Origin of the sequence: Phytopseudomonas daroniae, assembly GCF_004327275.1 — a bacterium.
Taxonomy (GTDB): domain Bacteria; phylum Pseudomonadota; class Gammaproteobacteria; order Pseudomonadales; family Pseudomonadaceae; genus Aquipseudomonas; species Aquipseudomonas daroniae.
Map to the genome: position 1 here is coordinate 168,325 of NZ_QJUJ01000008.1, position 101,997 is coordinate 270,321.

General features: G+C 60.5%; 100 protein-coding genes, 1 other RNA gene and 1 pseudogene (1 of these 102 only partly in view). 54 read left to right on the forward strand and 48 right to left on the reverse strand.

Going from position 1 to position 101,997, the window contains the following annotated elements; translation table 11 throughout:
• The 6 genes from DNK10_RS18610 to DNK10_RS18635 all read left to right on the forward strand — a co-directional run.
• Positions 1–171: the 3' portion of a helix-turn-helix domain-containing protein gene (locus tag DNK10_RS18610; protein WP_131192661.1), read on the forward strand. It extends 48 nt beyond the left edge of the window; only the last 171 of its 219 coding nucleotides appear in the window; the start codon falls outside the window, past its left edge; the stop codon is at positions 169–171.
• A 3-nt stretch (positions 172–174) separates the two neighbouring features.
• Positions 175–2,361, forward strand: a complete 2,187-nt coding sequence (locus DNK10_RS18615) for a type I restriction-modification system subunit M (RefSeq protein WP_131192573.1) — start codon at positions 175–177, stop codon at positions 2,359–2,361.
• Positions 2,358–3,605 (forward strand): restriction endonuclease subunit S, encoded by a 1,248-nt coding sequence (locus tag DNK10_RS18620; protein WP_131192574.1) that lies wholly within the window; start codon positions 2,358–2,360, stop codon positions 3,603–3,605. The genes DNK10_RS18615 and DNK10_RS18620 overlap by 4 nt, the downstream gene beginning before the upstream one ends.
• Positions 3,602–4,753, forward strand: a complete 1,152-nt coding sequence (locus DNK10_RS18625) for an ImmA/IrrE family metallo-endopeptidase (protein ID WP_131192575.1) — start codon at positions 3,602–3,604, stop codon at positions 4,751–4,753. Before DNK10_RS18620 ends, DNK10_RS18625 begins: the two co-directional genes overlap by 4 nt.
• On the forward strand, positions 4,750–5,244 hold the full coding sequence (locus tag DNK10_RS18630) for a DUF4411 family protein (protein ID WP_131192576.1): 495 nt from the start codon (positions 4,750–4,752) through the stop codon (positions 5,242–5,244). The genes DNK10_RS18625 and DNK10_RS18630 overlap by 4 nt, the downstream gene beginning before the upstream one ends.
• Positions 5,245–5,346: 102 nt before the next feature.
• Complete coding sequence (locus DNK10_RS18635; protein WP_131192577.1) at positions 5,347–8,631, forward strand: type I restriction endonuclease subunit R; 3,285 nt, start codon at positions 5,347–5,349, stop codon at positions 8,629–8,631.
• 77 nt (positions 8,632–8,708) lie between these two features.
• On the opposite strand, the pseudogene DNK10_RS18640 reads toward DNK10_RS18635, so the two are convergent.
• A pseudogene (locus DNK10_RS18640) lies at positions 8,709–9,479 on the reverse strand (transposase); the annotation flags it as partial.
• A gap of 237 nt (positions 9,480–9,716) precedes the next feature.
• Here DNK10_RS18640 and DNK10_RS18645 point away from each other — a divergent pair.
• A complete protein-coding gene (locus tag DNK10_RS18645; RefSeq protein ID WP_131192578.1) occupies positions 9,717–10,004 on the forward strand; it encodes a hypothetical protein in 288 nt (95 codons plus the stop codon).
• Positions 10,001–10,390: an antiterminator Q family protein gene (locus tag DNK10_RS18650; protein WP_131192579.1), complete on the forward strand. Its 390-nt coding sequence runs from the start codon at positions 10,001–10,003 to the stop codon at positions 10,388–10,390. Before DNK10_RS18645 ends, DNK10_RS18650 begins: the two co-directional genes overlap by 4 nt.
• Before the next feature lie 107 nt (positions 10,391–10,497).
• Here the strand turns inward: DNK10_RS18650 and DNK10_RS26195 are convergent, their stop codons facing one another.
• Both DNK10_RS26195 and DNK10_RS18660 read right to left on the reverse strand, forming a co-directional pair.
• On the reverse strand, positions 10,498–11,184 hold the full coding sequence (locus DNK10_RS26195; RefSeq protein WP_244216283.1) for a type II toxin-antitoxin system HicB family antitoxin: 687 nt from the start codon (positions 11,182–11,184) through the stop codon (positions 10,498–10,500).
• Positions 11,185–11,236: 52 nt separating this feature from the next.
• On the reverse strand, positions 11,237–11,416 hold the full coding sequence (locus DNK10_RS18660; protein ID WP_131192580.1) for a type II toxin-antitoxin system HicA family toxin: 180 nt from the start codon (positions 11,414–11,416) through the stop codon (positions 11,237–11,239).
• A gap of 100 nt (positions 11,417–11,516) precedes the next feature.
• On the opposite strand from DNK10_RS18660, the gene DNK10_RS18665 reads away from it, so the two are divergent.
• Together DNK10_RS18665 and DNK10_RS18670 are read left to right on the forward strand one after the other, a co-directional pair.
• Positions 11,517–12,413 carry a phage tail tube protein gene (locus DNK10_RS18665; protein WP_131192581.1) on the forward strand — a complete coding sequence of 299 codons (897 nt, stop codon included), beginning with the start codon at positions 11,517–11,519 and terminating at the stop codon, positions 12,411–12,413.
• An 88-nt stretch (positions 12,414–12,501) separates the two neighbouring features.
• Positions 12,502–12,993 (forward strand): hypothetical protein, encoded by a 492-nt coding sequence (locus tag DNK10_RS18670; protein WP_131192582.1) that lies wholly within the window; start codon positions 12,502–12,504, stop codon positions 12,991–12,993.
• Between the two features lie 154 nt (positions 12,994–13,147).
• Here DNK10_RS18670 and DNK10_RS18675 read toward each other — a convergent pair whose 3' ends face one another.
• A complete protein-coding gene (locus tag DNK10_RS18675; protein ID WP_131192583.1) occupies positions 13,148–13,735 on the reverse strand; it encodes a hypothetical protein in 588 nt (195 codons plus the stop codon).
• A gap of 13 nt (positions 13,736–13,748) precedes the next feature.
• Complete coding sequence (locus DNK10_RS18680; protein WP_131192584.1) at positions 13,749–14,366, reverse strand: hypothetical protein; 618 nt, start codon at positions 14,364–14,366, stop codon at positions 13,749–13,751.
• A 527-nt stretch (positions 14,367–14,893) separates the two neighbouring features.
• On the opposite strand from DNK10_RS18680, the gene DNK10_RS18685 reads away from it, so the two are divergent.
• Genes DNK10_RS18685 through DNK10_RS18695 form a run of 3 tightly spaced genes read left to right on the forward strand, consistent with a single transcriptional unit; the run spans position 14,894 to position 17,412 of the window.
• Positions 14,894–15,403, forward strand: a complete 510-nt coding sequence (locus DNK10_RS18685; RefSeq protein WP_131192585.1) for a hypothetical protein — start codon at positions 14,894–14,896, stop codon at positions 15,401–15,403.
• Entirely contained in the window at positions 15,404–17,176 is a 1,773-nt protein-coding gene (locus DNK10_RS18690) for a hypothetical protein (protein WP_244216284.1), read from the forward strand.
• On the forward strand, positions 17,176–17,412 hold the full coding sequence (locus tag DNK10_RS18695; RefSeq protein ID WP_131192586.1) for a hypothetical protein: 237 nt from the start codon (positions 17,176–17,178) through the stop codon (positions 17,410–17,412). The genes DNK10_RS18690 and DNK10_RS18695 overlap by 1 nt, the downstream gene beginning before the upstream one ends.
• A gap of 433 nt (positions 17,413–17,845) precedes the next feature.
• On the opposite strand, the gene DNK10_RS18700 is transcribed toward DNK10_RS18695, so the two are convergent.
• Positions 17,846–18,364: a hypothetical protein gene (locus tag DNK10_RS18700; RefSeq protein ID WP_131192587.1), complete on the reverse strand. Its 519-nt coding sequence runs from the start codon at positions 18,362–18,364 to the stop codon at positions 17,846–17,848.
• Between the two features lie 206 nt (positions 18,365–18,570).
• Between DNK10_RS18700 and DNK10_RS18705 the strand changes: the two genes are divergently transcribed.
• The 3 genes from DNK10_RS18705 (at position 18,571) to DNK10_RS18715 (ending at position 20,851) form a co-directional block, all read left to right on the forward strand.
• The gene (locus DNK10_RS18705; RefSeq protein WP_131192588.1) at positions 18,571–19,116 is read left to right on the forward strand and encodes a glycoside hydrolase family 24 protein; all 546 of its coding nucleotides are present in this window, start codon (positions 18,571–18,573) and stop codon (positions 19,114–19,116) included.
• Positions 19,113–19,673: a lysis protein gene (locus DNK10_RS18710; protein ID WP_244216285.1), complete on the forward strand. Its 561-nt coding sequence runs from the start codon at positions 19,113–19,115 to the stop codon at positions 19,671–19,673. Before DNK10_RS18705 ends, DNK10_RS18710 begins: the two co-directional genes overlap by 4 nt.
• A gap of 779 nt (positions 19,674–20,452) precedes the next feature.
• Positions 20,453–20,851 (forward strand): hypothetical protein, encoded by a 399-nt coding sequence (locus tag DNK10_RS18715; RefSeq protein WP_131192589.1) that lies wholly within the window; start codon positions 20,453–20,455, stop codon positions 20,849–20,851.
• Positions 20,852–20,969: 118 nt separating this feature from the next.
• On the opposite strand, the gene DNK10_RS18720 is transcribed toward DNK10_RS18715, so the two are convergent.
• A complete protein-coding gene (locus DNK10_RS18720; protein ID WP_165496013.1) occupies positions 20,970–21,566 on the reverse strand; it encodes an HNH endonuclease in 597 nt (198 codons plus the stop codon).
• Between the two features lie 302 nt (positions 21,567–21,868).
• On the opposite strand from DNK10_RS18720, the gene DNK10_RS18725 reads away from it, so the two are divergent.
• Complete coding sequence (locus tag DNK10_RS18725; protein ID WP_244216286.1) at positions 21,869–22,426, forward strand: HNH endonuclease; 558 nt, start codon at positions 21,869–21,871, stop codon at positions 22,424–22,426.
• A gap of 70 nt (positions 22,427–22,496) precedes the next feature.
• Positions 22,497–23,552, forward strand: a complete 1,056-nt coding sequence (locus tag DNK10_RS18730) for a DNA cytosine methyltransferase (RefSeq protein WP_131192592.1) — start codon at positions 22,497–22,499, stop codon at positions 23,550–23,552.
• On the opposite strand, the gene DNK10_RS18735 is transcribed toward DNK10_RS18730, so the two are convergent.
• Genes DNK10_RS18735 through DNK10_RS18750 form a run of 4 tightly spaced genes read right to left on the reverse strand, consistent with a single transcriptional unit; the run spans position 23,500 to position 28,009 of the window.
• Complete coding sequence (locus tag DNK10_RS18735; protein WP_425273868.1) at positions 23,500–23,946, reverse strand: very short patch repair endonuclease; 447 nt, start codon at positions 23,944–23,946, stop codon at positions 23,500–23,502. The genes DNK10_RS18730 and DNK10_RS18735 overlap by 53 nt on opposite strands.
• Positions 23,936–24,595 (reverse strand): hypothetical protein, encoded by a 660-nt coding sequence (locus DNK10_RS18740; protein ID WP_131192593.1) that lies wholly within the window; start codon positions 24,593–24,595, stop codon positions 23,936–23,938. Before DNK10_RS18740 ends, DNK10_RS18735 begins: the two co-directional genes overlap by 11 nt.
• Before the next feature lie 13 nt (positions 24,596–24,608).
• Entirely contained in the window at positions 24,609–25,838 is a 1,230-nt protein-coding gene (locus tag DNK10_RS18745) for a hypothetical protein (protein ID WP_131192594.1), read from the reverse strand.
• Entirely contained in the window at positions 25,835–28,009 is a 2,175-nt protein-coding gene (locus DNK10_RS18750; RefSeq protein ID WP_165496014.1) for an ATP-binding protein, read from the reverse strand. Before DNK10_RS18750 ends, DNK10_RS18745 begins: the two co-directional genes overlap by 4 nt.
• A 623-nt stretch (positions 28,010–28,632) precedes the next feature.
• On the opposite strand from DNK10_RS18750, the gene DNK10_RS18760 reads away from it, so the two are divergent.
• From DNK10_RS18760 to DNK10_RS18815, 11 genes are all read left to right on the forward strand, one after another.
• A complete protein-coding gene (locus DNK10_RS18760) occupies positions 28,633–28,797 on the forward strand; it encodes a DNA-binding protein (protein WP_425273869.1) in 165 nt (54 codons plus the stop codon).
• 6 nt (positions 28,798–28,803) lie between these two features.
• On the forward strand, positions 28,804–29,091 hold the full coding sequence (gene pflM, locus DNK10_RS18765; RefSeq protein WP_131192598.1) for a lysogeny maintenance protein PflM: 288 nt from the start codon (positions 28,804–28,806) through the stop codon (positions 29,089–29,091).
• On the forward strand, positions 29,091–29,288 hold the full coding sequence (locus DNK10_RS18770; RefSeq protein WP_131192599.1) for a hypothetical protein: 198 nt from the start codon (positions 29,091–29,093) through the stop codon (positions 29,286–29,288). The genes pflM and DNK10_RS18770 overlap by 1 nt, the downstream gene beginning before the upstream one ends.
• Positions 29,289–29,753: 465 nt before the next feature.
• Entirely contained in the window at positions 29,754–30,107 is a 354-nt protein-coding gene (locus tag DNK10_RS18780; protein WP_131192601.1) for a hypothetical protein, read from the forward strand.
• Between the two features lie 285 nt (positions 30,108–30,392).
• On the forward strand, positions 30,393–30,695 hold the full coding sequence (locus tag DNK10_RS18785) for a hypothetical protein (RefSeq protein WP_131192602.1): 303 nt from the start codon (positions 30,393–30,395) through the stop codon (positions 30,693–30,695).
• Between the two features lie 566 nt (positions 30,696–31,261).
• Positions 31,262–31,993, forward strand: a complete 732-nt coding sequence (locus DNK10_RS18790) for a hypothetical protein (RefSeq protein WP_131192603.1) — start codon at positions 31,262–31,264, stop codon at positions 31,991–31,993.
• The gene (locus DNK10_RS18795; protein ID WP_131192604.1) at positions 31,993–32,367 is read left to right on the forward strand and encodes a DUF5455 family protein; all 375 of its coding nucleotides are present in this window, start codon (positions 31,993–31,995) and stop codon (positions 32,365–32,367) included. The genes DNK10_RS18790 and DNK10_RS18795 overlap by 1 nt, the downstream gene beginning before the upstream one ends.
• Positions 32,368–32,376: 9 nt before the next feature.
• The gene (locus tag DNK10_RS18800; protein ID WP_131192605.1) at positions 32,377–33,477 is read left to right on the forward strand and encodes a zonular occludens toxin domain-containing protein; all 1,101 of its coding nucleotides are present in this window, start codon (positions 32,377–32,379) and stop codon (positions 33,475–33,477) included.
• 6 nt (positions 33,478–33,483) lie between these two features.
• Complete coding sequence (locus tag DNK10_RS18805; protein WP_131192606.1) at positions 33,484–34,833, forward strand: type II secretion system protein GspD; 1,350 nt, start codon at positions 33,484–33,486, stop codon at positions 34,831–34,833.
• Positions 34,834–34,901: 68 nt separating this feature from the next.
• The gene (locus DNK10_RS18810; RefSeq protein ID WP_131192607.1) at positions 34,902–36,182 is read left to right on the forward strand and encodes a hypothetical protein; all 1,281 of its coding nucleotides are present in this window, start codon (positions 34,902–34,904) and stop codon (positions 36,180–36,182) included.
• A complete protein-coding gene (locus tag DNK10_RS18815) occupies positions 36,182–37,180 on the forward strand; it encodes a phage integrase (RefSeq protein WP_131192608.1) in 999 nt (332 codons plus the stop codon). The genes DNK10_RS18810 and DNK10_RS18815 overlap by 1 nt, the downstream gene beginning before the upstream one ends.
• Here DNK10_RS18815 and DNK10_RS18820 read toward each other — a convergent pair.
• From DNK10_RS18820 to DNK10_RS18840, 5 genes are all read right to left on the reverse strand, one after another.
• Positions 37,164–37,973, reverse strand: a complete 810-nt coding sequence (locus DNK10_RS18820) for a hypothetical protein (protein ID WP_131192609.1) — start codon at positions 37,971–37,973, stop codon at positions 37,164–37,166. The two genes, DNK10_RS18815 and DNK10_RS18820, sit on opposite strands and share 17 nt — an antisense overlap.
• Positions 37,974–38,089: 116 nt before the next feature.
• Positions 38,090–38,481: a transfer-messenger RNA gene (ssrA, locus tag DNK10_RS18825) on the reverse strand.
• Between the two features lie 104 nt (positions 38,482–38,585).
• Positions 38,586–38,861 (reverse strand): hypothetical protein, encoded by a 276-nt coding sequence (locus DNK10_RS18830; protein WP_131180270.1) that lies wholly within the window; start codon positions 38,859–38,861, stop codon positions 38,586–38,588.
• A gap of 154 nt (positions 38,862–39,015) precedes the next feature.
• Positions 39,016–39,903: a cation diffusion facilitator family transporter gene (locus tag DNK10_RS18835; protein ID WP_131192610.1), complete on the reverse strand. Its 888-nt coding sequence runs from the start codon at positions 39,901–39,903 to the stop codon at positions 39,016–39,018.
• A gap of 62 nt (positions 39,904–39,965) precedes the next feature.
• Complete coding sequence (locus DNK10_RS18840) at positions 39,966–40,385, reverse strand: polyribonucleotide nucleotidyltransferase (RefSeq protein ID WP_131192611.1); 420 nt, start codon at positions 40,383–40,385, stop codon at positions 39,966–39,968.
• Between the two features lie 151 nt (positions 40,386–40,536).
• Between DNK10_RS18840 and hrpB the strand changes: the two genes are divergently transcribed.
• A complete protein-coding gene (gene hrpB / locus DNK10_RS18845) occupies positions 40,537–43,101 on the forward strand; it encodes an ATP-dependent helicase HrpB (protein WP_131192612.1) in 2,565 nt (854 codons plus the stop codon).
• Between the two features lie 6 nt (positions 43,102–43,107).
• Here the strand turns inward: hrpB and DNK10_RS18850 are convergent, their stop codons facing one another.
• The 11 genes from DNK10_RS18850 to DNK10_RS18900 form a co-directional block, all read right to left on the reverse strand.
• On the reverse strand, positions 43,108–44,538 hold the full coding sequence (locus tag DNK10_RS18850; protein WP_131192613.1) for an aldehyde dehydrogenase family protein: 1,431 nt from the start codon (positions 44,536–44,538) through the stop codon (positions 43,108–43,110).
• Between the two features lie 225 nt (positions 44,539–44,763).
• Positions 44,764–46,365 (reverse strand): 5-guanidino-2-oxopentanoate decarboxylase, encoded by a 1,602-nt coding sequence (locus DNK10_RS18855; RefSeq protein WP_131192614.1) that lies wholly within the window; start codon positions 46,363–46,365, stop codon positions 44,764–44,766.
• A gap of 75 nt (positions 46,366–46,440) precedes the next feature.
• Positions 46,441–47,820 (reverse strand): sodium:solute symporter family protein, encoded by a 1,380-nt coding sequence (locus DNK10_RS18860; protein ID WP_131180276.1) that lies wholly within the window; start codon positions 47,818–47,820, stop codon positions 46,441–46,443.
• 75 nt (positions 47,821–47,895) lie between these two features.
• Positions 47,896–49,395, reverse strand: a complete 1,500-nt coding sequence (locus DNK10_RS18865; protein ID WP_131192615.1) for a purine-cytosine permease family protein — start codon at positions 49,393–49,395, stop codon at positions 47,896–47,898.
• Between the two features lie 200 nt (positions 49,396–49,595).
• Positions 49,596–49,985, reverse strand: coding sequence for a YybH family protein (locus tag DNK10_RS18870; RefSeq protein ID WP_131192616.1), 390 nt, complete (start codon positions 49,983–49,985; stop codon positions 49,596–49,598).
• Positions 49,982–50,941, reverse strand: a complete 960-nt coding sequence (gene speB / locus DNK10_RS18875) for an agmatinase (RefSeq protein WP_131192617.1) — start codon at positions 50,939–50,941, stop codon at positions 49,982–49,984. The genes DNK10_RS18870 and speB overlap by 4 nt, the downstream gene beginning before the upstream one ends.
• A gap of 177 nt (positions 50,942–51,118) precedes the next feature.
• The gene (locus tag DNK10_RS18880; protein WP_131180280.1) at positions 51,119–51,838 is read right to left on the reverse strand and encodes a class II aldolase/adducin family protein; all 720 of its coding nucleotides are present in this window, start codon (positions 51,836–51,838) and stop codon (positions 51,119–51,121) included.
• Positions 51,835–53,352: an amino acid ABC transporter permease/ATP-binding protein gene (locus tag DNK10_RS18885; RefSeq protein ID WP_131192618.1), complete on the reverse strand. Its 1,518-nt coding sequence runs from the start codon at positions 53,350–53,352 to the stop codon at positions 51,835–51,837. The genes DNK10_RS18880 and DNK10_RS18885 overlap by 4 nt, the downstream gene beginning before the upstream one ends.
• Positions 53,353–53,452: 100 nt before the next feature.
• Complete coding sequence (locus tag DNK10_RS18890; RefSeq protein WP_131192619.1) at positions 53,453–54,265, reverse strand: ABC transporter substrate-binding protein; 813 nt, start codon at positions 54,263–54,265, stop codon at positions 53,453–53,455.
• Between the two features lie 55 nt (positions 54,266–54,320).
• A complete protein-coding gene (locus DNK10_RS18895) occupies positions 54,321–55,361 on the reverse strand; it encodes an isopenicillin N synthase family dioxygenase (protein WP_131192620.1) in 1,041 nt (346 codons plus the stop codon).
• A 9-nt stretch (positions 55,362–55,370) separates the two neighbouring features.
• Positions 55,371–56,213, reverse strand: a complete 843-nt coding sequence (locus DNK10_RS18900; protein WP_131192621.1) for a sugar phosphate isomerase/epimerase family protein — start codon at positions 56,211–56,213, stop codon at positions 55,371–55,373.
• Between the two features lie 408 nt (positions 56,214–56,621).
• Here DNK10_RS18900 and DNK10_RS18905 point away from each other — a divergent pair, with 408 nt between their 5' ends.
• Complete coding sequence (locus DNK10_RS18905; protein WP_131180285.1) at positions 56,622–57,515, forward strand: LysR family transcriptional regulator; 894 nt, start codon at positions 56,622–56,624, stop codon at positions 57,513–57,515.
• Positions 57,516–57,796: 281 nt separating this feature from the next.
• On the opposite strand, the gene DNK10_RS18910 is transcribed toward DNK10_RS18905, so the two are convergent.
• The 3 genes from DNK10_RS18910 to DNK10_RS18920 form a co-directional block, all read right to left on the reverse strand.
• A complete protein-coding gene (locus tag DNK10_RS18910; RefSeq protein ID WP_131180286.1) occupies positions 57,797–58,837 on the reverse strand; it encodes an AraC family transcriptional regulator in 1,041 nt (346 codons plus the stop codon).
• Positions 58,834–59,748 (reverse strand): GGDEF domain-containing protein, encoded by a 915-nt coding sequence (locus DNK10_RS18915; RefSeq protein WP_131180287.1) that lies wholly within the window; start codon positions 59,746–59,748, stop codon positions 58,834–58,836. Before DNK10_RS18915 ends, DNK10_RS18910 begins: the two co-directional genes overlap by 4 nt.
• A 69-nt stretch (positions 59,749–59,817) precedes the next feature.
• Positions 59,818–61,218, reverse strand: a complete 1,401-nt coding sequence (locus DNK10_RS18920; RefSeq protein WP_131192622.1) for a purple acid phosphatase family protein — start codon at positions 61,216–61,218, stop codon at positions 59,818–59,820.
• Positions 61,219–61,660: 442 nt separating this feature from the next.
• Here DNK10_RS18920 and DNK10_RS18925 point away from each other — a divergent pair, with 442 nt between their 5' ends.
• From DNK10_RS18925 to DNK10_RS18945, 5 genes are all read left to right on the forward strand, one after another.
• Complete coding sequence (locus tag DNK10_RS18925; protein WP_131192623.1) at positions 61,661–64,132, forward strand: TonB-dependent receptor; 2,472 nt, start codon at positions 61,661–61,663, stop codon at positions 64,130–64,132.
• 127 nt (positions 64,133–64,259) lie between these two features.
• Positions 64,260–66,173: a phytase gene (locus DNK10_RS18930; RefSeq protein WP_131192624.1), complete on the forward strand. Its 1,914-nt coding sequence runs from the start codon at positions 64,260–64,262 to the stop codon at positions 66,171–66,173.
• Between the two features lie 207 nt (positions 66,174–66,380).
• Positions 66,381–67,097 (forward strand): protein TolQ, encoded by a 717-nt coding sequence (tolQ, locus tag DNK10_RS18935; RefSeq protein WP_131192625.1) that lies wholly within the window; start codon positions 66,381–66,383, stop codon positions 67,095–67,097.
• Between the two features lie 13 nt (positions 67,098–67,110).
• Complete coding sequence (gene tolR, locus DNK10_RS18940; protein WP_131192626.1) at positions 67,111–67,554, forward strand: protein TolR; 444 nt, start codon at positions 67,111–67,113, stop codon at positions 67,552–67,554.
• A 1-nt stretch (position 67,555) separates the two neighbouring features.
• Positions 67,556–68,371, forward strand: a complete 816-nt coding sequence (locus DNK10_RS18945; protein ID WP_131192627.1) for an energy transducer TonB — start codon at positions 67,556–67,558, stop codon at positions 68,369–68,371.
• Between the two features lie 195 nt (positions 68,372–68,566).
• Here DNK10_RS18945 and gudD read toward each other — a convergent pair whose 3' ends face one another.
• The 3 genes from gudD to DNK10_RS18960 form a co-directional block, all read right to left on the reverse strand.
• Positions 68,567–69,913, reverse strand: coding sequence for a glucarate dehydratase (gene gudD, locus DNK10_RS18950; protein ID WP_131192628.1), 1,347 nt, complete (start codon positions 69,911–69,913; stop codon positions 68,567–68,569).
• A gap of 263 nt (positions 69,914–70,176) precedes the next feature.
• A complete protein-coding gene (locus DNK10_RS18955) occupies positions 70,177–71,217 on the reverse strand; it encodes a LacI family DNA-binding transcriptional regulator (protein ID WP_131192629.1) in 1,041 nt (346 codons plus the stop codon).
• A 42-nt stretch (positions 71,218–71,259) separates the two neighbouring features.
• A complete protein-coding gene (locus DNK10_RS18960; protein WP_131192630.1) occupies positions 71,260–71,919 on the reverse strand; it encodes a YciC family protein in 660 nt (219 codons plus the stop codon).
• A 170-nt stretch (positions 71,920–72,089) separates the two neighbouring features.
• On the opposite strand from DNK10_RS18960, the gene DNK10_RS18965 reads away from it, so the two are divergent.
• From DNK10_RS18965 to DNK10_RS18980, 4 genes are all read left to right on the forward strand, one after another.
• Positions 72,090–72,569, forward strand: coding sequence for an NYN domain-containing protein (locus DNK10_RS18965; protein WP_131180297.1), 480 nt, complete (start codon positions 72,090–72,092; stop codon positions 72,567–72,569).
• A gap of 8 nt (positions 72,570–72,577) precedes the next feature.
• On the forward strand, positions 72,578–73,183 hold the full coding sequence (locus DNK10_RS18970; RefSeq protein WP_131192631.1) for a 3'-5' exonuclease: 606 nt from the start codon (positions 72,578–72,580) through the stop codon (positions 73,181–73,183).
• Between the two features lie 62 nt (positions 73,184–73,245).
• Positions 73,246–74,574, forward strand: coding sequence for an RNA helicase RhlE1 (gene rhlE1, locus DNK10_RS18975; protein WP_131192632.1), 1,329 nt, complete (start codon positions 73,246–73,248; stop codon positions 74,572–74,574).
• Positions 74,574–75,029, forward strand: coding sequence for a GNAT family N-acetyltransferase (locus DNK10_RS18980; RefSeq protein ID WP_131192633.1), 456 nt, complete (start codon positions 74,574–74,576; stop codon positions 75,027–75,029). Before rhlE1 ends, DNK10_RS18980 begins: the two co-directional genes overlap by 1 nt.
• 73 nt (positions 75,030–75,102) lie before the next feature.
• On the opposite strand, the gene DNK10_RS18985 is transcribed toward DNK10_RS18980, so the two are convergent.
• Genes DNK10_RS18985 through DNK10_RS19000 form a run of 4 tightly spaced genes read right to left on the reverse strand, consistent with a single transcriptional unit; the run spans position 75,103 to position 78,287 of the window.
• Positions 75,103–75,693, reverse strand: coding sequence for a nucleotidyltransferase family protein (locus DNK10_RS18985; protein ID WP_131192634.1), 591 nt, complete (start codon positions 75,691–75,693; stop codon positions 75,103–75,105).
• Positions 75,694–75,707: 14 nt separating this feature from the next.
• Entirely contained in the window at positions 75,708–76,070 is a 363-nt protein-coding gene (locus tag DNK10_RS18990; RefSeq protein WP_131180300.1) for a VOC family protein, read from the reverse strand.
• A 22-nt stretch (positions 76,071–76,092) separates the two neighbouring features.
• On the reverse strand, positions 76,093–77,337 hold the full coding sequence (locus tag DNK10_RS18995; RefSeq protein WP_131192635.1) for a TIGR03862 family flavoprotein: 1,245 nt from the start codon (positions 77,335–77,337) through the stop codon (positions 76,093–76,095).
• A 29-nt stretch (positions 77,338–77,366) separates the two neighbouring features.
• Positions 77,367–78,287, reverse strand: coding sequence for a histone deacetylase family protein (locus DNK10_RS19000; protein ID WP_131192636.1), 921 nt, complete (start codon positions 78,285–78,287; stop codon positions 77,367–77,369).
• Positions 78,288–78,334: 47 nt separating this feature from the next.
• Between DNK10_RS19000 and DNK10_RS19005 the strand changes: the two genes are divergently transcribed.
• The 3 genes from DNK10_RS19005 (at position 78,335) to DNK10_RS19015 (ending at position 80,521) form a co-directional block, all read left to right on the forward strand.
• Positions 78,335–78,889 (forward strand): GNAT family N-acetyltransferase, encoded by a 555-nt coding sequence (locus DNK10_RS19005; protein WP_131192637.1) that lies wholly within the window; start codon positions 78,335–78,337, stop codon positions 78,887–78,889.
• 121 nt (positions 78,890–79,010) lie between these two features.
• A complete protein-coding gene (gene tesB / locus DNK10_RS19010; protein ID WP_131180304.1) occupies positions 79,011–79,880 on the forward strand; it encodes an acyl-CoA thioesterase II in 870 nt (289 codons plus the stop codon).
• 44 nt (positions 79,881–79,924) lie between these two features.
• Positions 79,925–80,521 (forward strand): HAD family hydrolase, encoded by a 597-nt coding sequence (locus tag DNK10_RS19015; protein WP_131192638.1) that lies wholly within the window; start codon positions 79,925–79,927, stop codon positions 80,519–80,521.
• Here DNK10_RS19015 and cueR read toward each other — a convergent pair.
• From cueR to DNK10_RS19030, 3 genes are all read right to left on the reverse strand, one after another.
• Positions 80,497–80,928: a Cu(I)-responsive transcriptional regulator gene (gene cueR / locus DNK10_RS19020; RefSeq protein ID WP_131192639.1), complete on the reverse strand. Its 432-nt coding sequence runs from the start codon at positions 80,926–80,928 to the stop codon at positions 80,497–80,499. The two genes, DNK10_RS19015 and cueR, sit on opposite strands and share 25 nt — an antisense overlap.
• Positions 80,929–80,933: 5 nt before the next feature.
• Positions 80,934–83,330, reverse strand: a complete 2,397-nt coding sequence (locus DNK10_RS19025; protein ID WP_131192640.1) for a heavy metal translocating P-type ATPase — start codon at positions 83,328–83,330, stop codon at positions 80,934–80,936.
• Between the two features lie 95 nt (positions 83,331–83,425).
• Positions 83,426–83,812, reverse strand: coding sequence for a hypothetical protein (locus tag DNK10_RS19030; RefSeq protein ID WP_131192641.1), 387 nt, complete (start codon positions 83,810–83,812; stop codon positions 83,426–83,428).
• A gap of 142 nt (positions 83,813–83,954) precedes the next feature.
• Between DNK10_RS19030 and DNK10_RS19035 the strand changes: the two genes are divergently transcribed.
• Positions 83,955–84,167, forward strand: a complete 213-nt coding sequence (locus tag DNK10_RS19035; RefSeq protein ID WP_131180309.1) for a heavy-metal-associated domain-containing protein — start codon at positions 83,955–83,957, stop codon at positions 84,165–84,167.
• A gap of 45 nt (positions 84,168–84,212) precedes the next feature.
• Here the strand turns inward: DNK10_RS19035 and DNK10_RS19040 are convergent, their stop codons facing one another.
• Positions 84,213–84,833 carry a TetR family transcriptional regulator gene (locus DNK10_RS19040; protein ID WP_131192642.1) on the reverse strand — a complete coding sequence of 207 codons (621 nt, stop codon included), beginning with the start codon at positions 84,831–84,833 and terminating at the stop codon, positions 84,213–84,215.
• A gap of 170 nt (positions 84,834–85,003) precedes the next feature.
• Here DNK10_RS19040 and DNK10_RS19045 point away from each other — a divergent pair, with 170 nt between their 5' ends.
• A complete protein-coding gene (locus DNK10_RS19045; RefSeq protein WP_131192643.1) occupies positions 85,004–86,194 on the forward strand; it encodes a multidrug effflux MFS transporter in 1,191 nt (396 codons plus the stop codon).
• Positions 86,195–86,202: 8 nt separating this feature from the next.
• On the opposite strand, the gene DNK10_RS19050 is transcribed toward DNK10_RS19045, so the two are convergent.
• The 5 genes from DNK10_RS19050 to DNK10_RS19070 form a co-directional block, all read right to left on the reverse strand.
• Positions 86,203–86,382, reverse strand: coding sequence for a hypothetical protein (locus DNK10_RS19050; RefSeq protein WP_131192644.1), 180 nt, complete (start codon positions 86,380–86,382; stop codon positions 86,203–86,205).
• A gap of 384 nt (positions 86,383–86,766) precedes the next feature.
• Positions 86,767–87,558, reverse strand: a complete 792-nt coding sequence (locus DNK10_RS19055) for a Crp/Fnr family transcriptional regulator (RefSeq protein ID WP_131180313.1) — start codon at positions 87,556–87,558, stop codon at positions 86,767–86,769.
• A 200-nt stretch (positions 87,559–87,758) separates the two neighbouring features.
• Entirely contained in the window at positions 87,759–88,031 is a 273-nt protein-coding gene (locus tag DNK10_RS19060) for a TfoX/Sxy family protein (RefSeq protein WP_131180314.1), read from the reverse strand.
• Between the two features lie 102 nt (positions 88,032–88,133).
• Positions 88,134–88,490, reverse strand: a complete 357-nt coding sequence (locus DNK10_RS19065; RefSeq protein ID WP_131192645.1) for a pentapeptide repeat-containing protein — start codon at positions 88,488–88,490, stop codon at positions 88,134–88,136.
• 213 nt (positions 88,491–88,703) lie between these two features.
• Entirely contained in the window at positions 88,704–90,266 is a 1,563-nt protein-coding gene (locus tag DNK10_RS19070) for a bifunctional aminoglycoside phosphotransferase/ATP-binding protein (protein WP_131192646.1), read from the reverse strand.
• Between the two features lie 119 nt (positions 90,267–90,385).
• Between DNK10_RS19070 and mrcB the strand changes: the two genes are divergently transcribed.
• Genes mrcB through DNK10_RS19085 form a run of 3 tightly spaced genes read left to right on the forward strand, consistent with a single transcriptional unit; the run spans position 90,386 to position 93,783 of the window.
• A complete protein-coding gene (gene mrcB, locus DNK10_RS19075; protein ID WP_131180317.1) occupies positions 90,386–92,704 on the forward strand; it encodes a penicillin-binding protein 1B in 2,319 nt (772 codons plus the stop codon).
• Between the two features lie 12 nt (positions 92,705–92,716).
• Positions 92,717–93,457 carry a tetratricopeptide repeat protein gene (locus DNK10_RS19080; protein WP_131180318.1) on the forward strand — a complete coding sequence of 247 codons (741 nt, stop codon included), beginning with the start codon at positions 92,717–92,719 and terminating at the stop codon, positions 93,455–93,457.
• Entirely contained in the window at positions 93,454–93,783 is a 330-nt protein-coding gene (locus DNK10_RS19085; RefSeq protein ID WP_131192647.1) for a YqcC family protein, read from the forward strand. The genes DNK10_RS19080 and DNK10_RS19085 overlap by 4 nt, the downstream gene beginning before the upstream one ends.
• A 17-nt stretch (positions 93,784–93,800) precedes the next feature.
• On the opposite strand, the gene DNK10_RS19090 is transcribed toward DNK10_RS19085, so the two are convergent.
• Positions 93,801–94,235, reverse strand: coding sequence for a DUF4124 domain-containing protein (locus DNK10_RS19090; protein ID WP_131192648.1), 435 nt, complete (start codon positions 94,233–94,235; stop codon positions 93,801–93,803).
• Between the two features lie 546 nt (positions 94,236–94,781).
• On the opposite strand from DNK10_RS19090, the gene DNK10_RS19095 reads away from it, so the two are divergent.
• Both DNK10_RS19095 and ilvN read left to right on the forward strand, forming a co-directional pair.
• Positions 94,782–96,512 (forward strand): acetolactate synthase 3 large subunit, encoded by a 1,731-nt coding sequence (locus tag DNK10_RS19095; protein WP_131192649.1) that lies wholly within the window; start codon positions 94,782–94,784, stop codon positions 96,510–96,512.
• 1 nt (position 96,513) lies between these two features.
• Complete coding sequence (gene ilvN / locus DNK10_RS19100) at positions 96,514–97,005, forward strand: acetolactate synthase small subunit (RefSeq protein ID WP_131180322.1); 492 nt, start codon at positions 96,514–96,516, stop codon at positions 97,003–97,005.
• 118 nt (positions 97,006–97,123) lie between these two features.
• Here the strand turns inward: ilvN and ilvY are convergent, their stop codons facing one another.
• Complete coding sequence (gene ilvY, locus DNK10_RS19105; RefSeq protein ID WP_131192650.1) at positions 97,124–98,005, reverse strand: HTH-type transcriptional activator IlvY; 882 nt, start codon at positions 98,003–98,005, stop codon at positions 97,124–97,126.
• 125 nt (positions 98,006–98,130) lie between these two features.
• On the opposite strand from ilvY, the gene ilvC reads away from it, so the two are divergent.
• The 4 genes from ilvC to msrQ all read left to right on the forward strand — a co-directional run bounded on the left by ilvC (position 98,131) and on the right by msrQ (position 101,813).
• Positions 98,131–99,147 (forward strand): ketol-acid reductoisomerase, encoded by a 1,017-nt coding sequence (ilvC, locus tag DNK10_RS19110; RefSeq protein WP_131192651.1) that lies wholly within the window; start codon positions 98,131–98,133, stop codon positions 99,145–99,147.
• Between the two features lie 154 nt (positions 99,148–99,301).
• The gene (gene pssA / locus DNK10_RS19115; RefSeq protein WP_131192652.1) at positions 99,302–100,117 is read left to right on the forward strand and encodes a CDP-diacylglycerol--serine O-phosphatidyltransferase; all 816 of its coding nucleotides are present in this window, start codon (positions 99,302–99,304) and stop codon (positions 100,115–100,117) included.
• Between the two features lie 62 nt (positions 100,118–100,179).
• Complete coding sequence (msrP, locus tag DNK10_RS19120; RefSeq protein ID WP_131192653.1) at positions 100,180–101,193, forward strand: protein-methionine-sulfoxide reductase catalytic subunit MsrP; 1,014 nt, start codon at positions 100,180–100,182, stop codon at positions 101,191–101,193.
• The gene (gene msrQ / locus DNK10_RS19125) at positions 101,193–101,813 is read left to right on the forward strand and encodes a protein-methionine-sulfoxide reductase heme-binding subunit MsrQ (protein ID WP_131192654.1); all 621 of its coding nucleotides are present in this window, start codon (positions 101,193–101,195) and stop codon (positions 101,811–101,813) included. Before msrP ends, msrQ begins: the two co-directional genes overlap by 1 nt.
• Positions 101,814–101,997 lie beyond the last annotated feature (184 nt).

Genomic DNA, 101,997 nt, shown 5'->3' on the forward strand with positions numbered 1-101,997 from the left:
GGGGTGGCCAAGGACACGGTCTACCGATGGCGTGAGCGACGGGGCATGCCTGCTCACCGTATCGGCAGGCTCTGGAAGTTCAAGCTGTCGGAAGTAGATGGCTGGGTCTGTGCTGGAGGAGCCGATGAGTCGGCTTCGTTGTCCGGCCCCTCCGTAGCCCGCAAGGAATGATTGATGAACGTCCAGCAACTTGAAAATGAACTGTGGGAAGCAGCGGATCAACTGCGTGCCAACTCCAAACTGACCGCTTCCGAGTACGCGATGCCAGTGCTCGGGCTGATTTTCCTGCGCCATGCGGATAATCGCTTTAAGGCCTACCTCCCGGAGATCGAGGCCGATATTCACCCCAAGATGCCGGATACTCAACGCGAGAAACTGATCCGGCTTGGCTTCCAAGGCAAGGCCGCCATTTACTTGCCGGAAAAGGCCCGATTTGATCGCATCGTCAGCTTGCCCCAAGGGGCTAATGTGGGCGGGACCATCGACACCGCGATGGATGTGATCGAAGCCGAGTATGAAGTGCTCAAGGGTGCGCTGCCGCGAGGCTACACAGCCTTCGAACCCGACTTGCTGGCGGATTTGGTCAAGATATTTGACCGGCCGGCGATCAAGGCGGCGACTGGCGACGTGTTTGGTCGCATCTACGAATACTTCCTCAACAAGTTCGCCATGAGCGGCGCCCAGGAAGGGGGGGAATTCTTCACCCCGCCGTCCTTGGTGCGGATGATCGTCAATGTGATCGAGCCCGATCATGGCTTGGTGCTGGATCCGGCATGTGGGTCGGCCGGCATGTTTGTGCAAACCGGCCACTTCATCGAAGACGAGCGCCATGCGGTGGTCAATGACGCCGTAACCTTCCACGGCCAGGAAAAGAGCGACACCAACACCAAGCTGGCGCGCATGAACCTAGTGGTACATGGACTGGATGCTTCCAACATCCGTCAGGGCAATACCTTTTACGATCAGGCCGAGCACTTGGTCGGTCAGTGCGATTTCGTGATGGCCAATCCACCGTTCAATGTGGATGGTGTGGATACCAAGAAGGTCGCTCCCCAGGAGGATCCTGCAGGTCGCCTGCCTTTTGGCCTCCCCGGCACCAACGCCAAGACAGGGGCCATCAGCAACGCCAATAGCCTGTGGATTCAGTACTTTTACGCTTACCTGAACAAGACGGGGCGTGCAGGCTTCGTTATGGCTTCCAGCGCCTCGGATGCCGGCAATAAGGACCGCGACATCCGCGAGAAGCTGGTCAAGAGCGGCCATGTCGATGTGATGATGGCCATCGGCAACAAGTTCTTCTACACCCGCAGCCTGCCCTGCACGCTGTGGTTCTTCGATAAGGGCAAACCTCAGCACTTGCAAGACCAGGTGCTGATGATCGACGCACGCAACGTTTACCACGTCGTCTCCGCACGCTCTCATGTGTTTACCGAAGAGCAACTGGCTAACCTCAATGCCATCGTTTGGCTGTATCGCGGCGAGCAAGAGAAGTTTGTAGCGTTGGTGGGGCGTTACCAGCGCCAGGTGGACGGCTGGCTGGCGGCGCTACCCGAACGCATCAGCGCCGATACCGCAGCAGTGAATGAGCTGGCTACCAAACTTTCCGCCTTTGCTGAAGGCGCGACTTTGGCTGAGCTGAATGCTGACCAACTGGAGGATGCTCAACTCACGCAAGGGGTGCTTGATTTCTTCAGGGCTGAGCTTGCGGCCGCGTACGCTGATACAGAAGCAACAGAGGCCATCGCTGCTACCCTGGAGGCATGCGCGCAGGCTCGCACTGCCATCGCAGCAGCCGATATGACTGAGCACGATAGCCAGATAGTGCTGCAAGCCAAGTTGGAAGCATTGGCTCCCCAGCTAAAGGCGACAGTCAAGGTACTGGAAGCCCGTCATAAGCAGTGGCTTAAGCTACTAGATACAGCGGAAAAATCCCTGCGCGCCAGACTCTCCAAAGCCTTCGATGGCAAGGCTATTCGTGAAGCAAAGCGTGCGTTATTAGCTGCCGACGCCAAGAAGAACGAAACACCTTCCGTGCGTGATGCGCTGCTGGAGGCGTTCAAGCAAGCCGTGTACTTCATTCACCAGGGACACTGGCTGCATAGCCGATTCCCAAGTGGCACGTTCGAGAACGTGCCCGGCTTGTGCAAGGCGGTACCCATAGAGGGTGAAAACAGCATTGCAGCCAACGACTATTCGCTCACGCCGGGGCGTTACGTGGGCGTGGTCGCTGCTGCGGCCGAAGACGAAGACGACTTCGCCGAAAAACTACGTGAGATTCACGACGAACTGGCCGAACTGAATGACAAGGCGGCGGAGCTGGCAGGACGGATTAGCCGCAACCTTGAGGAGCTGCTGGGATGAGCTGGCCCGAAGTCGACTTCGAATCGATCTTTGCCGCACCCAGCCGAAATGGTGTTTACAAGAGCAAAGAACATCATGGCTCGGGTGTCCCGATCGTCAATATGGGTGAGCTGTTCGCATTCAATCGGATAGGCAGTCAGGCGATGTCGCTGATTCAGATGTCCGATGCTGAAATGCTCAAGAATGGGCTGATTGATGGCGATCTGCTCTTTGGCCGCCGTTCTCTTGTTGAAGAAGGGGCCGGAAAATGCTCAATAGTTTACAAACCCACGGTGCCGATGACGTTCGAGTCGTCCATTATCAGGGGTCGGCTTGACAGGACAGTCGCAGATCCAGAGTTCTTCTTTAATTATTTCCGCTCGCCAGTGGGGCGGTCTAGGATTCGTGCAATTGTCGGAGGGGCGGCTGTTAAGGGGATTCGTGGCAGTGACCTGAAGTTGATCAGAGTGCACTTACCACCCATCGATGAGCAGATTGCAATACGCGAGGTTCTAGCTGCATACGACGACCTGATCGTCACCAACCAGCGACGCATCGCCTTGCTCGAAGACGCGGCCCGCCGCATTCATCGCGAGTGGTTCGTGTATTTGCACTTCCCTGGCCATGAATCTGTTTCGTTAAAGGATGAGATGCCTGAGGGGTGGAGCACTCAAAAGCTGTCGTCGGTCGCCAACGTCAATGAGCGTACGATTAGTACCAAGGACAGACCCGACTCGATTCTTTACGTCGACATCTCATCGGTGAGTCCAGGGGTGATCGGTGAGGTCTCGTCGTACGCCTTTGCTGATGCGCCCGGCCGGGCGCGACGGCGGGTTAGGCATGGGGACGTAATATGGTCCTGCGTGCGCCCGAATCGGCGCTCGTATGCGCTGATTTGGGAACCGGATGAAAATCTGGTGGCGTCGACGGGTTTCGCTGTGCTTTCGGCATCAAATGTTCCGTTCAGCTACTTGTATTTCACAACGACGACCGATGACTTTGTAAGCTACTTGGAGCAGAACGCAACCGGTGCTGCCTACCCGGCGGTTACAGCCAAGACGTTTGAGGACGTAGACATTGTCATTCCTGATCCTGGCCTGCTGGAGTCGTTTGATAGGCTCGTGCTGCCCGTGGTGGAGCAAATGGAAGCGTTAAAGGTGCAAAACACCAGCTTGGTTCGCGCCCGCGATCTTTTACTTCCTAAACTTATGTCCGGCCAATTCGACGTGAGCACTATCCCATTGCCTGAAGAGGTAGCTGCATGACCACCGTCCCCGCCTCTGTGCCTGTGCTGCGCTGGGCGGCCCGGCGTGCGCGTCTGCACGATGAGGATTTGGGGGCACGCTTCCGCAAATGGCCCTTATGGCTTAGCGGAGAGGCGCAGCCTACGCTCAAGCAGCTCGAAGACTTCGCCAAACTCACGCATACGGCCATTGGCTATTTCTTCCTGCCGGAGCCGCCACAACTGGCGTTGCCGGTGCCGGACTTCCGTACCCTGCGCGACCAAGCGCTCGCAGAGCCGAGCAGTGCTTTGCTGGACACGCTCTATCTGTGCCAGCAGCGGCAGGACTGGTACCGGGACTATGCACGCTTGCATGGTTTGTCGGCCTTGGCCTTTGTCGGCAGTGCACGCATCCAGGATGCCCCTGAATTAGTTGCGCAGCACATGCGCGAAACCCTCGGGCTATCTGCCGAGGAGCGTCGGCAGTTGCCGACTTGGACGGATGCACTGCGCCAGTTGATCAACAAGACCGAGGACGCTGGCGTGCTAGTAATGGCCAGCTCCATTGTCGGCAGTAACAGCCATCGCAAGCTGGATGTAGAAGAGTTCCGTGGCTTCGCGCTGGCGGACGAGCTGGCCCCCCTGATTTTCCTGAATGGCTCCGATAGCAAGGCGGCGCAGATGTTTACGCTTGCCCATGAGCTGGCGCATCTCTGGCTGGGTGCCACGGGTGTTTCGGATGCCGAGGCTGGGCAGGTGCCGGAGCAGCAAACCGAGCGCTGGTGCAATCGCGTTGCCGCAGAGTTGCTGGTGCCACTGGAAGCATTGCGTGCGGCCTATCGGCCTGATGCGCCGATCCCCGACGAGATTCAGCGGCTGGCCCGCGAGTTCAAGGTCAGCACCTTGGTTGCGCTGCGTCGTCTGTTCGACGCCGGCTTTATCGAGCAAGGCCGGCTGTGGCAGCACTATCGCGAGGAGCAAGCCCGATTGAAAGCGCTGGAGCAGCGCGGCAGTGGTGGCGGTGACTTCTACCGCACGCTGGGCGCGCGTACCAGCAAGCGATTCGCCCGGGCAATTGTGAGCAGCACCTTGGAAGGCCAAACGTTGTTCCAAGATGCCTTCCGCATGCTGGGCGTGCGCAAGACGGCAACCTTCTACGAGGCTGCGCGTGAGCTGGGGGTGATGGCATGAGTTACCTGCTCGACGCCAACGTGTTTATCCAGGCCAAAAACCTGCATTACGGTTTGGATTTCTGCCCGGCCTTCTGGCAATGGCTGCTCGACGGTAACGCCAACGGGCGTGTCCTCAGTATCGACAAGGTGGCCGATGAGATCGCCGCTGGTGCAGATGAATTAACGGATTGGGTGCGGCAGAACGCTAATGGTCTGTTCAACAAGACGGACGCCGCAGTGGCTGCACAGTTCGCCAAGGTTAGCGGCTGGGTGACCAGCCAGCAGTACGAGCCGGCGGCCATCAACACCTTCCTGCAGGTTGCGGATTTCTATCTCGTTGCGCATGCCCTGGCAGGAGGTCATATCGTGGTGACGCATGAGGTGGCGGCCAACTCGGTCAAGCGCATCAAAATTCCGAATGTGTGCATTGGCTTGGGACTGCGCTTCATGACGCCCTACGAAATGTTGCGGATCGAGAAAGCCAAATTCGTGCTAGGGGCTGCCCAGTAAAGATGTTTCGACCTCGGCAGCGAGCAGGCCTTGTTGCTGACGACTTGATTTAAGACCCTGGCGCGCCGGAGTGCGTAGCTGGGGCATGGGGGAAGGAAACCGATGGCCAAGAAAGACTACTCCGAAGATTTGTTGATTCAGGCTCCGACGGCCGAGTTCCTGGAAAAGGAGCTGGGTTGGATCAGTGTCTTCGCGCAGGATGAAGGTGGCTTTGGGCCAGGCAGCCTTCTTGGTCGGGCATCGGACAGCGAGGTGGTGCTGACCCGAGAAGTGTTGGCCGCGCTCGAACGCTTGAACCCTGGTTTGCCGGATGAAGCCTATCGTCAGGCGCTGACTCAGGTCGTGCAGGACGACATCACTAAGACCCTGATCGCCCACAACGAAGAAAAGTACAAGCTACTGCGCGACGGCGTGCCGGTTAGCTACCGCGATGCGGCGGGCCGCTTAGTGGATAAGCGTCTGCGGCTGATCGACTTCAATGAGCCGATCAACAACCGTTATCTGGCCGTGCGTGAGCTGTGGGTGCGGGGCAAGCTGTGGCTGCGTCGGCCGGACGTCATAGGCTTCGTGAACGGCCTGCCTCTGGTGTTCATCGAACTCAAGCGCTTCGAGGCGCATATCGACAGCGCCTACAAGAAGAATTACGCCGACTACCTGGACACTATCCCGCACCTGTTTCATTGGAATGCGTTGGTGGTCATCTCCAACGGCCACGACGCTCAGTACGGCTCAATCACCTCGACCAAGGAGCACTTCTATCGCTGGAAGCGCCTGGATGAGGACGACCCGGAGCCCAATAAGGATCAGCCCCTGCTGCCATTTTTGCTGGCTGGCATGCTGCATAAGCAGCGCCTCCTGGATATCGTCGAGAACTTCGTGTTGTTCGACACCAGTGAGGGAAGTACGCACAAGATCGTGGCGCGTAACCACCAATACCTTGGGGTGAATCGCGTCATTGACCGCCTGAAGTCTGAGGATGAGCAGATCCACGCTGAGGTCATAGCTGGGCAGCTTGGTGTTTTCTGGCACACCCAAGGCTCGGGCAAGTCGTACTCAATGGTGTTTCTGACGGAGAAGATTCACCGCAAGATTTCCAGCAGCTACACCTTCGTGGTCATCACTGATCGGACTGAGTTGGACGACCAGATCGCCTCGACCTACACCAACTGCGGGCGCGCCAATAGCAAGATCGATCAGGCCAAAAATGGCGAAGCCCTGCGCAAGATGCTGCGCGATCAAAACCGCCGCTATGTGTTTAGCCTGATCCAGAAATACCGCGAGCGGATCATCGAGGCCTACTCGGAACGTGATGACATCATCGTTATCAGTGATGAGGCGCACCGGAGCCAGTACGGGCGTTTGGCTTTGAACATGCGCAAGGGGCTGCCGCGCGCCAAGTTTCTCGGCTTTACCGGTACACCGCTGATTGAATCGGGCGAAGCACAGCTCACACGCGAGGTGTTTGGCGAATACGTGTCGATCTATGACTTTCAACGTGCCGTAGCCGACGGCGCTACCTTGCCGCTGTTTTACGAGAACGCTGGCGAGAAGCTGAAGATCATCGACCCCACGGTGAGTGATCGCATTGCCGACCACATTGAGGCCGCCAAGCAGGCAGCAACCCTCAACGACCCATGGACCGACGAGAAAGAAGAAAAACTTTATCGTGAGTTGGCACGGGACTACCCCATCCTGACCGCGCCGACGCGATTGGATAAGGTCGCGCAGGATTTCGTGGATCATTTCCATCAGCGCTGGCGCGTCGTGGAAAACGGTGGCGGTAAGGCGATGATGGTCTGCCTCGACAAGATCACCTGCGTGAAGATGCACGATCTGATCGTGGCTAAGTGGCAAGAGAAAGCCGCTCAGCTTGACGCCGCAGTGAGCGCAGAAGAGGCCTTGTTCGCAGCCAAGGGCAAGGCACCTACCGGCCTGCTAAAGCAGCGCCGCGGGCAGGTGGAGTGGATGAAGGCGACCGAGTGCTGCGTGGTTGTATCGCAGGAGCAAGGCGAGGTGGCCGAGTTCGCCAAATGGAAGAACTTCCGCGATGAACCGCTGGACATCACCACCCACCGCGAGAAGATGGTTAAGCGTGACCTGGAAAAGGAATTCAAGAAGGCCGACAACCCATTCCGTATCGCCATAGTTTGTGCCATGTGGCTGACTGGTTTCGATGTGAAGTGCCTGGCTACCTTGTATCTGGACAAACCGATGCAGGGCCACACCCTGATGCAGGCCATCGCTCGGGTCAACCGAGTGGGCGGCGGCAAGAAGCACGGGCTGATCATCGATTACAACGGCATGATCAAGAGCCTGCGTCGTGCGCTGGCGACCTTCGCTCAGGGTGACCGTGCCGGTACAGGCAAGGGCGAAGGTGAGCAGGATACGGTGCGTGACGATACCGTTGCCGTGGCCGAGTACGCTAACAGCCTAAAGGCTGCACGCGATTTCCTGGCAGGACTAGGGTTTAATCTTGATGCACTGATCGGGGCTCGCGGCTTCGATAAGCAGCAGCAAATTCTGGTTGCGGTGAATCTGCTTTGCGAAAGCGACGAATGCCGTAAGACCTATCAAGTGATCGTCGAGGATGCCCAGGCCCGCCATCGTGCCCTTTTCCCTCATCCCGGCTTGTTCGGCTTTGACGCTGAAGAGAGTGCGCTTACAGCGATCTACAACAAGCTGCAGGATGCACGTGTTACACCAGACGTGAGCGCCTTACTGCAGGACTTGTATGACGTGGTGGATGTGGCAGTGGCCACTGAGGCACGGCCTATCAAGGAAATACGCTCACGCTATAACCTCTCGAATATCGACTTTTCCCGTCTGCGGGCCGAGTTCGAGAGAACGCCATTCAAGAACGTTGTGGCGATGAATCTGATGGAAAAAATCGAAGAGCGTCTGGCCGCCATGGTGGCGCGTAATCCAACTCGTGTAGATCTCTACGAGCGTTATCAGGAGATTGTGCAGGCGTACAACAAAGACAAGGATTCGGCTGAAATCCAGAAGGTGATGGATGACCTTTTTACTTTCAACGACACCTGTTCGGATGAGGAAAAGCGCTATCTGCGTGAGGGGTTGGAAAGTGAGGACCAACTGGCAGTATTCGACTTGCTGCAGAAGGAATCACTTAGCAAGGGAGACCGCGACGCCATCAAAAAGGCCGCCAAGGAACTGCTGAACAAACTGGCTGGTGGCAAGTTGCAGATCGACCGCTGGCGCGAAAAGGCCGCCGCCCAGGCCCAGGTCAAGGCTGAGATCATCAAGCATCTGTGGGACAGCCTTCCTTTGGCTTCGTATGATGCGGAAGAGATTGATCTCAAGGCTAATGCAGTGTTCTCCCATATCTACAGTTCTGGCATGGGGGATGAACCGCGGGTGTATCACTGATTGGTAAGCGGTGCCGGAAGTAATCGAAAAAATAAAATCACAGATAGCAAAGAGAAAGACTCCGCCCCGAATGGCACTTACTTAGCCTTCCTTGGATGACCACTTCTCCTGATTTTGGCGCGTTCGGATTGGCGTGCTTGGGTCAGCAATGGATAAGGTTTCGGCCTTCGCTTGAGCGCGCGTGGCTCAACTCGACCAGGTCGTCTATCAACACGCTGCTGGGCGATTAGAAGCAGCAGTTTCTGAAGGCGTTCGTCCATATCAGGGGCATCGAATTGTCGCCACGCCAGCCATAGCTGCAGGCTGTGCTTGAAGCTCAGTTCACGCGGCAAGCAGTCAGCCATTAATGCCGATTGCACCATGAGTAGCCGGATCAGGTTGTGCGCCAACAGGTAAACCCAAAGCTCTTTCACAGCCATCAATGGCGTTTTGCAACTCAGCATCTCAAGCCCCATCGTGCTCTTTAAGTTGCGTAAATCCAGTTCGACGTCCCAGCGGCTTTTGAACAGCTCTTTCAATGCATCTTTGGGCGTTTGATTCGCGCAGCGCAATGTGGTGACCAGGATCTTGCCGCCGGCTTTCAACTCCCGAACCTCCAACCTATCAGGCGCTTGCTCGTAGTGTGTCTCGCTCATCCAGGGCGGGCGTTTCGAGGGTTTTTCCAGAGCGATCAAATGATCGCGCGTACCCAAACGCTTGCCGAGCCGGAAATCGGTGCGATGCCGACGGGCCCCGTATTGCTCGAATACGCCATCGATGCCTCTGCGCTGCAACTCGCACAGCAGAAAGTAGGTTGCGTAATAGGCGTCGCCCAGCAACACATCACCCGTGTTCAACGTATCGAGCACCCATGCCGAGCAGCAGAAGCGTGACGCTCTGGAGCGGTGGCACGCCTATCTCGATGAGCGCGGTTTCGGGCTGATTCATCGGCAGGTATTTGCAGGAGAGAACGCAGCGCCAGATCCGGTCGACGCCAGTAACAGCGCGGCTTCTAGCCTTATTTCGCCTCAAACAGAAGAGAGGGGGCATAACGTAGCGCCCGCCCCAGCGCAGCATGCCGACCAGACTTCTCAAGGGGAGCCGCAATGACCGTACGAACGACTGCCCAGCCGTTGAAAACCATGGAGCCGTTAGAGCGCCAGGTTCTGAAAATCGCCGGCATCGAGCTGGCCCAGGTGGTGGATGGCGGTGCTCAGGCCCAGGCCGTGCTGCTGGAGATCGTTGCGAGCTGGCACGGCCACCGATCAGCGGCATCGTTCCATGACTTCGGGCGCGCCTGGCTGCTCGAGGGAAACACCAAGTCGAAGACTGCTGACAGGCTGCTGCGCGCCCTGTTTGGCCTTGAGCAAAAAGCCGTGAGGAGCCGCGCATGAAGAAGCGAACCTATGCAGACAAGCCCTTGGGCGATACCGAATGGCTGCTTGAGCAGTGGGGTTACTGGCGGATGGACGGAATGGGCATGCCTCGGTACGTCTCACCCCTCCAGGCGCTGATCCGCAACAACAACGTCAGTGTGGGTGGACTCAAGGAGTACTCGATCACTGATGACCTTGCCCTGGCTGTTGATAGCGCTGTGTCTCGCCTGAGCAAGCGCGACCAGCAGATGGGGGATTTCATCTGGCTGTACTTCGGTGCCAAGTACACCGCTGTCCGAGTCGGCCGCACGGCAGGCATGGGGGAGGCAAAAGCCCGCGAACTGATCAAGGCGGGTGTTGCATGGATTGATGCTGCCATGGAGGCTTATCGCGAGGCGGCGTAAATAGTTCTTTCCTCGCGGATAAACACCTGCTTTCATGGCACGGTGTCCAGTCAGCAGCAAGTGACACATGACCTAGAAACCCGGCCTTTGCGCCGGGTTTTTCGCTTCTACAATCTGGATTGCGTAGCCATAGGAACCATTGAGAAAGCCGACCAGCCCTTCTTCAGTAGCGCTTCCCCATCCTTCTTGGTCAGCCACCAGCGTGATGAAAGGTCGTTTAAATTGACGTATTCATGCTGTGGATGGATGTCTTTGTAAGCCTCTACGAGATCCTCTGGTATCGCAGAGAATGGAGTGTCGCGGCGCCTTATCAAGATAGTGCGATGGCCCTTTTTGTTGAAGCCTGGATAGAACTCTACCGCTACCGCGTTTGGATCAATCGCCTTCACGGCCAAGCTAATATCAAGCTTTTCCAGTGCGGCTTCTAGCGCATCCATCTTGGTGGCATGAAGGAAGTCCACGAGCCTGTCACCCTGGGTCTGGGCAATCTCCAGCAGCCGGCAAAGGTCTGCTTTGCGCATCCTGCGGGCCACCATCTCATTCCATAGCACGATCTTGGCAACGGTAACCGTAGGCAGACGTATAACGTGCTCGCCTGGCTCTGGTGGTGTTGCTTGTGGAATCTTCCGGCGCTGCTCAACGTAGAGCGACAAGGTGGTCTCGATGGCATCCATGGCATCACGGATCGCGTGGTCTCGGTCATCGCCATAACTGTTCAGTTCTGGCAGGTCGCGGCAGAACACTGCCATGCCCTGTCCTTTTTCGCGTTCGAAGCGAATTGCGTAGTCGTACATGGTCACTCCTTGCTGGGTGATCGTTCAGCGTCCAGAAAGGCTGAAGGGGCTCTCAGAGCCCCAGTTGCTTGATGATCGCTTTGCGTGTCGGTTCAGGCATCTCTTTTGAACCATGGTCTGCAAAGACCGTTTGCTTGCCGTTCGGGGCGGTGACTTTGAAGTGGCTTCCCTTACCCGCTTCGAAGGCCACCCCTTGGGCCTTTAACCATCGTCTGAACTCGCTGAACTTCATCACCTCGTCTCTTCTGTTTGGGTGATGCCAGTGTACAACATAATTGTGGCAATACAACATGTATGTTGTATTTGTGTCCCTGCCTTTTGGAGAAGTGAAAATGAGCGAGCCGAGCGGTGTCGTAATTGCCGGCGCGCTTGGCGTCAGCGCGGCGGGCCTGTTTGCAGGGGTGGATGGGAATGCCGTGACGGGCGCCTTCTGCGGCGCACTGGTGTTCTTCATGGCCCGGCCTGAGCTGGGTCTGGTCGAGCGCTTGGTGTACTTCGGCATCAGCCTGACCATGGGGTATTTGTTCAGCCCTGCGTTGAGCGACTTCGAACTGTGGGGCTTCCGACCCTTCACTTACTCTGGCCCTGCGGCATTCGCTGCAGCTGCTCTTGTGGTCACTCTGTCCATCGCGGCTAACCGCAACGTGCGGTCGCCGGTGTCGGATGTTCAAGCCACCATTGGTATGTACGACATCACCGCCGAGAACGTGGCGCGTGTAACTCGTTCGACGCTCTCGACTGTCCCTACCACTGCCATCGTCGATGAACCACTGGTCTGCGGCGGTGTTGAGGGCGAGCTTATTCCCTTCAAATACCTGCCGGATATGAGCAAGACCATTGCGCTCAAGGCGGCTGATGATGAGGCGTTGAGTCCCGGTGAAGATTACCTGCTGACACCGCACGGGGTTATCGTCACCGGCAGCGGCAACATCACGGCGGCGGGTGTGAAGGCGTCGTATACGCCGCGGGCGCAGACTGCCGTGCAAATGCTCAACGGCAGCGAAGGCGAGTTCGAGCTGTACATCGCCGGCCTCAATGATGCCCAGAGCGGCGAGCCTTTCAGCCTGCGGCCACGCCGCATGAAGTTCGGCACCATCGCGCAGCTCCCGGTGTTCGGCACCGAGTACCTGAAGCTGGAAGCCCCAGCCGAGTTGCTGGCCGACCCGTTGGTGTTGAACAACGACATCTCCAAGTTCTGCGAGATGCAGATCGTCGATAAGGCTGCTTGACGCCCACTTGCGTATTTCGCGACTTGTTAGATGGTAGTCATCAGGGCGAGGCATTTGTTTCGCCCGAATTCAACAGAAGGAACACATGATGAAGCAAGCAGTAATTGGATTCGTACTGATGGTGGTCAGCGGCCTGGCCATGGCGCAACTGCCGTCGAATGACCCGGCAGTGGTCTGCAACTACCTCGAGGTAGAGCAACTGCCAACCGATGGCTGGCAAATGAATGATGAAGGGAAAGGTCGTTGTGCCAGTCAGATTCGGAGCTTCGGTCGTGAAGAGGTAGGCCCCTTGCATCAGCTTTCCTATGAGGCCCGAGGGAATGCTGATAGCGCCTCGATCCTCCAAGTGATTCTGGATGTAAACCCGCCGCAAGCGATATCCGAGGCGAACAAGTGGTTCCTGCAGGTCTCGCAACGTTTGAGTACCAACGCATTTGGTAAACGGCTTCCGTCGAACATCTCGGCTGCGATATCCGGTGGGCTTGAGGCGACGGCAACTATTGGTAACACCACGCTATCCGTGAACCGACAGGAGCATGAAAGCGGCGTCGGTTATCAGATGCGCTTCTCTATCCAGTAGGAAAGTAGGAACGGTCAGGCCAGGGATGGCTCTTGGAGGCAGAAAGCACGCTTACTCAAGAAGCCGCGATTCCTGAGAATGGATCGTTGTTGAGTGAAAAACCCCGAAAACGCGGGGCTTTTGTTGGGCGGTGCAAATGGTTGCACTTGCTGAATCAGGAGGGGATAGAGGCAACAAATGCCGCTGCCGATCTGGTGAATACCCAGATTCGTTCGCCTGTTGAGTTGAAGCTTTGAATCAGTAGTCCGGCATCGACAGCGGATTTCAAATCGCTTTCAAGGAAGCGGGGTTCCAGGATTTCGATCTCATCTCCCCGCCCATCGAGAGGTAGAAGTTCTGCGCCGCCCTCCCAGTCTTTGACCAGCAGCACTTGGCTGGCCTCTGCTTCATCGATCTGCTTGAGGATGCTAACGGCTTGCTCAGACAGCACGGCATTAGGCCGGATGCTTTTGCTCAGCTCGCCAAAGCCGGCGAGGGCAGTGGTGATGGCGGCCAGGGCGTTGTCGATGCGGCTCAGGCTTTCGGTGAGCGCTTCCTGGCTCTGATGCAAAATGGCCTTGATGCTGATCGTGGTGCCGTGGTTGGCCTCGATCAGAGATTTGAGTTCGGCATGGTTGCTTTCGGCCAGCCACTGCATGAACTCGTTGAAGTCTTGGCTCTTGGCACTGTCGCGGCCTGCTTTGAACTGTCCGATCAGTCCGATGATCGAGGCTAGGGCTGTGGTGGTGCTGAGCGGTTCCATGATCAATCCTTCATTACTGTGGCAGTTTGAAGCGCTTGGCCATGTAGTCCAAAGCTTCCTGCTCGGTGGCGGTAACGGTCTTTTGAGTGTTGATGATGGTGCGGCAGGCGATCATCAGCCGCTTCATCATGCCTGGGTTGCCGCGTTTGGCTACGCGACCCACGGCTACTTTGAAGGTGTGGAAGCTGGGAATGTTGATCGAGTCGATCAGGTCTGAAGCCATTTCCTCGGTGATCCTCACGTCCCCCGTGAACACCTTGCAGGCGGCGGTGATCACCTTGCGCTCTGCGGCGCGTAGCTGGCCATCGGCCTTGCCGATGTAGAGTAGCACCTGAAGGGCTTCCAGGTGGTTGCGGTGCAGCACGTCAAGTGTGTAACGCGGCGTCTTCTTGTAGAGCTCGAACAGGTATTTGGAGATGTTCTCTTTCTCAACCACCTCGCCTGTTGCTGTGTTGTAGCAGTGACGAATGTTGAAGATGCGAAAGGTTCGATATTGGCCGCGTAGATGGCAGTGGCCTGAGATCGTATGCGGGTCGAAAGCGGTGATAGATACGTCGCGCTCTGTTGGCTCGTCGTAGCCGCGCTGGTAGCGAATGTGCAGCGTTGTGATTATGTTCGCTTGGTCAAGCATGGGAAACCCTTCCGTGGTTAATCTACCTGGCTCATGGCTGCTCGTTGGACTTCACTGTCAGCTTTATTCAATGCCCCACGGCCGGGTCACCGGGCGCGGTACATCATCTGCTTGGGGTATGTAAAGAGTTTGTTTGCCGAGTGTGAGGCACACTTTCCCAGGGACTTCGGCATTGATAATGGAGAATTCATGACAGAAAATTTTACTTGTACTGTGCTTTAGAAGAAGTAATCCGCTTTTTTTGACTCGTCATAGTATTCGTATTCAAAGTCTCTTGGTTTACTGAATATGTTGTCTTCATAATGGTTGCGGTAGTAAGTAAGAAGTATTTCTACCTCTATCTCTTTCTGGGTGGCACCTTGTTGAGCCTTGGCTTGGTTTGATCTGTGTTTCGAAACGCGAATTTTCCTGTTGTAGCAGAGGAAGAGAATGGAGGGGAGTTCACCAACAGCCAGCGCATCGCCCTGGCTACCCTTCAGTCCCTTGAATGGATTGTGATCGGCCGAGATGACGAACTCCCGCGGCGCGTGCGATCGAGTTATCTGACCCTGACTGAGGGCGGCACCTACACCTTCAACATCACGACTGGCGAAGGTGGCGGTGGCAATGTCGGCACGCCCGCAACCCTCACGGGCATCGTGCGCGTAGATGGGGTTCCCGCTGATCGCCAGGTGGTCGTGATCGAGCGGCCGCTAGACGGTGAGTGGCGCCTTGCCGGTTTCGGCCCAACGCCGGGTGGCTCGGGTGTGGTCGATGTTCGGGTGACGGATGGGGCGGTCTATGCCGTGGGCCTGGACGATTGGGGCTTGGTGTTCACGGCGGATCTGCCGGTTCTGGCTGGCCAGACGATTCGGCCCACCAACTTCGCCGGCTGGCTGTATCGCATCACCGAGGGCGGCACGCTGCCCTCGGCCGAGCCTGAGTGGTGGGCCGCGGTGGGCGAAAACCCCTCGCGCCTGCTCGGCACCGCGCGCGCCATCGCGGTTCGCTACCACCAGCCCCTGGCCCACGGCCCGTTGCCTGTCGAGATAACCTGAATGCTCTCTATCACTGTTGGTGGTGGCTGGGGTCGTGCGACCCAAGCCGACCGCCAGGGCAGCGCTATGCCCTGGCGGCGCACCCAGGCGCATGAACTGACAGCCCGTGCTCGCTGGCAGCGGGCCGGGGCGCTGGATCGTGCAGTGGATGTGGTGGCCTGGGAACTGGTGCCGGCGGCGGATATGTCCAGCGCTGGGGCGTGGGCGCAGGCCGGGCAGTTGGATCGCACGCCAGCCGCGGCGCCCTGGGGGGCTGTGCCTGCCAAGGATTCATTCATGTGGTTGGGCTGGGATCACTCGATCCGGCCGGTCGACCTGGGTCTACGGCTGATCTACAACCCAAGCCCAGCGCGTAAGGACGCAGAGCTCGGCATCGGCATCCGTCGCGTCAACGAATATGGCCCACGCTACGACGCCGCGACTGCCCTGCAGGACAGCTTGTCCGTGCCAGGCAACGGGCCGCTGGTGTTCAACTTCGGCGGGCGGCCTTACTTCCCGTCGTCGGCGCCGCTGGTGTTCTTCGACTTTCGCTATGTGCCGGACACGCCACGGATCCAGCCGACGGATTCGGGCGGTACGGGCGTGCGCTGGTCGAGCGGTCGTCGGCTCAACCTGACCATGCGCCTGCCCTGGGGCAAGGCCCGCGTGCTCGACGGCCCGCTGACCGGCATCGAGTACGTCGACTATCCGGGGCCGGTCAAACCGCTACCCGTGCCGCCGACCGATCCAACCATTCTGGATACCTACATGATCGCCAATACCGTCAACCTGGTGGTGCTGGCCACGGGCACGCCCGTGGAAGCGAAGAACGTGCGCATCGGGCTCGATGCGGACAGCTTCAGCTGGAAGTTCAGCGCCGATATTTTCACCCAGGCCGCGCTCGACCTGGTGCGGCCAGACGCCGACGGCGCAAAGGAAGTGGAGTTGAACATCAACGGCTGGGTGTGGGTGCTGCTGGTCGAGCGCTACAGCCGCCAGCTCAAATTTCCGACCGAGGCGTACAGCATCACCGGCGCCACGCGCACGCAGTTGCTTGCAGCGCCGTACGCACCGTTGCGTACCGGCTTGAACAGCGCGCCGCTTACGGCTCACCAGGCGGCGGAAAGCGAGCTGCTAAACACCGGCTTCACCATCGAATGGGACGTGGAGAACGTCGGGCCGGCAGACTGGACGTTCCCGGCCGGGGCGCTGAGCTATCAGAGCCAGACCCCGATGCAGGTCATCGCCCGCATCGCTGAAACGGTGGGCGCCATCGTGCGGCCGGCGCGCGACAGCGACGTGCTGGAGATCCGCCCTCGCTACGTAGTGCCGCCGTGGGAGTGGGGCGAGCCCGATTCGCCGGTGGATCGCATCATCCCGCCCGCGATGCTGACCCAGCTCGACGGCGAGTGGACGCCGCAGCCGGCATGGAATGCGTGCTACGTGTCGGGCACCAGTCACGGCGTGTCGATGCTCGTACGCCGGGCCGGCACTGCCGGCGACAACCCGACCGCCGACGTGTTCGACGACTGGATCACGGGTGAGGAGGCCAACCGCGCCCGCGGCGTGCATGAGCTGAGCAAGGGCGGTGACATCGAGGTCGTGGGCTTCCGGCTGCCGCTGTTCCACCAGAGCGACGACCACTGCGTCGGCCTGGTGCTGCCCGGCATGCTCTGCCAGGTGCCGGAGGCGGGCGGGTCTTGGTACGGCGCCTGCCTGTCGACCGACATCAGCGCCGAAGGAACTGGCTCGGTGCGTGTCTGGCAGGATCTGAAACTGGAGAGGCACCACTGATGGCCACGGTAAACCCCTGGAAACGCTTCATCGGCCTGCTGCCCGGTGGTGTTCGCACCGTCGGCACCGTGCGCAACATCGATACGGTCGCCGGCATAAGCACGGTCGAGCTCCGCACAGGCACGCGCGTCACCGTCCGCGGCGTCGACGTGCCAGTGGGCAGCAAGGCCTACATCGCCGACGGCACGATCACCGGCCCCGCGCCGGATCTGCCGCATCTGGATGTGGATGTCTAGGCGACCGCTTAAGTTAAATATGCTCTATTTCCGGCTATCTGTGGCGGGTGGTTCCCAAAGTGGTTGGAAGAGTATTGGAACCCGTCAAGTCTAATAAGGACTGGAACTATATCTCTATTTTGAAATATAGTTTCCCTCTTCCCCCAATGCATCGAATACAGTACTTCAAATGAGTTTTCTATTTTTTCTGAACGAAAATTGCCAGGCGCCGTGTAAATAAATATCCAGTCCCCTTTGTTGAGTCTTCCTTGGTTTAGCCATAGAAAGTGATCTTTTATGGGAGTGACGGTTCCATTGACTCCTAGAGAGCCAAGTTGGAGAGCGTAACATCCAAGGTCTAATGGTGATTGCGCCTGTAAGGCAATTCTCTCTGAGTTTGGGATCCCAGCATCGTATGTGCCAACTATCATGAGCTCGGGGATGTTGTCTTGAATCATTTGCCTGCCCCAGTAAAGTTCTGTGCTAACCCGTAGATGCCTATGGCTACTGAAATTATTAAAATTAACGATTTTGCATAAATCAATTCATTCGGTATGTTGCTAATTGTTATGCCTATGAGTAATGGTGACGTAAAAAGAGCGCATTGCGCCATTGCGCTGCTTTTTCTTTGACTAACTAACTTTTGAGATAAAACGCTATTTCGGATATCTAGATTGTGTAGTTCTTTAGTTAAGCTTTCTTTTTCAGAGGTTAAGGAGTCGACCTTTTGGGATAGTCGTTCTTTTTCATTTTCAAGATTTTGTACTAACAGTGGGACTAGAGTAGCTCCCATTTTTCCGCCCAGCCGTGTTGAGTTTTCATTTCCTAAGCTGTTGAGTGCTTGGGCATAGTTGGAGGGTGGAGGGAATTTAACTTCGTCTGGTTGATCTCTGGGAATATATTCACCGCCGGTGCTTTGCTCGCCGGTCACTCCGCTATCTTTAGGTTTGGGGATGCCGCTAGTGATTTCCATATAATTTTTTTCGTGTGCTGAGTGTTAAGAGTTGTGATGCATTATTCTTATTTCAGCAGGAACAATACATATCAAGTTTTTTGTTGTTAATTATCAAAAGCCGTTTTGCTCTTGCGGTTCTTTCAAGCGCACCGTCCCTGCAACGTTTATCTCAAAACATATCATAGCCCGCCCAGCGCGGGCTTTTTCATACCCGGAGAAAACCTATGGCCCGAATTTCTTCTGAAAAAGCTGGCGGCATCAATGTGCTCGCTTTCCTCGACATGCTCGCGTGGAGCGAGGGCACCGACCACCCGCGTCAGCCGAGTAAGGACAGCGGCTACGATGTACTGGTGGGCGGCAAGCTGTTCACCGACTACAGCAAGCACCCGCGGGTGATGGTCGACCTGCCGCGTTACAAGATCAAGTCCATGGCGGCTGGTCGGTACCAGTTCCTGGCTCGTACCTGGGACTCCATCGTTCGCATCTACAAGTTCCACGGGCGCTTCACACCCGAGGCCCAGGATCTGGCTGCTATCAAGCTGCTCACGGAGTGCGGGGCGCTGCCACACATCAAAGCCGGCCGCATTGAGCAAGCGATCGCGAGGGCGGCGCCGATCTGGGCAAGCCTGCCTGGCGCCGGTTACGGCCAGAATGAACATGCCTTGACCAAGCTGCTGGGCATCTACGAAGAAGAACGAGCCGCAGAACCCTGCGACCAAGGCGAACTGCTGGCCATGTTCACTGTGTGTGGTGGGGAGATGGCAGCGTGACTTGGCTGTCAGTGGTGCCGGCTTGGGCCTGGTGGCTGCTGGCCCTGCTGCTGGTCGGTGGCGGTCAGCAGTTCCGCGTCAACGGCCTGCAACTCGATATGGCTGAACAGGGCAGAGAGCTAGAACAGCAGATATCCCAACGCGACAAGCTGCACGCCGACACGCTGGCGGAAATCAGCCGCGTAGCGGCAGGCCAAGCGCGGCGCGAGCAAGAGAAGCGCCTGCAGCTCGAGCAAGACCTGGCCGAATCATCCCAGACAGAACATAGGAAGCTGACCGATGCTGAAAAGAATGCTGCTCGCCTGCGCGACCGTCTCGCTACTACTGAGCTCCGGCTGTCAGTCCTACTCGCCAGCCCCGGCGCCGCAGGTGGTGCCGGTGGTCTCGGAGTGCCAGCCGCTCCCTGCTCCGGATGCCTGGTGGATGGCGCCAGCCGAGCCGACATTGACCCGGGAGCTGCTCAACGAATTGTCAGCATCGCCGATCGAGGCGACCGGGCAATCATCGCGCTGACGGCGTGCCAAGCGTACGTGAACAGGGTGTTGGGCGGCGAATGATGCGTGCCAATGACCACGCATCATGCCGTAGGAACTCACTCACATCCGATCATCTGACCTGAATGAGTGATAGTACAGGTGTTGCCTTCGCTGTCAGTCACGTGCGATCCAGAGCTGTCAGTCCAAGAGCGAATGGAATATTCATTTCCCTCGCTATCAGAACTCATAGTGACTTGGGCATTTCCTACTTGGCGGGTCTCGACGTCAATTTGATAGTTGTTCCCATCCGAATCCCAAGAACGAGTGCTCATATCCCCGTTGGAGTAGGTCTCTGTGTCAGTGCAAACGGTGTATTCCCCCTCACCGAAACATTCAGAGTGGGCAGTGCCAGCCCCCAGCATGAGTAGGCCAAGGATGGCCATATAGGTCGCTTTCCGTTTCATATGAGTTCCCTGTATGAAGTTGTAGGGGCAATATGCCATGAGTCTATGGCCTTTTGATACTTGGGGAATAGTTGAAAGCTGGGGTACTACACAGCTCCTACAAAAGCTGTCATTAAGCTGGCATAACCCAGCCAAAACAGCCCATTCAGGCACAAAAAAGGCACTGTAGCTATTCGCTAAGTGCCTGATTTGTAACGGGTGTTTGGTGGAGTCGGGGGGATTTGAATCCGTTTCAGCTTCTGCTCATTAGTGCCCATTTTTGACCAACACCAGCTAAAACAAGACTTCCATGCTCTTCATCTTGGTCACTGATGCCTGTCGCTGCCTGTTAGTTTCGACACTTTTTCGACATCAGAGCTTGGCTGTCAGCAGTATCTGCGCGATCTCGTGTGCTTGATGTCGATACCACTCGCTCGGCATGTTTCTCCATATCTCATGGGCCTTTCTAATCTGACTTCTGCACGAGACCCGGACGAACTCGTCATAACCTTGCCATTGATTGAAGAAGCTCAGCATCTCGTCGCTGATGAAGTAAAACCGATTATGATCGAGACCTCTTTCATCTGCATCGTCCGCAAGCAAGCCATACAGAAAGGCCATTTCATCCTGGTCATCACCGCCCCGCGCGTTGAGTGGCTCGCCGGCCTTTGGCTTGCCATTGAACTTGGCATGCAGCTTCCAATGGCAACTTCGGCAAAGGGAAACCCCGTTACCAAGCTCGAACTTACCAGCGGGGTAGATCGTCTTCCGAAAGACGTGGTGAGCCTCGACTGCCTCGCTTTCGTTGCAAACTAGACAAACGCCGCCATCCCTCGAGCGAATGAAACGGCTCCATAAGGCCATGCACCATCGCTCGGAGCGTTTAGCTTTAAGAGCGTTTAGCAACCTAGTTCTAGCAAGCTCGAGCTCGTGGTTACATCGAGATGAACAACTCGCCATCTTCGAACCCCACCATATTGGCTTCGATGAGTGATCGCATCATCGTCTCTCCTGATCTTCTCCATATTTCATAACTCATTCTCAATCGACTCATCTGCCCGTGAGCTACTGCATCGAGTAAGTATGCGTACCCCTGAACCCGGACGTAAAAGATCAGCATGTGATCTTCCACGAAATAGAACTCGTCCTCGTTGAGGCCCTGATCTTGAGCATCCTCGAGCAGCAGCCAGAAGAAATAGGCCGAATCGTCTAGGTTGTCTCCGCCTTGAGCATCGATCGGCTGACCGAGATCGGGCTTTCCGTTGAATACCGAGTGGTTCAGGTCATGGCATTCACGGCAAAGCGTCACTCCATTGCCTGGTTGATACCAGCCGTAGGGATAGAGTGAACGTCGAAAGATATGATGCGCCTGTATTCCCTCCGTAGACTTGCAGCGCACGCACTGGTGTCGGTCTCGAACCTTGATGTAGCGGCTCCAAAGACGCAGGCACCAACGTTCGGAGCGTCCTCGGAGTACGGCCTGAGCCAGCCGAACCAGCGCCTCCATGATTTCAACTCTTCGTGCATCCATGCTCAGCTCCGCTATTCGTTCCAGATTCATGCCGAATTGATAGTATCAGCAGGTCGAAATGCCAGCGCTAAGAACCTATGCCAACGACTTTCCAGCCTCAGCCTTCGGTCAGCTCTCAGGCCAACCCTGCTTGGACTCGTGATGAGCTGATATTCGCCCTCGATCTATATCTGAGACACCGCGATTCGTTGCCATCCAAGCATCACCCCGAGGTGCAAGAGCTCTCCCAGTTTCTTGGCAAGATGGGGCTAGCGCTTGGGCTCAGCTCCTCCTTGAGCTTTCGCAACGCGAACGGCGTATACATGAAGCTCGGCAACTTCCGCCGCTGGGATCCTGATTACATCAAGGATGGCAAGACCGGACTCGCCAAAGGCAATAAGGACGAAGAAGTCGTCTGGAAAGAATTTGCTCATTCCCCCAGCAAATTAGCCGCGGTCGTGGCCGGTATTCGCAATGCCGTCGATCTAGATGGTTTGGATGGCCACTTACTTCAAGCCCAGGACGAGCCTGACATACATGAGGCATCCGAAGGTAAGGTGCTCACTCGCCTGCACAGGGTAAGGGAACGCAGCCGTGGACTCGTTGAGCGCAAGAAGAAGCATGCCCTGTCCAGGCACGGCAAGCTCGAGTGCGAAGCCTGCGGCTTCGATTTTCAGCAGCGTTACGGTAACGCAGGTATTGGCCTCATTGATGTTCACCACCTCCGGCCTCTTCACACGCTTGAGCCTGGTCAGAAAACCCGCCTTGATGATCTAGCCTTGCTTTGCGCGAATTGCCATCGAGTCGTGCACGCGGGCCGACATTGGCTGAGCCTTGAGGAGCTGAAGCAGACCCTTCGGCCGCCCGTGATGCCTGCATGATTTTCGATGTCCGTGCTCGATCTTTCCTCCTCAACGGGATAGAATGATCTCCGCTAGGAGATATTTGATCATGCATGACATTGACGCCGTTGACCTTTTCTGTGGAGCTGGTGGGCTTACCGCTGGCCTGCTCAAGACCGGTATATCCGTTCGCGCCGGCTACGACATCGATCTCAATTGCGAATACGCTTACAAGACGAACAATGGCGCTGAATTCATCGCAGAAAGCGTCGCTATTGTCGATCCCGCCCATGTAGCCGCGTGGTACCGTCCTAACCGTCTTAAGCTGCTTGCCGGCTGTGCGCCCTGTCAGCCCTTCTCGACCTACAACCAAGGCCGAGATACCACCACCGATGTGAAGTGGCCGCTGCTTTACTCCTTCGAAAAGCTCATCAAAAGCATCAAGCCTGAGCTGGTCACCATGGAGAACGTTCCTGACGTGACCAAGCACAGGGTCTACCACGACTTCGTCAGCGCTCTGAAGAAGGAGGGGTATGATATTTGGGCCGACACCATTCATTGCGTGGATTACGGCCTACCTCAGCAGCGTCGCCGTCATGTGCTTCTAGCCTCGAAGCTGGGGCCGATCACCATGATCCCCAAAACACATGACAAGCCCGTCACCGTAAAGAAGGCCATTGGCCGCCTCCCCAAACTGGCTGCGGGCGAATGTGACTCCAAAGATCCATTGCACCGGGCAGCCACGCTCAGCCCCGTCAATCTGACACGCATCATGCTTTCCAAGCCTGGCGGCACCTGGAAGGACTGGCCTGAGGATCTACGTGCTGACTGTCACCGCAAAGCAAGTGGCAAAACCTACCCAAGCGTTTATGGACGTATGCGTGGCGATGAACCAAGCCCCACCATGACGACGCTTTGCTATGGGTTTGGAAATGGTCGCTTCGGTCACTACGACAAGAATCAGGCGCGAGCGATCTCGCTCCGCGAAGCTGCAATCCTGCAGTCGTTTCCCAAGAAGTACAAATTCATGCCGCCCGAGAAGATAACGTTCAAGGCAGTTGGAAGGATGATCGGTAACGCCGTTCCCGTTCGCTTGGGTGAAATCATTGGCCTCAGCATTCAGCGTCACCTCGACGAGGTGGAGAAGGCTTTGAAGGCTGATTGAATTCCCTCCTGAGCCGCTCCTCAAGGGCGGCTAAGTTCTTGGTTTCGCATTCCCACACAATAAGCACCCGCCATCCCAGCTCCTCGAGCGCCGCCTCTTTCCTTGCATCGCGCTCTACGTTAGCCGCGAACTTGGGCAGCCAGTACTCTTGCCTAGTTTTCGGTGTACTCGCGTAGCGACAGTCAGGGTGACGATGCCAGAAGCAGCCATGCACGAAGATGGCCGTCCTGTGCTTGGTTAGAACGATGTCTGGAGTGCCAGGCAACGATTTCTTGGTTATGCGAAATCTGAGCCCCGCGCCATGAAGAACCTTGCGCACTAGAATCTCAGGCCGTGTGTTTTCCCTTCTAACAGCCTTCATCCTAACCGTCACTTTCTCCTGCTCAGAACGCACTTGTTGCCTTCTCTCCTAACATTAGGAATCTGCGCAGCACGAAACTCTTGATCCTTAGAGACTTTAGACACTCCCAGCCACATGCAGAATGCACAGCATACAGAACTATTTCACAGGCATTACTCGCCATCATGAAGAAGGCTGGAGTGCTAGTAGGAATCCAAGATATCGATCCGGGCAGTTCGACCTGTCGGCCCTTGATCACTGTCTTCTTGATCGGCTGAACATGGAAGAAGGCATGCTTTTCTGCACCCTTCCCCTGAAAGATTTCCGGATGCTCGTACCTATAGCCAAATGATATGTTTCTCTCGAGCTCAGCTTTCAAGAAAACCACTTCGGCATTGAGGCTGCCGACTTCTGTTACCACGAGCCTAAAAATTTTTATCCACCCATCTGCCGGCTCTAAATCAATCAACAAGTAAGGAGATTCAGTCCCTGCATTAGGATTGATAAGCATGCTCTCAATTTGAGCCGATAGCGCATGTGAGTTCTTATCGGTAAAGAAAACTTCTATCCCATACGCAGCTGCATACCGCTCGCCAAACTTCTTGCATCTACTCAACAGAGGGTGGCTTGCAAAAGCTCTACAATTATTATCATGCAAATCCAAGAGAAGCTTAGTTAGTGCTTTGGCATCTGACCTTTCCATGGAAGCCCCAAAATCACATCAGCAAATATGCTTGTGGTTCGTAATTGACTTTCTCACCACCAGCCGATAAGTCGTCAGACACCCAGCGCTCCCTATCGAATGTCTGGAGATCACTCGGGAAGGATTTGCACTCATTTTTATCTTTGAAGGATGATATGTCTTCGCAGAATGCGAGATCGGGAATGTTTGCCATGGAAAACTCCTCTGGCACATCGAGATCTCGTTTCACTTGACCCGCCCAGTAAGCAGGGCGACTGACTAAGCACGTAGGATGAACTCTGTAACTTTCAATGGAAGGTGTGAGCCCAACCACTTCATCCAGCCTTGCCAACCCTTTCCAAGCGTCTGTGCTTTCATGATTCGCTAGGATCCATGGGTACTGATAAGCCAGATGAGGAGCATCTGCTATCAACTCCTGATTTGGAAGAATCAGTCGCTCTACCCAGTGACTAAGCACGGCTGCTCCCAAACGAGACAGAACATCCAAAGGCATTTCTTTGACAAGTGCAGCGTCTTTCTCAAGGATGTTGAATACACTTATCGGATTGGGCTGATATTGGCCATCCTCCTTTTGTGCACCTACGAGGAGCTGCCTGAATGTCATTCCACCCTCACGGCTCAGGCCGAGCCTGGCCAGTAGTTCAGGAGAGACATAGCGAGGGGAATCGAAGTCTGACAACTCTAGCTCAAGAGCTTGAATGACAGAGGTATCTAGCTTCTCAAGGACGAATGCTGATAATTCATTGAATCGAGATGGCTCCCTAAGAAGGTTTGGCCAATGCCAGGGTCTAAAACCTTCGAAGCCCTCATCCTTCCAAAGCTCTGGACTCGTAATATGCTTGCTGCCTAAGTCCAAGTCTGCGTACGACGGGGAGGTTCTACGCATGGTCAGGTCGAAAGAGTTCGTTCCGTATTGGTTGACTACCACGATAGGCCCGACCTTCGACATTAATCTAGCCGCATAAGCAACCTCAGCGCCTGTTGACCACGCAGAATGCCCCTCGGAATCCAAGCCTAGAAGATCATAGTCAACGATGAGTAGATCGACTGTATCAAGTTCAGCGACGGTTTGATAATCACCCTCACGAGCCTTTAGTCTTTTTTGGTGAAGTTCTGAAATCACACGGCTCACGTCTTTGTTTTCGTGAACAGTGATCTTAGCTCCGCCGATTAGAGTCTTGTCTATTTCTCGCTTCCAGTCTTCTGCACGTGTTTGGTCATCATCCAATATCAATATATTCATTGATCGCTCCATGAAATCTTGAAAGCTGTCTTGAAGGGGGGAGTCGGTTCTACGAACGAGACCTCGCAATCCAAGGAGTCGGCAACCATCTTGACGATGGTAAGCCCAATCCCCATACCGCCCAAGCCCAAGCTCTTTCTCTCTTCGGGTATTTCTAGGCGACGTACGAATGGTTTGAAAAGGTCAGAGCTGTCATGCAGTCGGACACCTGCGCCGGTGTCTTGAACGTAAATAGCATGCTCTCCATCTTCGAACTCGCTAGAGCAATGAATTCGTCTAACCTTTGAGCCGATCATTGCATTTACGGCGTTGATCAAAACGTTCTGGAATATAGCATTCCATCCGGCAAACGTTGCTTCTGGCAACTGAAGACCGGGAGTGATTTCTACTTCGACGCTCACGTCCCGCATGACGGCTTCTGAGTTCTTGACTATCTGTTCGATGACCTTCTTGGCTTTGTACTTGTTCCGCTTCTCTCGATCGTATTCGTTCATGAGAGGCGAAAATAATTTTCTTGCTCTTGTCGTTCGCTCTGCCCAATTGTCCAAGGCCTCAATGATCTTGGCCTCGTTCAAAGCACCTCGTTTCGAGGTTAGCTGATCTTTAATACCATACAGGACGACCAGTTCTTTCTGCAGTTCATGTTCCATTGCAAGCGCGGCCATACCTGTTGTTGCCAAGGCCGCCAGGAGAACGCGCTCCGCATTGATCGCGTTTTTTCGCTGGTCTTCTAACTCTTTAAGCTCTCTGAAGTTTTCTGAGACTCTCTCTATCTGCTTGGCTACCTGCGCAGGTGCACTCAAGGATATTTGAAAGAGCTGCTCCTGAATCTCCGAGGACTTAGTTTCCGTTTCAGGGACTTCAAGTCTCTTCGATAGTTTTTCTTTCTGCCTTCTCTCGAAAGAGCGCATCGAATAGAAGTCTAGCGCCCATCTGACTGTATCGACCAGCTGTTTGAAAGCATGGTTGTCAATTAGCCTGTCGCGAGTAACCTGAACGTTTAGATAGTTACCTCTTCTGAGTTGTGCCTGAGCAGCAACTTTACGCTCGTGAGAAGTGGATATTTGCACTAGCCCAAATATTCGCCCATTGGTAGGTAGGTCATTAAGCCCGCTGGGGACTTGGAACTCTGGGGGCAGCAAGGCGGAGCGATTTAGTCGGTGGGAATGGTCATACTCAAGGCCTAGCCAATCTTGCTCTTCACCGCCATAGAATGGGAGTCGGAAATTATTGTCGTATACGTGCACCCCGCCATACTGCCTGAAATACCTCCTGGCTGTGGTTACTTCAACGCCCCCCGTCTGTTTTCCAGAGAGTTTGAATACATATATCTTGAATCGTGCGCTGTCTAGAAGCGGCGTATTTACCTTGTATGAAGCATTGTACTCGTCACCATTCTTGAATGTGACCGTTACTCTGCTTCCCCCACCTTTGCTACCTTCTTTAAGTTCACCTTCGATTACCGCAATCCAGTTTTCGAACGCCTGGCGCATTTGATCGGAAAAGCTCTTTTCCTCATCATCTGCAACACCTTTGAGAGTGATTTGGAACTTGTCTTTTCGATCAAGCGATTTAAAAAGCTTTTCCGGGGGTTGTAAGAACCAAAGCTCTCTCGCTAAGTCCCTCAATTCCGACTTTCCCCAGTGCTGTTTTAATCCTCGAATGGTAACGGAGGTGCCTGTTGCAAACTTTCCGTGCACTGGCTCCGCAGAGTTTGTTTGGAAGACATATGCTCCAGCCTTTATGAGATCACCAGCCTCTATGTTCTCAGGCCAGTCGACTACTGCTTCGAATCGAGTCTGTCCCCTTTTCTTGGATACCAGCTCCAACTGTTCCCCCAAGAACTGGACGGACAGTCGTCCGATGCCTTTTGAGCCAGTAACTGTTCTGCCTCGAGGAGTCGTCGTATTGGTTTGCTTGTGTATGGTGCCTACACGTAACCAGTGATTAACGAAATCGGACGGACTCATCCCCGTCCCATTATCCGAGACTGTAATGCTGTCCTCTCCGAAGAGAATCTCTACCTCCGTCGCATCTGCGTCATAGCTGTTTTTCACCAGCTCAGACAAGGCAACGTGAGGTTTGCCTACTAGGCGCTCCCCAAGCTCTCTCAAAAGAGCGGCATCGACGGTGAATTCTTTGAAATTTTCTTTTGGCCGATCTTTATCCACAAGTCGCATCGCTTGCACTCTGATAGAGATGGTTCGGGGGAACTGACTCAGCGCCTGAGTCAGTTCCCATGTGCGTGGGAACTAGGTATTCCCGTTTGGATTTCGTCCTTGTCATTGATCTTGCTTCCTATCACTTCGGGCGTACCAGCGCCTAGCTACTTCCTGAGTGATCGCTATCCCGCGTTTGGACTGGTCAAGGTTCGGTTGGCCTCGTCGTACTCTGGGCTTCTGTGCCCGCTCTCAGGCTCGACTCTGCCGCTAACGAGCCATAGTGCGTACTCCGGAAAGGCTTCCGCGAGGATTCCTATTTCCTCAGTCCCAATGCGGATCTTCTCGCTACTGATGTTTCTCCAGCGGTCGTAGTTTTTCCCGCCTTTTTCGCTAAGGCGTTTCGGCCCTACGACCTTGATCAATTGAAGCGCTCTATCGCGAACTGAATCCATATAGATACAAATCATTGTGCGTAAACTTTACGCAGCATGGTTGCTCGTGTAAATTTTACGAAAGAGTAAATATTACGCAGAGACTTCTCTGCAAACAAAGACCTACATAGTGCAACAAAGGCCAAGATTGTGGAAGGAACCGACCTGACTTTAAGCCGTGTGATTGGAGCCCCGCCCGTGATGCCATGGCGCGAGTTCGCCAACTGGATTCGCATGGAAAACGAGCACGACAAGGTTCGGGGCTGGATTCGCAATGGCTACCTGCCGTCCAAGAAGATCGGCAAATACGTTCTGGTGAACGTTGCACTGCTGACAAAGCAGCTCATGGAAGAGGAGTGGGAGTGATGACGCATGCACAAATATCTGCGCCAACCGCACAGCCCGGACTGCGACTGCTCTGTCTGCTGGTCGAAACGCGAACTGGCGAAAAGCGCTCGCTCCCAGTCCACACCTTGCAGCCACTGCCGCCCCGCAACCGTATCCACGGTCAATGGACGATTGATCGTTACCCCTGCTTCGTACTGCGCGAAACACAAGCCAAGCCCGCGACCGCCGAAGTGGTGGCACGTTGTGCAAGACACCGGCAAACCAACCCCGTACGTCCCGCGTTGGGATCTGTTCGAGTCGGAGGCTGAGTAATGCCCGGCATCGTCCTGACCGTCGCCCAAGCCGCTGAGCTGTTGCCATTGGCCAGCCAGCAGCTGTGCCGCATCCAGCATCAGCAGGACGCCGCCACCCAAATGGGTATCCGGGAAAACTGGGGCGTTTATGAGTGGCAAGAAATCGTTAAGGCCCTGCAAGGCCCGGTCGTCGAGGGGGTGGTTTATGTTCGATAAGTATCCAAGCCTGCTGGAAATGACCTTCATTCTTGTTGGCGTGGCTCTGTTTCTGGTGCTCCCGTTCTTCATGTACGCGCTTATTCGCCTGGGGCTTTCCCGCAACTCTGGCCCGGTCAATAGCCGCGCCCCCGGCTTGTCCGAACACGATTCACCGTTCGGTCAAACGGAGGCACGGGCGGAGCGAACTATTGAACGTCCCCCGGACAAACCAGCCTCCGCTCGTGAGTGTGGGGCAGCTTCTCTGCCCCGCGCTCCCGAGCCCTCGGCGGCAAGAGTGGGATGACAAGGGCAAAGCCCTTGGTGTGAAACAGAACAACAGGCACCGCCTGACCCGGCTTTAAACCCCGGTAGACCGAAACGCACCTGCTCGTGAACTGACGCAAGTTCACCTGCACGGGATCGCTCGGCCTGCTGAAAGGCAAAACCGCGCAATAACGCGCAACTGAAAAGAGGAAACACCCAATGGCACGTTCGACTATGGAAGTTGCATTCCTGGGCACTCAGATGACTCAGGTCGAAGACACTAAATACGCCAAGGTCTTCTACGGTGATGAGCCGGACGGCAAGACCGAACACGGCCTGTCCATCATCGGCATGGCGATCTCTGAAGACGCCGCCGACGAAGTGTTCACCGCGGGCTCCCAGTTCGAGCCTCTGCAGCTGGTGCGTATCACCTTCGACGTTGCCCGTGGCGGCCAGAACAAGGGCAAAAACCTCGCCCTGCATATCGAAGCCGTGGACACCAAAGCCCGCACCGCTGCGAGCCCTGCGCCTGCTGCTACTCCCAACAAGCCTACCGACCCGGCCAAGTCCTAACCCTGATCAGTCGGAGGTCGCCGCATGGGAATAGAAGCCTATCTGGCCAGCGTCACCCTCGGTGACCTCTGGGCTCTGCAGTTCATTCAAGGCGTGGTGACCATCGCCGCCCTTGGCTTAATCCACGGGCATCAGAGGTAACGGATATGGCTTTCACCTGGGGGCAATACCTCGTTATCGCTGGGCTCTTTGTGGGTGCTCTCGGGATTGGCGTGTCCTGGGGGGCCTTCCGGCTTGGCTGGAAGGAAGTAATCGACGCTTCAACCAACTGAAGGAAACAACTCCATGTACCAAAGCAAAAAAGAAGTCGCCACTCGTGGCGGCCAGCTCGTACAGAACGAGGCCAGTGTCGGTAAAGCACTGGGCGGCAAACCGCTCGCTCTGATCACTGCCGGTGCAGCTGCGCTGACTGCTGGTTCCGCCAATGCTGCAATCGAAGTGCCATCTGAACTGCTCGAAGTGTTCGTCGATCTGGCTGGTGCCTTCGCCACCCTGATGGCTGCCGGTGCGATCCTGTTCGGCGTCATCCGTGGTGGTGTGGCCCTGTTCAAAATCGCCGGTCGCGTGTTCAGCGCAGCTGGCGCCTAAACAGGGTTGGGGGTCGAATGATGCGTACGGCTTTCGGCCTCCGCCTGCTACTTGCTCTCACCCTTATGGGGTGGGGGCAGTTTGTGTTTGCTGAGGATTATTATTGGACTATTAATAATTATGTTGGTGCCCTTGGTAGGTTTCCATCCGCTATTTCTGCTTGTCAGGCTCTTTCCAGCTACTCAGCTAGTCCAGATGGCGGTGGTTATACGTCGAGTAGCATTGAAGTGTTTGAACCTACGACAGCGAGTTCCGCGACGTTTCGCTGTCAATTGCGGCTTGGTCTTAAGTCGGGCGGCACGACTACGCTTAGTAGCTTGATTATTCGTTATGGCGATTCGTGTCCATCTGGCGCGACATTCAACCTCACAACTGGCGCATGCGAACGTCCTCCATCTGCCTGTCAGCAACTCGAGGGCCAGTCCACTTCCTGGACTCTAAATCGCCCTGACTTAAACGGCCTCGGCCCCATTGAATATGCGTGCATGAATAGCTGCCGCATAGCGCTCGGCACCTCTGAATGCGAGCCGGCTTTTGAGGGGGCTACGACTGGGGTTTGTCGAGGTGTGGGCACCTACACAGGCGCTGAATGCGACCCGGCTGATGCTCCGGGCGATGGCACGCCTCCCACTAATCCGCCAGATCCTACCGACCCACCAGATCCGACCGATCCAACTGACCCGAGTGATCCCGGCGATGGCTCCGGTGATGGTGATGGGGGAACGGGCGAGCCCGGGGAAGGTGACCAAGAAAAACTTGGCCCAAAAATCGACAAGACCAACAGCCTGCTTGATGGCATCAGTAAAGCCCTAGGCAATCTGGGCGACGCCTTCAAAGAGTTTGCTGAGGATGCCTTGGGGGAAAAGTATGACGGTGAGGGGGACGGTGATGACTCCAGCATTGGTGAAGCCGCTGCCGGTCTTGCGGGTGGTCTGATCGGCTCTTTTGGCCAAGGCCTTAATGACACTCTCGAAGCACAGGACGCCCTCAACCAAGGCACGCTCGCGGATCTGCCGAACCTCGTTGGTAATGACTGGTTTGGCCCTGGCTCGGTCGCGTATTCCGCCATCAACCTGATCGATGGTGTTCTGCCGCGTAGCAGCTCCTGCTCCGCCTTCGATGTGAAAGTCGATGCCGGAAAGCTCCACACCAACCTTCGCCTGGATGCCTGTGAGCTGAGCCGCATCAAGCCGTTGCTCGAATGGATCGTCTGGATGGGAACCATCATCGGTGTCTGGCGAATCGCCTATGCCGGTATGCGCCTGGAAAACGCCAAAGCTGAAAAAGGAGGGTTCTGATGCTCGGCTGGATTAAGGGTTTCCTGCAGAAGTTCTTCCCCAACTTGTTCAAGCGCTTCAACGGCTGGCTACTGGCGTTTATCACGCCAATGATTGCGCCGTTCTTTGAGTTCATCACCAAGTTCTTCCGCAAGGTCGCGCTGTTCCTTCTAATTGTCGCCGCCATTGGTACTGCTATCGCTGTTTTCGCCAAGGCTATTGATGCGGTTGTGGGGCGCATTGCCACTGAGATGGCGCCTGACCTGATCGCCTTTGGCCAGATGTTTCTGCCGTCCAATCTCTCCGCGGGTATCACCATCCTGCTCGTTGCCCGCCTGCACTCGCTGATCTTCATGTGGGTGCACCGCCTCTCTGAGAAGTTCATCCACACTTAAGGATCACCCATGGCCGTCTATATCGTCACCGGCAAGCTGGGTGCTGGCAAAACCCTGCTGTGCATTCTCAAGATCCTGGACTACCTCAAAAGCCGTCGCCGCGTTGCCGTAAACGTCGATGTGAAAATGGACAAGCTGTGCAGGGCCGATAACAAATACTCGCGCCTTGTCCGCCTGCCTGACCTGCCATCCGCTGCCGATCTGACCGGCCTGGGCTTTGGCCACGATACCTACGACGAAGAAATGTTCGGCGGGATATTCCTCGATGAGGCGGGCGTATGGCTCAACTCCCGCGACTGGAATTCCGGTGGCCGTACCGACCTGCTGAAGTTCTTCCTGTTCCTGCGCAAACGCCGCTGGGATCTGTGGCTGTGCGTGCAGAACGTCAACGTCATCGACAAGCAGATCCGCGAATCCATCGCCGAACACGTGGTGTACATCAACCGCTGGGACAAGCTGAAGATCCCTTTCATCTTCCGCTTGCCGGGGCGAATCCTGACCCTGGGTATCTGGAAGGGCAACCTGCCGAAGCTGCATCAGGCCATCGTCAAATACGGCCCGAAATTCAACTCGCCCAAGGTTGAGGATTGGTTCTATCAGGGCAAAGAGTTCTACAGCTATTACGACACCACCCAGGAATACAACAAGGACTACGACAAAGGCTCGTACTCCATGCTCCCGCCCGGCTACTGGCGTCGTCGCCTCCCGCCATCACCTCGCGATCTGGGGTTTCTCATGCGCACCACCAAGATCTTTTTCCGCCGTACTCGGGTGGTGAACGCCTTTTTCCTGGGCGGCTTCATCACCCTGATCTGTTCGCTGCCAGTCTTCGCCGCCATCGCCTGGATCCGCATTCCCAGCGCTGTTCCCGAGGCTGTACCTGCCATCGAAGCCAAAGCCCCGGAAAAGGCCCTGGCTGATGAATTCCCCGGTCTGCGCATCGCCTCGTTTGGGCGCATGTCTGGCCAGGTTGTTTACGTCTTCGCTGATTCCACCGGCAACCGCATCCGCTCCGAGGATCTGCAGGCTCGCGCTATCGCCATCGAGCAACGCGGCCCCCGGGAAGCTCTGTTGGTGCGCGGTACTGACTCTCTTTCTGTCTACAGGTAATAGGCCATGGCTAAACGTCGCTGGTTCTCCGTTGTGCTGATCACCCTCGCGCTCAATTCATCCTTGGCCCGTGCAGCCGCCGAGAAGATCGAGCTCTACGACTCCACCCTGCAGGACTTCGTCGAGTGGGTGGCAGTGATGCTCAACAAATCGGTGGTGGTGGGCTCCGATATCCGCTCGGCGCCGATTTCCATCTTCGCCACCTTCGATGGCCCCGAGGAACTGGAACAGCTCCTGGAAAACGCCGTCCTGTCTTCTGGCTTCCACTACTCCAAAAGCTCGAGCGCGATCCGTATCAGTGCGCGGCCCATTCAGGAATCGCCGGTACTGATCACCGAGGTCATCCAGCTCCAGCACCTGCAGTCCGACTTTGCCGAACAGTCCGTCCGGGATGTGCTCAGCTCCCGCGCTGATCGCACCACCGAGAGCAGCGCAACCGGTCAGGTGCTGGTCACGCCGTCGCCCACGTCCAACGCCCTGATCGTCACGGCCACACGTCAGCAACTGGACGCCATCAGGGAGGTGGTTACCGAAATCGACCGGCCACGGCGGCAAGTTCAGATCACCGCTGTGGTCGCTGAGCTCTCCGACAATGACTTCGAAGCGCTCGGCCTCAACGCAGCCGCTGCATCCGGCCGACTCGATATCAACGGTACGGCGGTTCGCCCCTCCGACCGCTCCGATCTTGGCTTCAGCCTCACGTTCTCAGGCCCGACCATATCCGCCTTCCTGCAGGCGGTGCGCACCAGTAGCAGCAGCAAGCTGTTATCGACCCCTCAGCTACTGACCCTCAACCGCGAATCTGCCTCCATCGTTGTCGGCCAGACCGTCCCGTTTATCACCGGCCAGACCACTAGCGGATCCACACCGGCATCAGATCCGTTTCAGACCATCGTTCGCGAGGATGTAGGCGTCACCCTGCAGGTAACCCCATTCATCACACCCGCCGATGCCATCGAATTGCAGGTGAGTCAGTCCGCCTCAAGCATTTCGAGCGACATCACCGCGGCGGACATCATTACCAATACACGCAAGATCCTGACCCGTATCCAGCTCAAGGATGGTCAGGGGGTGTTGCTGGGCGGCTTGCGATCACAGCAGAACGACCGATCGGTAAGTGCAGTGCCGATCCTGGGCGATATCCCGTACCTGGGGCGCATCTTCCGATCGGAGTCCACCCGCGTGCGCACCACCAATCTCGTGGTGCTCATAACCGCCCGTATCCACGGCATGAACGATGTGGAGCTGATTCCTGATGACGCGAAACCATGGGTGGATATGTCGCTCTGGCAGGCGCCCGGCGGCGGTTTGGACGCAGTCCGAGACTCCGCCGGGCGCGCCCAGAGCGCCCGGTGACGTCCCTGTAACACGTCAGATAAATCAGCTTGGAAGTGGCCATTACTGGCCAATAAAGGGAAAAACACATGAGCGTTAAAGACCAGCGACGGATTGACCGAGCAACCGGCTTTGAGAGCAGCACGGGTCGTCTCTTCATGGATGCTGCATCGGCAGCACTCACCGACCTTTCGGGTGTACGCCTGCTGCGCTGTGGCGTAGATACCGTGCGCCAGTTGTACCGGGGCCTGATCCGCCCTGACATCATGTGCCTGTTCGAGAAGCCCGGCACCATGGTCGAATTCGCCGGCCAGATCTGGCACTCGGGGCGTGTCAGCAAAGACTCTGGCTACCAGTACAAGCTCCAGAACGCTGACCTGGGCATCATCCTGCTGGTGAAGAACTTCAACGCCAAGATCGACGCCATCGGCGCTCACCTGAAAATCGAAGTCTCGCCCCATGCCATCGACGCCCTGTCGCCTGAGCGCCTGCAAGACCGTATGGATTATTACGCCTCGGCTGTCCTGACCCATCGCGAAATCAACCAGTGCGCCGTCCACCTGGCTTTAGATCTGCAAGGCTGGAAACCGCCTGTGGATCTGGTTGCCCGCATGCACTGCCGGGCACGCACCCAACGCGACATTTCCGGCATCAACGAAATCAACTGGACGACTAAATCCAGCACCTATGGACGTGGCGAAACCTTCATGTTCGGTTCGGCCAGTGGTGTGCAATTGGCGATCTACAACAAGACTGAGCAGGCCCGGGCTACTGACAAGCTCGACTACTGGGAAAGCGTCTGGAAGCGCCGCGACAGCTTCGATCCTCAAGATCCGGACAACTACGACCCTGAAGCCGATGTGTGGCGTGTAGAGCTGCGCTATCACCACTCTGTCATCCAGCAATTTGCCAGTGGCTCAATCGATCTGAAGTCCGGCGCACTGATCGACACCAGCTCCTTTGCCGCCTTTGCGGGGCATCTGGACGGCCTTTGGCGCTATGGCCTCCGTCAATTCAAGCTGCTATGCCGTCCTGGCTATTTTGAGCCTATCTGGACGCTGATCCGTGAAGACGTGCGCGTAGATCTGCCGGTGGATTCGCTGCTTGATGACACCGAATACAAACGTTACTACAAGACCTCGCGTGGCTTCTCCGGCAAGAACGTGGAGCTGTTCCTGGGAAACTTCGTAAGCCTGCTGGCAAGGGAAAAGGTGGGCGCAAAAAAGGCGTTTAAGACCTTGCAGCAATGGGACTGCTGGCCGGTCATTCGCGATCACTACGCCGCCAAGGACATGACCCAGGACGATCTTTATAAACACATCAAGGATCTGCTGCAGGAACGCCATGTGCGATGGGGTAGAGCGGTCTGATGGCGATACTGCAATTGCCTGACGGTCGCTGGAAGGTCGATGTTGAGCCCATCAAGGGCAAGCGCTTCCGCAAGACGTTCAAGACCAAGGGTGAAGCCCAACGCTTTGAGGCGTCGTGCCGCGCCAAGCTGGTCGACAACAAGGATTGGTCACCCAAGCCCAAGGATAAACGTCGGCTCTCTGAGCTCATGCAGCTCTGGTATGACCTGCACGGCCATTCACTTCGATATGCAGCCGGGCGACTGCGCAAACTGCTCTATCTGGCCAAGCGCCTGCGCGATCCCGTGGCGATCCGACTCGACCCGCACATCTATGCGAATGACCGCCGTTTGAGGATGGAAGCTGGCACGTCACCCAAGACGCTGAACAATGAGCTCGGTTACCTGCGTGCGGTTTACAACGAGCTACGCGGCTTGGGCGTCATCGACTACCCGAATCCGTTGGAGCTGGTGAAGCCCTTACGTGTCCAGGAACGTGAGCTTTCCTGGCTGACAAATGAACAGATATCCGAGCTGTTGCAGGCGATCCGGACTGGCTGCGATAACCCGCACGTCGAAGTCATCGTGTTGATCTGCTTGGCCACTGGTGCTCGATGGTCGGAGGCCGAAAAGCTCAAGCCTCATTCGGTGCGAAACCGGGTTGTCACGTTCAGCGGCACCAAAAGCGGCAAGGTGCGATCAGTGCCTATCTCTGCAGAGCTTGAAGCCAAGATTATTCGCCACTGGCGTGAGCATGGTCAGCCTAACTCGGCCATCACTGCATTCCGCCGCGCCTTGGCCCGGACGACCATCAAGCTACCGAAGGGGCAGGCAGCACACGCACTTCGCCACACCTTCGCTAGCCACTTCATACAGAACGGCGGAAACATCGTCACGCTGCAGCGCATCTTAGGACATTCGAGTTTGGCCATGACCATGCGTTATGCGCACCTAGCGCCGGATCATCTTGTTGACGCTATCCGTTTGGGGCCGTTGAATGTGACTAAGCTTCTCCGATAAATTTGTTATCGTTTCCTTCGGGGGGGATGAAGCCAAGTTTGTTATAAGTCGGAAAATTGAAGGTGGCTTTTCCTTTCAGACTTTTTACTTCATCTTCTACTGAGTTTTCTAGTTCTTTTTTTACGCTGTTATGAACTTTGAACATTTCTTCATTTGTTTCTTCTAACGTCTTTCTTAGGGCTGTAACTGCTGATCCAAGTGCTGGGATTTTACCAAGTTCTTCCCATAGATAATTCTGTATGAAATTTATTAGGAACTCCCAGCTGCTATTGATGTGGAAGTAGGAGCCCTTCTTGCAGCTACGGAGGGTTGAGATCATCCGCTCTAGCGCCCGTTGCATTGAGTTGCTGTCTATCTCGCCGCTCTCAAGGATAGACTCTAGTATTCTGATGATTTCTTGAAATAGCTCGTTAAGCCTGCTCTCTTTCTTATATTTTTCGAATATTGCGTCGAAGTCTAATGCGTTTTTGTGTGTGCTGCCGAACCAGTCGTGATTATGGATAGGCTCGATCAGAGGAATAATAGCTTGAAGGAAGTTATATGCCTCAACTGAGGGATTGTTGTTGTAGATTTGTAGGCGCTGACATAGTGGTTGCAGCCAGTTGGGCTTATCAGGGGCGGTAAGAAGTGAGCTAAGTGCAGCAGCTTCTTCGAGTGCTTTTTTTGCGTAATCGACTTTTTTCTGGATGTCTTCACCGACTAGTGCCTTTTGAAGGCGAATCAAAGATTTTATCAGTGAGTCGTGTTTGCTCTTGATTAAGCGTACGAAAGCTTCGGTGCTGGACTCTGTCATCTATACGTTTCCCAACTGACTGGGTGTCTCTGATTGGGATTATTGCGCTATTTCGACACTTTTTCGACACCCAAAGAAAAACCCCTGACTTTCGCTAGGAAAATCAGGGGTTTGTTTGGTGGAGCCGGGGGGATTTGAACCCCCGTCCGCCAGTTCTCCACTGTCGGTACTACATGCTTAGCCGTGTCTATTGAGTTAATCCGCAGCCGCCCGACGGGCAGGGTGCTTTGGACGAGTTGTGTAAGTTTTAGCCACTTCGTCCACAACGTACTACGCGGCGATCCTGTTCTGCATGACAATCACTTCGGGTTTACAGGCATCCCCTGGTGATCGCTGGAGCCGAAGCTACCAGAAGGACTAGTCGCGCCGCTTACGCAGCGAGAGCGTAGCCCTCGTAGTTTTCGTCATTGGCAACTATAGAAAGTTGCAACAGTGGATTTACGACTTCTGTTACCAAGTCGGCATGCACCTCGAGCTTCGCTACCGGCGTCGAATCCTAATCGGCCCCAAAAGCGTGCAAGGTTTGTAGTGTACGCCAAAGGTCAGATGGAGTCGACCGGCATGCACTGCGCCTGCTGAATCAGGCCAGCACTGCGGCTGGCCTGATTCGTATCAGTTGGTTGCGCCGCTGCCATCGTCGCCCGGTGCATCGAGCAGTTGCAGGGCACGTTCGGCGTGGGTGCCACAGGTTTGCAGGTCGCCTGCGGATTGCGCTTGCAGGGCTTGTTCCTTGGCTTCTTCGACCTGGCTCTTGAGGGGCTCACCTAGAGTGGCTTTGGTTGCCATACTATCGTTGAGCTTCTGCAGGTTGACGGTGCACAGGTCATCGGCTGCGAAGGCTGGTGCGGCCAGTACGGCGGCAATGACGAACATGGATACGCGCTTCATGTGGTAATCCTCTCATCACGAATAGGTTCCCGGTGCCGCCCTGGTTGAGGGTGAGGAGAGCCGGGAGCGACCAACCCAATCATTTGGGCGTACTGAAGCTGACTGGCCTTTCGTGACGACGGTTCAGTGTTTTTCTGATGGCGCAACGCCTGCATCAAGTTGGTGCAGGCACATCCAGCGGATCGGCATGTACCAGCACTTCGGCCTGGTCGAACTCGGCGCGAATCGCCATCTCGACCTCCTCGCACAGGGCGTGGGCGCTGGACAGGCGCAGTTCGCCTGGCAGCTCCACATGCAATTGCACAAACCAGTGGGTGCCGGAAAGACGGGTGCGCAGATCATGCACGCCGAGCACGCCGGGCACTGCGCAGGCCAGCTCCTGCATGCGCGTGCTGACTTCGGGGGCGAGCTCCTGATCCATAAGCACGCCGACGGATTCACGGGCGATACTGATGGCGCTCCACAGGATGTAAGCGGCAATGGCGATGGCGAACAACGCATCGCCTTGTTGCCAGCCAAGGTAGGCGAGTAGCAGGGCCAGCAGGATGCTGCCATTGAGCAGCAGATCGGAACGGTAGTGCAGCGAATCGGCATGGATTGCCGTGGAACCGGTGCGGCGAACCACGTGGTGCTGGAACAACAGCAAGGCGACGGTCAGCGCCATGGACAGCAGCATCACCGCGATCCCCAGGGCCTGTGCGCTCAGTGGCTCGGGCTGGCGCAGGCGTTCGACGCCCTGCACCGCAATCAGCACCGCACTGGCGCCGATGAACAGCGCCTGGCCGAGCCCTGCTAGGGCTTCGGCCTTGCCATGGCCGTAGCGATGATCTTCATCGGCGGGGCGCAGGGCGATGTTCACGGCGATCAGGTTGAGCAGTGAGGCGGCGCTGTCGAGTAGCGAGTCGGTGAGGCCGGCGAGCAGGCTGACCGAGCCGCTCGCCCACCAGGCGATGGCTTTGCACAGCACCAGGATCAGCGCGACGCAGAGTGCGGCGGCGGTGGCCTGACGCATCAGACGGGCGTGCTGGCGGTCGAGGGTCATGGGGCGTCCATGGTGTGCGGCGAGGGGCAAGCCCGTCGTCTGCGACGGGCTGCCGGAGTGGATCAGGCAGCGGGGCGCAGACCGTAGGCTGCCAGCTGTTCGCTGCTGCCGCTGTGCTGGATCAGGCGCGGATCGTCGAACGGCAGGCTGTGGCCGGTCTGGGTTTCGATCAGGGCCTTGAGCTTGGCGGTGTCGATCTTGCCGTCAGCATCCACCACTTCCTGCAGGGACTGCGGATCGACCTGGGCATTGAGGCCGCCTGGCAGGTAGATGGCGCCAGTGGCGAAGTCGATGCCAAAGGCGATCAGGCCGGGAATCACGTAAAACAGGATACCGATGGCATTCAGGCCGACGATCAGCGGGTCGACGCGGCCTTCGATCTGCCCGCGGCGATCCGGATAGAACAGCGTGCCGCAGGCGGTGAGTTGAGTGAACAATGTAACGGCGAGAACGCCGCCGATAACACGGGATTTCGTGCGCATCGAGCACCTCCAGAAAAAGTGGACGCCACTATAGCAAGGCGTGAATTGCAAAGCTGCTGTGGCGCAGCGAATACGCCGCTTCCGATGCCATCTGACCGACGAACCCGGAAGGCGGTTCGCCGTATAATCGCCGGCCGATGATGGAGCCTTGATGAATACCCTGCCGATCGATTCCCTGCTGCCCGATTTGTGTCGCGCTCTGGCCGAGCGTGACGAAGTGGTGCTTGAAGCACCACCCGGTGCCGGCAAGACCACTCGCGTACCGCTGGCCGTGCTCGATCAGCCCTGGCTGGCCGGGCAACGCATCATCATGCTCGAACCCCGGCGTCTGGCCGCGCGTGCTGCAGCGGAGCGGCTGGCCAGCGAGCTCGGCGAGACGGTCGGTGAAACCGTGGGTTACCGCATCCGCCTGGACAGCAAGGTTGGCCCGCGCACGCGTATCGAAGTGGTGACCGAAGGCATCCTGGCGCGACGGCTGCAGGATGATCCGGCGCTCGAAGGCGTGGGGCTGGTGATCTTCGATGAATTCCATGAGCGCAGTCTGGATGCCGACCTGGCCCTGGCACTGACCCTCAATGGCCGGGCGATGTTTCGCGGTGCCGACAGTGGCGAGGCGCCGCTCAAGGTGTTGCTGATGTCGGCGACCCTGGAGGGCGAGCGCCTGGCCGGCTTGCTCGACGATGCGCCAGTGCTGCGCAGCGAGGGACGCATGTACCCGGTGGACACGCGCTGGGGCGCGCCCTGGCAGGCCGGCGAGTGGCTGGAGCCCAAGGTGCTGCAGACCGTGTTGCAGGCCTTGGCCGATGAGCCGGGCAGCCTGCTGGTGTTCCTGCCCGGCCAGGCCGAGATTCGCCGGGTGGCCGAGCAACTGGGCGAGGCGCTGGCCGGGCGATCCGATGTGCGCGTTTGTCCGCTACATGGCGAGTTGGAACTGTCGGCCCAGCGTGCGGCCATCGAGCCGGCGCCGGCCGGGCTGCGCAAGGTGGTGCTGGCGACCAATCTCGCCGAGACCAGCCTGACCATCGATGGCGTGCGCGTGGTGGTGGACGCCGGCCTGGCGCGGGTACCGCGTTTCGATCCGGGCAGCGGCATGACGCGCCTGGACACCCAGCGTATTTCCCGAGCCTCGGCGACGCAGCGTGCCGGCCGTGCCGGGCGGCTGCAGCCGGGCGTGTGCTACCGGCTATGGTCGCAGGCCCAGCATGAACAATTGCCGGCTTATTCCTCGGCGGAAATCCTCCAGGCCGATCTTGCCGGTCTGGCGTTGCAACTGGCGCGTTGGGGCGTCGAGGTGGACGAACTGGTCTGGCTCGATCCGCCGCCCGCCGCCGCATATGCCCAGGCCCGGGATCTGCTGCAGCGTCTGGGGGCTCTCGATGCCCGAGGCGTGCTTACCGCCCACGGCCAGGCCATGGCCGAGCTGCCGGCGCATCCGCGTATCGCGCATCTGTTGTTGCGTGGTCAGGCCCTTGGCCTGGGCCTGCTGGCCTGTGACCTGGCGGCACTGCTGGGTGAGCGCGACATACTTCGCGGCGGCCAGCGAGGTGCCGGCGCCGACCTGCACAGCCGACTGGCCTTGCTTTCGGGGGAGAGCCGGGCAGCGCGAGGCGCTCAGCGGAGCGCCGACCGAGGTGGCGTGCAGCGAACCCAGCAACTGGCTCGCCAGTTCCAAGGCTACCTGCGGCGCGTGCCGGTCAGCGAGGCGGTGAGCGACCCCGAGCACGGCCGCTGGCTGGGTGCGTTGCTGGCCTTCGCCTACCCGGATCGCGTCGCTCGGCAGCGTCGTGGGGGAGGCGCCGAATATCGCCTGGCCAATGGACGTGCGGCGCTGTTCAACGAGGCGGACGCCTTGATGAAGCATGCCTGGCTGGTGGTCGCCGACCTGGGCAGCCGCCAGGGACAGCGCGAGGAGCGCATCTACCTGGCCGCCGAGCTGGATCCGGAATTGTTCGAGACGGTGCTGGCCGAGCAGGTGACCACTCAGGATCTGCTCGAATGGGATGAGCGCGAAGGCGTGCTGCGTGCCGAGCGGCAGCGCAGGGTGGGCGATCTGGTGCTGTCCAGCGAGGCGCTACCAGGGCTGGACGCCGAGGCGCGCACGGCTGCGCTGGTCGCCCTGGTGCGCCGCAAGGGGCTGGCGCTGCTGCCGTGGACGCCCGAGCTGCGCCAGTGGCAGGCGCGGGTCATGCTGCTACGCGGGCTGGATCTGCAGGCGCAGGCGAGCAGCGAATGGCCGGACGTTTCCGACGCGGCGCTACTCGCCAGCCTGGAGACCTGGCTGGCGCCGTACCTGGGCAAGGTCACCCGGCTGAGCCATTTCGCCAACCTCGATCTGTCGTCGATGCTGCAAACGCTGCTGCCCTGGCCCTTGCCCCAGCGCCTGGACGAGTGGGCACCGCGCAGCCTGCCGGTGCCCTCCGGTTCGCGTATCGGCCTGGATTACAGCGAACACCCGCCGGTGTTGGCAGTGCGCCTGCAGGAGTTGTTCGGCCTGGCGCAAACGCCACGCATCGCCAATGGCCGACAGCAGGTCTTGCTGCATCTGCTGTCGCCAGCGCGCCGTCCGGTGCAGGTGACCCAGGATCTGGCCAACTTCTGGGTCAGTACCTACGCCGAGGTGAAGAAGGATCTGAAGGGGCGCTACCCGAAGCATTACTGGCCCGACGATCCGCTGATCGCCGAGCCTACGGCACGGGCCAAGCCGCGCAAGACCTGACGCCGATCAGCCCAGGCAGCGGGTCACATGCTTGACCGACTGATAGGCGGCCAGTCCCCAGGGGCCCAGTTCGCGACCGATGCCGCTGCCCTTGGTGCCGCCCCAGGACGTTTCGACGAACACCGCCTGGATCGAGTTGATCCATACATGGCCGACTTCCAGGGCGTCGGCGACGCGCTCGGCGCGCTGCAGGTCGGCGCTGGCAACGGTGGCCACCAGGCCGAAGCGGCTGTCGTTGGCCAGTGCCAGGGCCTGCTCCTCGGTGTCGAAGCGTCTGGCACAGAGCACCGGGCCGAAGATTTCCTGTGTCCACAGGCGGCTATCGGTCGGTACGTCGGTGTAGAGCGTCGGGGCGACGAACCAGCCGGGGCGTTCCAGCGTCGAGCCGCCGCTGGCGCAGTGCAGCCCTTCTTCACGGGCAATGGCGAAGTATTCGGACACCTTGTGCCATTGCGCCTCGCTGGTCAGCGGGCCCATGTCGACCGCTTCGCTGAGCGGATTGCCGATACGCAACGTGCCCAATGCCTCGGCCAGACGGGGCAAGAGGGCATCGGCGATGCCATCCTGCACCAGCAGGCGCGAGGTGGCCGAGCACATCTGCCCGGCGTTCCAGCAGATACCGGCGACTATCCATTCCACGGCCTGGTCGAGGTCGCAGTCATCGAACACCAGAATGGCGGACTTGCCGCCCAGCTCCAGGGTCACGGGACGGCAATGGGCGGCAGCGCTGCGCATCACCAGGCTGCCGACCGCGTTGCTGCCGGTGAAGGACAGCTTGTCGAGGCCGGCATGCTCGCTCAGTGCCGCACCGATTTGCGCCTTGCCGCCGACGATGTTCAGCACACCGGCCGGCAGGCCCAGGGCATCGGCGATCTGGCCGTAGGTCTGCTCTATCAAGGGAGTGACTTCCGACGGTTTCAGCACCAGGGTACAGCCGGCCGCCAGGGCGGGGGCGAGCTTCCAGGCGCTGGTCACCAGGGGGAAGTTCCAGGGCACGATCAGCCCGACCACGCCGACGGGCTCAAGGCGCGTGCGCGAGGAAAAGCCCGGCGTAGCCAGGGCGATGTCACGGTTCTGCTGCGGCAGGCCTTCGGCTTGCTCGGCGTAATAACTGAAGGTGGCCACGGCATCGTCGATATCGATTTCGGCCTCATGGCGCGGCTTGCCGTTGTTACGCATCTGCAGGGTGACGAGTTCGTCGCGGCGCAGGCCGATCTGCTCGGCGAAGCCGCGCAGGTAGCGGGCACGCTCCCGGGCGTCGAGGTTTTTCCAGCCGGGCAGCGCCTGGCGGGCGGCGGCTACGGCCTGATCCACCTGGGCGGTGCTGGCCGACAGCAATTCGGCGAAGGGTTGGCCGAGGGACGGATCGAAAACGCTGAGGATGTCGGCGCCTTCGCCAGCGACCCAGCGGCCATCGATGTAGTGAGGTGTGTTCATGGCAGTGCTCCAACAGCCGCGCCGGGCGCGATGGTGAAAGTGGGATTGGTCTGATGCCGATCAGATGAAGTTATTTCCCTTCTCCCACTACGGATGCTTGCGTTCGTTGTAGGAGCAAGGGGGCACCTAACCTTGCCGGCGATAGTAGTGGTGGAACTGCCTCGCGCTGCGACGAAGGTTTTTATCGCTGGCGAGCCAGCTCCTACGGGCGCTCATTGGCTCTTGTCAGGGCGCGAACGGCGGTGCCTCGGCGATCTCGATGAGCAATGGCCGATCACTCGGCGCCTCGTGCAGCAGGGCCTGCAGATGTGCGTGATCGCGGGCGCGCTCGGCCAGGCAGCCGAAACCACGGGCGATAGCGAGGAAGTCCGGGGTGTAGATATCCACGCCCAGCGGGGTGATGTCGCGGCGTTGCATATAGCGCTTGATCTCGCCGTAACCCTGGTTGTTCCACAGCAGCACGATGATGCCGACCCGCGCTTCTACGGCGCTGGCCAGTTCCGGCAGGGTGAACTGGATGCCGCCATCGCCCATCAGGCTGATCACCGGGCGTTGTGGTTCTGCCAGCTTGGCGCCGATGGCCGCCGGCAGGCCGTAGCCCAGGGTGCCGTAGCCGGTCGAGGCGTTGAACCAGCGGCGCGGGCTGTCCAGGTCGACCAGATGGTTGCCGCTGTACACCGTCTGGGTCGAGTCGCCGACGAAGCGCGCATCGGGCAGTGTCTCGAGGATGCAGTCGAACAACTGGCGGTAGTGCGCCCAGCCGCTGAAATCCTCGGCCAACTGCTGGCGAGCCGCGGCAGCACGCCGGGCGCCAGCACTGTCGTCACTGCCGATGCGAGTCGGCAACTCGTTCAGCAGGGCGCGTATGGCAAGGCCCGCATCGCTCTGGATGGCGATGCTCGGAGGGTGATTGCGGGTGAGTTGCTCGGTGTCGATATCGATGCGGATCAGTTCGCCGCCAATGCGGAAGTTGCCATCGAAGACCACGTCGTAATCGGTCTCGCCCAGTTCGGTGCCGATCGCCAGCACCACGTCGGCCTCCAGGGCCAGTTGCCGTACCGGCAGCAGCGATTGATTGCTGCCGAGCAGCAACGGGTGCTGCGCCGGCAACAGGCCCTTGGCGTTGATGGTCAGTGCGGTGGGCGCATCCAGCGCTTCGGCCAGTTGGCGAACCTCATCGGGCAGCGCCACGCAGCCGCCACCGATCAGCAGCAGCGGGCGACTCGCCGAGCGCAGGCGCTGCGCTGCCTGCTGAATCAGTTGCAGTTCCGGGCCTGGGCGCGAGGTGACCACGCGCGGTTGCACCTGCAGGTGGTCGGCAGGGGCGGTAATGATGTCCAGCGGCAGTTCGATATGCACCGGGCGCGGCCGCTGGCCGTCGAATACGGCGAAAGCGCGGGCCAGCACGGCGGGCAGCTCCTCGACGCTCATCAGGGTGTGGCTGAAGGCGCTGACGCCGGCGACCAGGCCGCGCTGGTTCGGCAGTTCGTGCAGGTAGCCGTTGCCCAGGCCGAGTCGCTGGCGCTCGTTGACGCTGGAGATCACCAGCATGGGAATGGAGTCGGCGTAGGCCTGGCCCATGGCGGTGGCGATGTTGGTCATGCCCGGCCCGGTGATGATGAAGCACACGCCGGGCTTGCCGCTCACCCGCGCATAGCCGTCGGCCATGAAGCCGGCACCCTGTTCATGGCGCGGGGTGATGTGGCGGATGCCGCTATCGGGCAAGCCGCGGTACAGCTCGACGGTGTGCACGCCGGGAATGCCGAACACGGTGTCGACGCCCCAGGCCTGCAGTTGCTTGACGAGGAATTCTCCACAGGTGGTCATGCTGTTGTCCTTGTGGTGGATGACGCAATGCCGGCTCTTCGGGAGCCGGCACTCGATGGATAGTGGTCGTTGTACTCAGGCCAGGCTGGTCGCTTGCGCCGGGCGCCGGCTCAGCAGGCTGACCACGACGAAGCTGAGCAGAGCGATGGCCAGGCTGTAGTAGATCGGCGTGTTGGCCTCCATACCGTCCCTGAACATGAACACCAGAGCGGTGCCACAGCCCAGGGCCATGCTGGTGATGGCGCCGGCGGTGGTTGCGCGCTTCCAGTAGATGGCGCCCAGCATGGGGATCAGGATACCGCCGACCAGCAGGTTGTAGGCCAGGGTCAGGGCGCCGATCACGTCATTGACGATCAGGGCGATGACCAGCACCAGCAAACCGGTGAGAAAGGTGAACAGCCGTGCCATGCCCAGGCTGGACTGGCGACCGCCACGCAGCCTGGGCAGCAGGTCTTCGGTCAGCGTGGTCGAGGCGGCGAGCAGGCCGGCGCTGGCCGTGGACATCATCGCCGCCAGCGCTGCAGCGATCACCAGGCCGCGGATGCCATCCGGCAGGGCGTTCTGGACGATGGCCGCGAAGGCGTTGTTGGCGTTGTCCAGTTCCGGCAGCAGCACCTTGGCGCACATGCCGATCAGCGCACCGACCAGGCCGTAGATCACGCAGTACACCCCGGCCAGGCTGCCGGCTACGCGGGCCACGTTCTCGCTGCGGGCGGTGAACACGCGCTGCCAGATGTCCTGGCCGATGAGGATGCCGAAGAAGTAGATCAGGAAGTAGGTGATGATGGTGTCATAGCCGATGGTGGTCAGGCTGAAGGCACTGCCCGGCAGCTTCGCCACCAGCTCGTCCCAGCCGCCGACGCGGTACAGGCAGATGGGCAGCAGCACGAACATCAGGCCGACCGTCTTGATCACGAACTGCACGATGTCGGTGAGGGTCAGCGACCACATGCCGCCGATGCTCGAATACACCACCACCACGGAGCCGGAAAGCAGGATGGCGACCCAGAAGGGCAGGTCGAACAGCACCTGCAGCACCGTGCCGCTGGCCAGGGTGGACACCACGGCGATCATCAGCGCGTAGGCGAACATCACCACGGCGCTAGCCTGGCGCGCCATGGGCGTATAGCGGCGTTCGAGGATCTGGGTGACGGTGAAGATGCGCAGCTTGAGCAGCGGCTTGGCCAGGAACAGATTGAGCACGATGATGCCGGCGCCCAGGGCGGCGCACAGCCAGAACCCGGAAATGCCGTGCACGTAGCCCAGGCGCACGGTGCCCACGGTGGCGGCGCCGCCGAGTACGGTGGCGGCCATGGTGCCCATGTAGAAGGCAGGGCCGAGGTTACGCCCGGCCACCAGGTAATCTTCCTGATTGCGTGCGCGACGCATGCCGTACCAGCCAAGCAATAACATGCCGGCGGCGTATATGAAGACAACGGAGATATCCAGGATCATGGTCTTGTTCTCATTTTTCTGGCGTTGATCCGGGCGAGGTTGCGCCCGGGGTTTGCGGTGTGATCGCGGCGTTGGTCAGACGGTTTCGGCGTTGCTCGGAACCCGTGGCGCGGCACTTTTCAGGCGTGCCCAGCGGGGGCCTTCGGGGCCATAGACTTCGGCTGGTTCGGGGAACAGGTTGAGCAGCATGAGATAGAGCACGCAGGCCATGCCCAGGGTGATCGGCAGGCTGATATCGATACCTCCAGCCAGTTCGCCCAGCGGGCCGACGAACTGGCCGGGCAGGTTGACGAAGCACAGGCCCGTCGCCGCGCTGGGAATCCAGGCGCCCAGGCCGCGCCAGTTCCAGCCATGTCGGAACCAGTAACGGCCACCGCGCTGGCCGCGGGTGAACACCTGCAGGTCATCGGCGTGGTAGAAGCCGCGGCGCACGATCAGGCCGAGGATCATGATCACCATCCACGGGCTGGTGCAGGTGATGATCAGCACGGCGAAGGTCGACACGCTCTGCACCAGGTTGAAGGTGAAGCGGCCGATGAAGATGAAGGCGATGGCGGCCACGCCGATCAACAGTGTGGCGCCCGCGCGGCTCATCAGGCGCGGGAACAGGCTCGACATGTCCAGGCCGGTGCCATACAGCGCGGTGGTGCCGGTGGACATGCCGCCGATCACGGCGATCAGGCACACCGGCAGGAAGAACCAGGTCGGTGAAATGGCCAGCAGACCACCAACATAGTTGTTGGCCTCGATGTACTGCGGCGCCTGGCTCGCCACCAGGGTGGCGGTGCACAAGCCGAACAGGAAGGGGATCAGGGTGCCCGTCTGGGCGGCCAGTACGGCCAGCATGATGCGCCGCTTCGGTGTTTGCCGCGGGATGTAGCGCGACCAGTCACCGAGGAAGGCGCCGAACGATACCGGGTTGCTCATGGCCAGGATCGCCGTGCCGATGAACGCCGCCCAGAAGCCCGGCTGATCGATGCTGACGCTACCGGCGAAATCCGCATCGAAGTGACCGGCGAAGGCGAAGATGCCGAGCAGGAACAACAGGCTCGACGCCCACACGGCGATCCTGTTGACCCATAGCATGAAGCGGAAGCCGTAGATGCACACCACCAGCACCAGTAACGCGAACAGGCCGTAGGCCAGGCCCAGGGTCAGGTCGTTCTCGGGCAGCCCGATCAGCCGTTTGGCGCCGCCAACCAGGGCATCGCCGGAACTCCACACCGACAGCGAGAAGAACGCCACGGCGGTGAGCAGCGAGAGGAAGGAGCCGACGATGCGCCCGTGCACGCCGAAGTGGGCGCCGGACGAGACCGCGTTGTTGGTGCCGTTCAGCGCACCGAACAGGCCCATGGGCGCGAGGATCAAGGCGCCCACCGCAACGCCGAGGATGATCGACCACATGCCGGCCTGGAAGGACAGGCCGAACAGAACCGGGAAACTGCCCAGCACCGAGGTGGCGAACGTGTTGGCGCCGCCGAAGATCAGGCGGAACAGATCGGTGGGGCTGGCATCGCGTTGGTCGTCGGGAATCTGTTCGACACCAAAGGCTTCGATACGCGTCTTGTGACTCATGTGTTTCTCCAGCGCCTGTCACGATTTTTATAAGATCGGCGCAAGTACGCCGACCTCTTTATTCACCCCCGACAGTCATCGGGTGGTGGTGCATTGGCAGTGCGGCATGGCCGCGAAGAGCCAGTCAGGCTCCAATACCCGCAAGGGCGGTGTATATCCGGCAGGCAGGCTTCGGATGGCCCGCTCGTGCCGCTGTCGGATTAGCTCGCGCTTGGCGCCGACAGGTGTTCATGACAGGCCAGCCAGCGGCCGTCGTACCAGTGGAAAACGATGCTTTCGCGTTCCTCCAGCTGCAGCTCCTGATCAGCGATCTGGAGCCGCGTGGACACATCGTGGATGAAGATCGCCATATCGCCGTGCAGGCTGACGCTGGCGTTGCTGGAGCGACAGTTCAGCACGGCAAAACCCTCGGCCTGCCACTGCGCCCACAGCGCTTCGTATTCATGGCGCGAGTGCAGCGGCTGGGGCAGGGTGTGAAAAACGAACGTGGCGTCCTCGCTGAAACAGGCGAAGTAACGCGCCGTGTCGTTGCTGGCAAAGGCGCTTACCAGGTCAGCGGCCGCCTGGCGAACATCGGCTTCGCGGCTCATCTGCGGGTCACGCCGGGCAGCACGCAAAGCATCTCGTAGAGCAGGTTGGCACCCAGCAGCGCGGTATTGCCGGTGGTGTCGTAGGGCGGCGACACCTCGACCAGATCGCAGCCGATCAGGTTCAGGCCCTGGCAGCCGCGGATGATTTCCAGCGCCTGGATGGTGGTCAGCCCGCCGACTTCCGGGGTGCCGGTGCCTGGAGCCCAGGCCGGGTCGATGCCGTCGATGTCGAAGGACAGGTACACCGGGCCGCCGTCGACCTTGGCACGTACCTCTTCCATCAGCGGCGTCAGCGAGCGATGCCAGCATTCCTCGGCCTGCACCACGCGAAAGCCCTGGCGACGGCTCCAGTTGAAGTCATCGGCGGTGTAGCCCTGGGCCCGCAGACCGATCTGTACCACGCGGTCGCTGTCCAGCAGGCCTTCTTCCTGGGCACGGCGGAAGGTGGTGCCATGGGCGATCTTCTCGCCGAACATATGATCATTCACATCCGCATGCGCATCGATGTGCACCAGGCCGACCTTGCCGTACTTCTTCTTGATCGCCCTCAGGATCGGCAGGGTCAGGGTATGGTCGCCGCCCAGGGTCAGGGGAATGATGCCGCGCTCGAGGATGCCATCGTAGTGCTGTTCGATGATGCGCACGGCATCGAGCAGGTTGAAGGTGTTGATCGGTACGTCGCCGATGTCGGCCACGTTCAGCGAGTCGAAGGGCGCGGCGCCGGTGGCCATGTTGTAGGGACGGATCATCACCGACTCGGCGCGGATCTGCCGCGGGCCGAAGCGGGTACCGGAACGCAGGGACGTGCCGATGTCCAGGGGAATACCGACGAAAGCGGCGTCGAGCTTGGCGAGCTCTTCGGGTGCTTGCGCATGGGGCAGGCGCAGCATGGTGGCGATGCCGCCGAAGCGGGGCATTTCATTGCCGCCCAGGGGTTGGTGCAGGGTCTTGTCCATGGGTAGGCCTCAGGCTCGTTCTGGTTGTGGCCGGATTCTTGACCAGTCAGGTGTCGGGAAGAATCGGCAGGGGCAAAAACTTAGTTCAGGATTGTTTGAACTTATGGCGCGATCTGTTCCTGGGAAGATGTAGGGCGGGTGCAACCCGCCATTCCGGTGCGGCGGGTTGCACCCGCCCTACGATCGATAAGTGGGGTCGATCCGATCCAGCTTGCGTAGCCAGGCCTGCCAGAGCAGCTGGCGTTGCCACTCGGCGCCCTGCAGTTGCTCACAGGCATGCTGTGACAGATGTGCCGGAATCTCGCTACAAGCCTGGCCACCGCCGTTGGCGGCGAGCTGGATCTCGCAGGCGCGGTTGAGGTAGTACATGACGTAGAAGGCGTCGGCGACGCTGGCGCCGACGCTGAGCAGGCCGTGGTGGCGCAGCAGCAGGGCGATGTTGTCGCCCAGCGAGGCCTGGATGCGCTGGCGTTCGTCCAGATCGAGGGCGACGCCCTCGTAGGCGTGGTAGCCCAGGCGCTGGTGGAACTCGGTGCTGATCTGGTTGAGCTGCAGCAGACCGGCGTCCTGCGCCGCCACCGCCATGCCCGCCAGGGTATGGGTGTGGATCACGCAGTGGGCGTCGTCGCGGGCCATGTGCACGGCGCTGTGGATGGTGAAGCCGGCGACGTTGTAGTCGGCGCGGCCTTCCACCACCTTACCGTGCATGTCGACCACGATCAGATCGCTGGCGCGGATCTCCTCGAAGAACAGGCCGAACGGGTTGATCAGGAAGCGCGGCTCGTCGCCCGGCAGGCGTACCGAGAAGTGGGTGTAGAGGGTGTCGTCCCAGCCGAACAGGGCGGCCAGGCGATAGGCCGCAGCGAGGTCGCGGCGCAGGGTGGCGAGATCGGTCATGCCGAAAGCTCCAGGCCGATGAAGCGGCGCACGCGTTCATGTTCGCCATGGCGAATGCTGTCGGGTGCGGCGTCGAGTTGCACGTGGCCGTTCTCCATGAACAGCACGCGGTCGGAAATGGACAGGGCGAAGTCCATCTCGTGGGTGACGATGAGCATGGTCATGCCTTCGCGGGCCAGGTCGCGGATCACCGCGAGCACGTCGCCGACCAGCTCGGGGTCGAGCGCCGAGGTGGGTTCGTCGAACAGCATGATCTCCGGTTTCATCGCCAGCGCGCGGGCGATGGCCACGCGCTGCTGCTGGCCACCGGAGAGCTGGTGCGGGTACTTGTCGGCATGGGCCAGCAGGCCGACCTTGTCGAGCAGGGCCAGGGCCTCGGTGCGCAGGTTTGCGGGTGTGTCCAGGTGGTGGTAGCGCGGTGCGAGCAGGACGTTGTCCACGATGGTGCGGTGCGGAAACAGGTTGAAGCTCTGGAACACCATGCCGATGCGTCGCACGCCTTCGCGCTGGCGGCGGTTGTCGGGACGGTCGCCGGCCTGGATGAAGCTCTCGCCGAACAGCACGATCTCGCCTTCGTCGATGCTTTCCAGGCCGTTGACGGTGCGGATCAGCGAGGTCTTGCCGGAGCCGGACGGGCCGATGATGGAGATCACCTCGCCGGGCTGCACGCTCAGGTCGATGCCCTTGAGCACGTGATGATTGCCGTAGTGCTTGTGGATGTTGCTCAGGTGCAGCGCCGCCGGTGCGCCGGGCTCACGGGCCTGGGCGTTGCCACCGGCCACTTGCGGCAGGCTGCGGCGGAGTTCGGCGACCTGGGCGTCGCCCAGGGTGCCCGGCTTGCGCCGGGTCAGGTCGAGGTGGCGTTCGAGGTACTGCAGGCCCCAGCCGAACAGCGTGACGATCAGCACGTAGTACACGGCCACTGCGCCGAGGGTCTCCAGCACCAGGAAGTTCTGCGCGTAGAGGCGCTGGCCGACCAGCAGCAGCTCGGTCAGCGAGATCACCGAGACCAGCGAGGTCAGCTTGACGATGGTGACGTATTCGTTGGTCAGCGTCGGCAGGGCGATGCGGAAGGCCTGCGGCACCACGATCAGGCGCTGCGTGCCGAGGCGGCCGATGCCCAGGGCGCGGGCCGCCTCGCGCTGGCCCTTGGCCACGGAGAGCAGGCCACCGCGGTGGATTTCCGCCATGTACGCCGCCTCGGTCAGCACCAGGGCGATCAGGCCGGCGTAGAAGGGATTCGACAGCACCTTGCCGCTGGCGGGCATGAGCTGTGGCAGGTTGTAGACGAAGATCAGCAGCACCAGCAGCGGTACGCTGCGGAAGAACCAGATATAGATCGAGGCCGGTGCGCTGAGCCAGCGGCTGGCGGCCTGCTTGGCGCTGGCCAGGCCGAAGCCGAGCACCAGGCCGATCAGCCAGGCCAGGGCGCTGAGTTTCACCACCGTCCAGCAGGCGGTCCAGAAGGCCGGCATGGAAAACAGGGAGAAGAAGTAGCTCCATTCGAATTGCATGTGACATCTCCGATGAGCCACAAGCTCCAAGCCACAAGCTGCAAGCGAATCGGGCGTTTCCCCTGCTTGTGGCTTGCAGCTTGTAGCTTACGGCTGTTTTTCAGGCTTCTTCCAGGTTGTATTTCTTCAGCAGCTCGGCGTACTCGCCGCTGGCCTTGAACTCGTCCAGCGCGGCTTTCAGGGCGTCCAGCAGTTGGGCGTTGCCCTTCTTCACGTAGATGCCCAGCACCTGCGGGTAGATGGCGTTCTGCGAGCTGATGGCGATGCGCCCGCGCGCCTTCTCGACGATCAGCAACGAGGCGGCGTCGATCTCCAGGTGCGCCTGGATATGGCCGGAGAGCAGGGCTTGCGAGGTTTCCGAAGTGGTCGGGTACTGGTTGATGGTGATGGCGCCGGCACCCTGTTCCTTGCAGTAGCCGTCGGAGACCTTCTGCAGCGCCGGGATCCACGAGGTGCCCTGTTGCAGGCCCACGGTCAGGCCGCACAGTTCTTCCGGGGTGGCCGGTTTCTTCTCGGCGTCGCTGCGCACCATGATCGCCGCGCCGGTCTTGGCGTAGGGGATGGCGTCGGCCTTCTCCAGGCGCTCGGGGAGGATGTACATGCCGGAGATGATGGTGTCGAAACGCCCGGCATCGAGGCCGAGGATCAGGTTGGGGAAGCTGATGTCGTTGAAGCTGGCCTCAAGGCCCAGGCGTTTGGCCAGGGCGGCGGAGACTTCCGGGTCGAAGCCCAGTACCTTGTCGCCTTCGTAGTACTCGAACGGCGGGTAGGAAATCTCCATACCCACCTTCAGCTCGCCGCTGGCGATGGTCTTCGGTGCTTCGGTGGCCTGGACGGCGCCGAACTGGAACAGGCCGGCGAGGGTGCACGCGATGGCCAGGGAGGAGGTACGGATCGAGGGGCGGATTGCCATTGTGGTTATCTCCGGATCAGGTTTTTGTGTTGGCAGGGGGCTACATAGGGGAAAGTCACAGTGCGCTCGGCTGGTGCTTCAGATGGCCGAAGCTGGAGGGCCGGCGCGCGCGTTCGGGCAGCTGCAGCTGGCCGTCCTCGACGCGCTTCTTCAGGTATTGGTAGGTCTGCAGCGCCTGGCTCCACATGTGCTCGCCGATGCTGATGGCCTCGTAGGCTTGGCCGGCAGTCTCGAACTGCGGCAGCGGGCGGATCTGCGTGTGGTAGTCGCAGGCGTAGAAGAACGGGAAGGAGTAGCGCTCCTCGCTGACCTTGCGCACGCGGTGCGAGGTGGCGACGAAGGTGCCGGCGCTCATTACCTCGAGCATGTCGCCGATGTTGACGACGAAGGTGCCCGCGCGCGGCGGCGCATCGATCCACTGGCCGAGGCCGTTCATCACCTCCAGGCCGGGGCGGTCGGCGAGCAGGATGGTGAAGCACTCGTAGTCGGTGTGGGCGCCGATGCCGGGGGCGTCCTGGGCGTCGCCGTCGAAGGGGTAGTGGATCAGGCGCAGCTTCGACGGCGGGAACTTGGCCATCTCGTCGAAGGTGTGCTCCGGCAGGCTCAGGGCCAGGGCGAAGCCGCGGAACAGCGTGCGGCCGAGCTGGAAGATGCGTGCGTAATAGGCCTGCACGGCTTCCTGGAAACCGGGCAGGGTTGGCCAGTGGTTCGGCCCCAGCAGCGGCGTGCCGGCCAGCACCAGCGGATTGTCGGCGGGCACCTCGAAGCCGATGTCGAAGGCTTCCTTGTGATCCGGCTTGCCGGCGCTGTAGCGCTCCTCGCCCTCGGGCACGAAGCCCTTGTGGCTTTCCGAGGCGCCGATGTAGTGGCGCATCTTGTCGTCCAAGGGCTGCGCGAAGTAGTGCTCGGCAGCCTGGTGCAGACCGTCGATCAGCGCCGCTTCGATGCCATGGCCACTGATGTAGAGAAAGCCCACCTCACGCGCCGCACGGCCCAGCTCTTCGGCCACGGCCAGGCGATCGGCGAGGTCGCTGCTGAACAGGCCGGCGATATCGACCACGGGTATTTCGGTGAAATGCTTGGTGTTGTTGTTCATCACGGCTCCTCAGCGACTGGTGAAACGATGGAAGTGCTGGCGCTCGCAACGCGCCATCCACTGGTTGAGCTGCCACAGGTCGGCCACCGGCACGTCGGTGAAGGGCAGATGGTGCAGGTAGCCGTCCGGGCCGAACTCGGGGGTCAGGGTGGTGGTCTGCAGGCCGCGCTTCTCCTGGCTGCTCCAGATGCCTTCCCAGTGGCGCTGGTGGAAGGCCAGCACTTCGGCGTACTCCGGCGCGCCGGGGTGAGGAACCTGCGGGCCCTGGTCGTAGCCGACGCGGGCCTGGATATGGTCGACCCGCTCGATGAAGGCCGAGAGGTCGTCGGCGGGGTCGTCCAGCAGGCGCTCGCAGGTCACCAGCCAATGGCTGATGTCGCTGGTGAAGCGCAGCTCGGGCACCTGGCGGATCACGTCCAGGGTCACCCAGGGGCTGTACAGTGAGCGCCCGCGGTGGATCTCGAAGCAGCAGTGCAGGCCGCTGGCATCGGCCAGCTCCAGTGCCCTGGCGAAGAAGTCGACCTGTTCGCTCAGCGACCAGCGATCGTTGCCGGGCAGCACGTTGACCAGGCGCGGGCTCAGTTCGGCGGCCCAGTCGAGCTTGCGCCGCAGGTCTGCCAGGTGAGCTTGCGGCGTATCGCTCTGGCGCGGCAGCACCGGTGTGGAGGTGAACAGGGTGGCGATATAGGGGACATTCTGCTCGCGTAGCAGGCGGGCGTTGGCGGTGCGTTGCGCGGTGGTCTCGGGGATGCGCGCCTCGATGCCGTCGAAGCCGGCGCTCAGCGCTTCGTCGAGCGCTTGCTGCCAACTGCCGCGATAACCCCAGAGGGTGCGGAAGATTTCCAGTCGCATGGCCGTCTCCTTGAGAGGGCGAAGGTCAGCGGCAGATTGGCAAGGGGCGTGGTGTGGCGCCCGGTGGCGTCCGATTCGAGCCGGCGCCTGGTTATGGGCTGCATTGTTCGCTCAGCTCGTGGCCGGGATAAATCGCTCCGAGCAAAAACTTAGTTTAGAGATTGCTGAACTATCGGCAGTGCAGGGCGATCAGTGCAAAGCCATTCGATATAAAGGAGCGCTGGAGGCTGGACGAAAGGGCGATTCGGGCCAAAAGTAGGGTGGGGCACGCTGTACCTACGCGGGCCGACCGATCCACCGTTCTGGCGGATGTGAAAAGTGACATCGAATGACATAGTGTGCCTGGCCAGGGTGCCGTGTCCGCGGCGGTGACGTTAGACTGGTGACCCGTTTGCGTGATCGACCACCATGTCCTTTACCCTGCCCGACCTGAAACTGCTGCGCATCTTCGTCGCCATCGTGCGCCACCAGGGCTTCGCCGCGGCGCAGCAGGAACTGAACCTGTCCACCTCGGCCATCAGCACCTACATGAGTCAACTGGAAAGCCAGCTCGGTATCGTGCTCTGCCATCGCGGACGCGGTGGTTTCAGTCTGACCAGCAAGGGCGAGCTGTTCCACCAGGAAACCCTGCGCCTGCTCGGCGAGCTGGAGGGTTTCGAACGCTACTCGGCGGCGCTCAAGGGCGAGTTGCGCGGCACCCTCAACCTCGGCGTGCTGGATTCGACCGTCAGCGACCCGGCGCTGCCGCTGGCCGAAGTGATTGGCGTCTACAGCCAGGAGTATCCTGGCGTGCACCTGCACCTGGCGGTGCTCAGCCCCGCCGAGCTGCAACTGGGGGTACTGGAGAACCGTCTGGATCTGGCCATCGGCGCCTTCTCCGTGCGCACCAACGGGCTGGTCTATCAGCCGCTGTACCGTGAGCAGCACTGGTTGTACTGCAGCGACCGACACCCTTTGTACGCGCAGCGGCAGATTCCCGCGGAAGTGATCACCCAGCAGCGCATGGTCGGCCGTGGCTACTGGAGCCAAGCCGAGCTGGCACGCCACGGCTTCAAGCATAGCGCCGCGACGGTGGAATCGATGGAAGCGCAACTGATTCTGGTGCTTTCCGGCGCCTATATCGGTTATCTGCCGGAACATCATGCGCAGTTCTGGGTGGAGCAGAAACGCCTGAAGGTGCTGCTACCGACCACCTTCGGCTACCAGGCACCCTTCACCCTGGCCCTGCGCCGTGGCCGCTCCCGCGAGCCGCTGATCCAGAGCTTTCGCGACCGACTCAAGGCGCAACTGAATCAGGGCTAGCATGCAGTTCGCATGGACAAGCCGTGATAGGGCGGTTCAAGGCGAAAGTGGCCGCTCAAAAACTGTATTGGATGTGCCGGCCAAATGTCGGATTACGCTTCGCTAGGCTACGCGCCCCGATCCAACCTACGTGATCCATTGCACGAATGTAGCCTGGATTAGCCGCAGGCGTAATCCGGGGCCGAAGGCCGTGATCCATGGTTCAACGCGGGTCACCGAACGTCCGCTCCCGCCTTGTTGCCGCCATGCTGGCGGCACGTTGTCTCGCAGGCGAGAGGTGCTCAGCCACACAGCAACCCGCCCAGATCGCTGGGCACGCGCCCGGTCCAGCGTTTGAACGAGCGGCGGAAGTTGGTGATGTCGCTGAAGCCCAGATGCTGGGCGACTTCCTCATTGCTGTAGCCCTTGACCTGATAGAGGAAGAGGGCGAGGTCGCGACGGGCCTGGTCGAGTTGTTCCTGGAAGTGCGTGTGGTGCTTGCCGAGCCGGCGTTTGAAGGAGGCCGGGCTGGTAGCGAAGGCCGCGGCGACTCTCTCCAGGCTCAGCGGCTGGCGGATGTGCTGGCTCAGGTGCTCGTGCAGGCGGTCGAGAAAGCTGGTCTGCCAACCCCAGGCATGCAGTTGCTCACTGCAACTCTGGCGGGCGACCAGGGCGCCAGTGGAACCTGCATCCGGCCAGGTGCGCAGCAGGTATTCACGGGGCAGGCTCATCACTGTCGAGGGGCGGTCGAAGGCCAACGCGTCGCCCAGGTGCACCCAATATTGTTCGACGTAGGCGGGTTCGGCGTAGGCGAACTGGAAGCGCCACGGCAGGCGTTCGTTCTGCTGGCGGCGGGCGAGGGCGACCACTGCGGTCATGCTCGCTTCGAGCAGGAAGGTGCCCAACTCACCGGCGCCGCAGCTGTCGCGCCAGTACAGGTGCAGGTAGCGATCATCCAGATGCATCACCGGTGTCAGCAGCGGCGAAAGCAGTGCCCGATATTCGCCGATCCGCTCCAGCGCCTGCAGCAGATTATCTGCCTGTTCGAGCAGTTGGCTGCTCGTGCCGTAATGCCCAGGCCACTGGCGCTGGCCGAGGAGAAAGCTGGTGTCCGGCGCGCCGAGCAGGCGCCGGGCGTTGTCGATCAGGCGCAGGAATTGTTGCGGGCTGATCAGGGCTCGGCCGGTAACCACATCGTCATAGAACAGCTCGCAGCCACGCAGCAGGTGGTGGGTGTCGATGCGCCTGGAGCGCGCCAGGTCGATCAGTACCGCAGGCAGGTGGTGAGCGGCGATAAAGCGGCTGTCGGCATCATAGGCGCCGGGCAGTGCCGGCAGGTTCATGCGCTGCGCACCAGGCGAGGTTTGGCCTGTGCCAGGGCAATATTCAGGCGTTTGAGCAACTGCGCTTCGTCTTCATCCAGGGCCATCACCGCCGCGGCGGTGGCCTGCAGGTGCAGGCGCTCACCATAGTGCTGGGTGCGGTGGGCGAGGCTGGCGATACTCTGACGCATGTCCTCGGCCATCACCTGGGCCTGGCTTTCGCCAGTGTCGGGCAGCACGGCGACGAAGCGGTCGCCGGCCAGGCGGCAGAGCATGTCCTGGTGGCGCAGGTTGAACAGCAGCAACTGCGCCACGACCTGCAGCACCAGGTCGCCTTCCTCCTGGCCGTAGCGTTGGTTGATCTGGTTGAAATCGTCCAGGTCGATGGCGATCAGCGACAGCGGACGCTGCTCGCTTTTTGCCTGTCCCAGCGCCTGGCGCAAGTGCTGGCGCAGGTACTGGGCACCGGACAGCGAGGTCAGGTTGTCGAACAGTCGGTGCTCGCGAAACAGTTGCTCGCGCTTGCTCATCTGCACGCTGATGGCCTGCTGCTCGCGGTGCAGGTGATACACGCCGAGAGTGAGCAGGATCATGCCGACCGGCATGGGCGCGGTTTCCAGCCAGTTGTCCCAGACCGCTTCGGGTGGCAGGCGAATGAACTCGTCGAGCATGTCCATCCACATGGAAAAGGTCAGGCAGCACAAGCCGATAGCCAGCAGGCGAGTGACCCGCCCCGCTGGCCGCGCCCGCAGCAGCATGATCAGCCAGCCAAACCAGATGGCCCCGGCGCCGCCTTCGCCGAGCACATCCATCCAGTTGATCTCGGCCCAGTACTTGATGTCGCCGGCTGCCAGGTAGATCAGCAGGCCGCAGTTGGCCGCTAGGAACAAACCGCCCAGCGTGAGGCTATGCAACTTCAACAGCGACTTCATGGTGCACCTCCTGCCGCACGTTCGCGGGTGCGCCAAGCATGCCCGGCGAATATCTCAGAACGATGACGCTTACTTGTCTTTGGCGGAGCAGGGCAGGCCATCCGGCCCGGTTTCGCCCTGGCAGAAACGCTCGTTCTGCTTCTGCAAGCGCGGTTCATGCAGGTATTTGCTGCCGCTGGCATCGCGCTGGATATCGAAGGCATCGTAGAGCCGATCGTCGGCGGTATAGGCGCGTACGCTCAGGCGGTTCTGTTCGACGCTGATGGTCTGGAACAGCTGGGTGTCTTCGGCTGTCCGGTCGGGCTGCGTATGGGCGCGGTCGTTGAGGCCGTACATTTTCGAGCCGGTGACCGAGACCATGTACACCGGGCCGATGGGCTGGTTGCTCTGCTGCGCCTCGGCGCTGGCTTCGCGTCCGGCTTCGTGGGTCAGCCGGCTGTAGCAATGGTCGTGGCCCTGCAGCACCAGGTCCACCTTGTAGCGGTCGAGCAGGGGCTTCCAGGCAGCCTTGAGTTCTTCGCTGTCTTCGGGGCGGGCGCAGGTGTAGATCGGTTGATGCATGACCACGATGTTCCAGGTCGCCTTGCTGGTTTTCAGAGCGTTTTCCAGCCACCTGGTCTGTGCGTCGAGCGTGCCGAGATCCAGGGCCGAGGTGCCGTCCAGTACGACGAAGCGCACACCCTGGTAGTCGCTGAAGAAACTGGTGTCGCGGACGCCATCTGCGCCGTTGCGCGGCAGGGCGAACTGAGCGGGAAAGTGCGGGCCGAGGCTGCGGCTTTCGCGACCGTCGGGTAGCAGGGTGTCGATGTATTCGTGGTTGCCGGCCGCTGTCAGCTGCGGGATGGCGGCGTAGGCCCAGCCACCGGCCTGATTCCATTCGCCCCACTCGTCGTCGTGGGCGAGTTCTTCCCGCGAGGCGACCAGATCACCGGCATGCACCACCAGCGCCGGGCGCGCCACGCTGCGCAGCGCCTGGCGAATGGTGCGCGAGGCGACGGCAAGAATGTCGTTCTGGGTATCGCCCAGGTACAGGAAGGTGAACGGCGCGAAGTCTTCCCGCGCGGTGCGGAACTGCTGCCACTCGCTCCAGCCGGCGCTGCCTTTCACGCGGTACACGTAGGCGGTATCCGGCGTCAGCTGTTCCAGACGCACCTGGTGGTAATTGGACGGGCCGTTGTCGCTGTCCAGGCGGCGGGTGATGCCGGTGAGTTGCGTCGCCTTGGCGGTGAGCTGCGGCCCGGCGAGTGCCGGCCCGAACTCCAGCAGCGCGTCGCCTTGCTGCAGATTCGTCCGGAAACTCACTGCCATTTGCATGGCTGCGTTCTGCCCGGGAGTGAGCACGATGCGATCGGCGAGATTGCCCGCGGCGTAGGGCTGGCCGACGGAGCGCGGCACGGTCTCGCTGGCGAACGATGACGAGGTGGCCAGCGCACAGGCCAGCAGTGATGCAAACAACAAGGGGCGAGACATTCGCGATTCCTCATGAGCCGTTGGGCGTGATGGGGCGTCACGGAAACAAAGCCATATGACGGTTCGGTGAATTCACGGGGGGTCGATTCGGCTCAGTACATCGGTGTGGGCGAGGGTGATTTTTCAGGGTGAATTCAGGCTGGCGCTCTGTGCAGCAGAGCAGCGAATAGCCAGCGAAGCGATTTCATCCGCAATACGGGTGTGGATATCGCTATTGCTGTCGCGAGCAAGCTTGCTCCTGCACGGATCCGGCGCCGACCTTTGCTGCGGATCGATGAGGTGGGGGTTATTTCAGCTCAGAAGCCTGTGGAAACACCCGAAAAATGGCGGTTTGCAGCGCTGTCGCCGTTCCCTGTCATGCAAGTGCCACAAAGGATTTCTAACGTCCGCAGCCATTCCTGGTGTCGCCAGGGGCCATTGGAACGAGGGATTCAAAGTGGCAATGCCTTTTCGTCAAATCCGTAATGCCGGGTTCAGGGTCAGCCTGCTGGCCATCGCCATAAGCGCTGCGCCAGCCTGGGCAGAGGAAGAAGCGGTCGAGCGTGTCGACGTGATCGGCCAGGCCGCCAGCATCGACAAGGCGCTGCGCGAGCAGAAAAGCTCGGACAGCATCAAGAGCGTGGTGCACGCCGACGGCGTCGGCCAGTTGCCGGACGACAACGCCGCCGAAGCGCTGCAGCGCATACCCGGCCTGTCGGTCGAGCGCGACCAGGGCGAAGGCCGCTTCGTCAGCGTGCGCGGCATCGCCCCGGACCTGAACAGCGTGACCATCAACGGCACCCTGGTGCCCGCACCGGAGGGAGACCGCCGCGCGGTGGCGCTCGATGTACTGCCGTCCGAACTGGTACAGTCGCTGTCGGTAGTCAAGAGCCTGACGCCGGACATGGATGCCAACTCGCTCGGTGGCACCATCGAGGTACAGAGTCTGTCGGCCTTCGACCACGAGGGCCTGTTCTACACCTTCTCCGCTGAAGGCAGCCACGACACCAATGTCAGCAAGAACAGCCCGAAGTTCTCCGGTGCGATCAGCGACCGCTTCAGCCTCGGCGACGGCACCGACAACTTCGGCGTGGCCGCGGCGTTCAGCTGGCAGAAGCGCAAGTTCGGTTCGGAAAACGTCGAGACTGGCGGCAACTGGGATTTCTCGGATGGCGCACGGCTGGAAGAGGTCGAGCAGCGCGACTACGAGATCACCCGCGAGCGCACCGGCTTCGGTTTGAACTTCGATTACCAGCCGGACGATTACTCCAATTACTACCTGCGCACGCTGTACAGCAAGTTCAAGGATACCGAGACCCGCAACGCGGCCGGCGTTGAGTTCGCCGATGCGCAGGCCTCCGGCGAGCGTGGCGATGCCGAGGGCTGGCGCGATCTGAAATCCCGGCAGGACACCCAGGAAATCCAGTCCTACGTGATTGGTGGCGAGCGCCTGATCGACCTGTGGACGCTGAGCGGCCAGGCCGGTTACAGCCAGGCCACCGAGAAGGATCCGGGCGGTATCGCCGGTGCCGAGTTCGTCGGCGATTTCGAAAACGTCGGTTTCGATGGCACGCGCAAACCGCGCGTCTCCGTAGGCGGTGCTTTCTACGACCCGGCGTCCTTCACCCTCGACGAGGTGGAATGGGAAAAGGTCAAAGGCAAGGACAAGGAAAAGAACATCCGCCTGGATCTGGCCCGCGACTACGATCTCAGCGGCAACGCCGCACAGGTCAAATTCGGTGGCAAGCTGAGCCGTCGCGACAAGACCAGCGATACCGAAGTCTGGGTCTATGACGATTTTTCCGGTGTCGGGCTCGATGGTTTCCAGAGTGGCAACGTCGATTACTCCCTGGGCAACTACGGCAACGGCATCAGCGCCGGGGCGATCAAGGACCTGATCGCCGGCCTGGATCGCGATGCGTTCTACGACGAGGAAAACTCGCGCATCAACGACTTCGACATGCGCGAGGACATCAACGCCGCCTACCTGATGAACAGCCTCGACGTCGACGACTGGCGCTTTATCGCTGGCCTGCGCTACGAAGGCACCGAGTTCGAAGCCAAGGGCACCGGCCTGCGCGACGGCGTGTACGAGAACACCCGGAGCAAGAAGCGCTACGACCACTGGCTGCCGGGCCTGCATGTGCGCTATCAGCTGTCGCCGTCCACCGCCGTGCGCGCTGCCTGGACGAATACCGTGGTGCGTCCGACCTTCGGCCAACTGGCACCGGGCTTCGCTATCGATGGTGCCGACGCATCCTTTGGCAACCCCGATCTCAAACCGCTGGAATCGATGAACTTCGACCTCGGCATCGAGCATTACATGGGCCGCGCCGGCGTGGTGTCGGGGTTCCTGTTCTACAAGGATATCGACAATTTCATCTACAACACCGATCTCGCCGGCACTGGCGCCTGGGCCGATTTCGACGAAGCGCTGAGCTTCGAGAACGGCAGCAGCGCCAAGCTCTACGGTGTCGAACTGGCCTACTCACAGAAATTCGACTGGCTGCCAGCACCCTGGAATGGCGTGCTGCTCGGCGCCAACCTGACCCTGAGCAAATCCGACGCGACCCTCTCAGGGCAGGGCGCCAAGCGCTCCATCGAGATGCCGAACCAGTCCGACACCGTCGGCAACTTGATGGTTGGCTGGGAGAACGACCGTTTCAACGTGCGCGTGGCCGCCAACTACAAGTCCAGCTACCTGTACGAGATCGGCTCCATCGAAGACAAGAACCAGGATCTGCACGTCGACGATCAACTATTCGTCGACTTCAAGGCCGGTTACTTCCTTACGCCGGATCTGCAGCTGACCTTCGAGGCGCAGAACATCACCGACGAGTCCTACTACGTCTACACCGGGCGCCACGGCTACAACGCCCAGTACGAAGAGTACGGCCCGACCTACAAGATCGGCCTGACCCTCACTCACTTCTGACCACGATCCTGTAGGAGCTGGCTTGCCGGCGAGGCGCTACGCAGTCGAAGACTGGCGTGAGCTTCGCCAGCCTAATCGCCAGCAAGCCGGCTCCTACGCCATGACTGCTGCAGGACACTCTTCATCCATGCGTATGTTCAATCTGTCCCTGTTGGGACTCTGCGTTACCCTGGCCGCCTGCCAGAGCACTGCACCGGAGAAACCGCTCTCCGCTGCCGCTCCAACGGTGAAGATCAGTCGTTCTCTGATCGCCACTGAAAGTACTCAGTGGCTGGCGCCACTGCCGTCTCTGACCAACGCCGAACGCCTGCAGATCGGCCGCAAAGCCCTGCAGGTGATCGACCGTAGTGGCCAGGTGGTAAGCGAGTTATCCGGCCGCTTCGAAACCCTCGACCATCGTGCGGATGACAGCGGCCTGCTGGTCGCCACCCTCGACAAGACGCGTCAGCAGGCGTTGCTGGTGCGGCTGCAAGGCGATGCCTGGGGCGGCGCGCACTACCTGCCGAAAACCCGTTTCGCCATCGAAGGGCTGTGCCTGTACCGCGACAGCGCGCGCAACGACTACCTGTTCCTGGTGGGCGAGGAGGGCATAGGCGAGCAATGGCTGGTGGCCGAAAACGGTCGACCGCTGGCCGACGCACGCCTGGTACGTGCCCTGAGCCTGCCGCCGGAAAGCGGCTTCTGCCAGGTCGATGACCGCAGCGAAAGCCTTTACGTCAACGAGGAAAATGTCGGTGTCTGGCGTTACCAGGCTGACGCCGAAGCGCCGCTGGTGCGTGAGCCGGTGGAGTTGCTCGCGCCTTTTGGCGCTCTGGCTGAAAGCGCCGCGGGTATGGCGGTGTTGCCCGATGCCCTGTTGTTGCTCGATTCAGGCGCCGCGAACCTGCACCTGTATCAGCGCAGCGCCGAGCATTGGCAGCGTACCGGCGTGGTGAAGCTCGACGGTCTCGACGAGCCGGAGCAGGTCAGTGCCCGCGCCACGGCCGAGGGCCTTGAGCTGCTGCTGATCGATGATGACGGTGCACGTAGCGCAACCCTGGATTGGACGCCGAAAGCGACGCCGCAAGCGACAGTCATCCCGCAGATCGCGCCGCTGGTGCAGACCGATGGCGTGCCCAGCCTGGGCGACGCGGCGGATGACCCGGCGATCTGGGTCAATACCCGCTATCCCGAGCGCAGCCGCGTACTGGGCACCGACAAGAAGGGCGGGCTGCTCGCCTACGACCTGGCCGGCAAGCAGGTGCAGAACCTGCGTGTTGGCCGGCTCAACAACGTCGACATTCGCCTGGGTTTCAGGCTCGGCAATCGCCAGGTGGATCTGGCCGTGGCCAGCAATCGCGATCACAACAGCCTGCACCTGTTCGCCATCGATCCGGCCAGCGGCGAGCTCAGCGATATCGGTCAGCTCGCCACGCCGCTCGAGGAGATCTACGGGCTGTGTCTGTTCAAGGATCGCCAGGGCGCCATCCATGCCATCGCCAACGACAAGGACGGCACCTTTCTGCAATACCGCCTCAGCGGTGAGAGCGGCGAGGCGACCGGCCAATTGGTAAGGCGCTTCAAGACCGAGAGCCAGCCGGAAGGCTGCGTGGCCGACGACCGCAACGAGCGCCTGTATATCGGCGAGGAAGACGTGGCGGTGTGGGCGCTGGATGCCCGTGGCGATGCGCAGGCAGAGCTGGAGAAAGTCATCGCCGTCGGTGGCCCGCTGCAGGACGACATCGAGGGCCTGGGGCTCTACCACGGCAAACAGCGCGACTACCTGGTGATTTCCAGCCAGGGCAACGACAGCTACGTGGTAGTCGAGGCGCAGGCGCCATACAAGCTGCGCGGCAGTTTCCGGATTGGCCTGAACGCCCGACTGGGCATCGACGGAGCCTCGGAAACCGATGGCCTGGAAGTGACCTCGGCCAACCTGGGTGGGCCATGGAGCGCCGGCATGCTGGTGGTGCAGGACGGCCGCAAGCGTATGCCCGAGGGCAACCAGAACTACAAGTACGTGCCCTGGTCGGCGGTCGCCGACGTTCTGGGACTGGAGTGAAAAACCTTCGGTTGTAGGGTGGATCACGCTTCACCTACGCGGCCCGCCCGATCCACCGTTTCGGTGGATGTAAAAGGCGACAGCTACGCGCCCCGATCCACCCTACGAAACTGGAGTTAGTTGCGTGGCGTTGCGCCTGTCATCAGTGCGCAACGTCCCTGTCTTCCAATGTGAGCCGTGGTGCTCGCGCAATCGAAGGAATCCGTCATGCAAAACCAACCCCATCTCGAACACATGACCGTCTGGGGCCTCATCAGCGAGGCGAGCATCGTCGTTCAAGCGGTGATGCTCTGCCTGGTGCTGGCCTCGCTGATCAGTTGGTACCTGATCGTCCAGCGTGGCGCGGTACTGCGCCGTAGCGAGCGCCTGGCGAAGACCTTTCTCAAACGTTTTCGCAGCGATGAAATCGGCGGGTTGTACCGCGAAGGCGCGCAGCAGGAGCTGCCGGTGGACGCCGCTCTGCAGCGCATCTTCATCGCCGGTTACCAGACCTTCAGCCAGTTGCAGCCCCACGCCGGCGATCACCCGGATACGGTGCTCGACGGTGTCGAGCGCAGCCTGCACGTGGCCATCGCCGAGCAGGAAGAGCGCCTGGAAAAAGGCCTGCCGTTCCTCGCCACCGTGGGTTCGGTCAGCCCCTATATCGGCCTGTTCGGCACCGTGTGGGGGATCATGAATTCCTTTCTCGGTCTGTCCCAGGTGCAGCAGGCGACTCTCTCGACCGTGGCACCGGGCATCGCCGAAGCGCTGATCGCCACTGCCATCGGCCTGTTCGCGGCGATTCCCGCGGTGATGGCCTACAACCGTTTCTCGGCGCGCACCCAGACGCTGATCGCCCGTTACTACGCCTTTGGCAACGAACTGCAGGGCCGCCTGCATCGGCGCCTGAACAGTGCGGTGCCAAGCATGGCCGCCGCGGCCTGAGGAGGGCTTCCCCATGCTGGTTAGACCGACCCGGAAACACGGCCTGAAAGCCGAAATGAACGTGGTGCCCTACATCGACGTGATGCTGGTACTGCTGGTGATCTTCATGGTCACGGCGCCGATGCTGGTGCAGGGCGTGCAGATCGAGCTGCCCAAAGTAGCTGCCGAAGCACTGCCGACGCCGAACGAACAGCGCATCGTCACCCTCTCGGTAAAGGATGACGGCAGCTACTACTGGAACCTGGGCAGTGAAGTGGACACCGAGTCGCAGACCGACAGCGCGGTGGACAAGGCGCAGATGGGCGAGAAGATCGCCGGCATCGTTGCCGAGCACCCGGACACCCAGGTGTATATCCGCGCCGACCAGAACGCCGACTATGGCGCGGTGGTCGCCGGTATCGCCGAACTGCAGCGTGGCGGCGTCAGCCGTCTCGGGCTGATCACCGAGGCCCCCTGATATGAGCACGCTGACCTTGGACTTGCACGAACCGCGTTTCCCCTGGCCGGCCTGGCGTGAGCACAGCTTCGCCCTCGGTGTGGCGGTGGCGCTGCATATCGGCCTGGCGTTCGTGCTGCTCAACCTGTCGCATAACGCGCCGATGCCGCCTGTGGTTTCCGCGGTGATCACCACCCAGCTGGTTTCGCCCCCCGCGCCGGCTGTGCAGCCTCCGCCGCCACCGGTTGCGCCGCCCATGCCGGAGGTGGCGGCGGCCGAGCCAGCGCCGCTGCCTGAACCGGTGGTCGAGGCGCCCCAGGTGCAGGAGGCGGATCTGGCCCTCAAGCGCGTGCAGCAGGAACGGCAGGAAAGGCAGCAACGCATCGAGCGGGAACGTCAGCAGCAGCGTCGTGAAGAAGCGTTACGTCAGGAGGCGATGGCTCGCCAGGAACGGCAGCGCCAGGCACGGCTGCAGGAACAGCAACTGGCCCAGGCCCAGGCCCGCCAGGCCGAAGCCGAGCGCCAGGCCGCTGCGGCAGCAGCCGCGCGAGCGGAGGCCGAGGCGGCCAGCCGTCAGTACCTGCCAATTGCCAAGGATGCACCGGACTACCCCCAGCGTGCTCTGGATCGCAAGATCGAGGGTGAATGCACCGTGGCTTACCGGGTGAACGCCCAAGGGCGGGTGGAGGATCCCCAGGTCGTGGGCGAGTGTCACCCGCTGTTCGTCAAACCCTCGCTGGCGGCCGCGAAGAGCTTTCGCTATCAGCCAAAGGTGGTCAACGGCCAGGCGGTCGCCGTGGCGAACGTGAAGAACACCTTCACCTACAAGATTCAGTAAGCAATTTTAGGAGCGGTAGGGTGGGTTAGGTGCTTGTTACAAGGCACCAGCACGATGCCATTACCGTTGCGCCGTAACCCACCATGGGCGCGAAACCGGATATCGATTTGGTGGGTTACGCGCCGCGTCAACATCGCGGTGCCTCATATTGATGGATCCCGCGTCCTGCGGGATCAACATCGCACCGGAGAGTTCTCAGCGCACCAGGCAGGGCTTCTTGTTATCGAATGTCCAACCACTGATCAGGTACTGCATGGCCACGGCATCGTTGCGCGCACCCAGGCCCATGCCCTTGTAGCACTCGTGGGCCTTGGCCACGGCATCCATGTCCAGTTCCACGCCGAGACCCGGTTTCTGCGGCACGCTGACCAGGCCGCCTTCGATGCGGAACGGCTCCTTGGTCAGGCGCTGGCCGTCCTGCCAGATCCAGTGGGTGTCGATGGCGGTGATCTTGCCCGGTGCCGCGGCGGCGACGTGGGTGAACATGGCCAGGGACACGTCGAAGTGGTTGTTGGAGTGCGAGCCCCAGGTCAGGCCCCAGTCGTTGCACATCTGCGCCACGCGTACCGAACCCTGCATGGTCCAGAAGTGCGGGTCGGCCAGGGGAATGTCGACCGACTGCAGCTGGATGGCATGGCCCATCTGACGCCAGTCGGTGGCGATCATGTTGGTCGCGGTCGGCAGGCCGGTGGCGCGGCGGAACTCGGCCATCACCTCGCGGCCGGAGTAACCGTTCTCGGCACCGCAGGGGTCTTCGGCGTAGGCCAGCACATGGTGCTGGTCGCGGCACAGGCGGATGGCTTCCTGTAGCGACCAGGCGCCGTTCGGATCGAGGGTGATACGCGCATCCGGGAAGCGCTCGGCCAGTGCGGTGACCGCTTCGATTTCCTCATCGCCGCGCAGCACGCCGCCCTTGAGTTTGAAATCCTTGAAGCCATAACGCTCGTAGGCGGCCTCGGCGAGACGCACCACGCCCTGAGCATCCAGCGCTTCTTCGTTGCGCACCTGGAACCAGGCGTTATCGGCATCCGCTTCCTGGCGATAGGGCAGGTCGGTTTTCTTGCGGTCGCCGATATAGAACAGGTAGCCCAGCATTTCCACGGCATCACGCTGCTGACCTTCGCCCAGCAGGGCGGCGACCGGTACTTCCAGATGCTGACCGAGCAGGTCGAGCAGCGCGGCTTCCACGGCAGTGACGGCGTGGATGGTGATACGCAGATCGAAGGTCTGCAGGCCGCGACCGCCGGAGTCGCGGTCGGCGAAGGCCTGACGCACCTGGCCGAGAAGCTTCTGGTATTGGCCGATGGATTGGCCGAGCAGCAGTTGGCGCGCGTCTTCAAGAGTCTGGCGAATAGCTTCGCCGCCCGGCACTTCACCGACGCCGACATGCCCGGCGTTGTCGCGCAGGATCAGCAGGTTGCGGGTGAAGAAGGGCGCGTGGCCACCGCTCAGGTTGAGCAGCATGCTGTCGTGCCCGGCAACGGGAATGACCTCCAGGGAGGTGATGACCGGGGTGCCTGTGTGGATATTGTTATTGTTCATCGCTTGACTCCTGTTGCCGTCGCCGGCGTTGCGGATGGTCTGGCTGCCTCGTCGGGCAGCGTTTGCAGATCGCTTCGGGTGTCGCTGGTGGTGAAAAAGATAACGTTATCATCATAAACAGATAACGTTATCATTCAAGCGTGAATTTTTAGGGTTGATGGTTGCGGGCGGATAGAGAAGCAGGCCGTAGGATGGGTGAAACCCATCAATCGTGATGGGTTTCACCCATCCTACGAATGCAGGCGTAGTGTCTGTCGCCAGGCTCAAGCGGTGCTGCCACGCTCGATGATCGCGAACCCGGTATCCATGCTCGGTTCGGCGCTCTGGCCGTCGAAGCGGCGCAGCAGCGCTTCGGCGACTTGCCTGCCCATCTCGGTGGCGTTGACGCTGACCGTGGACAGGGCAGGGTTGGCGAATTGGCCGTTGAGGGTGTCGCCGAAGCCCAGCACGGCGATGTCGCCAGGCACGTTCAGCCCGCGGGTGGCCGCTTCAGCCAGAACGCCGAGGGCCACGGTATCCGAGCTGCAGAAGATGAAATCCGGTCGTTCACCGGCATCCAGCAGATTGGCCAGGCCCTTGCGGCCGACCTCCCAGGTCGCTGGCAGGGGCAAGGTCTGTACCGCCACGGTCTCGACACCCAGCGTGGTGAGGCGGCCGATCACCGCGTTACAGCGGCGCAGCGCACGAGGATCGTCGACGCCGATCACCGCCCAGCGCCGGTAGCCCCGAGCGAAGAAGTGCTCGGCCACGGCGGCGCCGACCTGCTCATGGGAGAAGCCCACCTGCATGTCCAGTCCGTCGTCGCCGAGATCCCAGGCTTCGACCACCGGGATGCCGGCGGACGCCAGGCGTTCGCGGCTGGCCTGGGTGTGAAAGGTGCCGGTCAGCACGATGCCGTCCGGGCGACGGCCGAGAATGGCTGCCAGCAGGGCTTCTTCATGTTCGGGGGTGTAGCCGCTCGGCCCGACCAGGGTGTGATAGCCGGCTTCGGCGAGGCGATCCATGATCGCCTGCACCACGCTGGCGTAGATCGAATTGGCGATGGTCGGCAGCACGATGGCCACCAGGCGGCTCTTGCTGGTCGCCAGGCCACCGGCCATCAGGTTGGGCACGTATCCCATGGCGCGTACCACTTCGAGTACATGCGTGCGGGTGGCATCGCTGACCAGCTCCGGGCGCTGGATCGCCCGCGACACGGTGATCGGCGACACACCGGCCTTGAGGGCTACATCCTTGACCGTGATCGGCAGGTCGCCGAGGTCACCGCGGTCTTTGGCCAGCTCTCTGCGCGATTTTCTTGCCACGTGGTCGTCTCGATCGAAGAAGCGATAGGGTTGCCCGGCAGGTTACGGCAGGGGCGCGGCATTGTCGCCCGTGCGCAGCATGAACAGGCGGAACACCACCACGGTGGTGAACAGCTGGCAGAGGCCGAGCAGCAGATCGAGTAGCAGGCGCCCGGCCGGATCGGCAGCGATATCGCCAGCCATGAAGCCGATCACCCAGATCGGCACCATCACCAGCAGCACACAGGCGAAAATCGGCCAGAAATGCCCGCGGGTCAGTTGCAGGCTTTCATGCAGCGCCTGTAGCGGCGACAGGCCGCGCAGTACCAGCAGGTAATCGGAGAATACCAGCCGCACCATCAGCCACAGCCCCGGCAGGATGAACAGCGAGGCGCCCAGCATGATCGCCAGGGTGCCGATGCCGGCCAGCAGCACGAAGCGCGGCCACAGGCTCAGGCTCATGGCGATCAGCGCGCTCTTGGCCGGCTGCCCGCCGCTGCTGCGTGCCTCGATGAACAGGATCAGCGCGGCGCTGTACAGCGGATAGAAGAACAGCCCGAGCAGTACGTCGTAGAGCGGCACCTGGGCGGCAGCGACCAGGCCTTCGATCTGCAGGCGAAGAACTGCCTCCAGGAGCAGGAAGGGCAGGCACAGGAGGATGATCTGTAGCAGGTTTTGCCGGAAGAAGAACCAGGCGTCACGCAAGGCGTCGAGGGGATTCATGGAAAGTCGCGGCCAGAAAAACAGGTCGTCATCATACGAGGGCGCCGGTTTCTCGACCAGTGATGAGGCGAGCCTCGATCACCGTCGGGCTGCGGCTTTCGACCTGGAGGGGGCGAGGCTGGCATACTGGCAACCCGTGCAACCCGCGCGAGCCCTTGTGAGGATGTCCGGTGAAAAAAATAGCCGTGTTCGCCGACGTACAGAATCTCTATTACACCGTGCGCCAGGCCTATGGCTGTCACTTCAACTACACCGCGTTCTGGGCCGAGCTGGCCGGCGGTGGCGAGATCGTCGAGGCGTACGCCTATGCCATCGACCGCGGCGACCCCAAGCAGCAGCAGTTCCAGCAGATCCTGCGCAACCTCGGTTTCACCGTGAAGCTCAAACCCTACATTCAGCGCAGTGACGGTTCGGCCAAGGGCGATTGGGACGTGGGCATCACCATCGACGTGATGGATGCTGCGGCGAACGTCGACAGCGTGGTGCTGGCTTCCGGCGACGGCGATTTCGATCTGCTGCTCGAGCGCATTCGTCAGCGCCATGGCGTCGAGGCCGTGGCCTACGGCGTTCCCGGGCTTACCGCACAATCGCTGGTGCGCGCGGCTACTCGTTATGTGCCCATCGAGGGCCATCTGTTGTTGAAACACTGAGGCTTTACGTGAAACCCATCGCTGTCATCGACTTCGAAACCACCGGCATGTCGCCGGCCCAGCAGGCGCGTGCCACCGAAATCGGGGTGGTGATCATCGAGAACGGGCAGATCACCGCGCGTTACCAGAGCCTGATGAACAGCGGTGCCTGGGTACCGCCGTTCATCGAGCAACTCACCGGCATCAGCAATGCCATGTTGCGTGATGCACCACCGGCGGCCGAGGTGATGCATGAAGTCGCCGAGTTCGTTGGCGACATTCCGATGCTGGCGCACAACGCCTCCTTCGATCAGAAATTCTGGGACGCCGAACTGGGCCTGATCGGGCGCAGCCGTGCCCAGCCGTTCGCCTGTTCGCTGCTGCTGTCGCGGCGTTTGCTGCCAAGCGCACCGAGCCACAAGCTCGGTAACCTCAACCGCTGGGCGCGCCTGCCGGATACCGGCAAGGCTCACCGGGCGCTGGCCGACGCGGAGATGGCCGCCAACCTCACCCTGCATCTGTGCCGCTTGCTGCGCGAGCAGTACGGCCGCAGTGCGGTCGATCATGACTTCCTGCGTCAGTTGCAGGGCATGCCGGCGGCCAAGGTTCGCGCGATACTCAACGTCGTGGGTTAGGGCGATCTGTTCCCGGACAGGATAAACTGTGCGGTCTTCCCATTGCCCATCACGTTGCCACCATGACCTTCGCTTCCCTCGGCCTGATCGAACCTCTGCTGCGTTGCCTCGACGGCCTCGATTACAAGACCCCGACGCCCGTGCAGGCCCAGGCCATCGGCCCGATCATCAAGGGCCGCGATCTGATGGCCGCGGCGCAGACCGGCACCGGCAAGACCGCGGCCTTCACCCTGCCGATCCTGCAGCGTCTGATGATGGAAGGCCCGGTGGTGGCGAGCAATTCGGTGCGTGCCCTGGTGCTGGTGCCGACCCGTGAGCTGGCCGAGCAGGTGCAGCAGAGCGTGCAGACCTATTCGCAGTTTCTGCCGCTGCGCAGTTACGCGGTGTACGGCGGCGTGAGCATCAACCCGCAGATGATGAAGCTGCGCAAAGGGCTCGACGTATTGGTCGCCACACCCGGCCGGCTGCTCGACCTGTACCGCCAGAACGCGGTGAAGTTCTCCCAACTGCAGGTACTGGTGCTCGACGAAGCCGATCGCATGCTCGACCTGGGCTTTGCCCGCGAGCTGGATGACCTGTTCGCCGCCTTGCCGAAGAAGCGCCAGACCCTGCTGTTTTCCGCGACCTTCTCCGAGGCCATTCGCACCCTGGCTGGCGAAATGCTGCGCGATCCGCTGAGCATCGAGGTCAGCCCGCGCAACGCCGCGGCCAAGTCGGTCAAACAGTGGCTGATCCCGGTGGACAAGAAGCGCAAGGCCGAGCTGTTCCTGCACCTCTACCGCAGCAAGAAATGGTCGCAGGTGCTGGTGTTCGCCAAGACCCGCAAGGGCGTCGACGAGCTGGAGCAGGAGCTGCTGGCCGCGGGCATTCGTGCCGACTCGATCCACGGCGACAAGCCGCAGCCAACCCGCCTGCGTGCGCTGCAGCGCTTCAAGAACGGTGAAGTCGACGTGCTGGTCGCCACCGACGTGGCCGCCCGTGGCCTGGATATCGACGATCTGCCGCTGGTGGTCAACTTCGACCTGCCCATCGTCGCCGAAGACTACGTGCACCGCATTGGCCGTACCGGTCGTGCGGGAGCCAGCGGCCAGGCCGTGTCGCTGGTCTGCGCCGACGAGGTGCAATTGCTGTCGGCCATCGAGGCGCTGATCCAGCAGATTCTGCAGCGCGTCGACGAACCGGATTTCATCCCCGATCACCGCGTGCCGCAGACGGTCGCTGGCGGCCTGGTGGTGAAAAAGCCGAAGAAACCGAAAAAGCCCAAGGTGGTCGGCGGCGGCAAGTCCGGCAGCCTGGGCCGCTGGATGGAAAGCGACGAACCCGTTGCACCGCCGGTCAAGGCCATCCGCAAGGTACCGAGCTTCGGCGGTAAGCCGAAGGGCGGGCGTTAGTGCTCGTACGCCACGCCACCGAGGCTGATGTCGACGCGATAACCGCGATAGTTCACGAAGCCTACGCACCCTACATTCCGCGAATCGGCAGGGAGCCTGCGCCGATGCTCGATGACTACCGCCAGGTCATCGAGCGGTGCAGGGTATTCGTATTGGAAATGGACGGGGCGCCGAGAGGCGTTTTGGTGCTGGAGCATGAGGGCGATGTCCTGCATGTGCAGAACGTCGCGGTTTGCAACCAGGCCCGTGGCCAGGGGCTTGGCAGGGAACTGATGAGTTTTGCCGAGCGCCAGGCTCAGGCGCTGGGGTGTGGGTCTATCGAGCTTTACACCAACGAGTTGATGACCGAGAACATCCTGTTCTACGCGCGGTTGGGGTATCAGGAAACTCGCCGGGCCGTGGAAGACGGTTATGCCCGGGTGTTCTTGCGAAAGTCGATTTCGCCCGAAAGCTAGAGGCCAGGTCGCATTACTCATACGGCCCTGGGTATCGTTTCGCTCGACCCAGGCTATGTCTGTTTCACTCCGTTCAAGATGTCTCTATCTTCAGCCAAGGCCAGCGCGCCTGGTAACTCTGTGACTTGCGCAGAAACATCTCGGGCTGCGGATTTAGCGGATTGATGCGCAGTATTCCTCGTTGCAGCTCATCCAGGCCATGGGTGCTATACAACTCGCCACTACGGACGTCCACGCCAATACAGGTTGCCTTGATCAGGTAGCGGTCGATGCCATCGAAGACGCTTTGCAGCCGCGGGCATGGAGCGCCGAATTTCTGCTCGTACCAAAGGTGCACCCGGGCCTGATTACGTACTTCGATATTGCTAGCAAGGTGAGAGCAGGCTCTCTGCACTTGCTCGATGACCTGGTTTTCAGCTTCCCAGGACACATCCTGATCGAAGTAGAAAACATCATAATCCTTGATGCCCCAATCCGCAGGCTGACCGGATTGCAGGTTCCACACGGGTTGGAACAGGCAGCCAGCAGTCAGCGTGCAGGCTGGAATATCCAGCTTGGTAAGTATCTGCAGCAGCGCCTGATTCACAGGATTGCTCAGGGCTATCTCCAGCAGTTGCTGATTACCAATGGCATCGCTCCCGTCGGGGGCGCCGATGGTTTCCATGGCGCTTGGGTGCCTCAGATATTCTGCCCGATCCGCCACAGCACACCGCTCGGGTCGAAGATGATGAACTCGCGGATGCCCCAGGGCTGGTCTTCGGGGGCGATGGTGCGTACGCCGAAGCGTTCGGCCAGGTTTTCCTGTTGCACATGGGCCCACCAGGCTTCGACGTCATCGACCAGCAGGTGCATGACGAAGTTGTCCGCCTGCTCCTTGACGTAGAAATTCTGCAGCAGGAAGGCGCTGTGCTCGCCATTGCTGAAGTAGCTCATCTCGTCCGATTGCCAGCCGGGTTTGAAGCCCAGGGCAGTGTAGAACGCCTGGCTTAGCGGGTAGTCCTTTGCCGGGATGAAGGTCTTGAGTTCGACGCTGGTCAGCATGGGGATCCTCCTGATCCGTGGGTTATCGGGTGTTGTTTCGTAGCCAGCGCGCGATGCCCTGGCCGGCTACGCGGCCGCTGGCGAAGCAGGCAGTGAGCAGATAGCCGCCGGTGGGTGCTTCCCAGTCGAGCATTTCGCCGGCGCAGAAGGTGCCGGGCAGGGTGGTCAGCATCAGCCCCTTGTCGAGGGCTTCGAACGGCACGCCACCGGCACTGCTGATCGCTTCCTCCAGCGGGCGCGGTTGGCGCAGCTGGATGGGCAGGGCTTTGATCGAGGCGGCCAGGCGTCCAGGGTCGACGAAGTGTTCGGCGGGGGCCAGCTCACGTAGCAGTGCAGCCTTGGCGCCATCCAGCCCGGCCTGGCGATGCAGGTGTTTGGCCATGGAGTGTGAGCCGCGCGGTTTGCTCAGGGCCTTGCTCAAGGCTTCTTCGCTACGTTGTGGCAGCAGGTCGAGATGCACCGTGCAACTGCCGTCACGACTGATGCGCTGGCGAATCCCGGCGGACAGGGCGTACACCAGGCTGCCCTCGATGCCCGTGGCGGTGAGTACGAACTCACCCTGGCGCTGCGCTTCGCCAGCCAGGCCCAGGGCGACGTTCTTCAGCGGCGCGCCAGCGAATTTTTCGCGCAGTAATGAGCTCCAGGCGTCCACATCGAAACCGCAGTTGCTGGGCTGCAGCGGGGCGATGGGTACGCCGGCCTGTTGCAGATGTGCGACCCAACTGCCATCGGAGCCGAGCCGCGGCCAACTGCCGCCGCCCAGGGCCAGCAACACGGCATCGGCATGGATCGAGCGGTCGCCCTCTGGTGTGTCTAGCCGCAAGCTGCCATCGGCATTCCAGCCCAGCCAGCGGTGTCGGGTATGCAAATGCACGCCTGCTTCGCGCAGGCGTTTGAGCCAGGCGCGCAACAGCGGCGCGGCCTTCATGTCGGTGGGGAACACGCGACCCGAGGTGCCGACGAAGGTCTCGATGCCAAGGCCATGAATCCAGTCGCACAGGGCATCGGCGTCGAAGTCTTGCAGCAGCTTGTCGATCTGCGGCTGGCGTTCGCCGTAGCGAGCGACGAAAACCGGGTAGGGCTCGGAGTGAGTGATGTTCATGCCGCCGACGCCGGCGAGGAGGAATTTACGCCCCACCGATGGCATGGCATCGAACAGTTCGACGCGCAGGCCGGCACCTGCCAGTACCTCGGCGGCCATCAGGCCGGCTGGGCCGCCGCCGATGATGGCGACCGAGTGAGAGGAGGGCGTGAGAATGTCGGTCATGGTGGCATCGGTTGGGCAAAGGGAGAAGTTTACCCGAGGCTTCGTTGCTGCCATACCCGCGCGGCACTGTGGTGGAGGATGCCGTGGCGCCGGGCCAGGGCGTGGCGATCCTTGCTGTAGCCGCCACCGATCACGCCGACCACGGGAATGTCGCGGCCCAGGCAATGCTGCAGCACGGCCTCGTCGCGGGCGGCCAGGCCGGCGTCGGTGAGTTGCAGGTAGCCGAGGGCATCGTCGCGGTGTACGTCGACGCCGGTGTCGTAGAGCACGATATCCGGCTGATAGAGGGGTAGCAGGTAGTTGAGGCTGTCGTCGACCACCCGCAGGTAGTCGCTGTCGCCCATGCCCCGGGGCAGGGGAATGTCCCAGTCGCTGGCGGCCTTGTGCGCCGGGAAGTTCTGCGCGCAGTGCAAGGATACGGTGATCGCGTCCGGCGTATCGGCGAGCAGGCGCGCCGTGCCATCACCCTGGTGCACGTCGCAGTCGAAGATCAGCACTCGCTGCGCCTTGCCGCTTTCCAGCAGGTAGCGGGCGATCACCGCCAGATCATTGAAGATGCAGAAACCCGCCGGGTAATCGTAGTGAGCGTGGTGGGTGCCGCCCGCCAGGTGACAGGCCAGGCCGTGGTGCAGGGCCTGCTCGGTGGCCAGCAGCGAGCCGCCGACTGCCCGCACGGTGCGTCGAGCCAGCTCCGGGCTCCACGGCAGGCCCAGGCGGCGCTGATCCTCGTCGCTCAGCTCGCCGTTCAGGTAACGCTCTACATAGGCGGGGCAATGGCAGAGGGCGAGGATGTCCGCGGGGCAGATTTCCGGGCGCAGCAGGTCGACATCCCGAGTCAGTCCGCTGTCCACCAAGTGGTCGCGCAGCAGACGGAATTTCTCCATCGGGAAGCGGTGGCCCTCTGGAAAGGGCGGGCTGTAGTCGTCGTGGTAGATCAGCGGCAGGGGCATACAATGGCGGCGTTGGTGAACCCTGAGCAGTATGCACGAGAAGCGAAATGGATGTGATCGAGCTGCAGACGCCACGCCTGAACCTGCGCGCCTGGCATGACGAAGACCTGAGCGAGCTGGCGACGTTGTGCGCTGACCCTGAGGTGATGCGCTATTTTCCCGCACCCTTGAGCCGCGAGCAGAGCATGGTGTTACTGGCGCGTCTGCAGCAGCACTTCAGGCAGCACGGTTTCGGCTTCTGGGCGTTGCAGCGTCGTGAGGATGGGCGCTTTATCGGCTTCACCGGGCTGGCCCATGTTGGCTTCGAGGCTCCCTTCAAGCCAGCGGTGGAGATTGGCTGGCGACTGGTGCCGGGTCATTGGGGGCAGGGCTATGCACAGGAGGCCGCTCGCGCCGCTCTGGATTGCGCTTTTGGCCGCTTGGCGCTGGAGCGGGTGGTGTCCTTCACCGCTACCGTGAATACGCCATCGCAGCGAGTGATGCAGGTGCTCGGCATGCGGCCGGCTGGCGGCTTCGAACACCCTGCGCTGGCGCCCGGGCACCCGCTACGCCAGCACCTGCTGTACGAGATGACGCGAAACGGATGGCCGAAGCGGGGCTGAGCCTGTCGTCTCTGCCGCCATGCCAATATTCCTGACGGCCCGCAAAGGCATTACCATTCACCGTCCGCGCACCCCGCGCGTGTCGCAGTATTGCCCTGGTCAAGGGCCGTGGAGAACCGCTATGAGTCAAGTCCTGCAAGAGTTGGTGGCGTTGCTGAGCCTTGAGGCCATCGAGGAAAACCTGTTCCGTGGCGTCAGCCAGGATCTCGGCTTTCGCCAACTCTTCGGTGGCCAGGTACTGGGGCAATGCGTGTCGGCGGCCTCCCAGACGGTCGAGGCGGATCGCCACGTGCATTCGCTGCACGGTTACTTTCTGCGCCCTGGCGATGCCACGTTGCCGGTGGTGTATCAGGTCGACCGCGTGCGTGACGGCGGCAGCTTCAGCACCCGCCGGGTGACGGCGGTGCAGAAGGGCAAGGCGATCTTCACCTGCAGCGCCTCGTTCCAGTACCTGGAGGAAGGACTCCACCATCAGGAGCAGATGCCCGATGTACCAGGCCCGGAAGGGCTGCGTTCGGAAACCGAACTGGCCAGCCTGGTGGCTGACTCGCTGCCGCCGCGGGTACGTGAGCGTGTGCTGTTCGACAAACCCATCGACATCCGCCCGGTCACCGTCGACAACCCGTTCGCGCCGCAGCGCAGCGAGCCGGTCAAGTACGTATGGTTCCGCGCGGACGGCGAGCTGCCGGACACGCCCGCCATCCACAAGTACCTGCTGGGCTACGCCTCGGACTTCAATCTGCTGACCACCTCGATGCTGCCCCACGGCGTATCGGTGTGGCAGAAATTCATGCAGGTCGCCAGCCTCGATCACTCCATTTGGTTCCACGGCAACCTGCGCATGGACGACTGGCTGCTCTACGCCATGGACAGCCCCTGGGCAGGCAATGCCCGCGGTTTCTCCCGCGGCAGTGTGTTCAACCGTCAGGGCCAGCTGGTTGCCTCGGTTGCGCAGGAAGGCCTGATCCGCTTGCGCGAAGACTGGCGCTGAGCGGTTTCGCAGCGGCTATTCGATATTGTCCTGCCGGAGGGGTAATGAGTCTGCAGCGCTATACCCATTGGGTCTTCGATATGGACGGCACCCTGACCATCGCCGTGCATGATTTTTCCGTTATCCGCATGGCCCTGGACATCCCGCCCGAGGACGACATCCTTCATCACCTGGCAGCGCTGCCCCCGGACGTCTCGCGGGCCAAGCATGCCTGGCTGCTCGAGCACGAGCGGGAACTGGCCATCGCATCCCGGCCAGCGGCAGGTGCCGTGGCATTGGTGCGAGCGCTGCACGCGCGGGGGCTGCGCCTTGGCATCCTGACCCGTAACGCCCGAGAGCTGGCGCTGCTGACCCTGCAGGCCATCGGCCTGGATGACTGCTTCGCGACGCTCGACATTCTCGGTCGTGACGAAGCGCCGCCCAAGCCCGATCCAGGCGGTCTGCTGCACTTGGCCGACCGCTGGCAGGTGGCACCACGGGACATGGTGATGGTCGGCGATCACCGTCATGATCTGGCGAGTGGCCGTGCCGCAGGCACCGCTACGGTGCTGGTCAACCTGCCGGCCAACCCCTGGCCGGAACTGACCGATCATTTCGTCGCGGATTGCTCGGCGCTTCAGCGGCTGTCGCTGGGCGCCTGAGTGCGTTGGCAGCACCCGTCACCCGCTTGCAGGTCATCGAGAATCGGGCAGTCGGGTTGATGATCGCCCTGGCAGTGATTCACCAGATTCTGCAGCGTATCGCGCAGGGCTTCGAGTTCGGCGATCTTCTCGTTGAGCGCGTCGATATGCTCGACGGCCAGGGCTTTTACATCGGCGCTGGCCCGATCCCGGTCGTGCCATAGCGCCAGCAGCTTGCCCGACTCGGCGAGAGAAAATCCCAGGTCACGGGCGCGGCGAATAAAGCGCAGGCGCTGCAGGTCATCGTCGCCATACTGGCGATAGCCACTTTCGCTGCGCCCGGCGCTGGGCAGCAGGCCGATGGCTTCGTAGTAGCGGATCATCTTGGCGCTAAGGCCGGTGTGCTTGGCCGCCTGCCCGATATTCATCTGCGTTACTCCTCGCTCGAGTCGTTGGGTCGCCAGGTTTTCAGCAGCAGGGCATTGCTCACCACACTGACGCTCGACAGCGCCATCGCCGCGCCGGCCAGCATCGGGTTGAGCAGGCCGAAAGCGGCCAGGGGAATGCCCACCAGGTTGTAGATGAAGGCCCAGAACAGGTTCTGGCGGATCTTGGCGTAGGTGCGCCGGGCGATGTCCAGTGCCGCGGGTACCAGGCGTGGATCGCCACGCATCAGGGTAATGCCGGCGGCCTGCATCGCCACATCGGTGCCGCCACCCATGGCGATACCGACATCCGCCGCCGCCAGGGCAGGGGCGTCGTTGATACCGTCGCCGACCATGGCCACTACGCCAGAGGCTTTCAGCTCACCGACGATGCGCGCCTTGTCCGCGGGCAGCACCTGAGCATGAACCGAGTCGATGCCGAGCTGGCGGGCGACGGCTTGCGCACTGCCCTGGTTGTCGCCACTGATCAGGTGGCTGACGATGTGCCGCCTGCCGAGCTCGGTGATGGCCTCGCGGGCACCGTCCTTCAAGGTATCGCCAAAGGCGAACAGCGCAAGCACGTGTGCTGATGCGTCATGCTCGATCAGCCAGGACAGCGTGCGTCCCTCCGCTTCCCAGGCCTGCGCAGCAGTTGCCAGTTCGGCTGGTTCGCTGGCGCCGCTTTCCAGCAACAGGCGACGATTGCCCAACTGCAGCAACTGTCCCTCGACCTGCCCGGCAATGCCACGACCAGCCAACGCCTGGCTGGCAATCACCGGCGGTGGCTTGATGTGCGCCTCTTCGCAAGCTTGCAGCACCGCCTTGGCCAATGGATGCTCACTGCCCTGCTGCAGGGCTCCCGCCAGGAGCAATGCCTGGTTCGTCTCGACCCCGACGGTGTGCAGGTGAGCGATGCGCGGTGTGCCGGATGTCAGGGTGCCGGTCTTGTCGAACGCCACCACAGTGACGCCATGGGCGATCTCCAGGGCTTCGGCATCTTTGATCAGAATGCCGTGCCGAGCCGCCACGCCGGTGCCGGCCATGATCGCCGTTGGCGTCGCCAGGCCCAGGGCACAAGGGCAGGCGATGACCAGCACGGCCACGGCATTGAGCAGGGCGTTTTCCAGACCAGCACCGAGGGCCAGCCAGACGACCAGTGTCAGCAGTGCAATCAGCAGCACGGCCGGTACGAAGACCTGGCTGACCTTGTCCACCAGTTTCTGGATCGGCGCCTTGGCGGCCTGCGCGTCCTCTACCAGGCGGATGATCCGCGACAGTACGGTTTCTGCGCCAAGGGCGGTGGTTTCGATCAGCAGGCGACCTTCGCCATTGATCGCGCCGGCGGTCACCGGGTCGCCCGGCGCCTTGGCTTGCGGCAGGCTTTCGCCGCTGATCAATGCTTCGTCGGCGTGGCTGTTACCTTCCAGCACCTTGCCGTCGACCGGAAAACGCTCACCAGGCCGAACCAGTACCTGGTCGCCGAGGCTAAGCGCGCTGACGGCTACTCGCTGTTCGACACCATCGAGCAGGCGCACCGCTTGGTCGGGACGCAGTGCCTGCAGGGCGCGGATGGCGGAGGTGGTCTGGCGTTTGGCGCGGCTCTCCAGGTATTTGCCGAGCAGGATCAGGGCGATGATCACCGCCGAGGCTTCGAAATACAGGTGCGGCATATGACCCGCCGGGGTGATCGCCCATTGATAGAGGCTCAGGCCATAACCGGCACTGGTGCCCAGGGCGACCAGTTGATCCATATTGCCGGCACCGCTGCGCAGCGCGCTCCAGGCGGCCCGGTAGAAGCGCGCACCGAGCACGAACTGCACGGGGGTGGCCAACAGGAACTGCACCCAGGCCGGTAGCATCAGATGCACGCCGAAAGGCGCCAGCAACATCGGGAGAACCAGTGGCGTTGCCAGTAGCAGCGCCAGTATCAGTCGCCAGCGTTCGGCTTGCAGGCGTCTATCGGCAGCGTCGTTGTCCGTTTGCTGGATATCCACGGGGCTGGCCGAATAACCCGCAGCTGACACGGCGGCGAGCAGCGTTTGTGTGTCCATCCCCGCGACCACTTGCACCTGGGCTTGTTCGGTCGCCAGGTTGACGCTGGCCGACAGCACCCCAGGCTGCTTGCTCAGTGCGCGCTCGACGCGGCCCACGCAACTGGCGCAAGTCATTCCCTCGATGGCCAGATCCAGCGTTTCCCTGGGGATCTCGTAGCCAGCCTTTTCGACTGCCGCCACCAGTGCTGGCAGTTGCTCGGCAGGCGCCTCGACGCGTGCGCGCTCGCTGGCCAGGTTGACGCTGGCGGTGTTGACCTGCGCTACGCTTCGCAAGGCGCGCTCGACCCGGCCGGCACAGCTGGCGCAGGTCATGCCGCTGATCGGCAGATCGAGAGTGGACGATGTGGGCATGACGAGCTCCGATGGATCCTGGCTGATAGGCACAGGATCAACCTTGACATATGGGTAAGGTCAAGCCCCGAAACCGCTGCCGTGTCCGGCACGGCTCACTGGCTGGGTGGCGCAGGCGTCAGGTATGGGCCAGAGGCGCTGAGGCCAATGCGATAACGGCGGATTTCGCCGGCTTGCAGGCTCAGCCGCTGGCTATCGAGCGGGGTGATGCCTGCCTGGCAGTTCTCCGTACCGATCATGCCCAGGCGAACCGATACCTCGCCCGGCGGCAGATTGAAGGACACCGATTGGCCCTGAAACAGTCGCGCGGCCAGTTGATCCTGCAGGTAGACGCCGAACTCGCATGGCGATGCCACTTCCAGGCGCTCGCGGGAAACGATCAGCACGGCATAGCCATCGCCCATGGTGGTATGTGACGGCAGCACCTGAGCGAGGGCTGGCAAGGGCAGGGCAAGAAACAGGGAGAGCAGGAGGCGGGACATGGTCAGACCAGTAGCAGTGGAGTTTTCTGAGCTTGGCCGAGGTTACCGCGTTCAACAAGGTGATGCTTGACCTTGACCCGATGGCAAGCTCGATACTCCCTCACCGTTCGAACGATTGCCCTGGCGGGCAGAGGAGATGACGATGAAGGTATTCAAGGTGGAAGGGATGACATGCGACCATTGTGTGCGGGCGATCACCGGCGCCGTACAGGCCATCGACGCCTCGGCACAGGTGCAGGTCGATCTGGCCGCAGGCGAGGTCAGGGTGCGAACCTCGCATCCGGTCGATCAGGTGCTCGCCGCGATTATCGACGAAGGCTATAAGGCCGAGGCGGTGCCAGCGGCCCGAACCTAGGCTAGCCAATGGCGAGGCTCGGTCAGGCCGCGTTGCCAGCCGCTTCTAATTCCAGTCGTGTATCAAGCCGCGGAAAAGCCCGTCGACCATCACCGGCCCGTCTCTCTGCGGGTCGAACAGGCTGTTGTCGCGCAGCCAGTCGCTGAGCATGCCGACGATCAGTGCGTGCACGGTGCGGGCAGCGAGGCGCGGCGTCATGCCTGGGCGCAATCGCGATTGCGCTGACGGATGGGCGAAGATCGCCTCGCACAGGTCGATGAACTGATTGATGAAGGCTTCATGGCGTTCTTCCGCCTCGCGCAGTTCTTCGGTGAACTCGCAGCGGTGTAGCAGCACCGTGAAGATGCGCCGCTTCTGCTCGTCCAGGGCGATGCTGGCGATACCTTCGACACACAGCTCGCGCAGTGACTGCAACGCATCGCCGGAGTCGCTCTCCTGCAGGTGTCTGGCCAGTTGCTCCGGGGGTAGGCGTACCTGGCTGAGCATGTCGTGAAACAAGTGGGCCTTGTTCTGGAAGTGCCAATACACCGCGCCACGCGTAACGCCAGCGTGCTTGGCGATATGCTCCAGGCTGGTGTGGGCGACACCCTTTTCCAGAAACAGCATCTCGGCGGATGCCAGAATGGTGTTGCGGGTCTGTTCTGCTTGTTCTTTGGTTCGACGCATACGGCAGGAATCAATCGGTTCAGGAAAGGCGAGTGTAATTATTTTTCGCCCCTAAGGTTTGTTTTACAGACGAAGTTGTATGTAATTGTCGGCGTTCACTCTTTCAGGGGCGTCAAGCGCTCCGCCCGTTGACCCAGCCTGGGTTGGGACACTCGTCGAGTACCTTGCAAATGACGTTTCGCCTGTTGCTGATCCTCGGGGCACTCAGTGCCTTCGGCCCGCTAGCCATCGATTTCTATCTGCCCAGCTTTCCCGCCCTGGCGCTGGCGTTCGACACCGACACCGAGCATGTCCAGCTCTCCCTGGCGTCCTACTTTGCCGGCCTGGCCATCGGACAGTTGCTCTATGGGCCGCTGGCCGATCGGTTCGGGCGGCGCATACCGCTGCTCGTCGGTGTGTCCCTGTTCACCCTGGCCTCGCTGGCCTGTGCCGTGGCGCCCACTCTCGAGTGGCTGATCGTCGCGCGCTTCGTGCAGGCCCTTGGCGGTTGCGCCGGCATGGTGGTGTCGCGGGCCGTGGTACGCGATCTGTGCGATCCGATCAGCTCGGCCAAGGTTTTCTCGCAACTGATGCTGGTGATGGGGCTGGCACCGATTCTCGCACCCGTGGCGGGTGGTTTGCTGCTCAACCTGTTCGGCTGGCCGTCGATCTTCGTCTGCCTGATGCTGTTCAGTGCGACCTGCCTGGTCGCCCTGTTCCTGTGGTTGCCGGAAACCCTGAACCCCGATGTCGAGCCGCCACCGCTGCGTGGCGCGCTCGGCGAATATCGCCGGCTGTTCGCCGATCTGCCCTTTATCGGCCACGCCCTGACTGGCGGTCTGGCGATTGCCGGCATGTTCGCGTACATCGCCGGCTCACCCTTCGTGTTCATCGAGCTCTATGGCGTTGCGACAGAACACTACGGCTGGCTGTTCGGCGCCAATGCTGCCGGCTTCATATTGGCGGCGCAGCTCAACGCATGGTTGGTATCACGCCAAGGGCCGGCCTACTGGGCCAGGCGCATCGTCTGGTTCTACCTGGGGTGTGGCGCGGTGTTGCTGCTGTTGTCCTGGTTGCATGGCCAATCGCTGTGGCCGCTGCTGGTGCCGCTGTTCGGCTGCATCGCGTCGTTGGGGATCCTGCTACCGAATACCTCCGCCTGTGCGATGGCCGGGCAGGGGCGCCACGCAGGGAGCGCGTCGGCCCTGATGGGCAGCCTGCAATTCACCATCGCGGCGACCGCCGCGTCCATGGTCGGCGTGCTGCATGACGGCAGCGCCGTGCCAATGGCGGTGGTGATCTTCTGTTGCGGCGTGCTGGCGGTACTGGCTTCGCGCTTCACCCGCTGGGCGGAGCAACGGGCCGGGCACCCGCACGGCTGACCGATGGCTCAGCTCGCCATGCGTTGTCCGGCCGCCGGCAGCGCATGGGGCGCCTGCACCCTCGCTTCGAGAGTCGCCACGAACTGGCGCGCTTCGTTTTCGCTGCGAAAGCTGACCTGATGCCTGTCGAGGCTGACTTGCCAGTGAGTGCCGAGAGGGCCTTTCAACGCACGTATCCGGATATCCATGATGGTGTCTCCCAGTGAGCGTGCGAACAGTCTAGCTGCTACTGGCGTAGTTGCTCTGATGCAGATCAATGAAGCGACGGACGTCACGGCTTGCTCATGGTGTACTTGCAAAGTCATTTTTCGCAGGCAAAAAAAGACCCGGCAAAGAGCCGGGTCAATAACCGTGATTAGCCTGATGAGGAGATAATCTGAAGAGTCCGACCTAAGGTCTCTTTAGGTTATCGGCCGATCTCGCGATCAGCTGATGCAAATAATAGCAATTCTCATTACATAGTCAACAGCTATTTGGAAATTATTTTCCCTCATCGTCGCCATAGCGATTTTCTGCAGTCTGAAACGAAGAACCCCGGCGCATGGCCGGGGCATCTGTAAGCGTGGCTGACTTCAGCCAGGCTGGCGTAGCTGAGTAATTTCCTTATTGAGCAGGTCGATGCGCCGGGCCATGCTCTCGACAAGGCTGTGGGCGATGCGTGGATTGCTTTCCATCAGGCTGAGGAACTGATCCTTGGGGATCACCATCACCGTGCAGGCTTCGCTGGAGATAACCGTGGCGCTGCGCTTCTCATGGGTGAACACGGCCATGGCGCCGAAGATCTCGTCTTTCTGCACATCCCCCACCTTCACGCCATCGACGAAGGCTTCGGCGTGCCCTTCGATGATGATGAATACATGATCGGCCTCGTCGCCCTGATTGATCAGCGCATCGCCTTTGGCGAAATGCTTGAAACCGGTGGTCGGGCGTACTTCTGGCTGCTTGATGCGCGCCAGAGCATCCGAGAGCAGGGCGGTATGACCTACGAGGTACTGGATGAACAGCTCCTGGCGAGGTTCGCTGGCGTAGATGTGCTTGAACACTGCGCTGCGTGAATAGGGAGTCAGGGTCACCGGCTCGTCGCTGGTATAGCGGCAGGTGGGTAGGTCGATACCCTGACGCAGGCCGACCAGATCGCCTTCCTGTAGATAGAACAGCGGTCGCTCGTCGACCAGTGCATGCAGCAAGCCGTTGTCGATGATGAACAACTGGTTACCGGGCAGCTCGCGGGTCAGATCCTCACTGCGCTCGAGGTGTAGTGCTGCGCCACAGGGGCTGAGCCCATCGAGTAACTTCCCGGGGATGCTTTGCAATCGGCTGATCAGTTGGTCGGCGTAGGCCGGTTGTTCCCCGAGTAGATACATGCTGGTTCCTTGAGCTGCTCATGCTGGGTACGCACGAAAATCCCTGGGACGATAATCGTCGCCGCGCTTCAGGTAAATCGGTCTTGCTGGAGGTTGTGAACCAACGCGTGTTCTTCGCCAGCGCAGAGTTACCGAAGCCTCTGTTCTCCGTGGGGCGGCCTCGTTAGCTTTGGGAAACGAAGCGATCGGCTGGGGCAGAACTAGATCTTGGCGTCGTTCGCCGCTTCTTCCAGCTGCAGGTTGAGGCTTTCCTTGCGGGTTGGCGGCAACTCGCTCCAGTGAATGTCCAGCAAAGCGCCTTCGATGGCGTAGAGCAGGACTTTGGAGGCTCTGAATCCGCGTGCCCGGACGGCCCTGTAAGCATCGACCGCGCCGTAGCGGCGCAGATCAGTGACATTGTGGATGCCTACCGCGTGAAGCCACTGCGACGAGGTCTTGCCCAGGTTCTTGAGATGCTGCAATTCGTCGTTCACGGAATCTCCTTTTCGCGACCGTTTTGCAGGTGGGTGCTGCATGGCCGCACTACTGGGAGAAAGTGTAGCGGCCGTTGGTTCAGGACGGAGCGTTACACATTGCTACAGGTGGTTGGGATGAGTCCGATAGCGCAGGCGTGTACCGAAGTTCATCGACATGAGAATTTCGTCAGCGCTCAGCTCGGCCGGGAAATAGGCACCGGATATCTGCGCATGGGCAATGCTGGCTCCTTCGAGTTGCGCGGTGCGTAGATCCACGCCGCGCAGGTCGGCACTGCGGAAGTAGGCATTGCGAAAGTCGATGCCTTCGGCGTCCAGAGTACGCAGGTCGAGGCCGCGGAAGTCGCCGCCGCTCAGGTCGATGGCAACGCCTTGCGGGCGCTGCGCATTGAAAGCGGCGACGTCATCTTCGTGCAGCAGGCGGTAGAGCGGGGTGTCCAGCTGGTGCGGTTGGCTCATGATGGCAGTGATCCGGAGGAGGGGGCTCACTGCCAGTATAGGCCACCTCTAAAAACTACCTGCGTTGTCATCACTGCGTTAAAAACAGGCTAAAAATGCTCATTTACAGCTCGTAAACTCCGCTTTTTCGCCTGTTTTTGCCTTGTGCTGACCGCCTCGCCTACATTTTTAGAGGTGCCCTATAGAGCGGCTTGGCGGCGCTGCTCGCCAGGTTTACAGGTTCGGGAAGCGCTGGCGAATGGCGCTGATCAGTTCGTTGAGGCTGGCGCTGTCGTGGGTATCAACCCGCTTGTAGTGAGCCAGCTCGGTTTCATCCAGGGCGTCCTGTCCGGCACGCTGGGCTTCTATCACTTCCAGTGTGGCGTCAGAGGGATCGTCACCCTGTTGCCGGCGCTGCTGCAGCCAGCTGGTAATCACCGAATCGGGTGCCTGACAGTCGAGGATCAGAAAGGGTACGCCGGTTTCTTCGGCGACAAGCTGGGCCGCCTGGCGCTGGGGACGCTTGAGGAAGGTGGCGTCCAGCACAACCGGGTAACCCGCATGCAGCGCCAGATCGGCCAGTTGGTTCAAACGCTCATAGATCGCCTTGCTGGCATCTTCACTATAAATGCCGGTATTCAGCTGATTGGTGACGCTTGCCTGTTGCTTGCCCAGCTGGCGCTTGCGCTCGACGTCCGAGCGGATGCGTATCGCGCCGAGCGCCTCGACCAGGCGCAGTGCCACCTGGCTCTTGCCGACCGCTGAAACACCGCGGGTGATAGCCAGAAAGCGTGCAGGGATAGCGCTGTAGCTTTCCGCCAGGCCGACGTAGCCGCGGTACTGACGCAGAATCACCGCCCGTTGCACGGCATCCTGCTCCTGGCCGAGGCGGAACAGCGCGACTTTGGCGCGCACCAGCGCCCGGTGGGTCTTGTAGATATTGAACAGCTTGAGCGAGCCGTAATCGCCGGTATGCTCCAGCCAACTGTTGAGCAGGCGCCGCGCCAGGCACTTGAGGCCGCGGTCTTCCAGATCCATGACCAGGAAGGCAGTATCCAGTGCGATGTCGGTCAGGCGGAACGGTTCGTTGAACTCGATGCAATCGAACAGAGTGGCCTTGCCGTCCAGCAGCGTTGCGTTACCCAGGTGAATGTCGCCGTGGCACTCGCGGATGAAACCCTCGCGGGCTCTGGCTTCCAGATCGGGCCACAGCCGCTCGAGGCTGGTTTCCACCCAGGCTTCCAGGGCATCCAGCTGTTGCAGGTCGGCCTTGTCGCTGAGCATCGGGCGAATCTGCTCGAAGTTCTGCCGCAACGGCGCGACGATGGCGGTGGCATTGCATAGCGAGTGGTCGATCGCGACTTGAGGCGTTTCACGGTGAAAGTCGGCGATCTGTTTGGCCAGTGCGTCGATATGAGCTTCGTTCAACTCACCCCGAGCTTGCACCTGAGCCAGTAGTTGCTCCTGAGGGAACTGACGCATCTTCAATGCGTATTCGATGATCGAACCTGCGCCGTCCAGTCGTGGGGCGTCGACGCTGCCGCTGATCGGCAACACCTCCAGATACAAATCCCGGGTCAGGCGCTGATTGAGGCGCAGCTCTTCCTGGCAGAAGTGCTGGCGGGACTCCAGGGAGGTGAAATCGAGGAAGCCGAAATCCACCGGTTTCTTGATCTTGTAAGCGTAAGGGCCAGTCAGCACAACCCAGGAAATATGGGTCTCGATGACACTGAAACCGTCCACCGGGTGCGGATAAAGGGCCGGGTTCTGCAGGGCGGTAATCAGGGCTTGGCTCACGGGTGATCCTTGGCTTGGAAAGGAGGAGAACAGGCACGCATTATGGCCCCTCATTGCCAGGCTGCAAACCGCTAGGCTGTGCCTGCCGGCGTTTCGCAAAGTGCGTATAATGCCGCGCCATGACTCGTACTCGATCTTCCCGCTCCCGTTCCAAACGCCGCCCCCGTGGCATGCGCCCCTTGCTGGGCTGGGCTATAAAGCTCGGCCTGGTCGGCTTGGTGCTGTTCGCCGGTTTCGCGGTTTACCTCGATGCCATCGTTCAGGAGAAATTCTCCGGCAAGCGCTGGACCGTTCCGGCCAAGGTCTATGCCCGGCCGCTGGAGCTGTTCGTCGGCCAGAAGCTGGCCAAGGACGACCTCCTCAAGGAAATGGATGCCCTCGGCTACCGCCGTGAAAACTCGGCGAGCGGGCCCGGTGCCGTTGCCGTGTCGGGTAACAACATTTCCCTGCACTCGCGTGGTTTCCAGTTCTACGAGAGCGCAGAGCAGGCACAGCAGGTCAACGTGCGTTTCTCCGGCGACTACGTCGCTTCGCTGACCAAGGCCGACGGCAAAGACCTGGCCGTGGCGCGTCTGGAGCCGATGCTGATTGGCGGTCTGTATCCCGCGCATCAGGAAGACCGCGTGCTGATCAAGCTCGATCAGGTGCCTGCCTATCTGGTGGAAACGCTGGTGGCGGTCGAAGATCGCGAGTTCTTCAGCCATTTCGGGGTGTCGCCGAAATCCATCGCCCGTGCGGTGTGGGTCAACGCCACTGCCGGCCAGCTCCGCCAGGGCGGTAGCACCCTGACCCAGCAGTTGGTGAAGAACTTCTACCTGACCAACGAACGCAGCCTGACCCGCAAGATCACTGAAGCGATGATGGCGGTATTGCTGGAACTGCATTACGACAAACGCGAAATTCTCGAGGCGTATCTTAACGAGGTGTTCCTCGGCCAGGACGGCCAGCGCGCGGTGCACGGCTTCGGCCTGGCCAGCCAGTACTTCTTCAGCCAGCCGCTGTCCGAACTCAAGCTTGACCAGGTGGCGCTGTTGGTGGGCATGGTCAAGGGGCCGACCTTCTATAATCCGCGGCGCAATCCAGAGCGGGCCTTGAGCCGCCGCAACCTGATTCTCGATCTGTTGGTCGAACAGGGTGTGGTGTCGCCGGAGGAAGCTGCGGCCGCGAAAGAGCGCCCACTCGGTGTGACTCAGCGCGGTAGCATGGCCAATGGCTCGTTCCCGGCTTTCCTCGATCTGGTGCGGCGTCAGTTGCGTCAGGATTACCGTGACGAAGATTTGACCGAAGAAGGGCTGCGTATCTTCACCAGTTTCGATCCGATCCTGCAGCTCAAGGCCGAAGATGCCCTGGCCGAAACCTTCAAGCGTCAGGCCGGGCGCAAGGACTCTGATCAGGTTGAAGCCGGCATGGTGGTCACCAATCCGGAGACCGGTGAAATCCAGGCGCTGATCGGCAGCCGTCAGCCGCGTTTTGCCGGATTCAACCGTGCGCTGGACGCGGTGCGGCCTATTGGCTCGCTGATCAAACCGGCCATCTACCTGACTGCTCTCGAGCGCCCCAGTCAGTACACCCTGACCACTCGTGTGCTGGATGAGGCGTTCTCGGTGAAGGGCCAGGATGGTCAGGTGTGGAGGCCGCAGAACTACGATCGCAAGGCCCATGGCAGCATTTACCTGTATCAGGGGCTGGCCAACTCCTACAACTTGTCCTCTGCCAAGTTGGGCCTGGAACTGGGCGTGCCGAACGTGCTCAAAACCCTGGAGCGTTTGGGCGTGTCGCGGCAGTGGCCGGCCTATCCTTCGATGTTGCTGGGCGCGGGTGCGCTGACGCCACTTGAAGTGACGGGCATGTACCAGACCCTCGCCAGCGGTGGCTTCAATACGCCGTTGCGCGGTATCCGCAGCGTGTTGACCGCCGAGGGCGAGCCGCTCAAGCGCTACCCGTACCAGATTCAGCAGCGTTTCGACGCGGGCTCGATCTACCTGCTGCAAAACGCCATGCAACGTACCATGCGTGAAGGCACTGGCCGCTCGGTATACAGCCAGTTGCCAGGCTCGCTGACGCTGGCGGGTAAAACCGGTACCAGTAACGATTCGCGCGACAGCTGGTTTGCCGGCTTCAGTCAGGATCTGTTGGCTGTGGTGTGGATGGGCCGTGACGATAACGGGCCGACGCCATTTACCGGGGCGACCGGCGCGCTGCAGGCCTGGACGGGCTTCATGCGTCGGGCCGATCCGCTGCCGCTGGACATGCCGATGCCGGACAATGTGGTGCAGGCGTGGGTGGATGCAGCGACCGGGCAAGGCTCGGCAGAGAATTGTCCGGGTGCCGTACAGATGCCGTATATTCGCGGCAGCGAGCCGGCTCCCGGGCCTGGTTGTGGTATTCAGGCACCCGTCGACTCGGTGATGGATTGGGTGCGTGGCTGGTTGGAATAAGAGAGGTTTGACGTGAGTAAGTGGTTGATTCCCGTTTTGACTGCCTCGGTGGTGCTGGGAGGTTGTGCCAGCGTACCGCGTGGTTCCATTCCGGTCGTAGACTCCGGCTCGTCTGCTTACGAGCAGGAAGATGGCTCGGGCAATGGCTACAGCAATGCACCGGCGCCGACGCAGCAGCAGTCTCAGTCCGCTCCGGATGATTCCGGTGTGGTGGTGATGGTGCCGGGTGGTAACCCGTCTACGCCGATCGATACCTATGCTGCGCCAGCTGGCGCGCCCACCAACAGTGGTGGGTTGACGTTCGACGAGCCGCCGCTGAGCAGCGAGCCTTTGGGTTCGGCGACATACGGCAGTGCGCCACAGTCTCAGCCGTCCATACCAAGCGGCATCCCCAGTGGCAACAGTGGTGGTCTGGCTGCCGATGAGCAACTGGACGGCCCGGTGCTGGCGTTGCTGACCAGTGCGCAACAGCAGCAGACTGGTGGCGACCTCAATGGTGCGGCTTCCAGTCTGGAGCGCGCGCAGCGTATCGCCCCGCGTGAACCGCAGGTGCTCTATCGTCTGGCGGAAGTGCGCCTGGCTCAGGGCGATGCCGCCCAGGCCGAGCAGTTCGCCCGCCGTGGTCTGAGCTATGCCAGTGGTCGTCCGGCTCTGCAGGCGAGCCTGTGGGATCTGATCGCCAAGTCCCGTGAGCAGCAGGGTGATGCCGCAGGTGCCGCCCAGGCTCGTGAGCGTGCGCGAGTCAATCTGTGACAGCGGCACGAGTAACCGATATCGCCGACCAGCTGTTGCTGGTCGAGCGTGCGTTGCGGACGCAAGGCTGGTGGGATACATCTGCACCGAGCGAGCAGGCCTTGGCCAGTGAGCAGCCGTTCTGCGTGGATACGCTGGACTTCGCTCAGTGGCTGCAATGGATCTTCCTGCCACGCATGAAAGCCATCATCGAGGCGGGCGCCGATCTGCCGGCCGTGTCCGGCATCTTGCCCATGGCCGAGCACGTCTATGGTGCCGACAATCGCGCTGCGGCCGAATTGTTCCAGGCTCTGCGCGATTTCGACCGGCTCATCACTGCGGGCTGAGGCCGCAGTCTTTCTCGTTACTTGCAGTTCTCTTCGATCGCCTTCTTGCTCTCGGCGATCCGCTGCTGGCGTTCTTCCTCGCCAAGACGGCGCATTTCTCCAGCATCCTCCACGCGCACCCGCGGGTTGTTTTCCAGCTGCGCGAGGTTGTTGCGCTGACTCTCGCAATATTTGCGGCGTTGCGTTTCCTGTTCGGCCACCTCCTGCTTGACCTTGGCGTCGATCGCCGCCTGTTCCGGGTCGGCGATGTTCTCAAAGGTCGGCGTCGGTTTTGGCTCGGTGGAGGGCGGTGGGGGAGTGGCCGTATTTACCGTGGTGGCTTGCTGGCCTTGCGGTGGTTGTTCGCTGAAATGGGTGACGCCCTGGGCGTCGACCCACCTGTATACCTGGCCAGCCAGGGCGGTGGTGCTCAGAGCGAGCGCCAGGCTGGTGGTGAGGATCATGCGGCGCATGGGACTTCCTTATTAGGGCTGTTGCCGAACCTTGCGGGGGCCGGAACGGGGGTTTCATGGTCTGTGCTTCGCGCAGTGGACGCTCGTGGCGGCGCGTGCGGAGTATCTGCCGGTTACTATAACCAAATCGGTTGCCTGTCCATCCTGCGCTGCTTCACATCGGCATGGGTTTTTCGCACATCACGGCGTTCTCGATACTTCAGCGGGCCTGGATATCCCCTGTGAATCGCATATTCCATCACGGATCACTTGACTTGCCGTCTTCGAATAACAACAATCGAATGCTCGCTGCAGTGGGGTCAGCCGCAAGCTGGCTTCAGCTCAGTAGACATGAGGCGCTACCCGCGCCGACCTTTCGTTACACCCGCAACGCGTTACCTCGCGCTGGGTGGGAAAGTCCCGCAACACATCAGGGATTCTCCCAATACTTGCTCAGTTGTAGCTGACGTAGTCGGCGACCACAGTCGCTCATGCTCTGCTGACAGTAAACCTACTCGGGCCGTACCTGCAAAAGGGCGGTTTTCTGGCGTTTTAGAGGTGAACAACGTGGAGCTTTTATCCGGCGCTGAAATGGTCGTCCGCTCGTTGCGTGACGAAGGCGTTAAGTACATCTATGGGTATCCGGGTGGTGCCCTCCTGCACATCTACGATGCCTTGTTCAAAGAACCGGAAGTGACCCACATCCTGGTTCGCCACGAGCAGGCGGCGACCCATATGGCGGACGGCTATGCCCGTGCCACCGGCAAGGCCGGCGTGGTGCTGGTGACCTCCGGCCCTGGCGCGACCAATGCCGTTACCGGTATCGCCACCGCCTACATGGACTCGATCCCGATGGTGATCCTTTCCGGTCAGGTGGCCAGTACCGTGGTTGGCACCGATGCCTTCCAGGAAGTCGACATGGTCGGCATCTCCCGCCCGATCGTGAAACACAGCTTCATCATCAAGCATCCTTCGGAAATCCCCGAAGTGATCAAGAAGGCTTTCTACCTCGCCGAGTCCGGTCGTCCTGGTCCGGTGGTCGTGGATATTCCCAAGGACATGGGCGATCCGACCCAGAAGTTCGAATACAGCTACCCGAAGAAGGTCAAACTGCGTTCCTACAGTCCGGCGGTTCGTGGCCATTCGGGGCAGATCCGCAAAGCGGCGGAAATGCTCATCGCGGCCAAGCGTCCGATCATCTATTCCGGCGGCGGCGTGATTCTCGGTGGCGCCTCGGCCCACCTGACCGAACTGGCCCGCGCGCTGAACGTGCCAGTCACCAACACCTTGATGGGCCTCGGCGCCTACCCGGGCGATGACCGTCAGTTCGTCGGCATGCTGGGCATGCACGGCAGCTACACCGCCAACCTGGCCATGCACCACGCCGACGTCATCCTGGCAGTCGGTGCGCGTTTCGACGACCGGGTCATCAATGGTGAAAACGCGACCAAGTTCTGCCCGAACGCCAAGATCATTCATATCGACATCGACCCTGCGTCGATCTCCAAGACGGTCAAGGCCGATATCCCGATCGTCGGCCCGGTCGACAGCGTGCTGAGCGAGATGGTCGCCGCACTCAAGGAAATCGAGCAGAACCCGGATAAAGACTCGCAGGCCGCCTGGTGGAAACAGATCGAGGAATGGCGCGGTAATCGCGGTCTGTTCCCGTACAACAAGGGTGACGGCAGCATCATCAAGCCGCAGACCGTGATCGAGACGCTGTACGAGGTCACCAAAGGTGATGCCTTCGTCAGTTCCGATGTTGGTCAACACCAGATGTTCGCGTCGCAGTACTACAGGTTCAACAAGCCGAACCGCTGGATCAACTCTGGCGGTCTGGGCACCATGGGCTTCGGTTTCCCGGCGGCCATGGGCGTCAAGCTGAACTTCCCGGATAACGACGTGGCTTGCGTCACCGGTGAAGGCAGTATCCAGATGAACATCCAGGAGCTGTCGACCTGCCTGCAGTACGACCTGCCGGTGAAGATCGTCAACCTCAACAACGGCGCGCTGGGCATGGTTCGCCAGTGGCAGGACATGCAGTACAGCAGCCGTTACTCGCATTCCTACATGGAGTCGCTGCCCGATTTCGTCAAGTTGGCCGAATCCTACGGGCACGTGGGCATACGCATCACGGATCTGAAAGACCTCAAGCCGAAGATGGAAGAAGCCTTCGCGATGAAGAACCGCCTGGTGTTCCTCGACATCGCCGTGGATACCAGCGAGCACGTCTACCCGATGCAGATTCGGGGTGGGGCGATGCGCGACATGTGGCTGAGCAAGACGGAGCGTACCTGACATGCGTCATATCATTTCCCTGCTGCTGGAAAACGAACCGGGAGCCTTGTCGCGTGTGGTCGGCCTGTTCTCCCAGCGCAACTACAACATCGAAAGCCTGACCGTGGCGGCGACCGAAGACCCGACTCTGTCGCGCCTGACGTTGACCACGATTGGCCATGATGACGTGATCGAGCAGATCACCAAGAACCTCAACAAGCTGATCGAAGTGGTCAAGTTGGTGGATCTCTCGGAAAACGCTCACATCGAGCGCGAGCTGATGCTGGTAAAGGTCAAGGCCACTGGCGCCCAGCGCGCCGAGGTCAAGCGCACTACCGACATCTTCCGTGGGCAGATCGTCGATGTGACGCCGAGCGTCTACACCATCCAGCTGGCCGGTACCAGCGACAAGCTGGACAGCTTCATCCAGGCCATCGGCACCGCATTGATCCTGGAAACCGTACGCAGTGGCGTCACCGGTATCGCCCGTGGCGACAAGGTACTGAGTATCTGATCGCGACGTTGAAGAAGCCCCGCCCAGTGCGGGGTTTTTTTTGCCCTCTCTGGCGACCACCCTGCTGGTCGTCGCAGGCGACGTCAAAAATGGCATCCGGTCATTTTTTGCCGAAAATTTACTGCTGGCGGTTCCAGAAGGCGGCGATCAGTGGGTCTTTGAGACGCTTTTCCAGTGCGAACAGGCCAATGTCGTAGGCGGTCAATGGCGGCTGGATATCGTAGAGGCGGATGCGTGCGGCCAATGGGCTGTTGTCCAGCACGATCTGCGGCACCACACCGATACCGAACCCCAGGCTCACCATGCTGACGATGGCTTCGTTGCCGCTCACCTGGGCATAGATCCGCGGTTTGATGTTGTGGCTTTTCAGCCAGCGATCGGTACGGGTTCGGGCCAGGCCTTCTTCCGAGAGAATCATCGGCACGTCCTGCCAGCTTTCCGCCCCGGGGTGCCTGAGCTGTTCTTCAGTCAACAGTTGAGGAGACTGCGGACCGATGAAGCGCAGCTCCGAGCGAGTGATCGATTGAAAGACGATGCCGGCCGGCAAGCTGTCGGGGAGGGCGCCGATGGCAAGATCTTCCAGCCCCAGTTGCACGCGCTCGACGGCCTTCGCCGGATCGCCGGTATGCAGCTTCATTTCGATGCGCGGGTAGGCCTGTCGGAAGCTGCTCAGGATGTCGTAGAGGAAGCTGTAGCTCGCCGTCACCGAGCAATACAGGGAGAGCTCTCCATGCAGGATCAGCTGATCCTGTCTGAAGGTCTGACGAATCGCCTGCCAGCCGTTCATGACATCGCTTGCGTACTCGCGGAACTGTTGTCCTTCGCGGGTCAGCCGTACTGAGCGATTGTCGCGCACGAACAGGGGAGCGCCGAGTTCCTCTTCGAGTTGCTTGATGCTGCGACTGAGCGCGGAGGGGCTGACGTGCTGCTCGCGGCTGGTTTTGCCGAAGTGCAGGTTATCCGCCAGGGAAAGAAAGAGCCTGAGTGAGTGGCTATCCATGAGCGTTTCATATATTGGCATGTTGTGTTGCAAATATATCATTTTACGCAATGGGAAGGATCACTTAAGGTGCCTCTGTAGTGGTGCCAGCACCCCATCCTTTTCGATTCAAAAGAGCTAAGAACATGAAAGTTTATTACGACAAAGATTGCGACCTCTCCATCATCCAGAGCAAGAAAGTCGCCATCATCGGTTACGGCTCCCAGGGCCACGCCCAAGCCTGCAACCTGAAAGACTCCGGCGCCGACGTGACCATCGGTCTGCGTAAAGGCTCGGCCACCATCGCCAAGGCCGAAGCCCATGGCCTGAAAGTCACCGACGTGGCCAGCGCCGTCGCTGCCGCCGACCTGGTGATGATCCTGACTCCGGACGAGTTCCAGGGCCAGCTGTACAAGAACGAGATCGAGCCGAACATCAAGCAGGGCGCTACCCTGGCGTTCTCCCACGGCTTCGCCATTCACTACAACCAGGTCGTTCCGCGCGCTGATCTCGACGTGATCATGATCGCGCCGAAGGCCCCGGGCCACACCGTACGTACCGAGTTCGTCAAAGGCGGCGGTATTCCTGACCTGATCGCGGTCTATCAGGACGCTTCCGGCAATGCCAAGAACGTCGCTCTGTCCTATGCTTCGGGCGTTGGCGGTGGCCGTACCGGTATCATCGAAACCACCTTCAAGGACGAAACCGAAACCGACCTGTTCGGCGAGCAGGCCGTTCTGTGCGGTGGTACCGTCGAACTGGTCAAGGCCGGTTTCGAAACCCTGGTCGAAGCCGGTTACGCGCCGGAAATGGCCTACTTCGAATGCCTGCACGAACTGAAGCTGATCGTTGACCTCATGTACGAAGGCGGCATCGCCAACATGAACTACTCGATCTCCAACAACGCCGAGTACGGCGAGTACGTGACCGGCCCGGAAGTCATCAACGCCGAATCCCGTCAGGCCATGCGCAACGCTCTGAAGCGCATCCAGGACGGCGAATACGCGAAGATGTTCATCAGCGAAGGCGCTACCAACTACCCATCGATGACCGCCAAGCGTCGTAACAACGCCGCTCACGGTATCGAAATCATCGGCGAGCAACTGCGTTCGATGATGCCGTGGATTTCGGCTAACAAGATCGTCGACAAGTCGAAAAACTAAGTCGAACCCGATCGAGAAAGAACGCGGCCCTGGCCGCGTTTTTTCGTTATGGGGCGGGCTTCTGGTATAAAGCCCGAACGCTAATGCCGACGTCAGGGCGAACGCTTGCCCAGCGACTCGGTCGAAAATTCAAATCCGTAGCAAGGTGTTGTTCATGAGCGAGCGTCCGCAAGAGCCAAAATCGTCCAAGGACGATGAAAGCTTACTGCCCATCGACGAACATATTGAGGAAGGGCACGACGACGAGGGGCGGAAGGTTCGCCATCGCGGCATCTACCTGTTGCCCAATCTGTTCACGACCGCGAATCTGTTCGCCGGCTTCTACGCCATCATCAACGCGATGAACGGCAACTTCTATGTAGCCGCCGCGGCGGTGTTCGTGGCCATGGTGCTGGACGGCCTGGATGGTCGCGTCGCGCGCCTGACCAATACCCAGAGCGCCTTTGGCGCCGAATACGATTCGCTCTCCGACATGGTCGCCTTCGGTGTCGCACCGGCATTGCTGGCCTTCGAATGGGCGCTCGGCAGTATGGGCAAGGTCGGCTGGATGGTCGCCTTCATCTATGTAGCCGGTGCTGCATTACGCCTGGCCCGCTTCAATACCCAGATCGGCAGTGTCGACAAGCGCTATTTCATCGGCCTGGCCAGTCCTGCAGCTGCTGGTGTCGTGGCCGGTACCGTGTGGGCGTTCAGTGATTTTGGCATCAAAGGCTCCAACATGGCCTTCGTGGTGGCGATCCTCGTCGCAGCGGCCGGCATGCTGATGGTCAGCAATATCAAATACAACAGCTTCAAGAACCTCGACTTGAAAGGTCGCGTACCGTTCGTGGCGATTCTTGCCGTGGTGCTGGTATTCGCTGTGGTATTCAGCGATCCACCGCGCATCTTGCTGCTGATCTTCCTCGCCTATGCGGTTTCTGGTCCGATCCAGTACCTGCTGCGTCTGCGTCGTCGCCAGACCAACGAGTGATGTAATTTCCTCCAGACTCCGTAGTCTATTGGGCATGCCTGTCCCGATACTGCGGAGTCACCATGCTGATCAAGCTCCCCCGTGCATCCGAATGCAACGAGTCTGATGTCACCTCCGAATCCGTTTACCTTTCCCGCCGTACCTTTATGTCGGCAGCCGCCGCCGGTATGGCGCTTGGCAGCGTCCCGGCGTGGGCGCAGTCATCGGCTGCCGAACGCTATGCGGATGTCGAGGCCGGGCAAGCACCCGCCTGGCTGGCCGAGCGTATCGCCGCGACCAAGTGGGAGGCGGTAACCGTCAACGGTGAAGCCGTGACACCGTTTCGTGATGCCACCCACTACAACAACTTCTATGAGTTCGGCCCGGACAAGTCGGATCCCGCGGCAAACGCCGGCAGCCTGAAAACCGAGCCCTGGTCTGTGGTGGTCGATGGTGAGGTTGGCAAGCCAGGGCGTTATGCGCTGGACGACTTCATCAAGCCCTATCAATTGGAGGAGCGCATCTACCGGCTGCGCTGCGTCGAAGCCTGGTCGATGGTGATTCCCTGGATCGGTTTCCCCATCTCCGCGTTGCTCAATAAGGTGGAGCCAACGTCTGCGGCGAAATTCATTCGCTTCGAAACCCTCAATGACCCCGACAGCATGCCGGGGCAGCGCTCGCGCTTCGGTCTGATCGATTGGCCTTATGTAGAAGGGCTGCGCCTGGATGAAGCGATGCACCCACTGGCCATTCTTGCAGTGGGCATGTATGGCCGTGAACTGCCTAACCAGAACGGAGCGCCCTTACGTTTGGTTGTGCCGTGGAAGTATGGCTTCAAGAGCATCAAGTCCATCGTCCGTATCAGTCTGGTCGGCGAGCAGCCGAAGACGACCTGGCAAAGTATCGCGGCGCAGGAGTATGGCTTCTATGCCAATGTGAACCCCCACGTCGACCACCCTCGTTGGACGCAGGCTCGCGAGCGGCGTCTACCCAGCGGGCTGTTCAGTCCCAATGTGCGCGAAACCCAGATGTTCAACGGTTACTCGGAAGAAGTCGCCGGGCTCTACAGCAATCTCGATCTGCGGAAGAACTATTGATGCGGCATCCGTACTGGCGGCTTTGCGTATTTTTGCTGGCTGCGGTCTGGCCGCTCTATTGGTTGTACCAGGCCTGGATCTTCGCCCTGGGGCCTGATCCGGGCAAGGTGTTGGTCGAACGGCTCGGGCTGGGAACGCTGATCCTGTTGCTCATCACGCTGAGCATGACGCCGCTGCAGAAAGTGAGTGGATGGTCTGGCTGGATTTCCGTGCGTCGCCAGCTCGGCCTCTGGTGTTTTGCCTATGCTGTACTGCACCTGATGGTATACGCCGTATTCATTCTTGGATTGGACTGGTCGCAGTTGGCCGTTGAATTGCGCAAGCGGCCCTACATCATCGTCGGTGCCATCGCGTTGTTCGGCCTGCTGCTACTGGCAGTCACGTCCAACCGGTACAGCCAGCGCCGTCTTGGTAAGTTCTGGAAGAAGCTGCATCGCCTCATCTACCTGATCCTGCCTCTCGGATTGCTGCATATGTTGTGGGTTGTGCGGGCTGATCTCGAAGAATGGGCTGTTTATGCAGTCATTGGTAGCCTGCTACTGATGCTGCGTATCCCGCCGGTGATGCGCCGAATCCCGCGTATCACGGGGAAGAGGGCGGAATCTTCGGCAAAAGTGTAAATAACCGTTGACCTGAGAACCAGGTTGCCTATAATGCGCACCACTTCCGGTGCGGCATGATCTGAAAACTCCTTGTTAATCAGGCAGTTAGAAGAAAATAAAGGTTGCACGGACGGCGAATTCGAGTAGAATGCGCCGGCATCGACAGGGTGGTTTGAGTGGCACTGTTGATGGCTCGATCAGG

What these genes read in the sequence shown, in the direction of transcription:
- DNK10_RS18615 (WP_131192573.1), top strand. Translation starts at nt 175, where the DNA reads ATGAACGTCCAGCAACTTGAAAATGAACTGTGGGAAGCAGCGGATCAA.
- DNK10_RS18620 (WP_131192574.1), top strand. Translation starts at nt 2,358, where the DNA reads ATGAGCTGGCCCGAAGTCGACTTCGAATCGATCTTTGCCGCACCCAGC.
- DNK10_RS18625 (WP_131192575.1), top strand. Translation starts at nt 3,602, where the DNA reads ATGACCACCGTCCCCGCCTCTGTGCCTGTGCTGCGCTGGGCGGCCCGG.
- DNK10_RS18630 (WP_131192576.1), top strand. Translation starts at nt 4,750, where the DNA reads ATGAGTTACCTGCTCGACGCCAACGTGTTTATCCAGGCCAAAAACCTG.
- DNK10_RS18635 (WP_131192577.1), top strand. Translation starts at nt 5,347, where the DNA reads ATGGCCAAGAAAGACTACTCCGAAGATTTGTTGATTCAGGCTCCGACG.
- DNK10_RS18645 (WP_131192578.1), top strand. Translation starts at nt 9,717, where the DNA reads ATGACCGTACGAACGACTGCCCAGCCGTTGAAAACCATGGAGCCGTTA.
- DNK10_RS18650 (WP_131192579.1), top strand. Translation starts at nt 10,001, where the DNA reads ATGAAGAAGCGAACCTATGCAGACAAGCCCTTGGGCGATACCGAATGG.
- DNK10_RS26195 (WP_244216283.1), bottom strand. Translation starts at nt 11,184, where the DNA reads ATGTACGACTACGCAATTCGCTTCGAACGCGAAAAAGGACAGGGCATG.
- DNK10_RS18660 (WP_131192580.1), bottom strand. Translation starts at nt 11,416, where the DNA reads ATGAAGTTCAGCGAGTTCAGACGATGGTTAAAGGCCCAAGGGGTGGCC.
- DNK10_RS18665 (WP_131192581.1), top strand. Translation starts at nt 11,517, where the DNA reads ATGAGCGAGCCGAGCGGTGTCGTAATTGCCGGCGCGCTTGGCGTCAGC.
- DNK10_RS18670 (WP_131192582.1), top strand. Translation starts at nt 12,502, where the DNA reads ATGAAGCAAGCAGTAATTGGATTCGTACTGATGGTGGTCAGCGGCCTG.
- DNK10_RS18675 (WP_131192583.1), bottom strand. Translation starts at nt 13,735, where the DNA reads ATGGAACCGCTCAGCACCACCACAGCCCTAGCCTCGATCATCGGACTG.
- DNK10_RS18680 (WP_131192584.1), bottom strand. Translation starts at nt 14,366, where the DNA reads ATGCTTGACCAAGCGAACATAATCACAACGCTGCACATTCGCTACCAG.
- DNK10_RS18690 (WP_244216284.1), top strand. Translation starts at nt 15,404, where the DNA reads ATGCTCTCTATCACTGTTGGTGGTGGCTGGGGTCGTGCGACCCAAGCC.
- DNK10_RS18695 (WP_131192586.1), top strand. Translation starts at nt 17,176, where the DNA reads ATGGCCACGGTAAACCCCTGGAAACGCTTCATCGGCCTGCTGCCCGGT.
- DNK10_RS18700 (WP_131192587.1), bottom strand. Translation starts at nt 18,364, where the DNA reads ATGGAAATCACTAGCGGCATCCCCAAACCTAAAGATAGCGGAGTGACC.
- DNK10_RS18705 (WP_131192588.1), top strand. Translation starts at nt 18,571, where the DNA reads ATGGCCCGAATTTCTTCTGAAAAAGCTGGCGGCATCAATGTGCTCGCT.
- DNK10_RS18715 (WP_131192589.1), top strand. Translation starts at nt 20,453, where the DNA reads ATGTCGATACCACTCGCTCGGCATGTTTCTCCATATCTCATGGGCCTT.
- DNK10_RS18720 (WP_165496013.1), bottom strand. Translation starts at nt 21,566, where the DNA reads ATGGATGCACGAAGAGTTGAAATCATGGAGGCGCTGGTTCGGCTGGCT.
- DNK10_RS18725 (WP_244216286.1), top strand. Translation starts at nt 21,869, where the DNA reads ATGAAGCTCGGCAACTTCCGCCGCTGGGATCCTGATTACATCAAGGAT.
- DNK10_RS18730 (WP_131192592.1), top strand. Translation starts at nt 22,497, where the DNA reads ATGCATGACATTGACGCCGTTGACCTTTTCTGTGGAGCTGGTGGGCTT.
- DNK10_RS18740 (WP_131192593.1), bottom strand. Translation starts at nt 24,595, where the DNA reads ATGGAAAGGTCAGATGCCAAAGCACTAACTAAGCTTCTCTTGGATTTG.
- DNK10_RS18745 (WP_131192594.1), bottom strand. Translation starts at nt 25,838, where the DNA reads ATGAATATATTGATATTGGATGATGACCAAACACGTGCAGAAGACTGG.
- DNK10_RS18760 (WP_425273869.1), top strand. Translation starts at nt 28,633, where the DNA reads ATGCCATGGCGCGAGTTCGCCAACTGGATTCGCATGGAAAACGAGCAC.
- pflM (WP_131192598.1), top strand. Translation starts at nt 28,804, where the DNA reads ATGCACAAATATCTGCGCCAACCGCACAGCCCGGACTGCGACTGCTCT.
- DNK10_RS18770 (WP_131192599.1), top strand. Translation starts at nt 29,091, where the DNA reads ATGCCCGGCATCGTCCTGACCGTCGCCCAAGCCGCTGAGCTGTTGCCA.
- DNK10_RS18780 (WP_131192601.1), top strand. Translation starts at nt 29,754, where the DNA reads ATGGCACGTTCGACTATGGAAGTTGCATTCCTGGGCACTCAGATGACT.
- DNK10_RS18785 (WP_131192602.1), top strand. Translation starts at nt 30,393, where the DNA reads ATGTACCAAAGCAAAAAAGAAGTCGCCACTCGTGGCGGCCAGCTCGTA.
- DNK10_RS18795 (WP_131192604.1), top strand. Translation starts at nt 31,993, where the DNA reads ATGCTCGGCTGGATTAAGGGTTTCCTGCAGAAGTTCTTCCCCAACTTG.
- DNK10_RS18800 (WP_131192605.1), top strand. Translation starts at nt 32,377, where the DNA reads ATGGCCGTCTATATCGTCACCGGCAAGCTGGGTGCTGGCAAAACCCTG.
- DNK10_RS18805 (WP_131192606.1), top strand. Translation starts at nt 33,484, where the DNA reads ATGGCTAAACGTCGCTGGTTCTCCGTTGTGCTGATCACCCTCGCGCTC.
- DNK10_RS18810 (WP_131192607.1), top strand. Translation starts at nt 34,902, where the DNA reads ATGAGCGTTAAAGACCAGCGACGGATTGACCGAGCAACCGGCTTTGAG.
- DNK10_RS18815 (WP_131192608.1), top strand. Translation starts at nt 36,182, where the DNA reads ATGGCGATACTGCAATTGCCTGACGGTCGCTGGAAGGTCGATGTTGAG.
- DNK10_RS18820 (WP_131192609.1), bottom strand. Translation starts at nt 37,973, where the DNA reads ATGACAGAGTCCAGCACCGAAGCTTTCGTACGCTTAATCAAGAGCAAA.
- DNK10_RS18830 (WP_131180270.1), bottom strand. Translation starts at nt 38,861, where the DNA reads ATGAAGCGCGTATCCATGTTCGTCATTGCCGCCGTACTGGCCGCACCA.
- DNK10_RS18835 (WP_131192610.1), bottom strand. Translation starts at nt 39,903, where the DNA reads ATGACCCTCGACCGCCAGCACGCCCGTCTGATGCGTCAGGCCACCGCC.
- DNK10_RS18840 (WP_131192611.1), bottom strand. Translation starts at nt 40,385, where the DNA reads ATGCGCACGAAATCCCGTGTTATCGGCGGCGTTCTCGCCGTTACATTG.
- hrpB (WP_131192612.1), top strand. Translation starts at nt 40,537, where the DNA reads ATGAATACCCTGCCGATCGATTCCCTGCTGCCCGATTTGTGTCGCGCT.
- DNK10_RS18850 (WP_131192613.1), bottom strand. Translation starts at nt 44,538, where the DNA reads ATGAACACACCTCACTACATCGATGGCCGCTGGGTCGCTGGCGAAGGC.
- DNK10_RS18855 (WP_131192614.1), bottom strand. Translation starts at nt 46,365, where the DNA reads ATGACCACCTGTGGAGAATTCCTCGTCAAGCAACTGCAGGCCTGGGGC.
- DNK10_RS18860 (WP_131180276.1), bottom strand. Translation starts at nt 47,820, where the DNA reads ATGATCCTGGATATCTCCGTTGTCTTCATATACGCCGCCGGCATGTTA.
- DNK10_RS18865 (WP_131192615.1), bottom strand. Translation starts at nt 49,395, where the DNA reads ATGAGTCACAAGACGCGTATCGAAGCCTTTGGTGTCGAACAGATTCCC.
- DNK10_RS18870 (WP_131192616.1), bottom strand. Translation starts at nt 49,985, where the DNA reads ATGAGCCGCGAAGCCGATGTTCGCCAGGCGGCCGCTGACCTGGTAAGC.
- speB (WP_131192617.1), bottom strand. Translation starts at nt 50,941, where the DNA reads ATGGACAAGACCCTGCACCAACCCCTGGGCGGCAATGAAATGCCCCGC.
- DNK10_RS18880 (WP_131180280.1), bottom strand. Translation starts at nt 51,838, where the DNA reads ATGACCGATCTCGCCACCCTGCGCCGCGACCTCGCTGCGGCCTATCGC.
- DNK10_RS18885 (WP_131192618.1), bottom strand. Translation starts at nt 53,352, where the DNA reads ATGCAATTCGAATGGAGCTACTTCTTCTCCCTGTTTTCCATGCCGGCC.
- DNK10_RS18890 (WP_131192619.1), bottom strand. Translation starts at nt 54,265, where the DNA reads ATGGCAATCCGCCCCTCGATCCGTACCTCCTCCCTGGCCATCGCGTGC.
- DNK10_RS18895 (WP_131192620.1), bottom strand. Translation starts at nt 55,361, where the DNA reads ATGAACAACAACACCAAGCATTTCACCGAAATACCCGTGGTCGATATC.
- DNK10_RS18900 (WP_131192621.1), bottom strand. Translation starts at nt 56,213, where the DNA reads ATGCGACTGGAAATCTTCCGCACCCTCTGGGGTTATCGCGGCAGTTGG.
- DNK10_RS18905 (WP_131180285.1), top strand. Translation starts at nt 56,622, where the DNA reads ATGTCCTTTACCCTGCCCGACCTGAAACTGCTGCGCATCTTCGTCGCC.
- DNK10_RS18910 (WP_131180286.1), bottom strand. Translation starts at nt 58,837, where the DNA reads ATGAACCTGCCGGCACTGCCCGGCGCCTATGATGCCGACAGCCGCTTT.
- DNK10_RS18915 (WP_131180287.1), bottom strand. Translation starts at nt 59,748, where the DNA reads ATGAAGTCGCTGTTGAAGTTGCATAGCCTCACGCTGGGCGGTTTGTTC.
- DNK10_RS18920 (WP_131192622.1), bottom strand. Translation starts at nt 61,218, where the DNA reads ATGTCTCGCCCCTTGTTGTTTGCATCACTGCTGGCCTGTGCGCTGGCC.
- DNK10_RS18925 (WP_131192623.1), top strand. Translation starts at nt 61,661, where the DNA reads ATGCCTTTTCGTCAAATCCGTAATGCCGGGTTCAGGGTCAGCCTGCTG.
- DNK10_RS18930 (WP_131192624.1), top strand. Translation starts at nt 64,260, where the DNA reads ATGCGTATGTTCAATCTGTCCCTGTTGGGACTCTGCGTTACCCTGGCC.
- tolQ (WP_131192625.1), top strand. Translation starts at nt 66,381, where the DNA reads ATGCAAAACCAACCCCATCTCGAACACATGACCGTCTGGGGCCTCATC.
- tolR (WP_131192626.1), top strand. Translation starts at nt 67,111, where the DNA reads ATGCTGGTTAGACCGACCCGGAAACACGGCCTGAAAGCCGAAATGAAC.
- DNK10_RS18945 (WP_131192627.1), top strand. Translation starts at nt 67,556, where the DNA reads ATGAGCACGCTGACCTTGGACTTGCACGAACCGCGTTTCCCCTGGCCG.
- gudD (WP_131192628.1), bottom strand. Translation starts at nt 69,913, where the DNA reads ATGAACAATAACAATATCCACACAGGCACCCCGGTCATCACCTCCCTG.
- DNK10_RS18960 (WP_131192630.1), bottom strand. Translation starts at nt 71,919, where the DNA reads ATGAATCCCCTCGACGCCTTGCGTGACGCCTGGTTCTTCTTCCGGCAA.
- rhlE1 (WP_131192632.1), top strand. Translation starts at nt 73,246, where the DNA reads ATGACCTTCGCTTCCCTCGGCCTGATCGAACCTCTGCTGCGTTGCCTC.
- DNK10_RS18985 (WP_131192634.1), bottom strand. Translation starts at nt 75,693, where the DNA reads ATGGAAACCATCGGCGCCCCCGACGGGAGCGATGCCATTGGTAATCAG.
- DNK10_RS18990 (WP_131180300.1), bottom strand. Translation starts at nt 76,070, where the DNA reads ATGCTGACCAGCGTCGAACTCAAGACCTTCATCCCGGCAAAGGACTAC.
- DNK10_RS18995 (WP_131192635.1), bottom strand. Translation starts at nt 77,337, where the DNA reads ATGACCGACATTCTCACGCCCTCCTCTCACTCGGTCGCCATCATCGGC.
- DNK10_RS19000 (WP_131192636.1), bottom strand. Translation starts at nt 78,287, where the DNA reads ATGCCCCTGCCGCTGATCTACCACGACGACTACAGCCCGCCCTTTCCA.
- DNK10_RS19005 (WP_131192637.1), top strand. Translation starts at nt 78,335, where the DNA reads ATGGATGTGATCGAGCTGCAGACGCCACGCCTGAACCTGCGCGCCTGG.
- tesB (WP_131180304.1), top strand. Translation starts at nt 79,011, where the DNA reads ATGAGTCAAGTCCTGCAAGAGTTGGTGGCGTTGCTGAGCCTTGAGGCC.
- DNK10_RS19015 (WP_131192638.1), top strand. Translation starts at nt 79,925, where the DNA reads ATGAGTCTGCAGCGCTATACCCATTGGGTCTTCGATATGGACGGCACC.
- cueR (WP_131192639.1), bottom strand. Translation starts at nt 80,928, where the DNA reads ATGAATATCGGGCAGGCGGCCAAGCACACCGGCCTTAGCGCCAAGATG.
- DNK10_RS19025 (WP_131192640.1), bottom strand. Translation starts at nt 83,330, where the DNA reads ATGCCCACATCGTCCACTCTCGATCTGCCGATCAGCGGCATGACCTGC.
- DNK10_RS19030 (WP_131192641.1), bottom strand. Translation starts at nt 83,812, where the DNA reads ATGTCCCGCCTCCTGCTCTCCCTGTTTCTTGCCCTGCCCTTGCCAGCC.
- DNK10_RS19035 (WP_131180309.1), top strand. Translation starts at nt 83,955, where the DNA reads ATGAAGGTATTCAAGGTGGAAGGGATGACATGCGACCATTGTGTGCGG.
- DNK10_RS19040 (WP_131192642.1), bottom strand. Translation starts at nt 84,833, where the DNA reads ATGCGTCGAACCAAAGAACAAGCAGAACAGACCCGCAACACCATTCTG.
- DNK10_RS19045 (WP_131192643.1), top strand. Translation starts at nt 85,004, where the DNA reads ATGACGTTTCGCCTGTTGCTGATCCTCGGGGCACTCAGTGCCTTCGGC.
- DNK10_RS19050 (WP_131192644.1), bottom strand. Translation starts at nt 86,382, where the DNA reads ATGGATATCCGGATACGTGCGTTGAAAGGCCCTCTCGGCACTCACTGG.
- DNK10_RS19055 (WP_131180313.1), bottom strand. Translation starts at nt 87,558, where the DNA reads ATGTATCTACTCGGGGAACAACCGGCCTACGCCGACCAACTGATCAGC.
- DNK10_RS19065 (WP_131192645.1), bottom strand. Translation starts at nt 88,490, where the DNA reads ATGAGCCAACCGCACCAGCTGGACACCCCGCTCTACCGCCTGCTGCAC.
- mrcB (WP_131180317.1), top strand. Translation starts at nt 90,386, where the DNA reads ATGACTCGTACTCGATCTTCCCGCTCCCGTTCCAAACGCCGCCCCCGT.
- DNK10_RS19090 (WP_131192648.1), bottom strand. Translation starts at nt 94,235, where the DNA reads ATGCGCCGCATGATCCTCACCACCAGCCTGGCGCTCGCTCTGAGCACC.
- ilvN (WP_131180322.1), top strand. Translation starts at nt 96,514, where the DNA reads ATGCGTCATATCATTTCCCTGCTGCTGGAAAACGAACCGGGAGCCTTG.
- ilvY (WP_131192650.1), bottom strand. Translation starts at nt 98,005, where the DNA reads ATGGATAGCCACTCACTCAGGCTCTTTCTTTCCCTGGCGGATAACCTG.
- ilvC (WP_131192651.1), top strand. Translation starts at nt 98,131, where the DNA reads ATGAAAGTTTATTACGACAAAGATTGCGACCTCTCCATCATCCAGAGC.
- pssA (WP_131192652.1), top strand. Translation starts at nt 99,302, where the DNA reads ATGAGCGAGCGTCCGCAAGAGCCAAAATCGTCCAAGGACGATGAAAGC.
- msrP (WP_131192653.1), top strand. Translation starts at nt 100,180, where the DNA reads ATGCTGATCAAGCTCCCCCGTGCATCCGAATGCAACGAGTCTGATGTC.
- msrQ (WP_131192654.1), top strand. Translation starts at nt 101,193, where the DNA reads ATGCGGCATCCGTACTGGCGGCTTTGCGTATTTTTGCTGGCTGCGGTC.